The following is a 112,063-nucleotide window of genomic DNA, read 5'->3' as shown; positions in this document are numbered from 1 at the left end:
GCTCGCCTGTGGCTGCAATCACGTGGTCGTAGCGCAAGCCGATGACGGCTTCCTTGCCGGCATGCAGCGCGACGAGACGAAAGTGCTGCCTGCTCTGGGTCGAAACCTTGCGAGCCACGGTATTCACGAGTTCGTAGACCTCGCGCCAGTCGCTGGCCTCGCCGGCCGATACGGGCTTGCCGAAATCCACGGTCAACAGCGTCTCGCTCAGACGTGTGAGCGTCACTTCTTCGATGGCATCGCGATGGCCCTGGCCCACAGCCAGCAGCGGGTAGGCATGACTGCGGCCGTCCGCGCCGTGATAGATCAGGCTGAGCTGGCCGGCTCGCGGACCTTGGGCCGGCGTGGCGATGTCCACGCGAGTGCTGTAGGGCGTGAGCCATCTCGCACCGAGGCTGCCTTGATCGAAAGCGCCAAGATTGCTGCGGTAGGTGCGCGCCCAGGTGATGGGCAACGGCGCAGCCAGCGTGAAGTCGACGTGAGTGAAGCTTTCACAGCCGGTCGCAAGGCTGATGGCGAACTTGCTTGCCGAGGGCACCGGTGCACCGGAAACCGGACAGTTCTTGCAACCGGGGTCGCCATTGACAGGAGCCTGCACACGGAGGTGCTCGACCCGGGTGTCGGCCCTGTTCTTTGTTGCTTCGGCACCGGCACCTGGCGACACGATTGCCGCGCGCAGGCTCTTCCGCTGCGCAATGGCCGCCAGCAGCTTGCGCAGCAGCCACATGATGCTGCCCTCCAGCTCCTGGCTGGCGAGGTCCGTCAGTTGCTTGCGAAAGTCCACCTTCAAGGTGCTCAGACTCGCGATCACCTCGTTGACCTTGACCCTGACGCTTTCAGGCAGGTAGCCGGCTGCCTTCCTGGCGGCGTAGTTGGCGGTTCGTTTGGCCGTGCCCTCGGAGTACTTCACCGCCCGGCGCCACATGCCGCTCCATGTGCTTTGGGTCTTGGGGTCGTAGTCGTTGGTTTCCGCGGCACCCGGATTGGCGATGGTGAAGAGGCCTTGCCCGCCGAGAACGCGCTGGAGGATGCCGATCAGGTTGTCCAGGATGCTGTCGGAGAGCCTTGCACAGTCTTCCAGAATGCCCGAGAGCCTGGCGATGGCCCCGTCGATGAAAGTCTCAAGTTCACCGACGATGGATGCATTCAGATGTCCCACCAGCGTGGTGACGATGGTCTCGCCAAGATTCCTGGCCCCATGCATGAGCTCTTGCTTGACCAGATGCAGCGTGGGCCGCAGGCTCATGCGCGCTGCGGCCATGGTGGGCGGTGCAGGAATCAGGCCGATGAGATTGATGCCCAGGCTGGCCCAGTTCAGGAACCTTGTGACGGCATCGGTCGACCTCTTCTCGAGGATGGTGACGATGTCGAGAAACACATCCACCAGCGCCATGATGTTGCCCACGATGGGGATGCTGCCCAGCACCGTGGTCAGCCGATCGAGCGTGACGTAGCCGCCGGTGAAGGAACGTAGCCACTCGTCCACCACCTTGCTCGCGGCGGCGATATCTTCCTTGGCGACGGTGTTCAGCGGAGCGACGGCCGTCTGAGGCTCGCGCTCGGCGGTCGATGTCGGTGCAGGCTGGCCTTGGTGTGTGTTCGATGGTGGCTGCTGCGGCGTGTCTGGTCCCATTGCCCAGTTTCCCTGACTGCGTCTGTTCTGTTGTGAAAATCAATTGAAAAGAGAAGGCTTGGCCGCGCCGGGTCATTGCCGAATCAGTGCATGCAGATACGACAAACCGCCTAAAGGCAATTCGCTAATTCGCTCTATACGAATATCGATTGCAAATTGAGCTTCACGCCCACCTCCTCTTTCACTTCCCGCAAATCATTCTAGAAAGCGATCAGGCGCAAATACGGGTATCTAAATAAACGAACGGTCTCTGGTGCGTGATTTATCTCAATATACGCAACGCAAAAAGGGCGGCCCCTCAATTGATCGAGTGAGACACAACCGGCGAACGGCTCCCGCCGCCGCTACGCTCGGCTACAGTCCGAGACAACTATGAACTCACCCCAACTCCAGCGCGGCGTGTTCCTCGCCCTTCTCGCCGCCGTGACCGCCGCCTTCCTCTGGGTGCTGATGCCGTTCTTCGGCGCAGTGCTGTGGGGGGTGGCGCTGGCGATCCTGTTCACGCCGCTCTACAAGTGGCTGCTGAAGAAGATGCGCGGCAAGCCCAATGCCGCGGCTCTGTCGACGCTGGCGATCTGCCTGTTCATCGTGATCCTGCCGCTGGCGATGGTGGGCGTGTCGCTGGTGCAAGAGATCGCGCTGGTCACGCAGAACATCCGCTCGGGGCAAATCAACTTCGCGGCCTACTTCCAGCAGATCCTCGATGCCTCGCCGCAATGGCTGCTGAACCTGGTGGAGCGCTTCAACCTCGGCGACATGGCAGCCTGGCAGGCGCGCGTGTCGGCCATCGCCGGGCAGGCCAGCCAGATCATCGCGAGCCAGGCGCTCACCATCGGGCAGAACACCTTCGACTTTGTCGTCAGCTTCTTCGTGATGCTGTACCTGCTGTACTTCCTGGTGCGCGACGGCGCGACGCTGTCGAAGACGATGCGCGATGCCGTGCCGCTGGCCAAGCCGCACACGCACTACCTGCTCAACAAGTTCACCACCGTGATCCGCGCCACCGTGAAGGGCAACGTGGCTGTGGCCATTGCGCAGGGCACCATCGGCGGGCTGGCCTTCTGGTTTCTCGGTGTGCAAGGCGCGCTGCTGTGGGCGGTGCTGATGGCATTCCTCTCGTTGCTGCCCGCCGTGGGTGCCGCGCTGATCTGGGGGCCGGTGGCCATCTACTTCCTGGCCACGGGGCATTTCTGGCAGGGCGGCGTGCTGATCTTCGTGGGCGTGTTCGTGATCGGCCTGGTCGACAACATCCTGCGCCCCGTGCTGGTGGGCAAGGACACGCAGATGCCCGACTACATCGTGCTGATGTCGACCATCGGCGGCATGGCGATCTTCGGCATCAACGGCTTCGTGATCGGGCCGGTGATTGCGGCGCTGTTCATGGCCGCGTGGAGCCTGTTCGCGGATTCGGGGCACGTGGGCGCCGGGCACGAGGCGACTGAAGGCGCGGAAAGCGCCGGAGACAAGAAAAAGGGCTGAGGCAGGCACGGGCGCCGACCCGTTTGCCCCCGCCCGCGCGCATTTCACGCGCGCAAACCTGCGTTTCGTCACATGGCGCTGGGCATCACGCCCAGCCTGCGAGATCGTCGGGCCTCCAACTTCCAACGAGGCCCGCCATGCAACTTCCCGCCCTCCTGTCCCGCCCGGTCGTGCGCGCCCTGTGCACCGCCGTGGCCCTCGCGCCTTTCGGCGCCCTTGCCGCCGATCTGAGCCTGAGCGTCGCCGACGGCCCCACCGCCGAAGCCACGCTCTACGTCGCGCTGTACAACGACGCCGCCGGCTACGCCGACAGCAAGGCCGTGGCCTCGCAGACAGCGCCGATGCGCGAAGGCAAGGCCCGGCTCGTGTTCGCGGGGCTGGCCCCGGGGCGCTATGCGCTGCGCGTGTTCGCCGACGAGAACGGCAACGGCAAGCTCGACACCAACCTCATGGGCATGCCGACCGAGCGCTACGGCTTCTCGAACGACGCCAAGGGCAACCGTGCCCCGCCCACCTTCGAGGCCGCGGCTATCAGCGTCGACGCCGACCTGCAGACCGTCATTCACCTGCACTGAGGAGCAAACCGCCATGGAACGACGCGAACTCCTGCGCCTGCTGGTTTCAGCCGGCGCCCTGCCCTTGCTGGCACCGCTGGCGCGCGCCGCCGGTACCGACGATTGGCAAGCCCAGTTCGAAGCCGCCAGCGCGCCCTGGAAGACCGGCTTCGCCACGCCCACGGGCGACCTGCCGCTGACCCGCGCCACGGTGCGCGGGCGCTTTCCCGATGCCGTCGCCGGCACGCTGTTTCGCATCGGCCCGGCCGGCCACGACCTGGGCGGCGAGCGCTATCACCACTGGTTCGACGGCGACGGCATGGTGCACAGCTTCATGATCGACGGCGCCGACGTGCGGCACCAGGGCCGCTATGTCGCCACGCCCAAGCGCGTGGCCGAGACGAAAGCCGGCCGCCACCTGTTGGAAGCCTTCGGCACCATGCCGCCGGGCGTGGAGCCACCGACCTCGGCCGACAGCATCAACGTCGCCAACACCAGCGTGCTGCCGATGCGCGGCGAGGTGCTGGCGCTGTGGGAAGGCGGCTCGGCCACGCGTATCGATGCGCGCACGCTGGACACACTGGGCGTGAAGACCTGGCGCCCCGACCTCGCGGGCATGCCGTTCTCGGCCCATCCAAAGGTCGACCCAGACGGCACGATCTGGAACTTCGGCGTGAGCTCCGGCCAGGGCCTGCTGGCGCTGTACGAGATCGCGCCCGAAGGCACGCTGCGTCGCGCGGCCGTGGTGCCGGTGGCCGACATGCCGATGGTCCACGACTTCGCCGTGACCGAGCGGCACCTGGTGTTCCTGATGCCGCCGCTGGTCTACGACGGCAAGCGCAAAGAGGCCGGCGCGAGCTTTCTCGATGCCCACGTCTGGCGGCCCGAGCTCGGCATGCGCGCGCTGGTGGTCGACAAGCAGAACTGGGAAAAGCGCCAGATGCTCACGCTGCCGGCCGGCTTCCTCTTTCACGTCGGCAACGCCTGGGAAGAAGACACGCCGCGCGGCACGCAGATCCACATCGACTACGTGCGCTCGGACAACGCCGACTCGGTGTTCACGACCAACCGCGAAGTGATGCGGGCGCGCGTTGTAAGAAGCACCCATCCACACCTGACCGTCGCCACGCTGAATCTCGGCACTGGCGAAGCCACGCAGAAGGCCCTGCCGCTGGAGGCCGAGTTTCCGCGCATCGACCCGCGCCGCGTGGGCATGCGCCACCGCAACGTGGTTCATGCCACGCAGATCCGACCTGATATTCCGGGCTTCGGCTCGATCGCGCGCACAAACGTCGAGACCGGCCGCAGCCAGTGCTTCAGCTACGGCGCGCAGGCCATGGTGGAAGAGCACGTCTTCGTGCCGGACGGCTCCAAGCCGGGCTGGGTGCTGGGCACAGTACTCGACTTCGGGCGGCAGAAGACGGTGCTGTCGTGCTTCGCGGCCGACCACCTGGCGGCGGGGCCGGTGGCGCAGGCCACGCTGCCCTACGCGCTGCCGCTGGGCCTGCACGGCGCGTTCGTTGCGGCCTGAAGAAGCTCAGGCCGCCCACCAGCCTTCATCGAAGCGCCCCTGCAGGAAGGCCACGAAGCCCGACACCTTGCCCGGCACCAGCTTGGGCGAGGGAAAGACGGCGTGAATCTCCTGCTCGGGCAGCGCGTGGTCGCCGAGCACTTCGCGCACCTTGCCCGCGGCCAGCGAGTCGCTGGCCACGTAGCGCGGCATCAGCGCAATGCCCAGCCCGTCGCGCGCGGCGGCCAGCACGGCAGAGAGGTTGTTCGAGCGGAAGCGGCCCGACACGGGCACCGTCACCGGCTCGCCCCTGGGCGTGTGCATGCGCCAGAACTCGTCGCCCACCACGCTGCTGTAGATGAGCGCCACGTGCGAGCTAAGGTCCTGCGCGCGCTTGGGCGTCCCGTGCTTCTTCAGGTAGGCCGGTGACGCGACCATCGCCCATGGGTTGACGCCCAGGTAGCGCGCGCCCAATGACGAATCCGCCAGCTTGCCCATGCGGATCGCCACGTCTATGCCCTGCGCGATCAGGTCCACATAGCGGTCCTCGAAGCTCAGGTCGAGCTGCACCTGCGGATGCCGGCGCATGTATTCGAGCGCCAGCGGCACCACCACGCGCCGCCCGAACGCCACCGAGGTGCCCACGCGCAGCAGCCCCTGAGCCTGGTTCTGCCGCAGCTGCACGATGCTGTCGGCCTCCTCGGCCTCGCGCACGATGGTCTTGCACTTCTCGTAGTACAGCGCGCCCGGCTCGGTGAGGCTCACGCCGCGCGTGTTGCGGTTGAGCAGGCGCACCTTCAGCCGCGCTTCCGTGGCCGCGACCTGCTTGGTCACGGTGGGTTGCGTGGTGTTGAACTCGCGCGCCGCCTTCGAGAAGCTGCCGGTCTCGACCACGCGCACGAACATTTCCATTGCCAAGAGTCTGTCCATGGGCCGGATGGTAGTCACTTATTCCGCCATGGAATAGGTTTTATGGTCCCCAGCCGTCTTCTTCGAATGGCCCCCGCTTCCTACAGTGGGACCACCTCAAGGAGACTCAAATGGCAAAGATGACAGCGGTGCAAGCCGCGGTTCTGGTGATGGAAAAAGAAGGCGTGACGCAGGCCTTCGGCGTTCCGGGCGCTGCAATCAACCCGATGTATTCGGCGCTGCGCCAGCGCGGCAGCATCTCGCACATTCTTGCGCGCCACGTCGAAGGCGCCTCGCACATGGCAGAGGGCTACACCCGCGCCATCGCGGGCAACATCGGCGTGTGCATCGGCACCTCGGGCCCGGCGGGCACGGACATGATCACGGGCCTGTACTCGGCCTGGGCCGATTCGATCCCCATTCTCTGCATCACCGGCCAGGCGCCGCGCGCGCGGCTCTACAAGGAAGACTTCCAGGCGGTCGACATCGAGTCGATCTCCAAGCCCGTCACCAAGTGGTCGGTCACGGTGCGTGAGCCGGGCCAGGTGCCGCAGGTGTTCCAGCAGGCCTTTCACCTGATGCGCTCGGGCCGCCCGGGCCCGGTGCTGATCGACCTGCCCTTCGACGTGCAGATGGCGCAGATCGAATTCGACATCGACAGCTACGAGCCGCTCAAGCCCTACAAGCCGGCCGCCACGCGCGCCCAGATCGAAAAAGCCATCGGCATGCTGAATGCGGCCGAGCGCCCGCTGATCGTGGCCGGCGGCGGCGTCATCAACGCCGATGCGGCCGACCTGCTGGTGCGCTTTGCCGAAGCCACCGGCGTGCCGGTGATTCCCACCCTGATGGGCTGGGGCGCGATTCCCGACGACCATCCGCTGATGGCCGGCATGTGCGGCCTGCAGACCAGCCACCGCTACGGCAACGCGACGATGCTGGCGAGCGACTTCGTGCTCGGCATCGGCAACCGCTGGGCCAACCGCCACACGGGCTCGGTCGATGTGTACACCAAGGGTCGCACCTTCGTGCACGTGGACATCGAACCCACGCAGATCGGCCGCGTGTTCACGCCCGACTTCGGCATCGTTTCAGACGCCAAGGCCGCGCTCGAACTCTTCGTCGAAGTGGCCGAAGAAATGAAGGCTTCGGGCCGCCTGCCCGACCGCCGCGGCTGGGCCAAGCAATGCATCGAGCGCAAGAAGACGATGCTGCGCAAGACCAATTTCGACGACGTGCCGATGAAGCCGCAGCGCGTATACCAGTGCATGAACAACAACTTCAGCAACGACACCTGCTATGTGAGCACCATCGGGCTCTCGCAGATCGCGGCCGCGCAGTTCCTGCACGTGTACAACCCGCGCCACTGGATCAACTGCGGCCAGGCCGGCCCGCTGGGCTGGACCATTCCCGCCGCGCTGGGCGTGCGCGCCGCCGACCCGACGCGCAAGATCGTCGCGCTCTCGGGCGACTACGACTTCCAGTTCATGATCGAAGAGTTGGCCGTGGGCGCGCAGTTCAAGCTGCCGTACATCCACATCGTGGTCAACAACTCCTACCTCGGCCTGATCCGCCAGGCGCAGCGCGGCTTCGAGATGGACTACTGCGTGCAGCTCGCCTTCGACAACATCAACGCGGGCCCCGATGCAGGCATCGAGAGCAGCTACGGCGTGGACCACCTGAAAGTGGTCGAGGGCCTGGGCTGCAAGGCCATTCGCGTGAACAAGCAGGAAGAGATCGCGCCGGCCATCCGCCGCGCCGAGGCGCTGATGTCGGAGTTCAGCGTGCCGGTGGTGATCGAAGTGATGCTCGAGCGCGTGACCAACATCGCGATGGGCACCGAGATCGACAACATCACCGAGTTCGAGCCGCTGGCCGAGACCATCGCCGATGCGCCGACCGCTGTTGCGGCCATGCTGGATTGAGACTGCAAGAAAGAAAAACGACATGCCAAAGTTCGCAGCCAATCTCACGATGCTCTTCACCGAGCTGCCTTTCATGCAGCGCTTCGAGGCCGCCGCCAAGGCGGGCTTCGAGGGGGTGGAGTACCTCTTCCCCTACCCCTTCGAGAAGAAGGAACTTGCCGCCGCCCTGCGCAACAACGGCCTGCAGCAGGTGCTGCACAACCTGCCGGCCGGCGACTGGGACAAGGGCGAGCGCGGCATCGCCTGCCACCCCGACCGCACGGGCGAGTTCGCCGAAGGCATCGGCGTGGCGATCGACTACGCGACGGCGCTCGGCTGTCCGCAGGTCAACTGCCTGGTCGGCAAGGTGCCTGCCGGCGTGAGCAGGGAGCTTGCGCACAAGACGGTGGTCGACAACCTTCGCCTTGCCGCGCGCGAGCTCGAAGCGGCAGGTTTGCGCCTGCTGATCGAGCCCATCAACACCTTCGACATTCCGGGCTTCTTTCTCACGCGCACCGAGCAGGCACTGGTGCTGATCGAAGAAGTCGGCTCGGCCAACCTGCGCGTGCAGTACGACATCTACCACGCGCAGCGCATGGAGGGCGAGCTGGGCAACACGCTCACCAAGCACCTCGCGCAGATCGGCCACATCCAGCTGGCCGACAACCCGGGCCGCGGCGAGCCGGGCACGGGCGAGATCAACTACCCATGGCTGTTCAGGCACATCGATTCGCTCGGCTACGACGGCTGGATCGGCTGCGAATACAAGCCCCGCGCGACCACCGTGGAAGGCCTCGGCTGGCGCCAGGCGCTCACGCAGAAGCAATGAACCTCGAGAACATCGGATAAGGAAACCAGAGACATGACGACCCAACAAAAAATCGGATTCATCGGCCTCGGCATCATGGGCGCGCCCATGGCGGGCCACCTGCTCGACGCGGGCCACCAGCTGTTCGTGAACACGCAGGGCAACACGCCCGAGCCTTTCATCTCGAAGGCCACGATCTGCGCCTCGGCCGCCGAAGTGGCGCGCCAGGCCGACATCATCTTCATCATGGTGCCGGACACGCCCGACGTCGAGAAGGTGCTATTCGGCGAACCGGGCACGCAAGGCGTGGCCGAAGGCCTGAAGGATTCGCGGGGCAAGATCGTGGTCGACTGCAGCTCCATCGACCCGATTGCCACCAAAGGCTTCGCCAAGCGCATCATCGCGCTCGGCGCGGGCTACATCGACGCGCCGGTCTCCGGCGGCGAAGTGGGCGCCAAGGCTGCCAGCCTCACGATCATGTGCGGCGGCGACGAAGGCACCTTCGAGCGCGTGAAGCCGCTGCTCGACAAGATGGGCAAGAACGTGACGCTGGTGGGCGGCGCTGGCGACGGCCAGGTCTGCAAGGTGGCCAACCAGATCATCGTGGCGCTGAACATCGCGGCCGTGGGCGAGGCGCTGGTGTTCGCCTCCAAGGCCGGCGCCGATCCGGCCAAGGTGCGCCAGGCGCTGATGGGCGGCTTCGCCAGCTCGCGCATTCTCGAAGTGCATGGCGAACGGATGATCAAGCGCACCTTTGCGCCGGGCTTCCGCATCGCGCTGCATCAGAAGGACCTGAACCTCGCGATGCAGAGCGCGCGCTCGCTGGGCGTGTCGCTGCCGCAGACGGCGGGAGCCGCGCAGCTTATGAACGCATGCGCGGCGCTGGGCTATGGCCAGTTGGACCACTCGGCGCTGGTGCGCGCGCTCGAAGCGCTTGCCCAGCACACGGTCACTCCCGACTGAAGCTCAAGGTTTCGCAGCTTCCAGGGATTCCTTGAGGTTGCGCCGGCGCCATGCCCAGGTCTTGATGGCCTGCGGCAGGATGCCCAGGCACGACGCGTAGTACGTCACCTTGAAGCCCCAGAAACGCGGGCCAATGGGAGTGTTGCGGAACAGGTCGCCGGCCAGGATGGACAGCAGCGCCTCCTGCATCCGCCAGATGTTGCGCGGGTTCATGAACAGCCGGCGGATGGCCGGCGAGGTGATGCGGTAGATGAACCACGAGAACATCTGCGGTCCGCGCTTCATCACCTTCTCGTAGTGGCGGAAGGCCTTCTCGGCTTCCTTCGCCTCGCCCTTGAGCCAGTGGTTGGCCGCGGTGGCGGCCTCGAAGCCGCTGTTCATCGCCAGGTACACGCCCGATGAGAACATCGGGTCGACGAAGGCGTAGGCATCGCCCACCATCATGAAGCGATCACCGCGGCAGAACGCGGAGTCGTAGGCGTAGTTGCCGGTGGAGGTGGCGCCCTCCATCAGCGTGGCGTTCTTCAGGCGCTCGGCCAGCTTGGGCGCGAGCGCGATGGTTTCCATCAGGAACTCTTCGAGCGTGCCCTTTCGGTTCTTGAAGTACGCAGGCGAGGCTACCGCGCCAACGCTCACGGTGCCGTCCTTCAGCGGGATGTACCAGAACCAGCCGTGGTCGAACCAGAACAGCGTGATGTTGCCCTCGAAGCGGCCCGGCCGGCGCTCGGCGTTGGCGAAGTGGCCGAACAGCGCGGCACTGGCGTGCTTGCGGTTGCGGCGCTTGGCGTCGAACTGGTTCGACAGCAGCGTGTCGCGCCCGCTCGCGTCGATCACGAAGCGCGGTCGCCAGGCGGTCTCGGTGCCGTCGTCGGCCTTGACCTTCACCAGCGGGCGGTTGTCTGGCGTGCCCTTGCCCGCATCCATGTCCACGCCCGTGACGCGCTGGCCCTCGAAGGTGCGCGCGCCGCGATTGCCGGCATGGCGGAACAGCAGTTCGTCGAACTCCGAGCGGCGCACGTGCACCGCGTACGGAAAGCTCTTGTCCATTGCCTCGCCGAAGTGAAAGTGGCTGGTGTGGTCATGCCAGGGCGAGACGAACTCGGCGCCGTGCTTGCGGATGCCGATGGCCTCGACCTCGGTGCGCACGCCCAACCGGTCGAACAACGGCATGTTCATCGGCAGCAGCGACTCGCCGATGTGAAAGCGCGGATGCTGCGCCTTTTCGATCAGCACCACGTCGTGCCCCTTGTCCGCGAGCAACGCGGCCACCGTGGAGCCCGAAGGGCCGCCGCCGATGACCACGACATCGGGGTCGTTGCTGGTGAAAGGTCCGGATGTCATGCGCTATTGCCCCTCATTGGTTTTGTCGTTGTTGGAGATTCCCCGGCCAATACCCTGTTAACCGTAGGTAACGATCTGCAGTTTAGCGAACCGGCCAGCCCGTCTTATCAAGCTAAAGATATAGATCCAGGCGTTTTCGGCATTCACCCTGTAAGAAGTGGCCACGCTTTTGCGGTAGCCTCATTGCCCGTCAGAAACAAGGAGACTTTCATGGCTGCACCCCTTTCCCCTGCAGAAGAAGCACTTCGCGAGGCAGCGCGCGAATACCACCGATCGCCCGTCAAGGGCAAGATCTCGATCACCCCGACCAAGCCCCTGCTGAACCAGCGCGACCTGTCGCTGGCCTATTCGCCGGGCGTGGCGTATCCCTGTCTCGACATCGCGGCCGACCCGTCCACCGCCTCCGAATACACCGCGCGCGGCAATCTCGTGGGCGTCATCACCAACGGCACGGCCGTGCTCGGCCTGGGCAACATCGGCCCGCTGGCCGCCAAGCCGGTGATGGAAGGCAAGGGCTGCCTGTTCAAGAAATTCGCCGGCATCGACGTGTTCGACATCGAGCTGGCCGAGAACGACCCCGACAAGCTGGTCGACATCATCGCGGCGCTGGAGCCCACGCTGGGCGGCATCAACCTCGAAGACATCAAGGCGCCCGAGTGCTTCTACATCGAGAAGAAGCTGCGCGAGCGCATGAACATTCCGGTGTTCCACGACGACCAGCACGGCACGGCCATCATCTCGGCCGCCGCGCTGCTCAACGGCCTGGAGCTGGTCGGCAAGAAGATCGAAGACGTGAAGATCGCCGTCTCGGGCGCCGGCGCCGCAGCCATCGCCTGCCTCGACGTGATGGTGGGCCTGGGCGCCAAGCCCGCCAACATCTACGCCTGCGACTCCAAGGGCCTGATCTACATGGGCCGCGCGGGCGGCTTCGACGAATCCAAGGCACGCTACGCCCAGAAAGACACCGGCGCCCGCACCCTGGCCGACGTGGTGAAGGACGCCGATGTGTTCCTGGGCTGCTCGGCCCCGGGCGTGATGACGGCGGACATGGTCAAGACCATGGGCACGCAGCCCATCATCCTGGCGCTGGCCAACCCCGAGCCTGAAATCCGCCCCGAGCTGGCCAAGGCCGTGCGGCCGGACTGCATCATTGCCACGGGCCGTTCGGACTACCCGAACCAGGTCAACAACGTGCTGTGCTTCCCGTACATCTTCCGCGGCGCGCTCGATTGCGGCGCCAGCAAGATCACCGAAGAAATGAAGCTGGCCTGCGTTCGCGAGATCGCCGACCTCACCAAGGCCGACATCAGCGAAGAGGTGGCCACCGCCTACGCCGGCCAGGAGCTGGCCTTCGGCCCCGACTACATCATTCCGAAGCCCTTCGACTCGCGCCTGATCCTGCGCATCGCCCCGGCCGTGGCCAAGGCCGCCGCCGCCTCGGGCGTGGCCTCGCGTCCGATCGAAGACATGGACGCCTACCGCCAGCACCTGACGCGCTTCGTCTACCAGACCGGCATGTTCATGCGACCGGTGTTCAGCGCCGCCAAGATCGCCACCGCCAAGCGCGTGGCCTACGCCGAGGGCGAAGACGAGCGTGTGCTGCGCGCCGCCCAGTGGGCCGTGGACGAAGGCCTGGCCAAGCCCATCCTGGTGGGCCGCCCCGCCGTGATCGAGGCGCGCATCAAGAAGGCCGGCCTGCACATCCGCACGGGTATCGACTTCGAGATCGTCGACCCCGAGGACGATCCGCGCTTTCGCATCTACTGGGAGAGCTTCCACAAGATCATGGGCCGCCGCGGCGTGACGCCGGAGGCCGCCAAGACCATGGTGCGCCGCTCGAACACCACCATTGCCGCGCTGATGCTGCACCTGGGCGACGCCGACGCCATGATCTGCGGCCTGGTCGGACGCTTCGACGTGCACCTGGAGCACATCCGCAACCTAATCGGCCTGAAGCGCGGCGCGCCCGGCTTCGCAACGCTGAACGCGCTCACGCTCGAAAAGCGCACGGTCTTCATCACCGACACCAACGTGAACGAAGACCCGAGCGCCGAGCTGCTGGCCAGCATCGCGCTGATGGCCGCCGAGGAAGTGCGCCGCTTCGGCCTGCCGCCGAAGGTGGCCTTCCTGTCGCACTCGAACTATGGCACCTCCAGCCGCGGCTCGGCCCGCAAGATGCGGCTGGCGCGCGACCTGTTCGCGCAGATGGCGCCCGACATCGAATGCGACGGCGAAATGCACGGCGACGCGGCGCTGTCGGAAGAAGTCCGCCGCACTGCCCTGCCCGAAACCACGCTGAGCGGCGAAGCCAACCTGCTCGTGTGCCCGAATCTCGATTCGGCGCACATCCTCTACAACGTGCTGAAGATGACGGGCGCCAACGGCATCACGGTCGGCCCGGTGCTGCTGGGCGCCGCGAGCTCGGCGCACGTGCTGACGCCTTCGTCGACGGTGCGCCGCATCATCAACATGACGGCGCTGGCGGTGGCGAAGGTCACGGTCGACAAGTAAGAGCCTTCAGCCGGTGGGTGTTTTTGCCCGCCTTCGGTGCCAAAAACGCGGCCTCGCCGCGTTTTTGCATTTGAGGGGTGCAAAGACGCACCGTCTCGATCCACTGGAAGGGTTCGCACCAATCGCGTGCGGGCACCGTTTTTGCTTGAATGCCGAAGCATTCACCTTCCCCTAACGGATCGATCTCCGCATGAACAAGCGCCAACTGCTCCAGTCCTTCCTCGCCGCCTCGGCCATCTGCTTCGGCCTTACACCGGCCCTTGCACAGAGCCCGACGCCGATCAAGTTCCAGCTCGACTGGCGCTTCGAAGGACCGGCCGCGCTGTTCCTGCACCCCGCCGCCAAGGGCTACTTCAAGGCGGCCGGGCTCGACGTGACCATCGACGCGGGCAACGGCTCGGGCGGCACCGTCACGCGCGTGGCCTCGGGCGCCTACGACATGGGCTTTGCCGACCTCGCGGCGCTGATGGAGTTTCACGCCAACAACCCCGACAGCCCCAACAAGCCGGTCGCGGTGATGATGGTCTACAACAACACGCCGGCCTCGGTCATGGCGCTCAAGAAGAGCGGTATCACCAAGCCGGCCGACCTCGCCGGCAAGAAGCTGGGCGCGCCGGTGTTCGACGCGGGCCGCCGCGCGTTCCCGATCTTCGCCAAGGCCAACAACATCGGCGCCGTCAACTGGACCGCCATGGACCCGACGCTGCGCGAAACCATGCTGATGCGCGGCGACATCGACGCGATCACCGGCTTCACCTTCACCTCGCTGCTCAACCTCGAGGCGCGCGGCGCCAAGACGGCCGACGTGGTGGTGCTGCCCTACCCCGACTACGGCGTGAAGCTGTACGGCAACGTCATCATCGCCTCGCCCAAGCTCATCAAGGAGAACCCGGCGGCGGTGAAGAAATTCCTCTCGGCCTTTGCCAAGGGCGCGAAGGAAGTCATTGCCAACCCGGCCGTGGCCATCGAATCGGTGAAGGCGCGTGACGGCATCATCGACAGCAAGCTCGAAACGCGCCGACTGCAGCTGGCCATCGACACCGTCATCAACAGCCCCGACGCACGCGCCGAAGGCTTCGGCGCGGTCAACGCAGGCCGCATGTCGCTGATGGCCTCGCAGGTGTCGGACGCCTTCAACACCAAGACGCGCGTGAGCCCCGACGCGGTGTGGACCGCCGCTCTGCTACCGCCCGCCGCTGAACTGAACATCCTGAAGAAGTGATGGCGGACGCATCGCAAGACGCGGCTGCAGCGCCTTTCGTCGACTTCCAGGACGTCTGGCTCGCCTACAACGAAGAGCTGCTGCGCGAGAACCACTTCGCGGTCGAAGCCATCGACCTGAAGGTCAAGCGTGGCGAATTCATCGCCATCGTCGGCCCCTCGGGCTGCGGCAAGTCGACCTTCATGAAGCTCACCACGGGGCTGAAGATGCCCTCGATGGGCAAGATCCGCATCGACGGCCAGCCCGTAACCGGGCCGCTCAAGATCTCGGGCATGGCCTTTCAGGCGCCTTCGCTGCTGCCGTGGCGCACCACGGTCGACAACGTGCTGCTGCCGCTGGAAATCGTCGAGCCCTACCGCTCGAACTTCAAGGCCAAGCGCAAGGAGTACGTCGAGCGCGCGCGCAAGCTGCTGCAGAAGGTGGGCCTTGCGGGCTATGAAGACAAGTTTCCGTGGCAGCTCTCGGGCGGCATGCAGCAGCGCGCGAGCATCTGCCGCGCGCTCATCCACGAGCCGAAGATGCTGCTGCTCGACGAGCCCTTCGGCGCGCTCGACGCGTTCACGCGCGAAGAGCTGTGGTGCATCCTGCGCGACCTCTGGACCGAGCAGCAGTTCAACGTGATCCTGGTGACGCACGACCTGCGCGAATCGGTGTTCCTCGCCGACACGGTGTATGTGATGAGCAAGAGCCCGGGACGCTTCGTGGTCAAGCGCGAGATCGATCTGCCGCGTCCGCGCGAGCTCGAACTCACCTACACGAAGGAGTTCACCGACATCGTGCTGGAGCTGCGCGGGCACATCGGAGCCATCCGCAACACCGGCATCAGCGCGGCGCAGACGGCCGCGGCCGTGTCTCACTGAGCGGGCGCACCATGAAGAACACCAAACAAATCGAACGCTGGTCGCCATGGCTGCTGCTGGTCGCAGTGCTCATCCTGTGGCAGGTCATCTGCGCGGGCTTCGAGGTCTCCGACTTCATCTTCCCGAGCCCCTGGCGCATCTGGACGCAGTTCTGGGAATACAAGGAAATCATCGCGGGCCACGCGTGGCGCACCTTCTGGGTCACGATGGCGGGCTTTGGCCTGGCGATCGTGGTGGGCGTGCTGCTGGGCTTCGTGATCGGCAGCTCGCGCATCGCGTACGCGGCCATCTACCCGCTGATGACCGCCTTCAACGCACTGCCCAAGGCGGCGTTCGTGCCCATCCTCGTGGTGTGGTTCGGCATTGGCGTGGGGCCGGCGATTCTCACGGCCTTTTTGATCAGCTTCTTCCCGATCATGGTCAACATCGCGACCGGCCTCGCCACGCTGGAGCCGGAGCTCGAAGACGTGCTGCGCGTGCTCGGCGCCAAGCGTTGGGACGTGCTCATGAAGATCGGCCTGCCGCGCTCCATGCCCTACTTCTTCGGCTCGCTGAAGGTGGCGATCACGCTCGCCTTCGTCGGTACCACGGTGAGCGAGATGACGGCTGCCAACGAAGGCATCGGCTACCTGCTGATCTCTGCAGGATCGGCCATGCAGATGGGCCTGGCCTTCGCGGGCCTGATGGTGGTGGGCGCAATGGCCATGCTGATGTACGAGCTTTTCAGCGTGATCGAGAAGCACACGACTGGTTGGGCGCATCGCGGGTCGCAGAATCAGTAGACCTTGAAGCGAACCGTGGTCCGAGGTGAAACTCGGAGGTGGGCGCCAGCATGTTCGCCAATTCGCCCGCCAACACCAAGGCACGAGCATCGAAGCCGATCTCAACATCGCCGAGATTCCCTACGAATCGGGAGCGATCAAGTTCCGCTATGCGAGGGTGCTGTCGCCCGACAAGGCCCGATGGGTTCGGCACGGCCTCTTCGTTGCGTATCACGAGGATGGCACGGTGGCATCCGAAGGGCAGTACGTCGATGGCAAAGAGGACGGGCTTTGGCGCGACTTCCATCCGGACGGACGGCCTGCAGCCGAGGGCCGCTATCGCGAGGGCCAGGAGGTCGGCGTGTGGCGATTCTGGAATCTCGACGGAACCGAAGAGCCGGGCACGAACTACGACAACTGACGGCCAACGGCGGTTGCCCGGCCTTGCGACAGAATGCCGGATCGATGGGAGCCACATCCAGATGTTCTTTTCTCGCAAACCGAAGCCGCCGCCTTCAAGGCTCATTCAACTCCACGAGTACCTGGGCATTCTCGAAGGAGGCACCGAGGATCACGCCGCAGGCGATGCGGTCAAGCGCAGTGCCTTGGAGCTTGTGCATGGCCTTCGTGAACCCCTGCGATTGAACGCATGGACTGTCCCTGAACTGGCGCAGGTCTTCGCCCGCCGCTCCAAGGCGGACGATGCACTGCTGGTTCATGTTCCGCTCGGCATCCCGGATTGCTTCTTCATCGCCATATTCAGGAACGGTGCGGCCGCCGCGCAGGACTACCTTCTTTTCGACATCGGCGCGGAGTACCAGCAGCCCATGCTCGATTGCCCCGACTTCGGTGTGGCGGAAGCGGCGAACGAAGCCAACATCCGCCACTGGGTCCCGTTGCTGCAGGACGATGCGAACGCGTTCGCAGTCATCGAACTGCGTGGCGGCACGTACATGCAGGTGTTCGCCGATCCCAAGGGCTTTCATCTGGAGCACCAGCTGGTCACAACCGGGGCGCACTACCGCAGCACCGAGCCCGTCAGCGCCGATCAGGCCGTCGACACCCTGGTGTCCTACGCATGCGGAAAATACGAGTGGGCTTACAAGCACTGGGAGCGGCTCGAGCTGTAGGCCGCTGCGCTCGAAGGCTTTGCCGTGCAGGCCGTGTGATGGCCCTCGGTGCCGGCATCGCCTGAGCCATCAACCGAGCAGCAGCGAAGCCTCGTCGCGCCAGTAGGCCACGGCGGCGAGCCAGCCCTCCCACACGCAACCGTTGCAGCCGCGCCCGCAGCAGGTGGTGGGCTCTGGCGGCGGCGCGCGCATCGCGAGCCCTGCGGCATCGAGCAATGCCTGCACGCGCGCGATAAGCGCTTGCGCGCCGGCGAGGTTCGTGGGTTCGGGCAGCCGGTCGATGGCGTTCATGGCGGGCAGATCTTCATGCTTCGAGGTTCAGCTCCAGCCGCATCTTCGCCCCGCCCGATTCGCTCGACCCGATCGTGAGTTGCCCACCGTGCAGGCGCGCAACCTCGGCCACGAGGTGCAGCCCGAGCCCCGCGCCGCGCCCTCGCGGCACGAGCCGGTGAAACGGCGCCACCACGCGCTCGCGGTCTGCCGCCGGAATACCGGGCCCGGAGTCGAGCACCTCGAAGCCCGATGGCTCCCACAGCCGCACCTGGATGTCGCAGCCCTGCCCGCCGTGCTCGATGGCGTTCTGGATCAGGTTGCTGAGCGCGCGTTCGAGCGAGGGCGCATCGCCGCGCACCCACAGCGGCCGCGGCGCATCGACCGACAGCGTGCACCGGTTCATGATCGCCAGCGGCGCGATGTCGCCCGCAACGCGCTCGCACAGCGCCTTCAGGTCGACCTGCTGCTGGTCGTGCACCGCGACGTGGTCCAGCCGCTGCAGGTCGAGCAGTTGCTCGGCCAGCGTGGCGAGCCGCGCCGAGGCCTGCATCAGCTTGACCTTGAGCGGGCCGTCCTGCAGGCCTTCGAGATGGATCTGCAGCGTGGTGATCGGCGTGCGCAGCTCGTGCGCGGCGTCGGCGAGGAAGCGCTCCTGCCGGTCGTAGCCTTCGTTGAGCCGGTCGAAGGCACGGTTCACAGCGTTGACCAGCGGGCGGATCTCGCTGGCCACGTTGGCCAGCGGCAGGCGCGTGGTGCGCTCGTGCACGTCGATGCTCTCGGCATGCTCGGCCGTGGCCACCACGCCCTTGAGGCCGCGCTTCACCACGAAGGGCGTGGCCAGAATCACGCCGAGGCAGGTCACCAGCGCCATCGGCGCCACCAGAAAGAGAAAGGCGATGCCCGTGCCCTTGAGCGTGTTCCTCACCGTCAGCGGGCCGCCGGTCTGCACCATCACGGCCACCAGACCCGCACGCGTCTGCGCGCGCTCGAAGCGGGCCTTGGGCCGGGTGTTGTCGTCCTCAGGGTTGAGGGCCATGCGCTCCATGTCGCCGAGCACGTTGAAAAGCGTGGAATAGACAGGCGGCACGTCGCCGCTGCGCACTTCCGAGCCGTGGGCATCGCGCGCGATGAACCAGAACGGCGGATCGGCCTTCTGCAGGCGCTGCACTTCCGCCGTCGGCTCGACCACCAGTTGCCCGTCGGGGCCGCGCGCCAGCGCGCGCTGGATCACGGTGACGGTCTCCTGCCCGGTCTCGTCGACCACGCGGCCCAGCACCCAGGCCAGCCCGAGAAAGCCGCCCATCACAAGCGAGCCGACCACCACCTGCAGCAGGATCAGGCTCCAGATCAGCCGCCAGCGCAGCGAGAGCAGGCTCAGTGTCATGTCATGCCACCGGACGAGCCGCGCAGATAAGGTAGCCGACGCCGCGGATGGCATGGATCTCCACCTGCGCGCCGGCCTTGTCGAGCTTGGAGCGCAGCCGCGACACGTGCGTGTCGAGCGCGTTCGACTGGATCTCGTCCTTGTGGCCGTACACGCGGTCTTGCATGGCCTCGCGCAGCACGGTACGGCCGCGGTGTTCGAGCAGTGCCTCGAGCACCAGCAATTCGCGCCGCGGCAGCGTGAGGCAAAGATCGCCTACGTGGGCCTGCCGCATGTGATGGTCGAAGCGAAGCTGCCCGAGCGTCATGACGAGGTTCGCGCGCACCGCGGGGCGCCGCGCCAATGCGCGCACGCGCGCCATCAGTTCGTCCATCGAGAAGGGCTTGGCGAGGTAGTCGTCCGCGCCGCCGTCGAGGCTCAGCACGCGCTCGGCCACGTCGGTCATGGCCGTGAGCACCAGCACCGCTGTGGCGATATCGTTCTGCCGCAGGAAGGCCACGAGCGAGAGGCCGTCGCCATCGGGCAGGCCGCGGTCGAGCACGATCACGTCGTGCTGCGCAGACAGCGATGCTTCCTCGGCCTCGCGCAGCGAACTCGCCACGTCGACCACCGCCTGGTTCTGCCGCAGCGCCGAGGCCAGGGCTTGCGCCAGATCGACTTCGTCTTCGACGAGCAGGATTCTCATGAGAGGTGCGGCAGAGGCTGTGTGCAAAAAAGAAGCGGGCCATTCTAGGAGAGGCCTCATTGCAGAAAGCGCAATGTTCACGCAATGCAGCTGCATAAGCTGGGGCGATCCATGACCTCCCGCCCGGCGACTTCATCCCCCCTGCCTTCCGTGCCCTGGTACATGGCATTGGGTCAACGGATCGCCACGCTCTGGCTGGTGAAGATGATCGGCACCACCGTCGGCATCTCGGGCTTCTTCGTCGTGTACTTCTGGGTGATGCACAACCCGCCATCGGAGCCGACAGTGATGCCGCTCACGCGGCTCGACCACTGGGTGGGCGTGAGCGACGACGCGATGGTGCTCTACGGCTCGCTGTGGTTCTACATCTCGCTCGCGCCGGCTTTCGCGAAGGACAAGGCAGAGCTCTGGGCCTGCGCGCGCGACGCCGCCATCATGGCCGCCGTCGGCCTCGTTGTGTTCTGGCTCTTTCCCACGACGGTGCCGGTGTTTGCGATCGACTGGGCGCAGTACCCGGCGCTGCAGTTCCTCAAGGCCACCGACGTGGGCGGCAATGCATTTCCGTCGTTGCACGTCGCGTTCGCAGTGCTCACCGCGGTATTGCTTGAGCGCCAGTTGCGCAGCGTGACAGCGCCCACATGGTTGCGCGCGCTGAACATGCTATGGGCCTTCGGCATCGTCTACTCGACGCTGGCAACGCGACAGCACGTGCTGCTCGACGTGCTCGGCGGCACGCTGCTCGCAGCCGCCGTGAGCTGGGCCGGCACCACGCGCGACTGGCTGGTGTGGACCGAGGCCTGAGCCCCAGCGCACCAGACAGTCAGGCAGCGCTCGCGGCGACGGCCCTGAAAGCCTCCAGGGCCGTGTCGATTTCGCGCTCACCCGTATGACGATGGGTGACGCAGCGCAGCTTGTGCCTTCCCCAGGTCCGGGCCAGCACGCCCAGCTTGCGCAGCGCAGCTTCCCACTGAGCCGCGTCGAGCCCCGTGGCGCTCACGTCGACCTGCACGATGTTGGTCTGCGGCTCGTTGGCGGAAAGCCCCCGGAGCTGGCCGATTCCGTGAGCGAGTCGACGCGCGACTGCGTGATCGTCCGCAAGCCGACCCACCATCGTGGTGATGGCAACCAGCCCCGCGGCCGCGGCGATTCCGACCTGGCGCTGGCTGCCCCCGAGCAGCTTCCTGTGCCACCTGGCACGCTGGATGGTGTTCGTTGGCCCGGCGAGCACAGCCCCCATAGGCGCGCTCAGGCCCTTGGACAGGCACAGCGAAACGGTATCGGCAAAGGCCGTGATCTCAGCGGCTGGCACGCCCAGTGCCACCGCAGCGTTCATCAAGCGTGCGCCGTCCAGGTGGACGGCAGCGCCCGCATCCCTGGCCACTGCAAACACCGCCTGCATGTGGGTGAGCGGCAGCACCGCCCCGCCGGCATTGTTGTGAGAGGTTTCCAGACAGACGAGCCCGGTGCGCAGCTTGTTGCGGCCCGGCCCCAAGGCCTGCGCGAGCAGGCCCAGGTCCATGGCACCGTCGACACCGGCAATGGCCTGATAGAACGACCCTGTCAGCGCGGCCGCGCCGCGTTCGGTCACGTAGATGTGCGATGCCGCTTCGGCAAGAACGACTTCCTGCCGCCCGGCCTGGGCGAGGATGGCAAGGAGGTTGGCCATCGTTGCGCTCGGAACATACAGCGCAGCCTCCTTGCCCAGCAGCCGGGCGGCCTCGGCCTCCAGCTCCAGTGCGGTCGGGTCGCCGTCGAGCCCATCGTCGCCGAGAGGAGCGGAAGCGATGCGGTCGTACATCTGCTCTGTGGGCAGCGTCACCGTGTCGCTGCGAAGGTCCACCGGCGGATACATGCTGTCTTGGGTCATTCGGCAACCGCGCCGGTCGCTTTCACGACCTCCGCCCATTTCTTTCTCTCGCCGTTCAGGAACGTGCCGAACGCTTCCGGCGTTCCGGTCCGCACATAGATGCCGCGCGCGGCGAGGTTGGCCCGGACATCCGCCGAATCGAGCACCCGGTTGATTTCCGTGTTCATGGTCCGGACGATGTTCTCCGGTGTCTTCGCAGGCACCACGACACCATAGAGCGTGTAGTACTCGAAGCCCTTGAAGCCGCTCTCGATGAAGGTGGGAACATCAGGCAGCGATGGGTCCCGCGCTCCCGAAGTCACCGCGAGCGCCCGGAGCTTGTGGTCCTTGATGAGCGGCAGCGCCGAGACAAGGGAAGAGATGTAGAAGTCGACCTGCCCGCCCAGCATGTCCGTCATGGCCGGGCCACCGCCCTTGTAGGGCACGTGCAGAACGTTGGCTCCCGCCGTGACGCGCAGGTTCTCGGCCACCAGATGCCCGACGGTTCCGTTGCCGGACGATGCGTACGCAAGTTGCTTCTTCTTCGAGGCCGCCAACAGCGAAGCGAGGCTGTCGTACGGACTGGCGGCATTCACCACCAGCACCGACACGCCCGTGCCGACCAGCGCAACCGGCGCGAGGTCTTTGGAGGGATCGAAGCTGAGCTTCTTGTAGAGGAACTGGTTGACCGCCAGGTTGCTGGTTTCACCCAGCACGGCGGTGTAGCCGTCGGGCGGCGACTTCGCACCGAACTCCAGGCCGATGTTGTTGCCGGCACCGGGCTTGGTATCGACGACCACCTGCCACTTGGCCTGCTCGCCCAGTTTGGCCGCGAGCAGGCGGCAGACGGCATCGGTGCCCCCGCCCGGGGGACTCGGCGAGACCAGATGGATGGGACGCTCGGGCACCCACGCAGCGGCGGCCGCATGCGCTGCGGCGAGCGCGAGCCCCAAGGTGCATGCCAGGCTCCTGGCGCGTGCAAGACGATGGCGTCGGATGTCGTTCATGAGCGGGTGGTTCCGATCGGACAGGCTGAATGAATTCAGCGAATCCTAGGCGCGCCATAAAATGAGTAAAGCGAGATATACAAATATCAACTGTGAGGATTTTTCATGAATCTCACGATGCTGGTCACCTTGCGCACCATCCTCGAGCAGGGCAGCTTCACCGCCGCAGCCGGCGTCGTAGGTTGCAGTCCAAGTGCTGTGAGCCTGCAGGTCAAGCAGCTTGAACAGTATTTCGGCAAGCCGCTGTTCGACCGCTCCACCCGCGTGGTAGCGCCAACGGCCTTTGCCCACGAGGTGGTAAGCGCGGTGGGCGACTTCTCCCACAGGCTGCAGATGCTTCGCTCCCGCCCGGTGGTGGAGGTGGCGGGCCGCATCAGGGTCGGCGTGATCACCAGCATGCAGAGCGACGTGCTGCCGCAGGCGCTGCATGAGCTTCGCCAGAAGCATCCGTCGCTGGATGTAGTGGTTCCCCCGCTGAACGACAGCGACGAAATGATCTCCGAGCTGAAGGCGGCGCGGCTCGACGTTGCATTGCTCGTCAGGCCGGAAGCCGGCGGCTCGCGCCGACTGGTCTGGCGGGAACTGCACCGCCAGCCCTACGTGCTGCTGGCACCGCCGAATGCCTCCGGGAAAACGGTCAGGCAATTGCTCGAAGCCTACGACTGGGTCGGCTACGACATGTCTCTTTCGGGAGGGCGCGTCGCCGCGCGGTACGTGCGCAGCTTGATGCCCGATGCGCGCTGCGTGATGGAACTGCGCTCGATGGACGCCATCGTTGCAATGGTCGCGCAGGGCCTGGGGATTTCCGTCGTCCCGCAGCCCAGGCGCCCGCTGGTCGATGCCTATGCGGTGCGCGAAGTGGGCCTGGGAAGCCGCGCTCCGTTTCGCAAGCTCTCGCTGGTCTGGCGGAACTCGGACGAAGGCAGCCGCAATGTCGAGGCGGTTGCGCAAGCCTTCGCAACCGCCTTCGGCCTTCAGCGAAAGCCCTGAAAAGCCCGCCTTACCAGAAGATCCAGAGGGCCAGGCCACCGAAGATGGCCCACTTCACGAGGTAGTACACCCGCTTGTCCCAAGCCTTCAGGCGCTTGCCGATCACGCGGATCTGGTAGATGTACTTGAAGGCGCGATTGATGCCGCCCGTCTTGTCGCCCGCGTCGTTGGGCGAGCTCGCGGCGGCCAGCAGGTTCTTCGCGAACCAGCGGTTCACGGCACTGGCCCAGCGGTACTTCAGCGGGCGCTCGATGTCGCAGAACAGGATCACGCGGTCGTGGTCGGTCGTGTTCTCTGCGTAGTGGATGAAGGTTTCGTCGAACACCACGGCCTCGCCGTCGCGCCAGTGATAGCGCTGGCCGTCCACGTCGATGTAGCAGCCTTCCACGCCCGGCGTCCAAAGGCCCAGGTGGTAGCGCAGCGAACCGGCGAAGGGGTCGCGGTGGCGCACGAGGCGGCTGCCCGGCGGCAGCTCGGCGAACATCGCGGCCTTGATGGTGCCGATGCCCTTGAGCAGCTCGGTGGTGCGCGGGCACAGCACGGCGGCCGAAGGATGCGCCTCGTCGTACCACTTCAGGTAGAAGCGCTTCCAGCCGCTCTTGAAGAAGGAGTTGAAGCCCACGTCGTTGAACTGGCTCGACGCCTTGATGCTGCCGCCATTGCGCATGGCCAGCGCTTCTTCGCGGATGACTTCCCAGTTTTCTTCGAGCACGCGCATCTCGGGGAACTGCGCGGGCGACAGGTACGGCGTACCCGGCACCTTCGAGAAAAGGTACATGAAGACGTTCAGCGGCGCGAGGAAGGTCGAGTGATCAGAGAGCTGTCTGAAGAAGCGATGCCGCACCTGGCCGCGGAAATGAACGTAGAGCGCACTGAGCGCGAAGATGGCAAGAATGACCCACTTCATTTGGAAAGTGTCCTGTGAACAGCACCGGGTAGTGTAATTCTTTGCACCAAATTGGCCCTGCCCCGCCCCTTTGGCCGTGCGCCGGGCGAGGTTTCAGCTGCAGAGCATGGGCTGCGGCGTATCGGCCATGGCCAGCGGCAACCGCACGGTGGCCAGCAGGCCGCCGTTTGCGACTTCGCCTAGCGCCACCTCGCCGCCGTGCCGGTCGACCACCGACTTGACGATGGCCAGCCCCAGCCCGCTGCCGCTCTGGTTCTGGTCGGGGTTGCGGAAGAAGCGATCGAACACCCGCTCGCGCAGCGCGGGCGGAATGCCGGGCCCCTCGTCTGCCACCGTCAGAAGTGCCTGGGTGCCCTCGCGCGCCACATGCACGACCACCGTACTCCCCGGCGGGCTGTACTTGATGGCGTTGTTGATGAGGTTGTCGATCATCGAGACCAGGCTTTCGCGCTCGCCGAGCACCGGCACGCGGTCTTCGCTCACCAGTTCCAGCTCGACGTTGCGGGCACTGGCCAGGCCTTCGATCATGGCCAGCCGGTCTTGTACCAGCGCGTCGAGCGACAGCATCACGGGCAGGGCGTTGTCCGAAACCGCGTCGCTACGCATGAGCTGCAGCAACTGCCCTACCAGCCGGGCCGCGCGGTCGTTGCTGCGCAGCAGGTTGCCCATGAGTTCGCGCTGATGTTCGTCGGTGCTCTGCTCTTTCAGCGCTTCCACGTTCACGCGCATGGCGGCCAGCGGGGTGCGCAGCTCGTGCGCGGCGTCGGCGATCAGGCTGCGCTCGCGCGAGGTACTGTCGCGCACCCGCTGCAGCAGGCTGTTGATGCTCTGCACCAGCGGCTGCAGTTCCTTGTGCGGCGGCGCGTACGACAGCGGCGTGAGGTCGGCCGGCCCGCGCTCGGCGGTTTCCTGGCTCACCCGGCGCCACGGCCGCAGCGCAAGGCGCACCGACAGCCACGCGGGAAACACCAGAAAAGGCAGGCTGATGACCAGCGGCAACAGGTAGTAGCCGCGGTACATCACGGTGACCGTCAACCGCCAGACGCTGGGCTCGGCCAGCATCACGCGAACGTCCGAGGTGGGCGAGGCCAGCGTGCGCGCGCGCCACTCGCGGTTGCCCGCCTTCACGGTCTCGACGCGGTTCGGCACGGTATTGAGAATGACGGGCACGGCCGCCGTCGAGCGGTAGATCAATTTGTCGCCCTGCCACACCTGCAGCACCGGCGAGGTGTCCGAAGCGGCGTCGCCGTCGCCCATGGTTTCGAGCAGCGCAGCTTCGAAGGCGGCCAGGGTTTCCTGTTGCTTGTCGGGCTGGTCGGCCGTGTTCTTCGCGATTGCAATCACCGACTGGAAGATCTTGTCGAACTTCAGCAGCTCGGGGTCATCGTAGGAGTCGTACAGCAGCAGCGCGATGGCCATGGTCCACAGCAAGGCGACCACGCCCATCTGCGCCAGCAGCAGGCGCCGCATCAGGGAAGGTTGTTTCCAGTTCTTCCAGCGCTGCGCCAGCGCCTGCATCATTTTTGCGTGCTCCGCACAAGCGACTGCACGTCGATCACGTAGCCGATGCCGCGCACCGTTCGGATGTAGCCCTGGCCGATCTTCTTGCGCAAGTTGGAGATGTGCACCTCGAGCGAATTGCTGCCGTTGGCCTGGCCGCCGGGCAGCACCTGCTCTTCCATCACGCGGCGCGTGACCACGCGGCCGGTGCGCTTGAGCAGCAAGGCCAGCAGGTCGAACTCGCAGCGCGAAAGCTCCACCGGCTCGCCGTCGACGATCACGCCGCGCGTGGGCTCGTGCAGCGCCAGGCCGCGCATGCGGATGGTCTCGTCGTTGAAGCCGTAGCTGCGGCGCGCGAGCGCCCGCACGCGCGACAGCAGCTCGGCCAGCGCGAAGGGCTTGACGAGATAGTCGTCCGCGCCGTCGTCCAGGCTGCGCAGCCGGTCGGTCAGCGCGTCGCGCGCGCTCAGCACCAGCACCGGCAATATCTGCCGGTCGCGGCGCAGGCGGAACAGCAGGTCGAGCCCGTCGCCGTCGGGCAGGCCGAGATCGAGCAGCACCATGTCGAAGGTGCCGCCGTCGAGCGTGCGCAGGGCGTCGTCGAGTCTGCGGACCCACACCACATCCATGCCTTGATTGGCCAGCGCGATGCGCACGCCGTTGCCCAGGTCAAGGTCGTCCTCAACAAGCAAGAGATTCATGAGCCTCCACGTGAACAAACCACTCCGTTTCCGGAATGTGGCCGGAGTATCAGCGACACGCCGGTGAAGCACTTCAGGAAATCTTCATGAATGCCGAAGCAGCCCTTCAGGTGGGGCCCGGACACTGGAGCGACTCCTCACCACACGGAAACGGAACACCGACGTGAATCGATCGCCCACCCTCCTGGCCCCTCGCGACCAGCCGGATCGCAACCGCCTGCGGCGGCGGGACATCCTCCATGCCATGGCACTGACCAGTGCTGCAGGGCTCGCCGCCTGCGGTGGTGGCGGCGGCCGCGGCGGCGTTGGCATCGGGCCCGGCATTGGCACGGATGCCAGTCCTGCTGCTCCCGCCGCTGCCGGCCCAGGTGCCAACCCGGATGCCCCCCCGAACACCAACCCGGGTGTTGGCGATGGAAGCCCAAGGAACGACAGTGGCGAAGGCAAAGTCTCCGTCGTCAACCGCCGTATCAAGGTATCGAGCTCGCCTGAAGTTTCTCTGCAGGTGCGCGACTGGCAGCCGCCCCGCAGCACCGGCCCAGTCTTTGTATTTCTGCCCGGGCTTGGTGCCAACGCGCGCAGCTTCGACGGCCTCGCACCCGCACTGGCCGCCAAGTCGCGCGTGATCGCGATCAGCCGGCGCGGCTACGGCCTCTCGGACAAGCCGTTGCCCATGAAGACCGCCACGCAGCACTACGAGGTGGACACGCTCGTGGCCGACCTGAAGGCGGTACTCGACGCCCTCGGCGTACGGCGCGCGGTGCTGGGCGGCCACTCGATCGCAGGCAACGAGCTCACGCGCTTCGCGGGCCTGTATCCCGAACGGACGCAGGGCCTGATCTACCTCGACACGACCTTCGACTACACGGTGGGCGCAGACAGTGGCGGCCAGGACGTACCGACAAACCCGCTGCTCGATGAACCCAAACCGAAGCCGGAGAACGGCCGCTCGCTGCAGGCTGCCATCGCCTTCTCTCGCCGCAATTCGAAGAACTGGTGGCCTGTGCTGGAAGCGAACCTGCGCGACAGCCTCGACATCCATGCCGACGGAAGCGTGAGTCTCAACACACCCAGCGAAGTGAATGACGCCATGGAAACAGCCGCCCACTCGTTCTCGCCCGACTACAAGGCCGTGCGCGCACCTTCACTGGTCGTGACCGCCCTGCCTGCAGACACCCGCGACATGTTCCCGTGGCTGGAACTGCCGCTCGATGCCAAGACGCAGAAAGACGCCTCGGACTACGTGCGCATGATCCGTAGCGCAGCCATCACGAATTCGAACCAGCTCGTGGCGGCGCTCAACACCCCGAACCGGCTGACCCTGGACAACACCAGCCACGGCGACTTCTTCATGGAGCGCGAGGCCGAGGTGCTGCGGGCCATCCAGTTCATGACATGGGCCTGAGCTATGCCGACGATCCCTTCGCGCGCAGCAGCTTGATCAACGCAGCGAGCTCCTCGCCGCCGAGCCCTGCCTCGTCGGCGCGCCGGAAGATGTCCGCGGCGAAGGCCGGAAACTCCGTATTGATGCCCGACGCCTGCGCCGTCTGCAGGATGCGCTGCGTTGCCTCGACCGAGATGCGCATCGGGCTCTGCGAGATGCTGAAATCGCCCGACTGGATGACGGAGCCCTCGTGCTGAATAAAGCCCGCGAAGGTCGGCATGATGCCCGCAACGATGCGGCCGTACTCGGCCACGTCGAAGCCTTCGTGCTCGGCAATGCGCGCGCCGTGGATGAAGCCCAGCATCGTGCCGTAGATGGTGGAGAGCGTAGCGAGGTCCATGGCCGCCGCGGCGCTCGCCTTCTCGCCCAGGTAGACGATGCCGCCGGCCAGCACCTTCAGCCACGGCTCGGCCTCGTCGAATACGTGCTTTTCGCCAGACACCAGCAGCGGCGTATCGGGCCGGCCCATCTGGTCAGGCGCGGCCTGGATCGCGCCTTCGAGGTACGCGGCGCCGTGCGTGTGCGCCCATGCCTGCGCGTCGCGCGCGTCCTGCGGGCTGCCGGTGGTCAGCTGCACCAGAAGGCGGCCGTCCATGGCGGCGGCGACGCCATCGAGCGCGAAGATCGCATCGGCGGCGCGGTAGTCGTAGACGCACATCACCGCAACGCGGCTCGCGCGCAACGCCTCGCTTGCGTCGCGCGCCAGCACGGCGCCCTTCGCGACCAGCGCATCGGCCTTGCCGGGCGTGCGGTTCCACACCGTGACTTCGTAGCCTTGATCGAGATAGAGCTGAGCAATGGTGAAACCCATCGAGCCCAGGCCCAGAACGGAAACTCGCTTGTTGTTCATGACGATTCGATTGCTGTTTGTGAAGACAACTGAATCGTAGAAATTTCGCTTCCATATGGTCAAGTACCTACAATAAAGTTAGGTACTTACCAAAACGTATGTATTGGGTATTTACAAGGCATTCCGCGGACAAAAAATGAAATCGAAGAAACCCTACAACTGCGGCATCGGGCCTGCGTTCGACGTCATCGGCGGCAAATGGAAGGCCGTCATCCTCTGGGAGCTGAACGCGCAGGCCTACCGCTTCGGCGAGCTCAAGCGGCTGCTGCCCGACATCAGCGAGAAGATGCTGATCCAGCAGCTGCGCGAACTCGAAACCGACGGCATCGTCCATCGCGAGGTGTTCCACGAAGTGCCGCCGCGCGTGGAGTACTCGGCAACCAAGCTGGGGGCCACGCTCAATGCGGCGCTCGGGCCGCTGGCCGATTGGGGCGACCGCAACGCCAAGCGCATTGAAACCGCACGCGCGAAAGCCGAAGCGGCCAAGTAGGCCGGCACACCGGGAGCACCGAATGTCGTTGCGGAAGATTTCATCGGCCGTTCTGCTGGCCACGTCTGTGTCATGGGGACTCGCGCAGGCGCAGCCGGCGTGCGCGCCCTCGCCTGTCTACGCGGGGCCGCCGATGCGTTCAGCGCACGAGGCGATATGGCAGAAGGACTTCAAGCGCTCCATCGACGGCGAGTTGCCCGCCGAGCTGCAAAAAGCGCTCGGCGACGCGCTCGACAAGATGCTCGCGCATGTTCCCGCTGCCAGCGTGGCGGTCGCGATTCCCGGCGAAGGCATCTGGTCGGCCACGCGCGGCCTGGCACGCAAGGAACCGCCACAACCAGTCGTACCCGACCAGCCCTTCCAGGTGGCAAGCACCGCCAAGACACTGACGGCCGCCGTCGTGCTGCAGCTCGTCGACGAAGGCAAGCTCAAGCTCGACGACACCATCGACAAGTGGTTTCCCGACGCACCGAATGCGAAGCTCACCACCATCGAACATCTGCTGCGCCACACCAGCGGCCTCGTGAGCTTCAACGCGCTACCGTCGCTGGGAACGGCCTACCGCACGCCCGCCGACGTCATCGCGCTCGGCACGTCGCAGAAGCCGCAGTTCTGCCCCGGCACGAATTGGAGCTACACCAACACCGGCTACGCAATGCTCGGCGTGATCGTCGAGAAGGTGGACGGCGCTCCGTTCGCCGACGTGCTCACGAAGCGGCTCATCAAGCCGCTGTCGCTCACGCACACGGTCATGCGCAAGCCGGGCGTCGAACTGCCCGTTGCCACAGGCCATGCAGCCGGCCGGCCGGTCGACGCACCGGACCAGTACGCCACGCCCTATGCCGCGGGTGCACTGGCATCGACAGCGGGCGATCTCGCGGTGTTCTGGCACGCATTGCTCGCAGGCAAGGTGCTGCCCGGCGAAGCGGTGCACCGCATGTTCACCGACATGCCCTCCATGCTCGGCCCCTATGCCGGGAGCAACGCGTTCTATGGCATGGGCGTGCAGCTCTACGACGTGCCCGACGGCCCCGGGTTGATGCTCGGGCACAGCGGCGGCATCGAGGGCTTCACGAGCATCGTGGCCTACGTGCCGGCCGACGACGTGTACATCGCCGTGTCGTTCAACGAGAAGAAGGTGCCGGCCGAGGCCGGCCTGTGGGCGCTGCTGCGCGCGGTACGCACCTACCGCGTGCTGCATTGACCGACCAGCCGGGTCAGTCGGCCCAGCCGGTCTCGATCTCGGTCTTCACCTCGGTCATGAGCTTGTGCACCGGGCACTTGCCCGCCACGCGCAGCAGTTCGTCGCGCTGCGCCTCCGTCAGGTCGCCGCTCAGCCGCAGGCCCGACTTGAGGCGGTAGACGCCCTTGCGCTCCTCGCTGTCGTCGCGGTCGACCACGACCTCGATGTCTTCCACCGGAATGCCCTTGCGGCGCGCGTAGATCAGCACCGTGAGCGCCTTGCAGGCCGCGAGCGATGCGTCGTACAGGTCATGCGGCTCGGGGCCGGCATCGCTGCCGCCGCCAGCGGGCGATGCATCGACCGGAATCTCGTGGTTGCGGATCTTCAGGATGTGGCGCGTGCCGGTGGTGCCGTCGCGGCGGATCGAGATCGTCATGCAGGTGTCCTTGGTAGGGAGTTGCGATTCAGGATTCAGGAGGAAAGCGTCTTCACGTACAGGATGGTCGTGAACCCGCTGTGCCATTCGAGATCGGGGTAGCGGTCGGCCTCGCGGTAGCCGAGCGCGAGGTAGAAGCCCTGGCTCTGCGTGTTGAAGGTGTCGGTTTCGAGCCGTGCGAGCGCCACGCCGCCGGCGCGCATGCCGTCTTCCGCGAAGGCCATCAGGGCGCGGGCGATGCCCTTGCGCTGGTGCTCGGCCGGCACGTGCAGCGCGTGCACGAAGTCGTGCTCCCAATGGACCACGCCGACCACCTCGCCGTCGATCTCCGCCACGAAGAAGGCCGGCCCCATCTCGTCGATGTAGCCCACGGGCTCGCCGCTCTCCTTGTAGGCCTTCGCGGCCTCGGGCGTGAGCTGCGGCAGCCAGGTGCCGGCGAAGGTGTCGTCGAGGATGGCCTTCACCGCGTCGAAGTCGTCCAGGCGCCAGGGCCGGATGGCGATGTCGGGAATGTCGTGGTTCTTGCTCATCGGTTCAGCGGTCCACGGCCAGCATCAGCGTTTCCTTGATTTCTTCCATCACCACGTAGCTGTGCGACTCGGCCGCCACCGGCAACTTCTTCAGGATGTCGCCCAGCAGGTGCCGGTACTCGCTCATGCCGCTGAGCCGCGCCTTCACGAGGTAGTCGAAGCTGCCCGACACCAAGTGGCATTCGAGCACCTCGGGCATGTGGAGCAGTTCCTTGCGCACCTTGTCGAACACGTCGCCCGACTTGGCCGAGAGCTTGATCTCGACGAACACCAGCAGCGTCTTGCCCAGCGCCTCGGGCGACACGTGCGCGTGGTAGCCGGTGATGACGCCGTCGCGCTCCATGCGCTTGACGCGCTCGGCGCAGGGCGAGGCCGACAGGCCGATGTACTCGGCCAGTTCGGTCATGGAAACACGGCCCTGGCGCTGCAGAAGGTCGAGGATCTTGCGGTCGATTCGGTCGAGTTCGGGCATTTCACTTCGCGCGCGGCTTTGGACGATTTTCGGCAGTGTATTTCACTGCCAAATCGCTGAAAACAATGGAATCCACTGCATTGTGCACTTTAGATTCCACTCATTCCATCTGAATCAGTGAATACACCATGAAAGTCATCGTTCTCGGCGGCGGCGTGATCGGCACCACCACGGCCTACTATCTCGCGCGCTCTGGCGCCGAGGTCACCCTGCTCGACCGGCAGGCTGGCCCCGCCGAGGAAACCAGCTTCGGCAATGCCGGCCAAGTGTCGCCGGGTTACTCCACGCCGTGGGCCGCGCCGGGCATTCCGCTGAAGGCGATCAAGTGGATGTTCAAGAAGCACGCGCCGCTGTCCATTCGCCCCGACGGCACGATGTTCCAGCTGCGCTGGATGGCCGCGATGCTGCGCAACTGCTCGCCCGAGGCCTACGCAGTGAACAAGGAACGCATGATGCGCGTGGCCGAATACAGCCGCGGCTGCCTGCAGCAGCTGCGCGCCGACACCGGCCTGCAGTACGAGCAGCGCACCGGCGGCACACTGCAGCTGTTCCGCACGCAGGCACAGCTCGACGCGGTGCAGCGCGACATCGCGGTGCTCGAGGAATGCGGCGTGCCTTACCAACTGCTCGACCGCGATGCCCTCGCCAGCGTCGAGCCCGCGCTGGCCGGCGCACGCGACCGCCTCACCGGCGGCCTGCGCCTTCCCAACGACGAAACCGGCGACTGCCACCTGTTCACGCGCGGCCTCGCCGAAATCGCGCTCGGCCTGGGCGTGGACTTCCGATTCGGCCAGACCATCGACGGCCTGGAAACCGACGGCAGCCGCATCACCGGCGTGCGCACCACCGCCGGCAAGATCCTCACGGCCGACCGCTACGTGATGGCCTTCGGCAGCTATTCGCGCGCCGCCATCGCCTCGCTGGGGCTGGACATTCCGGTGTACCCGGTCAAGGGCTACTCGCTGACCGTGCCGCTGCTCGACGAATCGCTCGCGCCGCAATCGACCGTGCTCGACGAGACCTACAAGGTCGCGGTCACGCGCTTCGACAACCGCATCCGCGTGGGCGGCATGGCCGAGCTCGGCGGCTTCGACCTGCGCCTGAACCCGGCCCGCCGCGCGACCCTCGAAAAGGTCGTGACCGACCTGTTCCCCGGCGGCGACGTGCCGCGCGCCACCTTCTGGACCGGCCTGCGCCCGATGACGCCCGACAGCACACCCATCGTCGGCGGCACGCGCTACAGCAACCTGTTCCTCAACACGGGCCACGGCACATTGGGCTGGACCATGGCCTGCGGCTCGGGCAAGCTGATCTCAGACATGGTGATGGGGCAGCGGCCCGAAATCCGTACCGACGGTCTTGCGATGGACCGCTACGAACAGGGCTCGTCGCGTGCAACGCGCCCGAACCCTGCGACTGCCCCGGCTTGATGCGGAGGCCGCTCAGGCAGCCTTTGCAATCGGAATCACGGCACTGCTCATGCCGCGATAAACCTCCGCCTCGCCGTGCTTCGCAAGCAGTTGCATCAGGTGCTTGCGAATCAGCATGCCGGGCCGGTCCGACTCCATCGAATACTCCACGCCGCGCCGGCGCGTGTCGACCAGCGCATCGGGGTCGGTCGATTCGAGGATGTCTTTGTCCTCACGCGTCACCGCATCGTCGAAGTCGATCAGCATCTGCGCGGTGCAGTCGGCCTCGGTGTCGTTGCGGAACAGCCATTGGCACAGCTGCATGCGGCCATCGTCGATGGGCGTGAAGCAGTTGATGATGATGTGGCGCACGCCGCTCGGGTACTCGATGTCGAGCCGACGCGAGAACGGCAGAAAGTAGGCGTTGCGCATGTGGCGCGTGGTGATGGGGTCAGTCACGCCGCTGATTGCATGGAACTTCACCGGGTTGGTCGCTTCGATGACCGTCTCGGCATAGAAGCCCGATTCGTTTTCCACCAGTTCGTACTTGCTCGGCTTCGGGCTCGCGGCCACGCCGAAAGTGGCGCGGTGCACGAAGCTGAAGTGCGAGTTGTCGAAGGAGTTTTCGAGCGCGCGCATCGGGCTGGTCTGCCACTCTTCGTAGAACTGGAAGATGGTGCGGTAGCCCGGGTCGTCGAACTCGGGAATGGCGGGAATGTCGGCAACGGGCTCTTCTAGCGCCACCCATGCGTAGCCGTAGCGCGCGGTGCAGCGGTAGGCCGTCGTGCGGTACTCGGGCGAGATCTTGCGATCTGCTTCGTACTGCGGGATGCGGATGACCTGCCCGCTGCGGTCATACGTCCAGCCGTGGTAGCCGCACTGGATGGCACCGGTGCCGCAGGCTTGGCCTTCGCTGTCCACGCACCAGCCCTTCGACAGCTTCGCGGTGCGGTGGCAGCAGCGGTCGCGCAGTGCGGCGGGCTGGCCGTCGGAATCGATGAATAGAACGATGTCTTCGCCCAGCAGCCTGAAAGGCTTCGGTCCCTGTGCCAGTTCGGAGAGCGGCATGACGGCATGCCAGAACTTGCGGAAGACGGGTTGTTGGGTAACGAGCATGCGCGGACTCCTTCTTTGTTGCGTGGGGACGAACGTGAAAGAGCAATTTCCTGCCTGGATGCACGGGGCATCGCGCGGCTGAACGCTTCTACTCTGCGCAACATGCCTTGCAAATTGCGCGCCCGGATTGTGCGCCCGGCCAGGCTGCCCCTCCAAGCCCTCACCCTCAATGCCCGAGCAAAATGCTCGAAAGGGCCCTTGGCATGCGTCGTGCATGACCTGCTGCAAGAGTAGAAGCGTTCAGCAGCGCACGCACCACGAACGTGCGCCCGCCCGGAAATTGCTCTTGAAACGCCTTCTGCCCTGTGCAGGGGGATTCAAGACCCGAAGCTTCCGAGGCCCCACATGCAACGTCGATCCTTCCTCGCGGCCAGTGCCGCCACCCTTGCCGCCCCTGCCGTCTTCGCTCAAGGCAGCAACGGCAAGCTCACCCCGCTCAAATTCACGCTCGACTTCCGCATCAACGGGCAGACCTCTCCCTTCTTCCTGGCGCTGGCCAAGGGCTACTACAAGGAAGAGGGGCTCGACGTGAGCATCGACACCGGCGCCGGCTCGGTCGCCTCCATCACGCGCATCGCCAGCGGCGTCTACCAACTGGGGCTGGGCGACATCAGCTCGCTGGTCGAGTTCAACGCGCAGAACCCCGGCACGCCGATGGTGCAGGCCGTGTACCAGTACTACAACCGCGCACCGTTCGTGATCATCGGCCGCAAGGACCGCGGCGTGACCGGCGACTTCAAGAGCCTCGCGGGCAAGAAGGTCGCTGCCGCAGCGGTGGAATCGACACGCCGTGCCTGGCCGATGGTCGCGCGCAAGCAAGGCATGCGCGGCGACGCCTTCCAGTGGCAGACCACCGACTTCAGCGCACGCGACAACGTCATGGTGCGCGGCGACGTCGATGCCGCCACCTACTTCCACGACTCTGCCGTTTCGCTGTTCGCGCGCATGAAGCCCGAGGAGCTGTCGGTGCTCAAGTTCGCCGACGCGGGCGTCAACCTGTACGGCAACGCCATCCTCGCGAGCAGCAACCTCATCGCGCAGAACCCGAAAGTAGTGGCGGCCTTCCTTCGCGCGAGCAACCGCGCCATCGTCGAGACCTTTGCCAACCCGGCGCCGAGCATCGCGGCCATGCGCCAGCGCGAGCCCATCCTCGACGAGAAGATCGAACTCGAGCGCTGGGGCATCACCGCGCAGTACGTGGGCGCGGCCGACACGCGCGGCCACGGCCTTGGCGATATAAAGAAACTCACGCTCGAACAGCAGGTCGACGAAGTAGCCGATGTCTTCGGCCTCAAGGTCAAGCCCGCGTCCGACGCTATCTTCAACACTTCAATGCTTCCATCGCGCAGCGAACGCTCCATCCCCAAGGCATGAACTCCAACAGCGACACCACCACATATCCCGCCGAAACCACGCTCGACGAACGCGACGGCCGCTACCTGCGCAAGGCCATCGTCTGGTCGCATGCAGCCCGCCGCCGGGGCAACCGCCCCTTCGGCTCGGTCATCGTCTCCGCCACCGGAGAGGTGCTGGCCGAAGCGGGCAACAGCAATGCCGAGACAGGCGACTGCACCGCCCATGCCGAAGTCAACGCACTGCGCGCGCTGGCCGGGCGCAAGCTCTCGCGCGAAGAACTCGCGGGCGCCACGCTCTACGCGTCGGGCGAGCCCTGCGTGATGTGCGCGGGCGCCATCTTCTGGTCGAACATCGGCCGCGTGGTGTTCGGCATCGATGCCGAGCGGCTGCGCGTGTTTCGTGGCGAGCGGCAGGACCAGCGCGATGCCGAGCTGTCGTGCCGCGACGTGTTCCGTGCCTCGCCGCACCCCATCGAATGCATCGGGCCAGCGCTGATCGACGAGGCCAGCGCAGCCCACGACGGCGCCTGGAAGGCCTGAGCGCGGCACTAGACTCGCTGCATGCCCTGGCACGCCCGTCTCCATCTCGCTTACCAACAAGAAGCCGCCCGCACCGTCGCCCGCTTTCGCCATGACGGCCCGCTGCGCATCCTGCAGAGCCTGTACCCCGAGGGCGACACCGTGTGCCACAACGTGCTCGTGCATCCGCCGGGCGGCTTGGTGGGCGGCGACACGCTCGACATCGACATCGAGGCGGCCGACGGCAGCCACGGCCTGATCACCACGCCCGGCGCCTCGCGCTTCTACCGCTCCGAAGGCGAGTTGGCGCTGCAGCGCACGCGCATCCGCCTCGCGGCCGGCGCACGACTCGAATGGCTGCCGCTCGAAGCCATCTGCTACAGCGGCTGCCAGGCGGAGAACCGGCTCTCCATCGAGGTCGCGCCCGGTGCCGAGCTGATCGGCTGGGACGTCACCGCGCTCGGCCTGCCGAACGCCAACCAGCCCTTCGAACGTGGCACCTACCTGCAGCACATCGAGGTGCCCGGCGTGTGGCTGGAGCGCGGGCGCATCGACGCGGCCGACCACCGGCTGCTGCAAAGCCCTATCGGCCTCGGCGGCCACCGCTGCATGGCCTCGCTGTTCTTCGTGGCGGGCTCGCCGGTGGCGCGCGCCCGGCGCGATGCCTTGCTTGCACAAGCCCGCACGCTGCTCGAAGCAAGCCCGCTGTTCGACAGCGCCGGCGCCACCAGCCCGCATCCCGAAGTGGTCGTGCTGCGCGTGCTGGCACCCGTGGTCGAGCCCGCGATGCAACTTCTGCGGCAGGTCTGGCAGGCATGGCGCAGCGAGCTGTGGCAGCTGCCCGCGGCCACGCCGCGCATCTGGGCGACCTGAGGCCGATCTCCCTCCGATCCCCGCGCCGAGGGGCGAATCTGTAGGCACTGTCTGACGGACAGCCGCGTTGCAAAGGCGCAACCTGATTCTTTTGCCCAGCGGATGACGAGGATCGGCCATGTCTCCTGACGACACTCCCGACGCGAACACGCAGCTTCACCGGCACCTGGCGCGGTTCAACGCCGAGCGACTCAGACTCGGCAGCCCTTCGCCGCAGTGGCAGGACGACCTCGCCCGCGAGCATGCGTGCCGCCTGCTCGAAGGCAAATACCTCGAAGCCCTGCGCGCCACGGTGCAGGCGGCGGCATCGGCATCGGCCGGCAGCGCGAGCCACTTCATCGGCTGGTTCGAATCGCTGGCACACACCGGCCCCGGCCAGCATCACCCGCTGTTCGACTGGCTGGCCGACGAGGCCACGCTGCCGCAGATGCACTGGTTCCTCACGCAGGAGGCTGCGGGCGAAGCCGGCTTCGAAGACTTGCTGGCCTACACCCAGGTCAAGCTGCCACCGCAGCCCAAGCTGGAATGCGCGCGCAACTTCTGGGACGAGATGGGGCACGGCAAGCAAAGCGCCATGCACGGCCAGATGCTGGAGCACATGGTGCGCGAGCTCGACCTGCACCCGGCCATCGACACCACCGTGTGGGAGTCGCTGGCGCTCGCCAACACCATGGTCGGGCTGGCGACCACGCGCCGCTATGGCTACCACTCCATAGGCGCGCTCGGCGTCATCGAGCTCACGGCGCCCGGGCGCGTGAAGCAGGTGGCGGCTGGCATGCGCCGCCTGGGCCTGAGCGGCCGCGCACGCTCCTACTTCGACCTGCATGCGGCGCTCGACGTGTCGCATTCGCGCGCATGGAACCGCGAGGTGATCCGGCCGCTGGTCGAGGCCGATCCGGCCTGCGGGCAGTTCATTGCCGAAGGCGCGCTGATGCGACTTGTCTGCGGCGAACGCTGCTTCGAGCGCTACACCGCCGAACTGCGGCACGCCGAGGAGGCCACCGCATGATGAACGCGGCCGGCGTGCTGCGCCAGGTGGCGGCCACGGGCTACCGATTCACCACGGTCACGCCGCTGACCCACCAACGTGTGCTCGCGCGGCGCGGGCGCGAACCGGGCGCGACGCTGCGAGACATCTTCGGCTGGAACCTGTCGTTCGAAGCGGGCGCAGTGCCGCCGGACTTGCTGGCCGACATGGAGCGCGCCGGCATCGTGCGGCACACGGGCTCGCTGATGCGCAGCACCGTGCGCATCGCCAGCCTGGGCGACGACCTGTTCTTTCATTCGGCCTATCCCACGGTCGAGGAGAGCGCCGTGTTCTTCGGGCCCGACACCAGCCGCTTCGCTCGCTTCCTCCACCACGCGCTCGCCGGGCGCAAGGCACAGCCTCACGTACGCGTGCTGGACGTGGGCTGCGGCAGCGGCGCGGGCGGCATCGCGGTGGCGCGTGCGCTGGCGGCCATGGGCACGCAGGCGACCGTCGTGATGAACGACATCAACCCGCTTGCGCTGCAGTACACGGCCGTGAATGCGGAAGTGGCCGGCATTCCCGTCACGCTCGCGCAGGGCGATGCGCTGTCGGCGGTCGAGGGCGACTTCGATCTCATCGTGTCGAACCCGCCTTACCTCGACGACGGCGCGCAGCGCGCCTATCGCCATGGCGGCACGCGGCTGGGCCGGGCACTCAGCGTGCGCATCGCGGCCGAGTCGCTGAAACGGCTGGCACCGGGCGGGCAACTGCTGCTCTACACCGGCGTGGCCATGGTCGATGGCGAAGACCCGTTCTTTGCCGAACTGCAGCCCCTGCTCGCAGCACCGGGCTTCGACTGGTCGTATGCCGAGATCGACCCCGATGTGTTCGGCGAGGAGCTGGAGCGGCCGGTGTATGCGCACATCGACCGCATCGCCGCAGTCGGCCTCATCGCCATCCGCGCAACGGAGGCCGCGTGATGGCCGCCGGGCTCGACTTCGGCGTGGACACCGGCCGGCTGGCCGTGGTGCGCGAATGCAGCGTGCTGGAGCGCATGCCCAAGTGGCTCATCTGCGTTCCGCTGGTGGTGCAATGGCTGTGGCTGTCCTTGCGCTACGGCGGCACCACCGTGCCATCGGCGGCCAACCCGCACCTCACCTCCGGCGGACTGGTGGGCGAAGGCAAGCTCGAATACTTCCGCGGCATGGGGCCGCTGGCGCGCTCGGTCACGGCCGACTACTGCGCGGTGTTCAACGACGGCACCGCGACCGAAGACTCGCTGCGGCACACCATGGCCGACAGCGGCCTCGCGTTTCCCGTGGTCGCCAAACCTGACCTCGGCCTGTGCGGCTACGGCGTGCGCCTGCTGCCCGACATGGCTGCGCTGCTGGCCTACCTGGCCGTCTTTCCTTCCGACGAAACAGTGGTGCTGCAGCGCTACCTGCCGCAGGAAGGCGAGGCCGGCATCTTCTACGCGCGCGACCCCGACACCGGCGAAGGCCGCATCATCGGCCTGGCGCTGCGCTACTTCCCGCGCGTGACGGGCGACGGCCGCAGCACCGTGGCCCAGCTCGTGGCAGCCGACGTGCGCGCTCGCCGCATCGCGCGCTCGCCGCGCCACGAATGCAGCGTGCCTCCCGACAGCGTGCCGGCGGCCGGCCAGCAGGTGCGGCTGGCCACCATCGGCTCGACCCGCGTGGGCGGCCTGTACCGAGACGGCGCCGCGCTCATCACGCCCGAGCTCGTGCGCGCCATCGACGCCATCGCGCGCGACATGCCCGACTTCCGTTTCGGGCGCTTCGATGTGCGCTACGAGAACCTGCGCGAACTCGGTGCCGGGCGGGGCTTCACCATCATGGAAATCAACGGCGCGGGCTCCGAAGCCATCGAGGCGTGGGACCCCGACACCGGCGTGGTGCAGGGCTTTCGCATGGTCTTCGCCAAGCAGCGGCTGCTGTTCGCCATTGGCGCCGCGCAGCGCAAGGCCGGCGTGCGGCCCATCGGCCTGCTCGCGCTCGCACGGCTCAACCGGCGACAGAACCGCCTGGTCGACCGCTACCCGCCCTCCAACTGAGTGAATTGCCGCACACACATGGACATCACCGCCACGCACGCCCTGCCCCACTGTTCGCCCACGCCACTCGCGGCCGCTGCGCCCGTGCTGGAAACCCGCTGGGCCGATTGCGAAGAAGACGTGCGCGACGCCCAGCGCCTGCGCTTTCGCGTGTTCGCGCAGGAGATGGGCGCGCACCTGACGCCGCCCGAAGGCACGCCGCCCGGGCTCGACGTCGACCGCTTCGACGCCTTCTGCGACCACCTGCTGGTGCGCGCCGTCGATCCGCTGCACGGCCCCGGCCCGCTCATCGGCACCTACCGCGTGCTGACGCCCGAAGCGGCGCTACGCGCGGGCGGTTTCTACACCGACACCGAGTTCGACCTGTCGCCGCTCGCGCCGCTGCGCGGCCGCGCGCTGGAGCTGGGCCGCTCGTGCGTGGATGCGGAATGGCGCTCTGGCAGCGTCATCATGGCGCTGTGGGCTGCGCTGGGGCAGTACATGGTCGACCACGCGCTCGACACCATGATTGGCTGCGCCAGCATCGGGCTCGACGACCAGGGCGCGACGGCCGCGCGGCTGTGGCACCGGCTGTGCCGCACGCACCTGGTCGAGCAGCGCTGGCGCGTGGAGCCGCGCGTCGCGCTGCCGCTGGACACCGGCGCAGACGCCGATGCCGACAGCGACACGGCGCCTCCCGCAGCGCCGCCGCTCATCAAGGGTTACCTGCGCTGCGGCGCTCGCCTGCTCGGCCCGCCCGCACTCGACGTGGCGTTCAACACCGCCGACCTGCCGCTGATGCTGCGCGTGGACGACGTGTCGCCGCGCTACCGCCAGCACTTCTTCGGCATGACCGCGTGAGCGCGGCGGCCCCACGCGCGCGGTCGAAGCGCGCGCTGCGTTCGGTGGTTGCCGCGCAGTTCTTCAGCTCGCTGGCCGACAACGCGCTGCTGATCGTCGCCATCGACCTGCTTATGCAGCGCCACGCGCCCGGCTGGATGACGCCCGCGCTGCGGCTGTTCTTCTATCTTTCCTACGTGCTGCTCGCCGCCTTCGCGGGCGCCGTGGCCGACGCGGCGCCGAAGGGCCGCGTGCTGATGGCCACCAACCTCGTCAAGCTCGGCGGCTGCGCCCTGCTGCTGTGGCAGGTGCAGCCGCTGGTGGCCTACGCGCTGGTCGGCCTTGGCGCCGCGGCCTACTCGCCAGCCAAGTACGGCATCCTGCCCGAGCTGATTCCGCAAGAAGAGCTGGTCGCCGCCAACGGCTGGATCGAGGCGGGCACGGTGCTGTCGATCCTGTTCGGCGTGGCGCTGGGCAGCACGCTGGTGAACAAGGGCATTGCCCTGCCCGCCATCGGCGCGGTGTACCTGCTGGCTGCCGCCTGCACGCTCGCGATTCCGCACAGCCCGGCGCGCGACCGCGCGGCGCTGGCGCATCCGGGCCGGCTGTTGCGCGATTTCGGGGGCTCGCTGGCGCTGCTGTGGCGCGATGCCGATGCACGCATCTCGCTGGCCGTTACCAGCCTGTTCTGGGCGGCGTCGGCCACGCTGCAGTTTCTGGTGCTGCGCTGGGCGGCCGAGCGGCTGGGGCTCACGCTGTCGCAGGGCGCGCTGCTGCAGATCGCGGTGGCCATCGGCATGGCGGCCGGCGCTGTCGGTGCTTCCCGCTGGTTTCCGCTCGAACGTGCGTTGCGCGCGCTGCCGATCGGTGTCGCGCTGGGCGCCGTGATATTGCTCATGACGCTGGTGGCGCAGCCCGCCGTGGCCGCCGGGCTGCTGGTAGCAATCGGCGCGCTCGCAGGCCTGCTGCTGGTGCCGATGAACGCGCTGCTGCAAAGCCGCGGGCTGCTGTACATGCACCCGGGCCAGTCGATCGCGGTGCAGAACTTCAACGAGAGCCTGGCCTCGCTGGCAATGCTGGGGGTGTACGGCGCGCTGCTGTATTTCGACGCGCCGCTGCTGCCGACGCTGGCGGGCTTCGGCGGCTTCCTGGTGCTGGCCATGGGTGCGGCCCTCCTCTGGTCGCGCCGTCAGCGGCCGCAGGAGCGCTTCGGATACAGTCCCGCACCTAACCGCCTCTCGACCCGCAGCCAGAGTGAATCTCCGAAAATCCGCCAATAGCCTGGTCGTTCGTCTTCTCGTGATGGGTCTGGCGATGGCTGTCGTGGGCACCGCCGCCAGCTATATCCAGCTCACCCGCTTCCTGCGGGAAGACCTGACGAAATCGGTGGCGACGCAGCAGACAGCGCTGGCCGCCTACGTGGCCCGCCACGTCGACAACTACCTGGGCGAGCGGCTCTCGTTCCTGGAGCGCATGGCGGGCACCCTGCCGCCGGGACTCCTGGCGCGGCCCCAGCAGCTGCATGCATGGCTCGCTGAGCGCAGCGCGCTGAGCCCCGTCTTCCCGCTCGGACTGGTGGTCGCCGACGTCACAGGCAAGCGGCTCGACGGCATTGGGCAGCTTGAAACGGGCGATCTGGAATTCGCCGCCGCGTCCACCGGGCAGCGCGCGGTGGGTCGCCCGCGGGCCACGGCCTCGCGGCACTCGGCCCTGCAAATGGCCGTGCCTGTACGCAACGGCGCCGGCCAGGTAATCGCTGTGCTGCTTGGTACGGCGGACCTCTCCGCAGACGGCCTGCTCGACCACCTGCAAGAAGGGCGCGTGGGCCAGGCCGGCGGCATCCTGGTGATCTCGCCGCGCGACCGCATCTTCGTCGCCTCGACGGACGTCTCGATGTCTCTCACGCCGACCCCGCCCGACGGTGTGAACCCGCTGCACGACCGGGCCATGGCGGGTTTTCGCGGCAGCGGGACGACGCGCAACGCCAGGGGCATCGAAGAAATCTCCGCCATTGCATCGGTGCCGAACAGCGGCTGGTTCGTGGTGGCGCGGCTGCCCGTTTCAGAAGCGCTGGCCCCGGTGTCGCGCATGCAGACCTTCATCCTGCAGCAACGCGCGCCCGCCGTGACGGCGGTGCTCGTCGTGATCGGCCTGATCATGGCGTGGCTGCTGCGCCCGCTGCTGCGCGCCGCCGACCAGGCCGACCGCATGACCCGCGGTGAGATCGCTCTGGCACCGGTGCAGGTGGTGCGCAACGACGAAATCGGGCACCTGACGCAGGCCTTCAACCGGCTGCTGGCCAAGCTGCTCGACAACCAGGAGGCGCTGGCTCGCCTGGCCCACCACGACACGCTGACAGGCTTGCCCAACCGCAAATTGCTGGACGAGCGGCTGCAACAGGCGCTGATCCATGCCAGGCAGCGCGCGCAGCAGGTAGCCGTGCTCTACCTCGACCTCGACGGGTTCAAGGACCTCAACGACACATTCGGCCATGAAGCGGGCGACAAGGCCCTCGGGGAAATCGCGCACCGGCTGCGGGCCCTGGTGCGGCACACAGACACAGTGGCACGCATCGGCGGCGACGAGTTCGTGCTGCTGGCCACCGACTTCGAAGAGCCCGTGGAACAGGCCGCATTGACGCTGGCACAGCGATGCATCGACGCGATCGCCCAACCGCTGCAGCTGGAGCGTTCAAGCATGGTCATCGGCGTGTCGATAGGCATCGCCCTGGGCAACGGCAGCGAAACACCGCAAGACCTGCTCGCCACGGCCGACAAGGCCATGTACCGGGCCAAGCAGGGCGGGCGCGGCAGCTACGCAATGATGTAGGCGACAGCAGGAGCCCTACGCCGGCATGTCGGTACGCGGCAGCCGCAGGTGCTTCTTCAGTGTCTCGAACACCTGCCGCGTGACCGGGTTCACCACATGGCTGCGCACGTAGAGGTAGTACGCCAGGTCGGGCAGCCGCGGCATGCCGTCGCCCGCGCCCAGCACGCGCAGGCCCGCATCGAGCTGCTCCACGCCGCGCGCAGTCACGCCCAGCCCAGCGCGCAAGGCAGCCTTGATGCCGATCAGGCTCGACGAGGTATAGCGCGGCGTCCAGGCCACGCCCGCCGCGTCGAGCGCCTCATGGCCGATGCGGCGAAAGATGCTGGGGCCGTCCGCCATGATGAGCGGCACCGGCTTCGTCGGGTCGTGCACGTAGCTCGCGGCGCACAGCCACACGGTGGGCGAAGTGCGCAGCACCACGCCTTCGAACTGCGACTGCTCGTCGGCGCGGTTGGAGATGATCATGTCGACCTCGCCGCTCTTCAGCGATGTCATGAGGTAAGGACTGCGGCCGATGTGAATGTCGAGCTGCAGCAGCGGCGAGGTGCGCGCCACCTCGGTCAGCAGCAGCGGCAGCATGGTCTCGGCCACGTCGTGCGGCGCTCCGATGCGCAGGTTGCCTTCGAGCTGCCCCTGCCGCAGGCTGCGCAGCGCCTCGTCGTTCAGCGCGAGCATGTGGTGCGCGTAGGTGAGCAGCCGTTCGCCGTGCTCGGTGAGCCGCTTCTGCCGCCCCTGCTTGGCGAACAGCGGATGGCCGATCTGCTCCTCCAGCCGCTGCATCTGCTGCGTGATGGCCGACTGCGTGCGGCCCAGGTGCACGGCCGCCGCCGCAAAGCTGTTGAGGCTGACGACGGCCGCGAAAGAGCGCAGCAGTTCGAGATCGAGCGTGGGCATACATTAATTTTATTGATGTGTTTCCTGCTCTGCTTGGATTGTTGCGTCACGCCCCCGTCACTACAGTGAATGCACACCAAACAGGCAACCCCACTGGAGAAACTGCATGAGCACCCCTTCCGAGCAACGCCGCCAGGCCGTAGCGGCGTCCATCGCCGACATGAAGAAAGCCATCGGCGGCGCTGAAGCCACCCGCGAAAAACTCGACGTGGTGCTCGATTCGCTGCAAGACCTGGCCGCGCACACCGAATACTGGGGCGCCGCCGACTTTCCGCCGCCCGAGGCCGGCGAGCACCAGGCCCGCTACCTGATCGCCGAAGACCCGGACCAGAGCTACGCGCTGTACCTGAACGTGATGCGCCCGGGCAAGAAGATCGTGCCGCACAACCACACGACCTGGGCCTGCATCGCGGCCGTGGAAGGCACCGAGCACAACCGCGTGTACGAGCGCACCGACGACGGCAGCGTGCCGGGCGTGGGCAAGCTGAAGCAGACGGAGCTGGTCGTCGTCGCGCCGGGCAAGGGCATCGCGCTGATGCCTGAAGACATCCATTCGGTCGAGATCCAGGGCGAGCAGGTCATTCGCCACCTGCACATGTATGGCCGCGCACTCGAAACGCTGAACCAGCGCACCGCCTACGACTTGGCAGCAGGCACGTACCAGACCATGGGTATCGGCGTGCAGACGCGCCGCTAAGCCTCTCTTTCCGGTTTTCCTTTTCCTTATGCGGGCCGCGCGCTGCGGCCTCGCAGGACTTCGTTCGTCCCAACGACTTGCTCTCATGACCTCCTTCATCGACCCGAAGACCCTCAAATCCTGGCTGCACGACAGCGGCGAAATCGCGCTACTCGACGTGCGCGAGCACGGCCAGTACGGCGAGGCGCATCTGTTCTACGGCATTCCCCTGCCCTTCAGCCGGCTGGAAGTCGACGCGCCGCGCCTCGTGCCGCGCCACGGCGTGCGTGTGGTGGTGTACGACGAAGGCGATGCCGACGTGGCCGAGCGCGCCGCCGCGCGGCTCGCCGTGCTGGGCTACACAGACGTGCACGTGCTGCAAGGCGGCGCCCGCGCATGGAAGGCCGCGGGCTACGTGCTGTTCGCGGGCGTCAACCTGCCCTCGAAGACTTTCGGCGAGCTGGCCGAAGAGGTCTATCACACGCCTCGCGTCAGCGCCGACCAGCTCGCCGAGATGCTGGCGCGCAAGGACAAGGTCGTGGTGCTCGACGGCCGCCCCGTCAGCGAGTTCCACAAGATGAACATCCCCAGCGCCACCTGCTGCCCCAACGGCGAGCTGGCCTACCGTGTGCGGCAGCTGGTGCCCGACACCACCACGCCCATCGTCATCAACTGCGCGGGCCGCACGCGAAGCATCATCGGCGCGCAGACGCTCATCAACCTCGGGCTGCCCAACCCCGTCTATGCGCTGGAGAACGGCACGCAGGGCTGGTACCTGGGCGACCACACGCTGGAGCATGGCGGCACGCGGCGCTATGCGGACGACAGCGGCAACACCGACCTGCGCCCCGCCGCCAAGGCACTGGCCGCCCGCTTCGACGTGCTGGCGGTGAACGCCCAGACCGTGCAGCAATGGGCCGCCGATGCGAGCCGCAGCCTGTTCCTGTGCGACGTGCGCACGCCGGAAGAATTCGCGGCCGGCAGCCTGCCCGGTGCGCAGCACACGCCCGGCGGCCAGCTGATGCAGGCCGGCGACCAGTACTTCGGCGTGCGCGGCGCGCGGCTCGTGCTGTTCGACAACGACGGCGTGCGCGCACCGACCATCGCGAGCTGGCTGCGGCAGATGGGGCATGACGCGAGCGTGCTCGAAGGCGGGCTGGCAAGTGGCCTGTCGCTCGCGCCCGCTGCCGCGCCGCAAGCATCCGCACTGGCCACCATCGATGCGCAAGCCCTCGCCGCGCGCATCGAGCGCAACGAGGTGGCGGTGATCGACCTGCGCGCCAGCATGCAGTTTCGCGCCGGCCATATCCCTCAGGCCCGCTGGTCGATTCGCCCTCGCCTCGCGGGTGACGTGAAGGGCGAGACCCGCCAGCTCGTGCTGATTGCCGACGATGCCGCGCTCGCGGCATGGGCCGCAGCCTCCGAGCTCGCAGGCCTCCTCTCACCCGCGCCACTGCTGCTGGCCGGTGGCATGGCCGCATGGCGCGCCGCAGGACTGCCCGTCGAGGCCACGCCCGCGCTGCCCGCCGACAGCGACTGCATCGACTACCTGTTCTTCGTGCACGACCGGCACGACGGCAACAAGGAAGCCGCGCGCCGCTACCTCGCATGGGAGACCGGCCTCGTCGCGCAGCTCGACGCGCAGGAGCGCGCCGCCTTCCGCCTTCCCACCGCCGCATCGCACGCCTGAGCCCGGCTTTCGCTTTCCGCTCGTCCTTGTCAGTTCCTATATCAGGAGTTCCGTCATGTCGTTCGCCAGCCGCATCCCGCACCTTGCCCGTTTCGCCGTCGCCGCCGCATGGCTCGCGGCGCTCGCCCTGCAGCCAGCCACAGCCGAACCGCTCGCGCCGCGCAACGGCTATCCGTCGCAGACGGTGAAGTTCATCTCGCCCTTCCCGCCCGGCGGCGGCAACGATGCAACGGCGCGCCTCGTGACCACGCGCCTGCCGGAAATCATGGGACAGGCGGCCGTGGTCGACAACCGCGGCGGCGCAGGCGGCAACATCGGCGCAAAGGCCGTGGCAGACGCCAAGCCCGACGGCTACACCGTGCTCACCTCGCAGGTGTCGATCATGGCCGTGAACCCCACGCTGTATGCGGCACCCGGCTTCGACCCGATCAAGAACTTCATTCCCATCACGCAGATCAACGCCGCGCCGCTCGCCCTGGTGGTCGATGCCAACTCGCCGCTGAAGACCTTTGCCGACCTCGCCACCAAGGCCAAGGCCAGCCCCGGCAAGGTGACGTATGCGACGCCCGGCAACGGCACGCTGTCGCACCTCGTCGGCGTGGTGCTGTCGAAGGACGACGGCATCGCCATGACGCACGTGCCCTACAAGGGTGCCGGCCCCGCGCTCACAGACCTGCTCGGTGGACAGGTCGATGTGCTCGTGACCTCGACATCTTCGGTCGCGGGCCTGGTGCAGAACGGCAAGCTGCGCGTGCTGGCCGTGACCAGCCCGCGCCGCATCGGCATCTTCAAGAATGCGCCGACGCTCGAGGAACTGGGCTACGCCGGTGCGCGCTTCGAAGACTGGTACGGCTTCTTCGCACCGGCCGGCACACCGCCCGAACGAGTGGCCTACCTGAACGAAGCCATCGTGCGCACGCTGCGCATGCCCGAGGTGACCAAGCTCGTGAACGACGGTGGCAGTGAAGTGGTGGCCAACTCGTCGGAAGCCTTCGCCGCGCAACTGCGCCAGGACATCGACCGCTGGTCGCGCATCGTCAAACTTTCCGGTGCGAAGGCAGATTGACGCACCATCGAGGCTTGGCCAACGCTTGAACACCATGTCCAACTCGCACAAAGACTCCCCCGGACTCTCCCTCGACACCCGGCTCACGCGCACCGGCAAGGCACCTTCCTATGCCGGCGGCGTGCCCGTCAACACGCCCCTGGTTCGCGCGAGCACCGTGCTGTTCGACAGCGTGGGCGCAATGCGCGACGCACGCGCGCGGCGCGACGACGAGCGCATCTTCAGTTACGGCGCACGCGGCACGCCGACCACCTTCGCGCTGGAAGACGCAGTGAGCGAGCTCGAAGGCGCCTACCGCACGCGGCTCTTTCCGACCGGCCTCGCGGCCATCGGCATGGTGCTGCTGTCGTACCTGAAGCCGGGCGACCATGTGCTGATGTCGGACAGCGTGTACGAGCCCACGCGCAACCTCGTGCATTCGTTTCTTGAGCCGTATGGCATTCGCAGCAGCTTCTTCGCGGCGGACGGCAGCGGCATCGAAGAGCTGTTCGAGCCGAACACGCGGCTGGTGTACGCGGAGTGCCCCGGCTCGCTGGTCTACGAGATGTGCGACCTGCCGAAGCTCGCGGAGCTGACGCACGCGCGCGGCGCGCTGCTCGCGGCGGACAACACCTGGGGCTCAGGCTGCCAGTACCGGCCGCTGACGCTAGGTGCCGACATCTCGACGATGGCCGCCACCAAGTACCTCTCGGGCCACTCGGACGTGATGATGGGCACCGTCGCCACGACCGAAGCCGCATGGCGCCCGCTGAACGAGCGCTGCGATGCATTCGGCATGACCGTGAGCCCCGACGACGCATGGCTGGTGCTGCGCGGCATGCGCACGTTGTCGGCACGGCTGCAGATGCACGAGCGGCATGCGTTGGACGTGGCGCATTGGCTTCAGAAGCGGCCTGAAGTGGCGACTGTGTTCTGCCCTGCGCTGCCGCAGCATCCGGGGCACGATATCTGGAAGCGTGATTGCAGCGGTACGAACGGGCTGCTTTCCATCGAACTGCAGCCGGGTATCGAGAGCGCTGCGGTCGAGCGTTTTGTCGATGCGCTCAAGCTGTTCGGGCGTGGCTCATCGTGGGGCGGCTATGAAAGCCTGGTGGCGTGGACCAACATGCGCGCGGCGCGCAGCGTGACGGATTGGAGCAAGCGCGGGGCGGTGGTGCGGTTGCACGTCGGGCTGGAGGCGCCGGCTGATCTGACGGCGGATCTGGCGCGCGGGTTCGAGGCGATGAATGCTCCGCGCTGAAGGCATAGCACCCGACCGAAAAGAAGCTCTGAATTCTTCAGCTAGCGAACTTCAGAAGTAGCAGGGGATTCTTGGCCAATGCGGAACGACCAGCCGACACCAGCAACGAATAAGTGATTGCGAGCGCAGCGACAGGCCTGTCTTCGGGATGAACGGCATCGACCGTCCGCTGAGCGCATGAGCGGAGCACCGTCGCCATCCCCAGATCGGAAAAATGTTCGGACAGCGTCATGAAGCCGCTGACCACGAGCGCAGAGTCTTCTGGAAGTACACGGGCATAACGCCAGCCCTTGGCCTCGATACTGCCGACAATCTGATCCAGACCTCTTCGCTCGCCAAAGAAGATCGCACGCACAGCCATGAGGAGAAGCAACGCGGCGTAGCGTGTTGCCGCTGATTCGTCGATCCTGGTCGGAAGGTAGCCCTTGAATTTGAAGGTGCCTTCCGCCGCCGCGACAGGCAGTTGCGCCAATGCCGAGGCAACCGCCGCAAAGCCGTTGGCCTGACACCATCGCTTCAGCGTGGGGAGCGGAGCAAATTCGAACTCGCTCGCGATCACGTCCAGAGCATTCTTGATTCCGTTGTCCCGCTGCAAGGCCTGTTCGGCCATTTCACGCAAATAAGGATGCGGGCTGTCGACGAGTTCCTCGAGGTCGACCGGGCTGGGACGAAGTCGCGCCAGAGGCAGTTGCTCTGTCGGAAACACCAGAAGCACGCCGAGTTTCTGGTGATCGAAGACGAGGTCGGTTGCGGCAAATGAATGGATGGGCATCGGCGCCAGACTCGGTTTCGTTGGTCAAGAGAGTGCGTTCTTCATTGCCTGTAGGTGCTTCCTGTCTCAACGAGCCTCTTCCGCCTTGTCCGGAGCGCGGCCAGCCATGGCCTGGGTGAAGAGCAGACTCTCATCCAGCACCTGTTTGAACGGAACGAAGATCGGCTCCCCGTTCTTCGGGCCATACCCCACGGCGCCACTCTCGACGATTGCCCCGGCAATCGCGCCGCCCAGCGCACCGGCAATGCCGGCCTGTCCGACCGAGAGCCCCGGAGTTTGCACAATGGTGTTCACGATCACGCCGTTCACCATCGTGCCCTGATCCCGGAACTTCGGCAGGTAGAACAGGCGCATCGGCGGAGATGCGCCCTTGTCCTTCGCCAGCCAGAACCCTCCCACGGCCAGCGGCTCCTCGGTGGTGCCATCGGCATTCTGCTGACCGCCGAGCACCAGCAGGGCACCGTTGCCGAAGTAGTACCGGCCGGCCTTGTCTTCCATGGTGGCCTTGTAGGTGCCGGGCAACAAGCCGTGGTAGTGCCGCACGCCGGGCGCTGCGCCTGCGATGGCGGAAAACATCAGCTTCTCGTGGAGTTCGATGGAATCCCCGGAGATGCGCTTGAGATTCGGGTCATGCGATGCGCAGCCTGTCAGTGCCAAGGCAGTAGCAACCAGCAGCGCCGCGCATGAAATCAATGCTCCCGCACGCATTGCGAAGCGGAAGGCGCTTCGTCCCACTCTCTCGTTGTGTACTTCTCTCTGGACCATCACTCCGCTCCGCTCGTTGGTGACGCAGGAGTCTACGGTGCGGAGGCGTCTGAGGAGAAAGATCATCGACGCCATTGCGCCAGCGTCTGCCGCACCTCTTCATCGCTGGGCGCCTCGAACGATTCGTACCAGGCACCTACGGCGAAGAAGGGCTCGGGCGTGTGCAGGCATATCACCTCGTCGGCATGGGTTTCGGCGGGGCTCACGCTGCCGATGCAGGTCAGCGCTGACGGGTCGGCCGGTGCCTGCAGCGCATGGCACGCGAACGTACTGCCCAAGGGCACGGCAACGATGACCGAGGCTGCGCCGAGTGCCCGTGCGGCGATCACCGCTGCGCGCATCGACAAGCCAGTTGCGAGCCCATCGTCGACCAGCAGGGCCGTCATACCGTGCAGGTCGAGCGGCGCGCGATCGCCCCGGTATGCGCGCTCGCGCCGCTGCAGTTCGCGCTGCTCTCGTTTCAATGTGCGCGCCATGCCGGGCGCCTCCTCGCCCGTCACGCGAATGCCGCCGACTGCAATGGCGCCAGCGGCGTATTCCTCGTGTCCGGGCAGACCGAGTTTGCGCACGACCAGCACATCGAGCGGCAGGTGCAGCGCGCGGGCCACTTCCGCACCCACTGGCACGCCGCCTCGCGGCAGTGCCAGCACGATGCAGTGTTGTGCATCGCGGTACTGGCTCAGCAATGACGCCAGTTGCCGGCCGGCGTCGGCTCGGTCCTTGAACATGGCATGCCTCTTCGCTCGCGATCAGCTGGCGCCAGTTGCCGAACCCGGCGCGTGGGCGTCGTTGCTTTCCAGAACGGTCTCGGATCGCATGCCCACGCCGCCGCTTCCACCGCCGCCTTTGGCACCACCGCCTCGTCCACCACCGGCTCCTTCGCCACGATCACCACGCGCAAGCGTGCCTTTCGCCCGCACGGGACCCTGCCTGGGAATGCCCAGTTCCGCAGGCACGGGGTCGAGGTCCAGCACGTCGCGGATGAAGGTGCGCAGCGCCACGACCAGCTCCGCAGTCTCGACAGTGCGGCCTGCAACCATGTCGCTGGCCGCCTTGGCCGCGAGGCGCACGTGCGTCTCGGTGCCCAGCAGGATCACGTCGGAGAGCGCGGCTTCCACGGCATCGCGGATGCGGCGACGGCGGTCCGATGCGGACACATCTGCATGAGCAGCCGCATCCTCCGGCACCGCAGCCCCAGCCCGCTGCCGAAGCTCACGCAGATGGCTGGGGTCAACGGCAAGGTCGCCGGTGAACGAACCACCCAGCACCTTGTAAGCCGCGATGAGCGTCTTCAACCGCTCGTTGATCTGCCGGTTCTGGCGTTCGCGCCGCTGCTGCACGCTATGCATCACGAGCAGGCGTATGCCGACCGCCACGACAGACACCAGCACCAGGCCCATCAGGGTCGTGAGCAGGCCTTGCCAGGAACTGAAATCGAGCACGTTGCGCATGAAGGACGGTCCTTGTGTCGAGGGCGACAGCATGCCCTCGTCGCCATGCGCCATTGTGCGACCAGGGACGACACATTCAACCGCAGGCGTTCTTCCCCGCAGGCGAGGCGCGCAGCCGGTTCAGAAAGGTCAGCTGCACCTTCGCCGTTTCGCTGCCCTGCACCGCCGCGCGGCGCATCCACATGCCCGCCTCGCAGCGGTCGGCCTTCACGGCCGTGCCGTAAAGCGCGGGGCCGGTCATCAGCACCATGCCGAGCATCTCCTGCGCCTCGGCGTGGCCTTCGGTGGCGGCCTGCCGCAGCTCTTCGAGCATCGAGCGGTAGTCGCGTGCGGCCTGTGCCTCAAGGGCCAGTTGAAAGCGCTGCTCCGACTGCAGCTCGACGCCCGCATTCGACGACGGATGCGCCGCACTGATCGCCGCCACGAGCAACAGCACGCCTGACAGCAAGACGCGCCAGCGCAGCGACAAGCCAGTGATCTGGTTGAGTTCGGATGGCATCGATGTTCTCCACGAGTGACGTTGGAGGCATCGTCGCGCCGCGGCGCCGAAGAAAGAAGCTGGAATTCGCGCAGGCGGGCTCAGGCATGGCCTGAGCCTGGGGGCTTCACGCTCAGCAGCAGCGCCCCTTGCCTGCCCCGTAGCGCGCCTCCAGCCGCTCGCGGAAGAAGGCCTCGTAGCTCATCGGCGGCCGGTCCGGGTGGGTGGCCGCCATGTGCGTCAGGTAGGCGTCGTAGTCGGGCAGCCCGACCATGAGCCGCAGCGACTGCTTGAGCGAGCGCGCAAAGTAGCGCCCGGCTTCCGGCAATGCGAGGCCCATGGCGTCAGTGAGCAGCCGTTGCGGCGCCCACGGGCTCGAACGGCGTTTCTTTGGTGGTCGGCCGGTTGGCCGCGCGCGCCGCAAGGCAGGCCTTGATGCTGTACACCAGCACGCTCAGCACCACGAAGATGAAGAGCGCGCACAGCGCCGCGTCGAGACGGTCGTTGAACACGATGCGCGACATGGCCTCGGGCGTCTTGGCCGGCGCCACCAGCACGCCGTTGGCGATGCCGTCGGTGTACTTCGCGGCGTGCGAGAGAAAGCCGATCTTCGGGTCGGCCGAGAAGATCTTCTGCCAGCCAGCCGTGAGCGTGCAGGCCAGCAGCCATGCGGCCGGTGCAATGGCCACCCACGCATAGCGCTCGCGCTTCATGCGGAACAGCACGACCACGCCCAGCATCAGCGCCACGGCGGCCAGCATCTGGTTGGAGATGCCGAACAACGGCCACAGCGTGTTGATGCCACCCAGCGGATCGACCACGCCCTGGTACAGGAAGTAGCCCCAGGCCGAAACGCACAGCGCCGTGGCAACGAGGTTGGCCGGCAGCGAATCGGTGCGCTTGAGTGCGGGCACGAAGCTGCCCAGCAGGTCTTGCAGCATGAAGCGGCCCGCGCGGGTTCCGGCATCCACAGCCGTAAGAATGAACAACGCCTCGAACAAGATCGCGAAGTGGTACCAGAAGGCCATCATGGCCTGCCCGCCGATCACCTGATGGAGGATGTGGGCCATGCCCACGGCCAGCGTCGGTGCACCGCCTGCACGGCCGAGGATTGTGGTTTCACCGACGTCCTTGGCGGTCTGCACCAGCATCTCGGGCGTGATCACGAAGCCCCAACTCGACACCGTGGCCGCCACCTGCTGCGCGGTCGTGCCGACCAGCGCGCCGGGGCTGTTCATCGCAAAGTAAATGCCCGGCTCGATGCACGAGGCAGCAACCAGTGCCATCACCGCAACGAACGATTCAGCCAGCATGCCGCCGTAGCCGATGAAGCGCGCGTGGCGTTCGTTGTCGAGCATCTTGGGCGTGGTGCCCGAAGAGATCAGCGCATGAAAGCCCGACACCGCACCGCAAGCGATGGTGATGAACAGGAACGGGAACAGGCTGCCCGACCACACCGGGCCGTTGCCCTGCGCGAACTGCGTGATGGAAGGCATCTGCAGCGTGGGCATCACGAACACGATGCCGATGGCCAGCGCGATGATCGTGCCGATCTTCAAAAAGGTCGACAGGTAGTCGCGCGGCGCCAGCAGCAGCCACACCGGCAGGCTCGCCGCGATGAAGCCGTAGCCCACCAGCATCCACGTGAGCGCCTTGCCGTCGAAAGTGAAGAGCGGCGCCCATTCGGGGTTCTGGCTCACGGCCTGGCCGCCGAAGATGGCGAGCATCAGCAGCACGAAGCCGATCAGCGACACCTCGCCGATGCGCCCCGGGCGGATGTAGCGCAGGTACACGCCCATGAACAGCGCCACCGGAATCGTCGCAGCCACCGTGAAGGTTCCCCACGGCGATTCGGCCAGTGCCTTCACCACGATCAGCGCCAGCACCGCGAGGATGATGATCATGATCATGAAGGTGCCGAACAGCGCGATCATGCCGGGCACCACGCCCATCTCCTGCTTGACGAGATCGCCCAGCGAGCGGCCATCGCGCCGAGTGGAAATGAAGAGAATGATGAAGTCCTGCACCGCACCGGCGAACACCACGCCGGCCAGAATCCACAGCAGGCCGGGCAGGTAGCCCATCTGCGCGGCGAGCACCGGGCCCACCAAGGGGCCCGCACCCGCGATAGCTGCGAAGTGGTGGCCGAACAGCACGTTCTTGTCGGTCGGCACGTAGTCGAGGCCGTCGTTGTGGCGGTGCGCCGGCGTCTTGCGGTTGCCGTCCAGGCCCAGCACCTTGTCGGCGATGAAGAGGCTGTAGTAGCGGTAGGCGATCAGGTAGGTGCAGATCGCGGCGGCCACCACCCAGAGGGCGTTGACGCTTTCGCCTCGGGTCAGAGCCACGGTGCCGAGCGCGAAAGCGCCGACCACGGCCACGACCAGCCACACCAGATGGCGTCGGATGCTGTGCATGCGGATGTCTCCTCGTTATTGACCCGAGGAGTTTTGCCGGGCTGCGGCTCGGGCGCATCCGTCGGACTGCGCAGGGCGGGCGCGTGGCTTTGCGTAATGGAAAACCCGGATACGGCTGGCGCCGGGCCGCTGTGCAATGCCTGCGGGCCTACACGCATGAAACGGACCAGGCACGAACATAGAGCCCGGTCTTCAAGAAGCGAACGAAGCGGATCAGGGAGCGAAAAGATAGAAGCCATGGACACACAACCACGCTGCTGCATCGCAGGTGGCGGTCCTGCCGGCATGGTGCTGGGCCTTCTGCTGGCCCGGGCCGGCGTGCCCGTCGTCGTGCTGGAAAAGCATCTCGACTTTTTGCGCGACTTTCGCGGCGACACGGTGCACCCGTCCACGCTGGAGATATTGCACGAGCTGGGCCTGCTCGAAGCCTTTTTGCAGCGCCCGCACGACCGCATCGAGGAACTGCGCGCCACCATCGAAGGCCGCAGCATTCCCGTGGCCGACTTCACTCACCTGCCAGCGCACAGCAGGTTTCTCGTGCTGATGCCACAGTGGGAGTTTCTGGACTTCATGTGCGACGAGGCCCGGCGCTACCCGGGCTTCGAGTTGTGGACCGATGCCGAGGCCATCGGCTTGCTGCAGGACAAGGGCCGCGTCAACGGCGTGAAGGTGCGGCGCGGCCGCCGCGCGGGCCAGCCGCAAGACGTCGAGCTGCACGCCTCGCTGGTGGTGGCGGCCGATGGCCGGCACTCCGCGCTGCGCGATGCCGCCGCGCTGCCGCACATCAGCTATGGCGCGCCAATCGACGTGCTGTGGATGGCCATTCCCCGGCAGGCCGGCGACCCATCAGCCACCGCGGGCCACATCGCGGGCGGGCGTTTTCTGGTGACGCTGAACCGGGGCGATTATTGGCAATGCGCCTTCGTGATACCCAAGGGCGGGCACGAGGCGCTGCAGGCCCGGGGCATCGGGGCGTTCCATGAAGCGATCGGGAAGATCGCGCCCTTTCTCGCCGCGCGGCTGCCTGAGGCGCTGCCCGATTGGGACGCGGTGAAGCTGCTCGAAGTGACGGTCGACCGCCTCGAGGCCTGGTCGTGCCGCGGGCTGCTGTGCATCGGCGACGCCGCGCACGCGATGTCGCCGGTGGGCGGCGTCGGCATCAACCTCGCCGTGCAGGACGCCGTGGCTGCCGCGAACCTGCTGGCCACTGCGCTGGCCGGCACAGCGACCGAGAAGGAGATCGACACCCTGCTGCCCCAGCTGCAGCGCCGCAGGGAATGGCCCGTGCGCGTGACGCAGGCCGTGCAGCGCTTCATACAAGACCGAGTGCTGATGCCAGTGCTCCACGGCGAGCTGACGGCCACGGTTGGGCACGTGCCCTGGCCGCTGCGGCTGCTCGCACGCTGGCCGCTGCTGCGCAGGCTCCCGGCGCGGGCCGTGGGAATGGGCGTGCGGCCCGAGCACGTAACTTCGCCGCGCACAAAATGAAAAAGCTGGCATTTCGTTACACAGCCGAGGTCTGGCGAGGCCGCCAGGGAGGCCTTCGAGAGAGGGCCCTGTTGTAGACTGCGAGGTTTTTCGAAGAGGTGCGTTCAAGCGCGTTCAGGAGGTTATGGGGCAAGTTTCAAGGCGCACAGGTTTCAACGGCTCGGCGCTCATTCGCTTGCTTTCACGACTGACCGACATCGACGCTCGCGAACCCGCACAGCCCACCGCTGACCGGTTGAGCCAGTGGTTCGGCTGGACCGACGCCATCTCGCTGTCCGCAGCGCTCGACGGCGCACCGGCAACAACACAGGCCAGCACGCGCGCTCCCCGCAACACCGAAGAAAGCGAATGCCATCGCGTGCGAACCGCGCTGGCAAACGCCATCGTCGAAGACACCACCTTCGGCACCAGCAAGGACGCAACGCCAGATTTCACCCCCTACCGCCGACGCTATCTCGCCCGGCAACAGGCGATGGATGCAGGCGTAGGCTCTTTGCGCAGCCGGCTGCGCTCGGCGCTGGCGGCAAAGTCGCCGTCCATGGCCCGGCTCGCGTCCGTGGACGTGGTCATGGCGCAGGTGCTGGAGGCGCGCGAGCACAGCCTGCTGTCTGCCGTGCCGGGCATCCTCGAAAAGCACTTCGAGCGCCTGCGCAAGGCCAGCCGGACACCAGAGGTGCCGGACCTGCCGGCCGGCGAAACAGAGACAGACAAAGACAACAGTGCCCAGCCCGACGAAGCGTGGCTGGCCGTGTTCCGCAAGGACGCCCAGGACGTGCTGCTCGCCGAACTGGACTTTCGATTTCAACCGGTCGAAGGGCTGCTCGAAGCCCTTCGCACCCAGGCCACCAGAACTACATGACCCGATTCCTTCATTACGCTGTCTTTGTCGCAGGCCTGGCCGTCGTTGGCTGGGTGGGCGCCGGATACATCGGCACGAACCCGCTGGCGCTGGCCGTCACCGTGATCGTCGGCGCGTTCTACATCATGGGCGCGCTGGAGCTGCACCGCTTCCAGCAGGCTACGGCCACGCTGACGCACGCCGTGGCAGACCTCTCTGCCCCGCCCGAGAGCCTTGGCACCTGGCTCGGCCAGCTGCACCCTTCGCTGCAGAACGCCGTGCGCCTGCGCATCGAAGGCGAGCGCGTCGGCCTGCCCGGCCCGGCAATGACGCCGTACCTTGCCGGCTTCCTGGTGCTGCTGGGCATGCTGGGCACCTTCGTGGGCATGGTGGTCACGCTCAAGGGCACCGGCCTGGCGTTGGAGAGCTCGACCGACCTGCAGACCATTCGCGACTCGCTCTCCGCCCCGGTGAAGGGCCTGGGCCTGGCCTTCGGCACTTCGGTGGCAGGCGTGGCCGCGTCGGCGATGCTGGGCCTTGCCTCGGCACTGAGCCGGCGTGAGCGGCTGCAGGCCGGTCAGATGCTCGACACGAAGATCGCGACCGTGCTGCGCGTCTTCTCGCTCAGCCATCAGCGTGAAGAATCGTTCAAGCTGCTGCAGCAACAGGCCCACGCCATGCCCGAGCTGGTCGGCCAGCTGCAGGCGATGATGCACGCGATGGAGCGGCAGACCCAGGCGCTGAACGAACGCCTCGTCAGCAGCCAGGACCACTTCCACAGCAAGGCCGAAGCCGTGTACGGCAGCCTCGCCACTTCCGTCGACCAGTCGCTGAAGCACAGCCTGACCGAAAGCGCACGCGTCGCCAGCGCTGCAATTCAACCGGTCGTCGAAGCGACCATGGCCGGCATTGCGCGCGAGACGGCCGCGCTGCACGAAACCATTTCGCACACCGTGCAGCAGCAGCTCGACGGCCTCTCGAGCCGCTTCGAGGCCACCACCACCCGCGTGGCAGACACCTGGAAGACCGCGCTCGCTGAGCACCAGCGCACGACCGAGGCACTGTCGAATGACATGCGCGGCTCGCACGACCATTTCGCGCAGACCTTCGAGCAACGCTCCGCAGCGCTGGTAGACAGCGTTTCCGCTCGCCTCGAAAGCAGCGTGAGCACCGTGTCAGACACCTGGGGTAGCGCACTCGCGCAGCATCAGCGCGTCAGCGAGAAGCTGTCGGGCGATTCGCACCAGGCCCTGTCGGCAGCCGCGGCCACATTCGAGCAACACTCCGCATCGCTGCTGAGCACCGTGGACCAGGCGCACACGAAGCTGCAGACCGAAATGGCATCGCGCGACGAGCAACGCCTCTCGGCGTGGACGCAATCACTCACGGCCATGGCCGCATCGCTGCAAGAGCAATGGCAACAAGCTGGCGCGCACAACGCGAACCAGCAGCAACAGCTGCTCGACACGATGGCGCAAACCGCGCGCGAGATGTCCGCGCAGACCGAAGCGCATGCGAAGAACACCGTCGCGGAGATCGCCCAGTTGCTGCAAGCCGCTGCTGAAGCACCGCAGGCCGCGGCCGAAGTGATGTCCCAGATGGCATCGCGCGACGAGCAACGCCTCTCGGCCTGGACGCAATCGCTCACGGCCATGGCTGCCTCGCTGCAGCAGGAATGGCAGCAGGTCAACGCACACAACGCAAGCCAGCAGCAGCAGCTCTTCGACACGGTGGCGCAGACCGCACGCGACATGACGGCACAGACCGAGGCGCATGCGAAGAACACCGTCGCCGAAATCGCGCAGCTCTTGCAAGCCGCTGCAGAAGCGCCCCGCGCCGCAGCCGAAGTAGTGACCGAGCTGCGCCAGAAGCTCGCCGACAGCATGACGCGCGACAACGCAATGCTGGAAGAACGCAGCCGCATCCTCGAAACGCTGGCCACCCTGCTCGATGCAGTGAACCACGCGTCCACCGAACAGCGCACGGCCATCGACACGCTGGTGTCCGCATCGGCGGACCTGCTGGAGCGCGTTGGCAGCCGCTTCACTGAAAAGGCCGATGCCGAGTCCGAGAAGATGGCCGCCGTTGCCGCGCAGATCACTGGCAGCGCCGTCGAAGTGGCCAGCCTGGGTGAAGCCTTCGGCCTCGCAGTGCAGATGTTCAGCCAATCGAACGACAAGCTCGTGGGCCACCTGCAGCGCATCGAAGGCGCACTGGGCAAGTCCATTGCGCGCAGCGATGAACAGTTGGCCTACTACGTGGCGCAGGCCCGTGAAGTGATCGACCTGAGCATCATGTCGCAGAAGCAGATCGTCGAAGACATGCAGCAGATCGCCAGCAGGCAGCAGCAGGCGCCGGTGGACAGCGAAGCATGATGCGCGAAGAGCTCGACGCCAGCTTCGACGAGCCGGGCGTGCCGGTATGGGCGGTGTTCGGCGACCTGATGGCCGGCCTGCTCGGAGCCTTTGTGCTGATCCTCGTGTGCGCCCTCGGCATGCAGCTGGAGCTTGCGTCGAAGCTGGAAACCGAAGTCAAGCAACGGCAGGCCGAGGCCAAACGCCTGCAGACGCTCGAACAGGCCCTGGCAGGGCCGCTCGCGGCCGGCCGCGTGACGCTGGCCAACGGGCGCATCGGCATCAACGGCAGCGTGCTGTTTGCCTTCAACTCAGCAGAGCTGCAGCCCGAAGGCCGCCAACTGCTGAAGAGCCTGGCCGCACCGCTGACCGCGTACCTCAAGTCGCGCGACGAGATCCTGATGGTGAGCGGCTTCACCGACGACCGGCAGATGCGCGACAACGCGCGTCAGTTTGCGGACAACTGGGAGTTGTCGGCCCAGCGGGCCCTGACAGTGACCCGTGCGTTGATCGAGGCCGGCATTCCGTCGTCGTCGATCTTTGCGGCCGCATTCGGCTCCGAGCAGGCGGTGGCGTCGAACGCCGATGCCGACGGGCGCTCGAAGAACCGGCGTGTGGAGATGGCGCCCACGCCGCGCCCTTCCAACGCCAACACGAAGCCCCGTGACTGATCAAGAGACTTGCCGCGACACCGGCGCGATGGTCGCCGCAGCGATCGCGCGTGGCGATCAGCGCTTCGACCCTGTGCGCTTTCGTGTCATCGAGGCGATGGCCAGGCGCGCGACTGCGCACGGCGGCGAAGCGCGGCGCATGCTCGACGACAAGGTGGTCGCACTGCTGGCCGCGTATGGCGAGGATCTTGAGAAAGCAGCGCCTGCGGACGTTGCGAAGCCGCAAGCAGCAACACCTGAACGTGGCGCGCTCGCCGAACTCATCGACCACATCGCCCAGCACGCGCCGGTCATGGATGCCAGCCCGACCGCGGCAGGCAGGGCGACGCCCGCCACCTCTTCTGCCTCGTCGCCCTCCACCGAGCTGAAGTCGATCCGCTACTTCAAGAGCACCTGGTCCAAGCTCAGCGCCGACCGGCGATTGACGCAGTCACTGGCAAAGGTGCCCGAGAACGCCGGCCCCCTCAACTCGCATCACCTCGTGCACCGCTCGCTCACGCTGATGCGCGACCTGTCTCCGGAATACCTTAACCGGTTCATGTCGTATGTCGATGCGCTGTCATGGGTCGATCAGTTGAACGGCACCGCAGCAGCAGCGAATGCGCCAAGCCCGCGCGCAGAAGGCTCGACCAAGAAGAGCGTGCGCAGCAAGGCCAGCTGAGGCCCGAATCAACCGAAGCGAGGCCCGTGCGTCAGGGCTTGTTCTTCAGATGCGAAGTCAGGCGCTCGAACTCGTCGGCAAACGATGCAATGGCAGAACGAGGAAGCACGACCGCCTGCATCTCATCGGTAAAGAGATAGTGGTTCACGTCGTCTTCCTCGCGGGCCATGAAGCCCGCCCACAGAAGTTCTGACCGCATCGTTGCGGACTGGATCGTCAGCGCGCTGCCTGTGATGCTGACGGTCTGGGGCGAGAGAAACGTGCCATTGGGGGCGAACATGTGCTTGCGCCAGATCGCCTGGGAAACATGGGGCAGCGACACCAGCAGCAAGAAGACGATCATCACGAGGTACGCCATGAACCGGAGATGCGGCAGTTCGGTGTAGTCGTCCAGCACGCGCACGTACGCCGCGACCAGTAATCCGACGCCCACCCATACCGCCGCGCGCAACATGAACAGGGTGGACGACAAACCCGGCTTGCGGCCAACGCGACGACCGACGACCTTCTGAAGGCGCGCGAAGTCTGTCGGGGTGAGGGTGAACGATGCTGCCGACATGCTTGCCGGACTCAAGGCCGCCGCGCCTGCACCGTCTGGCGCGACCAATACACGCCGTCGAGCCGATCGAGCCGCACCACGCCGCCAGTCGATGGCGCATGCACGAAGCGCCCTCCGCCCACATAGATGCCCGCATGCGACGGCGTGGACGGGCCGAAGAGCACGAGATCGCCCGTGCGAAGCTCGGACATCGACACCGGGCTGCCGAAGCCGCTCATCCGAGCCACGGTGCGCGGCGGCGACTCGCCTACGCTGTTGAGATACACATAGCCGATGAGCCCGCTGCAATCGAAGCCGCCATCAGGCGTGTTGCCGCCATAGCGGTACGGCGTGCCGACAAGACCGAGTGCATGGATTGCGACGCTGTTCGATTGTTCGTCCGTCAGCGTGCTGCTGACGGCAGGCCCCGGCCCTTGCCGCGGACCCGATGGGCTTGCACAGCCCAGAACCAGAAGACAGGCTCCTGTGAAAAGGAGCCGAAGCAGCCACTGCTGCAGTGTGCGGGATTGTTGCGTTGATGGCACAGGCGCGTCGTACATGTCGGATGGCTGGGCTCGTGAACGTGCACGAACTCTAGCGCGGAATGCGACGGCTTCCTGAAGATGAGGCCCTCCGAGGCCCGCGCTGCTGCGCCGACGCAACGGAGGGAAGAAAAAGCGCTTACTGGCCTGCTGCAGGCGTGTTGACAGCGTCTTTCAGCGCCTTGCCGGCGGTGAACTTGGGCGCCTTGCTGGCCTTGATGGTCATCGGCTCGCCGGTCGACGGGTTGCGGCCCGTGCGCTCGGGGCGGCTTGCCACGGCGAAGGTGCCGAAGCCGATCAGTTGTACCGTGTCGCCGCTGGCGAGGGCGCGCGACAGGTTGTCGATGGCGGAGTCGAGCGCGCGGGCAGCGTCGGCCTTGCTGAGGTTCGTGTCCGTGGCGATAGCGGCGATGAGGTCGGTCTTGTTCAAAACGGGGGTTCTTTCTTCAATCAGTAAAACGGTTGGGGGAAAAGTCCGTGACGCGAAAACGCACCGGGCTCGAACTTTAAACGCCCCACCGGGGGATCGAGACACGCATGCGTTTCAAAAGTGAAACATCGTGATCGATGCACGATGGTGCACGAAACTACGTCACAAAGCCCGATGGAAAGTACCAACGATGTCAGGACGCCCTGCAGCTGAAATTTGCCGCGCCGTTCATCGAAGCACCCGCCGCCCCCGTAAACGCGGGCCATGCCGGCCAGCGGCACATCGGCCGCGAGCGGTTGGCGTTCTGGTTGTTGTCGACCGAAGGAATCGTTTCAGGCGCCTGCCCCTTCTCGACCCAGTTGTCGAGCACCGCGAGCCCGTCGTAGCCGAGCCGGTACGGGCCCATGCCATGGCCGAAGCCCGGCACGCTGTAGAAGCGAATGAACGAGTCGACACCCGCCTGGCCGAAGGCTGCGACCTGGCGGCGGTAGTAGTCCTCGGTGTTGTAGGGGCTGATGAAATCGTCTGCCGTGCCATGCGTGAGGATCAGCTTGCCGCCCCTGGCGCGAAAGGCTTCGAGGCTCACCGTCGTCACGTCGGTGATGCTGCCCAGCTGCTGCAGCCGTGCCCTGTAGCGCGCCGGCTCATAGCGCAGCGCATCGAGCGACGGGTTGCGCGTGGCGAAATACTTCGCGTGCGCCGCGCCAATGGAGAACAGCAACGCATCGGTGGCAGCCGGCGGGTTCGATGGCACGCGCGATGCGCCAAACGACGACACCGAGAACACCGCACCTTCAAGCACTGGCCAGCGCGGAAACACCTGCTGCCCCGCAACCGCAAACCCCGCGTCATAGGGCGATGCGATCTGCCGCACGGCCGCGATCTGCGCATCGGACAGGCAGAAGTCGCCGTTGTCAGCGCCACCAACGCAACGCAGCGTGGCCTTCACCTTGTCGATGTTGAAGACCACGTTGCAGGCCGCGACATTGCCGATGATTCCGTCCTTGGCGCCGTCGAGCCCGTCGCAGGCGGCATACACCGCGTTGACGAGCAGCGTCTTCTTGGCCGGGTTCATCCAACCCGCGCCGCCATTGGCATACAGCGCCTTGCCGACATGCAGCGACGCCAGCTGCAGCATCGTGATGTTGTACGCCGGGTAGTTGGCAATGGCCCCGTCGTAGTCGGCGGCGTAGCGCGCCGCGGCATCGAGCGCCTCGTGCCCGCCCTGTGACCCACCGATGAAATAGAAGCGCCGTGGCGCCGCACCATAGCGCTGCCGGACGATCTCCAGCGCCACGTCGTGCGTCTTCTTGACCGACTGCTGGCCGTAGTTGAGAAGCGCCTCGTCGTTCAGCGCGAAATTGCCGTCGAAGTTGCCCGTGCCCTTGTGCCCACCATCGCTGCCCAGCGTGGCATAGCCCTGGCGCAACGCGTTGGGTGTGCCGTTGGGCTGCGCGGTGTAGGCGCCCAGGCCGGTGACGAGCGTGCCGTCATAGCCGCCACCGCCCATCTGCAGCGTACGGCGGTTCCATGCGGTGGGAAGGTTGACCTGGAACTCGAGGCTGGGCGCCGATGCACTCACGGGCAGCACGACACCCTTGACCGCGCAGTACTCACCATTGGGGTTGTCCGCGGCATTGGCGGAGACGAAGCGCGCAGATTGAACGACAGCGCCCGAGCTCGGCTTGCCGATGGCGGAGGCCGCGATCTTCATGTCTTGCAGCGCCGTGCATGCGGCTTGCGCCTGGGCCGTTTGGGCGGGCGTGATTGCGGGCTCGCTGACAGAGGCGCACCCGGCGAGTGCGGCTGCGGCGGCCAATGCGGCCAGGCTGAACGAAGCGCTGCGCCTTCGGAAATCTGGAGTTGCCATTTGTCGCCTGTCTGAGTTGTTGTTGGACGGGCGGCAATGCGCCCAAGGCGCATGGTATTGAGAAGACCATGGCGCGTCGCCACGGGTTTGCGCGCATGCGTGTATCGCATCGATGCGGGTCTGCCCCAAGCGCGGACAACGGCAGCCTGCAGTGTTCGGCTTCAGTGCAGCACGTCAGAAGCCCGGCGCAGCACGCCAAGACACGGTGTCCGGATATTGGCGTGCCTCCTTGAAGCACAGGAATATCTCCACGACCGCATCTGCCACAAACCACTCATCGGACTTGAGCGTCAGCTCACCCGCACCAAATACAAGCAAGGTTCCATCCGGGAAAGCCGGGTTTGGCTTGTCGTGAAACGCCCTCTCCCGCTTCCCGGTTGCAGGGTCGAACCTCTCCACCATGCAGGTTGCCCTGCCACCCGCAACTTGAACGTAGCTTCCGTCTTCGCTCGTCAGCGAAGCGTATGAGTGCTTTCCTGTGCTCTGGAGTGCGAGCACTCTCCGCCGAATTTGCGCATCCGTGGGCGCTTTGAGTTCGGCAAAGTTCTGTCCTTCGAGGCGCATCGTGTTCATGTTGCTAGGAGTGTGACTTTCAACTGTTGAGTGCCCGAAGCACCTTGATTGCAATCGCTCCACGCCCCGCGCCAATTCCGCGGTTGCGCGGGTTCGTGTTCTGAATCGCCGTCACGTCTTCCCAGATTTCCACCGATTCAACGACCCCATAAGTCGTGTCGGTGTCGATCTCGAAGTCCACGAACCTCTCGTCTTGCGTGAGCAGCAAGCCGCACAGCTTCGGCATTCCGGGGAAGTCGATATCCAGATCAACAACGATGGATTTCTCCCACTGAACGCCTCGCTCAAGGCCAGTGACCTTGAGCGCTTCGGGGAGCGCGTTCTGCCGCCAGTGCATGGCTTCTCGACGGATCGCATCTTCGACCAAGGCGTTTTGTTCTTGTACGTTCATCTTGATCACACGTACTCCAAGAGAATCTTCGCGAAAAGAATTCGAAGAGCTACGTTCATGGGAAGTACGCCGTATTCACTGGAAGCCGAAGACCAGCAGCAAGTTGTTCGCAGGCATCGCATGCCGCTCGCGCAACGCGAATCCTGATCGGTTCGCCTCTGCTGCCACGTCCTCAATGCGACGAATACCCCATGCAGAATTTCGGGCGCGCAAGTCTTCGTCGAACGCCAGGTTGCTCGGCGCCGTTGGGACTTCGTCTTCGAAGTAAGGCCCGTATGTGATGAGCGACCCGCCAGGAAGTAGATGCCGCGCGGCCCCTTGCATCAGGGCGGCGCATGTGGCCCAAGGCGCGATGTGCAGCATGTTGGCGCAGTAGATTGCGTCGAACTTTCCTTCTTGAGTGAATGCGGGGCCCTGCGATGGCCATTGAGGGACCATCACGTCGAGCAGGAGTGGCGGGCGGAGATTGGGTAGTGCGGCTTCTGCGACTCGGCTTGCGAGCGCTGGAAGCATGCGGGCATCTGCGTCGGTGGGCTGCCAAGTCCATTGAGTCATCGCGGCTGCGAACCAAGCGGCGTGTTGGCCTGTTCCAGATGCGATCTCTAGTGCGGTCCCGCGCTCACCGAGGATACTGGTCAATGCATCGAGGATGGGCTGCCTATTGCGGTCGGCGGCAGGACTGTAGAGAAGGTCGGGCATTCGGGTGGTACTTGGACAAGGGGCTTGAAACACCGCGTTAGGTTATCGAATGCTTGTCGGTCAGTCGACGATGTCTGCATTGCAGCGGTTGCTGTCCGTCGCCGCTGAGGCCGGCACTACCGATTCCGGCCACCTAGCGGCCATTCGTCAAGGCGATGGCCCCTACCGATCCACAACGGAACTCTGCGCCACCCGTCAAGCTTTCTAAAAGCCATCACTCACGACCAATTTCAGCGGACCAGCCAACGGTAAGCCGCTCGCGAGACCACATCTAGCGGTTCCTATTCGGCCAGCACAGACTGCGGCGGCTCCGCGGCCAGGCTGATGTGCTCCAGCCTCCAGCGCTTCAGTTGCTTAAATTGCTGGTAGGTCAGGACCGACTCCGACACCAGATCACAGGAGCGCAATTCGATGTGCTGCCACGTCTTGGTGGGGTCGAACAGCTTGTCGTTGAATGCCTTCTCGATAGCCTTGGCTGCCGTTTCGGCCCCCTTCTCTGCCGCTTCAAAATCAGGGTCAGCCGAGTGCAGGATGATGATGTCAAGGGTGTAGGTGTCGTCGGGGCCTTCGCGGGTGATTTCGGCACCTTCGTCCACATCGAAGAAGACGCCAACAATCAACTCCCCATGAGGCTTCACGGCCTTGGCAATTTTTTCGTGCAGCTTGAATTCCTTCGCGGTCAGGCGGCGCTCGAATTCGTCGGGGAATGCCGAGCGACGGTAGCGACTGGCCAACCACATCTGAAAGATAGCGTGGTTCTCCTTGGACAAGTGCGCATCGGGGCGAGGGATAAATTCGTTCAGTTTGAGCTTATCGACATAGATCTTGGCGGTCGCCTCGAACTCGGTCCAGAAAACGACAGCGCCCGCAAACTCGACATGGAGCTTGCGCGCGTTCTTGGCGTGGGTGCAGTTGCCATCTCTGTCCGCCACCAGACGGCCAACGACCACCTCGACGACAGGCTCCCCTTCGGGCGTCTGGGCGAGGTCGCAGTCATGGCTGGCGACAACGACGAGCGTCTGGTCAAGCGCCGCCGCGTGATGAAGCCCCAAAGCTTCAATCGCATCTTTGCCCAGCAGATGCCCTTGGCGCCATGGGGTGTCACGATTCCACTCCGCCACGTCTTACTTTCACGCGTGGTCGTTGGGCGCAGGAAGGTCGAAGTCGGCGCTTGCGGGCGTCTTCGCCCGATTCGCGAATCGAGCATTCATACGTTCGCGTTGCGCCACCTCGCGTTTATGAATCTGGATCAGCATCAGGGCAGCCTCCCTGGCGGACTCACCTGCCTGCGCAACCTGCATCAGCGTCCGACCGTTGGCGAACTTGCGCTTCAGCAGGGCTGAATTGATCCTCACGCCTTCATGCGCCAGCACGTCAGCGGCTCGGGCAAGGTCCTGCAGCTTCGCCGCGTTCTCGTTTGCAACGGGTTCACCATTGAGCCAGTTGTAGACAGATTGCCGCGACACGCCGAACGTTATCGCGAGGTCGGACACGGCCGGGTTCATCACCTCGCGGATGCGCGACAGGTTTTCGCTAGGCGTACGAATCTGATCGACCTCCGCGACCTCGAACGCGGACACCCTGTTCTGCGCCTGCTGAGCACTCCGTTGCAGGTGTTCCAGCGAAAGCTCGCCTCCAGTGCCAATGCCGGTCAATGCGGCACCTGCGGCAGTCATCCATCCCACCCAGCGAACGAGGGGGGACGTGCCGCCTGTTGCGGCCGGCCGGTCGGTAACCCAACCGCCATAGGTCATTGCTGTGCTCATGATGTTTTCTTCTCTAGGCCCAAGAGGCCCGAGCATGGTCGGTCACCGTAGCATTGAAGGACTTGACGATTTCGTCATGGAGTGCCGTCAGTCGTGCCCCCACCTTGGCTAGGTCGAACACCTCTCGCTGGCCGATGGATGCATCTGTATCGACGATGGCATGCAGGCTCTCGCGTTGGGTAAAGCGAGGGTCGATAGTTGAGGCAAAGCCGGCAAAGCCGCCCAGCTCCATGGGAAGGCCAACGTGCCCATGGCGAATAAGGACACGCGACACAAGCTGCCCAGCGGCAGTCGAGACAACGGTCTCGCTGACCGAGTGCTGAAGTTGACCTTCCCCTCGCAACGCAAGACCCAACACTTCCGGCACGAGGAATTCCCGCAGCGTTTCGCCGTCCTTCGACGGCTGAACAGCGTCCAAGTACCGCAGCCCGATGCGCTCAACGAAGTCGAGACGCAGAGCGTCGTGCAGCATGCTCAGCCCCTTTAGAAGGATCTCGGAGAAGGTTTCGAAGGTATCGTAGCTCGTGGTTTGGAACGACAGGGCATTCGTCTCCAGCAAGAACAGCGTGCGCCCAGCAATGTCGCCGAATTGATAGCGCGCCTGCGGCGTAACGGTCGGTGCGGCCATCTGCCCTTGCTCTCCTCCGCCGAAGGGCAGCACAAGTTGCTGAAAGACTTCCTTCTTATAGTCAGGAAAATGCGCCTCCCGCATCTTGGACTGGATGGCGGGGATATACCCGTCCAAATCCAGCACCGGGTTGAACCGGACTTGGGCAACTGTGTAGTAGACCGGCGCGCTGGTCAGCTTTTTCCCCATATTATCTTTTCCTTGACTATGTGCTTGACAGGCAGGTTGACACTTTACACCACGGTTGACAGCCCTCATTAGCTGGGCTGTGTAAAGCTCCATTTCAAGGACGCCCATCTGCAGGGACTTCAAGGCCTCGCCCAAGCGCACCCCGAGGCCGAAATACATCGCAGCCTAGTGGTGAACCCTAGGCTGCTTCTCCACTGAGTTGGAGCGGGACACAGCAGCGCTGCCAAGAGATAGCTGTCTGGCTACCTCTTCACGTCGATTTGGAGGAAGTTTCGAGACTTCTCAGAGCCGGTGATCGCTCGCAATGACCGAGAGACAAGTCCTCGCCCACGTCGCACGATCATGGTCCGGCGTCTTTTCCGGATTGAAGTACCACTCGTAGAAATCGGCGGCTACTGCAGGAAATCGGTCGTAGTCCCATGCCGAATCGTACGAGTAGATGATGCCGTCAGTTAATTCAGCCAGCGACGCGGCGATGATTCCATAGGCGAAATTGATGATTGCAGGCTGACCAACGCTGCGTCGAAAGGCCCAATAGTGTCCTGTGGCCAGGCAAGATTCGATGCGAAATCGTTCACCCCTTGCTCGCTCATTCGTTTCGAGCAATTCGCGCCACATCCTCCAGTCCAGCTCTTCGACTTTCCTGTAGTCGACGTCAGTCCCACCCAGCACCCCTGGGACATGGAACCAGCCGTACTCGTCTCTTTTCCAGGTCATCTCACCGTCGGGCGTGATTGCCACCTCCTGATGGCTTCCGTGATGTCTCACCTCGACTTTCAGTTCAGGGCGGACATTGATGCCGTGACAGCGCAGTCGCTCCGCAAGTCGCGTCGACGCCAGTTCGATCAATTCGCCAAATGTCGGAATTCCCGCAGTTCTGGGATAAACGTCAAATGTGGTCGACATGTATGCCCTCGCGCAGCTGTCCTTCTATCTTCCCCGGGACCAATTTCATCTCACTCCTCCACTCTCCTGAAACAACTCCACCGCCTCCCGCGCCAAATCAGAAGCAATCCAAAGCAGATTCTCCCGATGCGCCTCCCCTGCATCCTGAAACCATCCATCGCCGGCGCCGTAGAAGCACCACAGCAGTGAGTTCAACTGCTCCAGCTTGTTCTCAAGAAGATCGGACGGGTCCCGTGTCGTGGTGGTCGCGTCCGCAGATGCCGGCCTTGCGGGCCCGGCCATAATTCGTTCAGCCATTGGTGTGCTCCTTCTAAGGTAATGCACGTCACTTGGTTAGACGGTCAAGGTGTTCGCGCACCTTGGCCGTCGCCTTTTGTGCCTCACGTTCGCATCGATGCATGTCGCACCGATAGCCCGCTGTGAAGCGAAGCGGTTGATTCATTCGTCCGGTTGTTGGCGTTGGTTGTGTGTGCCGCCTTCCTCACCCACATAGCGGGTCGTTCAATCACAGGGGCATTCACTGTAGAGAAAACCAGCCCGGCGCAGGAAGAAACTTCTGCCGAGAAATTCTCGAATAGCTCAGGTATTCGCAGTGCCGTAGCGCCAATACACAAAGCTCTGACAGTCAGTCGCTGAAGTTCACGAGCGCTGCCCAAACTCCCGCGCATGCTCCACCGCGTACTTGATGAGCTCCGCCTGCCCTTCGATGCCCAGCCGCCGCTTGATGCTCTGCCGGTGCGCCTCCACCGTGCGCACGCTCAGCCCCAGGTCACGGGCAATCTGCTTGCTCGACTCGCCTCGCCCCAGCGCCGAAAGAATCTCGCTCTCGCGTGGCGTCAGCAGCGGCCGCGGCTCCTGCGTGCGAAACAGCTTCTTCGACACGGCCGGGCTCAGAAAGGTACCGCCCGCCGACACGGCCTCGATGGCCGCGACTATCTCCGCCGCGGGCGCGTCTTTCAGCACGTAGCCGCGCGCGCCCACCTGCAGGGCCTTCTGCACGTACTCGGGGTTGTCGTACATGCTGAGCATCACGATGTGCGTCGCGGGCTGGCGTTGCAGCAGCAGGGCCGCGAGCTCGATACCGTTCATGTCTTTCATGCCGACGTCCATCAGCATCAGGTCGGGCTGCACGCTGTCTACCTGCGTTAGCGCTTCGGCCGCGCTGCCGGCCTCGCCGACTATCTCCAGGTTGGGCATGGAGCCGAGCCGGGCGCGCAGGCCGTCGCGCACCAGCGGATGGTCGTCGACAAGAAAAAGCCGGATGGTCTTCGTCGTCGTCATGTGATGGATGCGGGCGCTTCTTCGGCAGCCCTCGCGCTGCGGGTCGGCACTTCGGCCTCGATGGATGTGCGCCCGGCGTTGCTGCACATGATGAGCCGCCCGCCAATGGCCTCCATGCGCTCGCGCATGTTGCGCAGGCCAATGCCGCGCCGGGGGTCGAGCTGCACGGCCTGTATGTCGAAGCCGGTGCCGTCGTCGCTCACTTCGAGCCGCACGCCTTCTTCTTCGTCGAAGTTCAGCGCAATGTTCACGTGCTGTGCATTCGCGTGCTTGCGCACGTTGGTCAGCGCCTCTTGCGTCAGGCGGAAGAGCGCGGTCTTCACCTCGGGCTGCAGCTCGAATGATTCGCCGCCCATCATCATCGACGCGTCGACGCCGCCCTCTTCCCTGAACTCGTCGACCAACCTCTCCAGCGCGGCGGGCAGGCCCAGGGTGTCGAGCAAGGCGGGGCGCAGCCGGTGCGATATGCGGCGCACTTCAATCAGCGAATCGTTGAGCCGCTGCAGTGCCTTGGCCAGCGCGGGCGGTGTGGGCTGCCGCTGGCGGTCGAGCGATTCGACTGCCGACTCGATCAGCAGCTTGGCCGACACCAGCGTCTGGCTGGTGCCGTCGTGCAGTTCGCGTGCGAGGTGGCCGCGCTCTTCTTCCTGCGACTGCACCACGCGCCGCGCGAGCAGGCGCAGCTTGGCTTCTGCGGTGCGGTGCTCGCTCAGGTTCAGCAGCAGGCCGGCGGCGCTGACCACGCCGAGGCACAGCGCGGCAATGCCGGCAATCCACAGCAGCGTGGCAGTGACGTTGGCGTTCATCTGCCGGTCGAGGGTGTCCATGGTCGACTGGATGTCGTCGAGGTACAGGCCGGTGCCTACCATCCAGTTCCAGCGCGGCATGGCGGTCACGTAGCCGAGCTTGGGCGCCATCTGCGCGCTCGACGGCTTGCGCCATTCGTACTCGACGTAGCCGCCGCCGCTTTCTTTCGCGCCCTTTATCAGCTCCTGAATGGTGTAGCGGCCGCGCGAGTCGCGCAGCTCCCAGAGGTTCTGGCCGACCAGCTCGGGCTGGCGCGAGTGCATGAGGGAGTTGCCCTCCAGGTCGTACACGAAGAAGTAGCCGTCGTCGCCGTAGTTGAGCGCGGCCAGGCGGCGCAGGGCCTCGTTGCGGGTGGCTTCGTCGTCCTGGCCCGATTCGTACAGCGGCAGCAGGTTGCTCACGGCCAGGTCGACGTAGCTGCGCAGCTCGCTGCGGCGCTGGTCCATGTAGCTGCGCTCGATGAGGGCGCGCTCGCGCTGGGCGAGGTCGTGCTCCTGGTGACGCACCGCGAGGGCCACCAGCACCAGTGCGATGAGCAAAGGTGCAACGGCCAGCGCAACGATCTTGGTGCGGAGATTCATCGGGGCGCAAGGCTACCACCGCCGCCTGGCCGGCCCCTTTCAGAGCTCGGGGTTCGTCAGCGGCAGCAGGCCGCGGTCGTCCAGGGCGTCGAGTAGCGCCTCCTGGTCGGCGCCACCTTCGAGGATCAGGTCGAGCCCCTTTCCCGACTCCGGGCGAATGGCGAGGAAGGTGAACTCATAGCCGATGCCGCTCGCACGGCGGCGGCTGATGCGGTCCCGGCGCAGGTCGAACTGCCATTCGCCGTCGGTGCTGTGCAGCCGTGTGCCTTCAAGCTCGAAGGCCCGCACCCGCGAATGCGAGAAGGTGCTGATCTGCGAGATGGGAATGGCCCAGACCAGCCACGCGACCAGCGGCACAAGTACGCAAAGGCCCACAGCGGTCTTCAGGAAGCCCGTATCCCCCGCATTAAGGAGCAGCGCAATGCCCACCGCGCCCGCCAGTGCGTATCCCGCCCAGATCCAGGCCCTGAAGCACCGCCAGCAGAAAACCATGGCGCGGCTTTGCAGCTTGCCCCAGCGCGTTGCCTCGATGCTGCTTCTGCGGGCAAGGTAGTGGTTGATGACAGGGGCCAGTTCGTCGACGCACACGGTCAGCAGCAGCTTCCTGAACGGCCGGGTGTGAACGATCAGGTAGTTGTCGCTGTCGGGAATGCCTTCGACGGCCAGCACATCGATCCAGTCGACATGGCCCAGGCCCTGCACGGAGAAGCCGCCTTCGCCGGCGTCGACCTGCGTGCGTCCGCTGAACAGCTTTGCGCGGCTCCTGGCCGATGGCAGCCAATGCGCTTCGACCCAAAGCCACGCACGCACGACGACCACCAGGCCCACGAGCCACAGCACGAAGAGCACGAGCATGGCCGCCATGTCGCGCGCGATGCGCCAGCCCGTCGCGTCGGGGTCGAGAATCCACACGGCCCCGGCGAACACCAGGACGGAGTAGGCCGTGCAAAGCAGCAGGATGGGCCAGATGCCGCTCGCATGGATCTGCGTAACCTGGATGGACCGCGAAAAAGCCGGAGAACTCATTGAAGGCAATTGAACGCGAAAGCGGGCGAGTCTACGGGCGCATGCGTCGGCTGCCGGCTACCACCGGCTGCTGGCCAACGGCTGCGGGCGAAGGCTGCCGGCGGAACTCGGTGGCGTAGTAAAGCAGCGCCACCAGCACATAGCCGCCGCCCAGCAGGCACAGGCCGCTCCATCCGTGGAAGGCGTATACGGCCGCTGCAATGCCCGAGGCCACCGCGGCGCAGATGAAGATGAAGGTCATGAACAGCCCGTTGAGCCGGCCGCGCAGCTCGGGCGCCAGCATGAACAGACTGCGGAAGTTGAGCACCTGGCACAGCTGCACCGCCCCATCAAGCAGAATGCCCGCCGCGACCAGCCCGGCCAGCGAGTGGTAGTGCATGGCGATTGCGCCGAGCACGAAGGAAAGCAGCGCGACGACGATGGCGGCGCCGGTGGCAGGCCGCGTCAGCCCCCTGTCGGCCAGCCGGCCCGCCAGCGGTGCCATCAGCGCGCCGGCGGCACCGGCCAGCGCGAACAACGCAATGCCGCGCTGCCCCATGCCGAACTCGTGCACCAGCGCCAGCGGCACGGCCGTCCAGAAGGCCTGGAAGCCGGAGAACATCATCCCCTGGTAGAAGCCGCGCCGGCGCAGCAGCGGCGTGTTCCACACGATGCCGGGCAACGAGGCCATGGTGCGCGCATAGCCCACCGAGGCATGCGGCTGCCGCTGCGGCAGCACGCGCCACAGCACGGCGATGAGGGTGGCCATCAACACGGCCGACAGCCAGAACACCGCGCGCCAGCCCAGCGCCGACGCCACCACGCTGGCAAAGGGCCGCGCCAGCATGATCCCGCCCAGCAGGCCGGCCATGATGTTGCCGACCACCTTGCCGCGCGTGGCCTCGGGCGCAAGGTGCGAGGCAAAGGGCAGCAGCACCTGCGCCGCGACCGCGCATGCGCCGACCACGAAGGAGGCGGCCAGGAAGGTAACGGCCGAGTCCGAGAGTGCAATGCCCACCAGCCCGACGACCGCACCGAACAACGCGCCGACGATGAGCCTGCGGTTCTCGACCACGTCGGCCAGCGGCACCAGCAGCAGAAGGCCTGCGCCGTAGCCGAGCTGGGTCAGCGTCATGATCAGGCCGGCCAGCCCGGCGTGCAGCTGCAGCGTGTCGGAGATGGGGCCGATCAGTGGCTGGGCGTAGTAGATGTTGGCCACGCACAGGCCGCATGCGATGGCGAAGACCAGCGTGAGCGCGGGCGTGAGGCCTGTGACGGCCGTGTTGGCCGGAGAGGCTGTGGGAGCGGAAGAGGACACGGAGGAATCCCGGTTGCGAAAAGACAGGCTTAGGGGTTAACCCGAAGCCCGGGCACCTTAGCACGCGAGGCCGATGTCTGCAGGCGCGAGGTCAGTCCACGCTGGTGGGCCGGCCCGAGGCCACCCACGCGTCGAGCCCACCGGTCAGCGGCAGGGCCCGCCGCGCACCGCGCGCCAGCAGCACGCGCGCGGCCTGCGCGGCCGACACTTCGTTGGGGCAGTTGCAGTACAGCACCACGTCGCGGTTCTGGTCGAGCAGCAACATGAGTTGGCGGTTCTGCAACTCCCTGAGCGTGTACGGCAGGGCGCCCGGAATGCGGCGTGGATCGATCTGCACGCCGGCCTTGCCGCGCACGTCGATGACCAGGGGCGGCTCCTCGCTGCTCAGCATTTCGTGCAGTTCGTCGACGGTGATGCGCGGCATGCCCGTGAGCCGCATGAAGGCGCGCCGGCGCCAGTAGCGCACCGCGAGGATCACCAGCAGCAGCACGCCCAGCGCAGCAGTGGCGATGCCGCCTGCCTGCGCCATGACGGCCAGCACCTCCTGGATCTGGTTGCGGAACACCCAGCCCAGCCCGAGGAAGAGCCCCGTCCAGACCAGTGCCGCGCCCGTGTCGAAGCCGATGAAGCGCCGCACCGACATGCCCAGCGCCCCAGCCATGGGCGGTGCCACCACCGAGACGCCCGGCACGAACTTGGCGGCCACGAGCGACATGCCGCCCCAGTCGGTAATGAGCGATTCGCCGCGCCGCACGCAGGTGTCGGGCGACAGCGAGATGCGGCACAGCAGGCGCATGAAGCGGTAGCCGAAGCGCCGCCCGGCATAGAACCACGCACCGTCGCCCAGCAGGTTGGCGACGACCGCAGCCGCCACCACGCCGGGCACCGAGACATCGCCCGCCGCCAGCAGCGCGCCCGTCACCACCAGCACCGCAGCCGCCGGCACGGGCAGCCCGAGGCGTGCGGCAAAACTGGCGGCAAACACCACCAGGATCGCGTTCTGCACGAGCAGGGACATCAGCTGCGCCATGGCTGCCCTTGTCCGGATGCCGGAAGAATTTGCGGGGGTTGCGTGCGGTTCATGCGAACCGCGATTCTCGGGCATGGCCCAAGAACGTACTGGGCACAGGCCATTGGCGGGTGGCTTCAGCCAGCGAGTTTTTCAGGAGGGCGCGCCACGCTGAAACCAAAGGTGTTCAGGCCGCCTTCGCTCGATGCGCTCACCTGGCCCCCATGCATGCTCGCCACCGCCTTCACGATGGCCAGCCCCAGCCCGTGGCCGTGGTGCTCGCCGCCGTCGTTGCGCGCGGCATCGACTCGGTAGAACCGGTCGAACAGGTGCTGCAAGTGCTGCTCGTCGATGGGCTCGCCGGGGTTCGACACGGTGATCCACGTCGAGACGGCCTCTTCGCGCAGCGTCACGGCAATCTGCGCGCCGGGCTTCGAATGCTCGATGGCGTTCTGCAGCAGGTTCGACATGGCGCGGCGAAACAGCGCGCTTTCGAGCCGCGCCTCGGCCAGCACGTCGCCCTCGATGGCGACCTGCGCACGCGTCTCGTCGAGCACGAACTCGAAGAACTCGATGGTCTTGCGCACTTCCTGCGCCACGGGCGTGAGCACCAGCCCGGTCGCCACTTCGCCGCGGTCGGCGCGCGCGAGGAACAGCATGTCGTTGACGATGGAGCGCACCCGCTCCAGGTCTTCGAGGTTGGCCTGCAGCACTTCTTGAAACTCGCCCGCGCTGCGCTGGCGCGACAGCGCCACCTGCGTGCTGCCGATGAGGTTGGCCAGCGGCGTGCGCAGCTCGTGCGCCACGTCGGCGTTGAACGATTCGAGCTGGCCGTAGGCCTCTTCGAGCCGGTTCAGCGCGCCGTTGAAGGCCTCGGCCAGCGCCGAGAGCTCGACCGGCAGGGCTCCCCCCGACTGCAGCCGCTGCGACAAGGTCTTGGGCCGCAGCGCCTGCGCCTCGGCCGAAAGCCGCTCCAGCGGCCGCAGGCCCACGCGCGCGATCCAGTAGCCGGCAATGGCCACCACCAGCGCCGACCCCAGCCCGAGCGCGGCCAGCGCGGTCAGAAAGGTCTGGCGCGTGCGCGCATAGGGCTCGGTGTTGCGCCCGACGATCAGCCGCACGGCCGGCCGCTGCGCGTGGGGCTCGATGTGCACGGACAGCGTGCGAAACGGCCTCTCCTGCCCCGGCAGCACGACGCTGCTGGTGTGGCCGTTGGCCTCGCGCGTGAGGCCGTCGATTTCGGCCAGGCCCTTGCCGTACTGGAAGCGCGGATCGTCGCTGAGCACCCAGAAGCGCACGCTGCCGTCCTCTGGCGTGAGCGCGTCCATGCGCGCCTGCACGCGGGTCCAGCGCTCGGGGGTGTCGATGGCCTTGATCCAGAACTGCAGGCTCTTGAGCGTGGTGTCGAGCTCTTCGTACTGGTGCCGGTCCAGCTCGCGAATCAGCACCCTGTGCAGCGCAAAGCCGGTCAGCGCAAAGGTCGCGAGCGCCGCCGCGGCGAACATGATGACCAGCCGCGCGGTGATCGAGCGCTTCACGGTGCGGCGCCCTCCCCTTCGGCGGTGTTCTCGCCGTCGCGCACTTCCATCACGTAGCCCATGCCGCGGATGGTGTGCAGCAGCTTGGGGCTGAAGGGCACGTCGATCTTGTCGCGCAGCCGCTTGATGGCCACCTCGACCACGTTGGTGTTGCTGTCGAAATTCATGTCCCACACCAGCTCGGCGATGGCGGTCTTCGACAAAATTTCGCCCTGGCGCCTTGCCAGCACAGCGAGCAGCGCAAACTCCTTGGCCGTGAGGTCGATGCGCGTGTTGCCGCCACCACTGCCACGAGAAGCCTTGCGCGCGAGCAGGTCGACCTGCAGGTCGGCAATGCGCAGCTGCATCGGCTCCTGCTTGCGGCCACGCCGGTTCAGCGCCTGCAGCCGCGCCAGCAGCTCGAGAAACGAGAAGGGCTTGACGAGGTAGTCGTCCGCGCCTTCGTGCAGGCCCTTGATGCGGTCTTCCACGCTGTCGCGCGCGGTGAGCATGATGACCGGCGTCTGCTTGACGGCACGCAGCGCGCGCAGCACCGAGAAGCCGTCCTGCCCCGGCAACATCACGTCGAGCACGATCACGTCGTAGTCGTGCGTGAGCGCCAGGTGCTGGCCGTCGATGCCGTTGTGCGCCATGTCGACGGCGCAGCCCTGCTCGGTCAACCCCTTGGAGAGGTAGTCCGCGGTTCTCAGCTCGTCTTCGACTATCAGGATCTTCATGGCTTTTTTGTCTCTGTCTCCGTCCCTGTCCGTGGTGTCAGCCGGCGCTCATCAGTGCGCCTCGGCCGGCACCGGGGCCTTGCCTTCCTTCGCTGCCTTGCGGGCCTTGCGCGCTTCCTTGCGGTTCATGTACCAGTAGTGGGCACGGTCGAGGTACAGGTAGACCACCGGGGTGGTGAACAGGGTGAGTGCCTGCGAGAGTATCAGCCCGCCGACCATCGCGTAGCCCAGCGGCCGGCGCAGCTCCGAGCCCGAACCGTGGCCCAGCATTAGCGGCAGACCCGAGAGCAGCGCGCACATGGTGGTCATCATGATCGGGCGGAAGCGCAGCAGGCAGGCCTGGTAGATGGCGTCGTGCGGCGACATGCCCTGCTCGCGCTCGGCCTTGAGCGCAAAGTCGATCATCATGATGCCGTTTTTCTTCACGATGCCGATCAGCAGGATGATGCCGATCAGCGCGATCACGCTCAGGTCGTAGCCGCCCGCCATCAGTATCAGCAACGCACCCACGCCGGCCGAGGGCAGCGTCGACAGAATGGTGAGCGGGTGGATGTAGCTCTCGTACAGCAGGCCCAGCACGATGTACACCGCCACCAGCGCAGCCGCGATCAGGTAAGGCTGCGAGGCCAGCGAATCTTGAAAGGCTTGCGCCGTTCCCTGGAACGAACCGGTGAGCGACTGCGGCAGCCCCATCTCGGCCTGTGCCTTGTTGATGGCGTTCACCGCATCGCCCAGCGCATGGCCCGGCGCGAGGTTGAACGAGATGGTCACCGCCGGGAACTGCCCCTGGTGGCTGATCGACAGGTAGGCCGTCTTGCTGGTGTCCACCTTCACGAAGCTCGACAGCGGCACCTGCTGGCCGGTGAGCGGCGAGTTGAGGTACAGCTTGCTGAACAGCGCCGGGTCCTGCTGCAGCTCGGGCGTTACCTCCAGCACCACGTGGTAGCTGTTGAGCTGCGTGAAGTACTGCGCCACCTGGCGCTGGCCGATGGCGTCGTACAGCGTGGCGTCGATGGTGGCGGGAGAAATGCCGAAGCTCGACGCACGGTCGCGGTCGATGGTGAGCACGGCGGATGCCGCGGCGTTCTGCTGGTCGGAGGCCAGGTCGGTAATTTCGGGCAGCTGCTTGAAGCGCGCGAGCAACTGGGGTGCCCAGGTGTTGAGCTCGTCGAGGTTCGCGTCGGTCACCGTGTATTGGTACTGCGTGCGCGAGGCGCGTCCGCCCACGCGAATATCTTGCCCGGCCTGCAGGAACAGGTTCACGCCCTGCACCTTGGCGAGCTGCGGGCGCAGGCGCGTGATGATCTCGTCAGCGGTGGCGGTGCGGCCCTCGTCCTTGGGCTTCAGGCTGATGAAGAAGTTGCCGGTGTTGTAGGTGGACGAACTGCCGTTCATGCCGAAGCCTGTTACGTCAGGGTCTTTGCGCACCACGTCGGCCAGCTCGATCATGCGGGCGTTCATCGACGCGAAGGATGCGTCTTGAGCCGATTCGGCAAAGCCCGAGATGAAGCCGGTGTCCTGCTGCGGGAAGAAGCCCTTCGGGATGATCGCGAACAGCACGCCGGTGGCGGCCACCGTGGCAATGAACACCATCAGCGTGATGAACTGGTGATCGAGCACCACGTGCAGCCCGCGCTTGTAGCCGTTGAGCATGGCGTCGAAGCCGCGCTCGAACAGCTGGTACAGGCGCCCGTGCTTGTTGCCGTGCTCGTTCTTCAGGAAGCGAGAGCACAGCATGGGCGTGAGCGTGAGCGAGATGACCACGCTCACCACGATGGTGAGCGTGACCGTCACCGCAAACTCGCGGAAGAGGCGCCCCACGATGCCGCCCATGAGCAGCAGCGGAATGAACACCGCCACCAGCGACACCGAGATCGAGATGATGGTGAAGCCGATTTCGCTCGCGCCCTTGTAGGCGGCCTCGACGGCCGACATGCCCTCTTCCACGTAGCGGTAGATGTTCTCGAGCATCACGATGGCGTCGTCCACCACGAAGCCGACCGCGATGGTCAGCGCCATGAGCGAGAGGTTGTCGAGGCTGTAGCCCAGCAGGTACATCACGGCCACCGTGCCCAGCAGCGCGAGCGGCACGGTCACGCTGGGAATGAGCGTGGCCGGCACATTGCGCAGGAACACGAAGATGACGGCCACCACGAGCGCGATGGTCAGCAGCAGCGTGAACTCCACGTCTTTCACCGAGGCGCGGATGGTCTGCGTGCGGTCGATGATGGCGTTGACGTCCACCGTGGGCGGAATCGACGCCTTCAGCCGCGGCAGCGCGGCATTGATGCGGTCTACCGTTTCGATGACGTTGGCGCCGGGCTGCTTGGTGATGGCGAGCACGATGGAGCGGCCGTTCTGCACGTTGCTGCCTTCGGGCGCGGCGGCGCCTGCGTAGGCCCAGCCGGCGATCTTGGCGTTCTCGGGGCCATCGACCGCCACGCCCAGGTCGCGCACGCGAATGGGCGCGCCGTTGCGGTAGGCCAGCACCACGTCGTTCCACGGTTGGGCCTTCAGCAGCTGGTCGTTGGTGTAGACGGTAAAGCTCTGGTTCGGCCCGTCGATGGTGCCCTTGGGCGCATTGACGGTGGCCGAGGCAAGCACGGTGCGCACGTCTTCCAGGCTCAGGCCCAGCGCGGCGAGCTTGGCCGGGTCGACCTGGATGCGCACGGCCGGCTTCTGCACGCCGCCGATGTTGACCAGGCCCACGCCGGAGATCTGCGAGATCTGCTGCGCGAGGATGTTGTCGGCGTAGTCGTTCACCTCGGTGAGCGGCAGCGTCTTCGACTGCACCGAGAGAATCAGGATGGGCGCGTCGGCCGGGTTCACCTTGCGGAAGGTGGGCGGGCTCGGCAGGTTGGCGGGCAGCTGGCCGGTTGATGCGTTGATGGCGGCCTGCACGTCGAGCGCGGCGGCGTCGATGCTGCGGTCGAGGTCGAACTGCAGCGTGATCTGCGTGGAGCCCAGGCCGCTGGTGGACGTCATCTGCGACAGCCCCGCGATCAGCGAGAACTGCCGCTCCAGCGGCTGCGCGACGTTGGAGGCCATGGTCTCCGGACTCGCGCCCGGCAAGCTGGCCGAGACCTGGATGGTCGGAAAGTCGACCTGCGGCAGCGGCGCCACCGGCAGCAGCGGAAACACCGCCGCACCGACCAGCAGGATGGCCAGCGCCAGCAGCGTGGTGCCGATGGGGCGCTTGATGAATGCGGCGGAGATGCTCAATTGCTGCTCCCGCTGGCGGCCTTCTTGCCGCCATCTTTGCCATCTGCATTCTTCGCGGCGGGCGGCGGCTCGATGATGGTGACGCCGGGCTTGAGCTTGTACTGGCCATCGACCACCACACGCTGGCCGGCCGTCAGGCCCTTGTCGACAACTGCTGTGCCGTCGGCGATCTGCACCACGTGCACGGGCACGTTCTCGGCCTTGTTCTCGGCGTCGACCACCCAGACGTAGGTGTTGTCCTGTCCGCGCTGGATGGCGGCGGCGGGCACGGTGAGCGAGTCGGGCCGGCGGTCGAGCTGCAGCCGCACGTTGACGTACTGGCCGGGCCACAGCGTGTGCTGCGGGTTGGCGAAGCTGCCCTTGAGCTGCACGGTGCCGCTGGTGGTGTCGATCTGGTTGTTCAGCAAGATCAGCTTGCCGGTGCCCAGCATCTGCGCGCCGCTGCGGTCAAAGGCCACCACGGAGAGCGGCTGCGCGCTTTGCTGCTGCACGCGGTTGATGTCCTGCACCGCGTCTTCAGGCAGCGTGAACTGCACGGCAATGGGGTCGATCTGGTTGATGACGACGAGGCCGCTGGTGTCGGTCGCGTGGACGATGTTGCCCGGGTCCACCAGCCGCGCGCCGACGCGGCCGTTCATGGGCGACGAGATGCGCGTGAAGCTCAGCTGCACCTCGGCGTATTGCACCTGCGCGGCGTCGTTCTGCACGGTGGCTTCGAGCTGGTTGACGAGAGCCTTCTGCGTATCGACCTGCTGCTGCGTGGCGGCGTCTTGCGAGAGCAGCGTGGTGTAGCGCTTGAGGTCGGCGCGCGCATTGACGAGCGTGGCCTGGTCCTTGGCCCTGGTGGCCTGCGCCTGCGCGAGCTGGGCCTGCAGCGTGCGCGGATCGAGCTGCGCGAGCAACTGGCCGGCCTTCACGTCCTGCCCTTCGACGAAGCCGACCTTGTCGAGCTGACCGTCGATGCGCGCCTTGACGGTGACGGTGGCCATCGAGGCGACCGTGCCGATGCCCGAGCGGTAGACCTGCACGGTCTGCGGCGTGACGCGTGCGGTGGTCACCTGCACCGGCGGAGTCTTGGGCGCATCGGGCTTGGCTGCGTTGGCCGCGTGGTGGGTGAGCGCCCAGGCGCCGCCGCCCAGCACGACCACGAGCGTGGCGGCCGCGAGCCAGGTGGAGCGGCGTTGAAACAGGGGGTGCGTTGTGGTGGTGTCTGCGGTCGTCGTCATGGCGTCAATTTCCGGAAGTCTTTTGTGCGGCATCTGCAGTGGCGGCAACGGCATCGGCGGCGTTCCAGCCGCCGCCCGTGGCCGCGATCAGCGAGACGCTGGCAGCCAGCTGGCGGCCGAGCACCTGCGCGGCGGTGCGCTGGTTGGTGAGCGAGAGCGTCTGCGCCGTCACCACGCTGAGATAGGTGGCAGTGCCGGCGCGGTACTGGCTCAGGGCCAGGCGCTCGGCGAGTTGCGCGGCGCGCACGGCATCGGCCTGCAGGGCGGATTCGTTGTCGAGCACGCGCAGGGTGGCAAGGTTGTCTTCCACCTGCTGGAAGCCGCCGAGCACGGTCTGCTTGTATTGCGCGACCGAGGCGTCGTAGGTGGCCACGGCCTGGTCGGTGTGCGCCTTGCGCAAGCCGCCGTCGAACACGGTCTGCGCCAGCGCCGCGCCCAGCGACCACACGCGGCTGGGCGTGTTGAAGAGCGTGGACAGGCTGGCAGCGCTGAAGCCGCCGCTGGCGCTGAGCACGATCTGCGGGAAGTACGCGGCCTTGGCCACGCCGATGTTGGCGTTCGCTGCCTGCACGCGGCGCTCGGCGCCGGCGATGTCGGGGCGGCGTTCGAGCAATTCAGAAGGCAGGCCCGTTGGCGTGACCGGGAGCTGCACGCGCAATGCAGCGGCTGAAGAAAATGTTTCGGCCGTGGGCGCCTGCGACGCCGATTCGAGCGGCGGCAGCGAGAACGACGCAGGCGCCTGCCCCGTCAGCACCGCGATGGCGTGTTCAAGCAGGGCGCGCTGGGCGTCGAGGTCCACGGCCTGGGCCTGCGCCGTCTTGAGCTGGCTCTCAGCCAGTGCCACGTCGGAGCGCAGCACGGTGCCGGCCGCGTACTGGTGCTGCGTGAGTTCGAGCGCCTTGGCGTAGGCGGTGGTGGTGCTGGCGTACAGGTCGCGTTGCAGGTCGATCACGCGGATCTGCAAATAGTCTTGCGCGAGCGTGGTCTGGATGCTGAGCCGCGCGCCGGCCAGGTCGTCGGCGCTGGCCTGTTCGCTCGCGCTGCCGGCCTCGACCGAGCGGCGCACCGCGCCCCAGATGTCGGGCTCCCAGCTTGCAGCGAGGCCGAGGGTGTCGGTAGTGCCTAGCTTGACGGTGCCGGTGCTGTTCGACTGCGCACGGGTGGCACCGGCGTTGATGCCGACGGTCGGGAAGAAGTTGGCGCGCGCTGCCGCGGTGATGGCCTGCGCCTCGCGGTACTGGGCCTCGGCGACGCGGATGTTCTGGTTGGCCGTGTTGGCCTGCACGATCAGCGCGCCGAGGGTGCTGTCGCCGTAGGCGTCCCACCAGGGGTGGCTGGCGTCGATGGTCTGCGGGGCGGCGGTTTTCCAGGGGCCGCCGGTTTCCTTGTAGGCGACCGGCACGTCCATCTGCGGGCGGACGTAGTCGGGGCCGACAGCGCAGCCTGCGAGGACCAGGACGGCCAGCGCGAGGGCCGCGCGCGAGAGAGGAGGTACGTCGGGAAGAACCATGATGAGGGCACTCTAGGCACCCTCATCAAACCCCTCGCTGTCGGTTAACTGACAGTTCTGACAGTTTCAGGTTGTCAGCGCGGGGCGTCGCCCTTGCGGTACTCGGCGGTCAGCTCGTCGAGCTTCTGCTTCAGCGCCGGATCAAGCTTGTATTCGGCGGCGGCCAGCGTCGCGTCGAGCTGGTCGGGCCGGCTCGCGCCGAGCAGCGGCGCGGTGATCAGCGGATTCGCCATCACCCACGCCACGGCCAATGTCGCCAGCGGAACACCGGCCTCGTCCGCCAGCTTGTGCAGCTGCGTCACAGTGTTGAAGCTGCGCTCGTTCCAGTAGCGGTCCTGGTACATGTTGCCCGCGGTGCCGAGCGTGAAGCGGGTGTTCTCTTCCGGCTTCGCTCCCGGCTTGTACTTGCCCGTCAGCAAGCCGCCTGCCAGCGGGTTGTAGGGAATCACGCCCAGCCCTTCCTCGCCAACCAGCGGCAGCAGCTCGCGTTCGATCTCGCGGAACAGCAGGCTGTAGCGCGGCTGCACCGACACATAGCGCGTGAGCTTGTGCAGCTCGGCCTTGCCCAGCGCGCGCGCCAGGCGGTAGGCCAGGAAGTTCGACACGCCGATGTAGCGCGCGCGCCCCGACTTCACGATGACGTCGAGCGCCTCCAGGCTTTCTTCGAGCGGCGTCTCGCGGTCGTCGCTGTGCAGCTGGTACAGATCGACGTGGTCGGTCTGCAGCCGCTTGAGCGAGGCGTCGATGGCGTCCAGCAGGTGCTTGCGCGACGCGCCCTGGTCCCAGCTGTTGGGGCCGACCTTGCCGACCGCCTTGGTGGCGACGACGAAACGGCGGCGGCCCGTGGGGCCCTGCTTCTGCAGCCAGCGGCCGATGATTTCCTCAGTACGGCCGGTGGTTTCGACGGTGCCGCCGAGCGGGTACACGTCGGCGGTGTCGAGGAAGTTGATGCCGCCTTCGGCAGCCTTGTCGAGGATCTGGTGCGACACCGTCTCGTCGGTCTGCAGGCCGAAGGTCATGGTGCCGAGGGCGAGGCGCGACACGGTGAGGCCCGTGCGGCCGAGACGGGTGGTGGGAATGCTCATGGTGTTTTCGCTCTGCGAGGGTGAGGAAAGGGCGGCGGCCATCATAGACACGGCCGCGCAATCCTGCAGGCGGGTGGCCGTTTCAGGTGCTTTCGGCGTGCACGCCGGGCGCGCCGTGCTCGACCGAGAAGCGGGCCATGGGGTCGACCGGCGAATCGGCCGCCTTCTCGTCGTCCACCGCGCGGAACTCGACCGCGCAGCCGCGCGCGTCGAGCGTCATCAGCGCATAGCCGCGCTTGTCGGCCCGGCCGTAGCGCAGGTGCGGGTTCTTCGCGAGCATGTTCGCCACGCTGGCGGCGCCCGGCCCTTCGGAGGTAATGGCGCCGCCGACGAACTCGGTGGCCACCACCGGCCCTTGCTGCGCCTCGCGCCGCAGGTCGGCGGCCCAGAAGGCGTGCACGTCGCCGCTGACGACCAGCGCGTTGCCGCCGCGCGACTTGTGCGCGGCCAGGCCGTCGAGCAGGCGCGCGCGGGCCGCGGCGTAACCGTCCCAGCCGTCCATCCAGTAGCCGTGCTCGGGGCCGCGCTTGCGGTCGGCCTCGGCGAGCAGCGTGGGCTGCGCGAGCACGGTCCAGCGCGCGGGCGGCGCTGCAAGCTCGCGCGCGAGCCATGCCTCCTGCGCCGCGCCGAAGAAGCTGCGCTCGGGCGCGAGCCGGTCAGGGCAGTCGGCCAGCGGCGAGGCGCTGCGGCCCGCGAGGCAGGCGTGGTGCGAGCGGTACTGGCGCCCATCGGTCAACAGCACGTCGAGCATGCGACCGAAGCGATGGCGGCCGTAGATGGTGGCATCGGCGCCGCGCGGGCGCATGCTGGCGGGCACGGGCATGTGCTCGTACCAGGCCTGGTAGGCAGCCGCGCGGATCGCGAGGAACTGCGCAGGATCGATGGTGCGCGGCGACACGTCGTTCGTGTAGTCGTTGGCCACCTCGTGGTCGTCCCAGGTCACGAGCCAGGGGAAGGCGGCGTGTGCGGCCTGCAGCTGCGGGTCGGTCTTGTAGAGCGCGTAGCGGTCGCGGAACTGGGCCAGTTGCGTGGGGATGCCGCCCTCGTGACGCCGCACCTGATGCGAAGTACGGGAGCTCTCGTAGATGTAGTCGCCCAGGTGCACGACAAAGTCGAGCGGCTGCGCAGCCATGTCGCGGTAGGCGGCGTAGTAGCCCTGTTCGTAGTGCTGGCAGGACGCGAACGCGAAGCGCAGTGGTTGCGAGGCTTCGTCGGTGTCGGCAGGTGCGGTGCGCGTGCGGCCGACGGGGCTGCGCGCGCCGCCGGCCGTGAAGCGGTACCAGTACGGGCGGCCCGGCGACAGGCCTTGCACCTCGACGTGCACCGAATGCGCGAGTTCAGCCGTCGCGGTGGCCGCGCCCTTGGCCACGACGCGTCTGAAGCTGTCGTCGTCCGCGACCTCCCAGCGCACCTCGACCGGCGCATCGCCCATGCCGCCGCCTTGCAAGGGCTCGGGCGCCAGCCTCGTCCAGAGCACGAAGCCGTCGGGGCGTGGTGTGCCCGAGGCCACGCCCAGCGTGAACAACAACTCGCGCGACGCCGGTTGTTGGGCATTCAGCCTGAGGAAGGGGTGGCCCAGCGAAGCGGCCGCCAGCCCGCTGCACAGCAGGCGTCGGCGCGAGAGTTTTTCCACCGTCATCTACACGCGGTATCTGCATTGATCATCCGCCGCAATGTCGTCCGGTTCACTCGCTCCTGTCAATCGGGAAGCCGGTCACGACCTGGGCTGCGCCGCCACCACGGTGACCCGCGCCGTCATGTACGGGTGCACCGAACAGACGTAGTCGTACACGCCCGGCTTGTCGAAGCTGCGGACGAAAGCCTTGCCGGGCAGCAGCAGGTCGATGCCCGTCGAACCGTCCTTGAAGACCACGCCGTGCGGCGCGCCGTCGTCGTTCTGCCAGGTCACGCGCTCGCCGGCCTTGACGGTGATCTGCGCGGGCTCGAAGGCGAAGTTGCGGATCGCCACGTGGCTGGAGCCACCGGCGTGCGCGGCCTCGGTCGCCGCGACGCGCTGCACCGCGACCTTGCGCGGCGCATTGCCCACCGCCACCGTGTGCACCGGTCCGCCCGCGAGATCGACCACGCTGACATCGTTCGAGCCTTCGTTGCTGACCCACAGCTTCTTGCCGTCCGCCGACAGATCGAGCCAGTGCGGCTGCTTGCCCACGCCGATGCTGCGCACCGCAGCGCGCGTGGCCGGGTCGAACAGCATGACTTCGCCCGGGCCCTGCACCACCACCACGCCGCTGGCCATTCCGGCGAAGTGCTGGGCGATGTGCGGCGACATGCCCGTGGGAACCGGCGCGCTCCACTGGTTGGTGGCGGGGTCGAGCACCTGCACCGCGGGCACGCCGGCCAGCGTGAGGTAAAGCGCCTTGCCGTCGTGGCCGAACTCCAGGTCGCGCGGTGGCTTGTCTAGCGGGATCTCGGTGACCACGCTGCGGGTAGCCATGTCGATCACGACCAGCGCGAAATGGCCGGGCTCCTGCGACGCGACGTAGGCCTGACGCCCGTCGGGCCGGATGGCGATGGTGTGCGGCTTGGGCACCGGCACGGTGGCGCTCACGCCGTGGGCCGTGGTGTCGACGAAGGCCACGCGGTCGTCACCGTTGACGGCCACCAGCAGCCACTTGCCGTCCGCCGTCATGGCCAAACCTTGCGGGCCTTTGCCGACGTCGATGTTGCGCGCAACGCGGTCAGTTGAAGCGTCGATCTCGCTCACGGTCGAAGCACTGGAGCCGCTGACGAACACGCTTCGCCCGCCCGGCGCGACCATGATGCCGTCCGGCCCGGCCGCCACCGGCACGGTGGCGACGACGCGCTCGGTACCGGTGTCGATCACGCTGACGGTGCTGTCCTTGAAGTTGCCGACGTAGGCCTTGGGCCCTGCGGCCAGGGCTGGAGCGGCCGAGGCGGCCAGGGCCGAGAGCAGTACGAGGATGCGTGCGAAACCGGGAATGGCGAGCATGGTGAAAACCTCCTGGGGAATTGAACGGAAGCAAGCAGAATCCGCACAGGGCATGACGCATGGCGTGCCCTGCTTATTCCACGTGGGTCGTTGAAAAAAAGATGGAGAAGATGGAATAAGGCGCCAGGCCACTCCGTCATGCAGGAAGAAGGAGTCCATTGAGCCTGTTGACGACCGATCGCACACGCCAGTTCGAAGCCGCAGCGTTGCCGCATCTCGATGCGGCGTGGAATCTTGCGCGCTGGTTGTTGCGCGACGACCAACTGGCCGACGATGCGGTGCAGGAGGCGTACCTGCGTGCGTTCCGGTTTTTCGACGGGCTGCGCGGCGAGAGCGCGCGGCCATGGCTGCTGGGCATCGTGCGCAATGCCTGCTACGACTGGATGCGGCAGAACCGGCAGTTGGCCGATCAGGTCGAGTTCGACGAGATGCGCGACAGCGAGGCCGTGGAGGGCCACTCTTCAACGCAGGCAGGCGATCCGGCCCGGCAATGGGAGCAGCGCGCACAGGGCGAGCGCATCAATGCCGCCATCGACGCGCTGCCGCCGGTGTACCGTGAAGTGATCGTGCTGCGCGAACTCGAAGAGATGCGCTACGAGGACATCGCGCGCATCGCCGGCGTGCCGCTGGGCACGGTGATGTCGCGGCTGTCGCGCGCGCGGGCCTTGCTGCGCGACAGCCTGCGCGACGAACGGCCCGCTGGCGACGCTGGAGGAAAGATCCACCATGTCAATGTCTGAAGAAGAACTGGGAACGCTGATCCGGCGTCACGCGGTGCGGCACACGCCGCCGGATGGGCTGGCCGAGCGCATCGGACAGGCGGTGCGCACCGAAGCGGTGGTCGCACCCGCGCCGGTGCGGCCTCGCCGTAGCCTGTGGCAGTGCCTGGCGTGGTTCGGCACGGGCGCGGCAACGGCCTGGGGCCTTGCGCTGATGCTGCTCGCGACGCCGGTGCCGCCGCAGGACGCGCTCGCCGAGGCCGTCACCGCCAACCACGTGCGCTCGCTGATGGCCTCGCACCTGGCCGACGTGGCTTCGTCCGACCAGCACACGGTGAAGCCGTGGTTCGCCGGCAAACTCGACTTTTCACCGCCGGTGATCGACCTGGCTGCGGAAGGCTTTCCGTTGACGGGCGGGCGGCTCGACTACCTCGATGGGCGCACGGTTGCGGCGCTGGTGTATCGCTCGGGGCCGCATGTGATCAATGTGTTCGTCTGGCCGGCGGCTGATGCGAAGGCACAGGGCCCGGTGTTCTCCACGCGCCAGGGCTACCAGCTGGCGCGCTGGGCCCAGGGCGGCATGCAGGCGTGGGCAGTGTCGGACCTGAATGCGGCGGAGCTTCGCCGCTTCGCGTCGCTGCTGCGCGAACGCGGCACGCCCGAGGGCGCGACGGCCCTCAGCAAGTAACCGTTTCGGGCCGGCGCGCTTCGGCGCGCGCGCTTGCGATCGCCCAGCCGAACACGCCCATGCCCGCCAGCGCCAGCAAGGCGCCGACCCAGCCGGTCGAGGTCCAGCCCAGACCCGCGGCAATGGCCACGCCACCGAGCCACGCACCGAGCGCGTTGGCCATGTTGAAGGCCGAGTGGTTGAGCGCGGCGGCGAGCGTCTGCGCATCGCCGGCCACGTCCATCAGGCGGATCTGCAGCGCCGGGCCGATGGCCACGGTGGTGCCGATGAGGAACACGTTGAACGCCGCGGTAAAGACGTTGTGCGCCGCGAAGGTGAACATCGCAAGCACCAGCGCCGCGTAGACCAGCAGGCCGCCGATGGTGCGCATGAGCGACTTGTCGGCCAGGCGCGACCCCACGAGGTTGCCGGTGACCATGCCCAGGCCGAACAGCGCCAGCACGAAGGGCACGCCGCCCATGGGCATGCCGGCCACTTCGATGAGCGTGGGCTTGATGTAGCTGAACACCGAGAACATGCCGCCGAAGCCGATGGCACCGATGCCGAGCGTGAACCACACCTGCTTGCGCTTGAGCGCGCCGAGTTCGCGCCACGGGCTGGCGCCTGCGGGCGCTGCGAGGTCGGGGATGTCGCGGCGCAGCAATGCGATAGCCACCAGCGCGATCACGCCGACGAACACGAAGGCAGCGCGCCAGCCGAAGATCTGGCCCAGCCAGGCGGCGATGGGCACGCCGACCAGCGTGGCGCCGGTGAGCCCCAGCATGACAAGCCCCACGGCCCGCGCGCGGCGCCCCGGCGGCGCAAGCGTGGCGGCCACGAGCGCGGCCACGCCGAAGTAGGTGCCATGCGGCAGGCCGGTGGCAAAGCGCAGCAGGTTCAGCAGCACGTAGTTGGGGGCTGCGGCACTGGCGAAGTTGCCGGCCGCGAACACGGCCATGAGCGCGATCAGCAGCGCGCGGCGGCGCCAGCCTGCAGCGAGCACAGCGAGCACGGGCGCGCCGATGACCACGCCGAGCGCGTAGGCGCTGATGACGTGGCCGGCCTGGGGGATGCTGACGTCGATGTCCTTCGCCACCTCGGGCAGCAGGCCCATGATGACGAATTCGCCGGTGCCGATGGCAAAGCCGCCGACGCCAAGTGCGAGCACCGCGCGCAGGAAGTTGACGGGCGCGGCGGGAGAAGAAGAAACGGAAATGTCGGTGTCCGCGCTGTCCAGCGCGGGTGGGGAGGCGTTCAAGGCCAGGCTCCTGGGAAGGTGCCCGGCGGCCGCGGGCAGAAGCCGGATTTTAGGGTAAACCCTGAATTTCTGCCGATACGCAGTTGCCCAAGGCCTTGTACTGGCAGGGCTTCGAAGCCCTGCCCCAGGGGTTCAGATGGCGACGAGCTGCCGCACGCCCTGGGCTTCCATGTCCTTGCCGAGGCCGCGGGCAATGACTTCGCCGCGCTCCATCACGAGGTAGTCGTCGGCCAGTTCCTGGGCGAAGTCGTAGTACTGCTCGCACAGCACGATGGCCATGTTGCCGCGGTCGGCCAGCATGCGGATGACGCGGCCGATGTCCTTGATGATGCTGGGCTGGATGCCCTCGGTAGGCTCGTCGAGGATCAGCAGCTTGGGCTTGGGCGCAAGGGCCCGGGCGATCGCAAGCTGCTGCTGCTGCCCGCCGGAGAGGTCGCCACCTCTTCTGTTGATCATTTGCTTGAGCACGGGGAACAGGTCGAACAGCTCCGACGGAATGGGTGTGCTGCCGCTCTTGTAGGCCAGGCCCATGCGCAGGTTTTCTTCGACCGTGAGCCGCGCGAAGATCTCGCGGCCCTGCGGGACGAAGCCGATGCCGGCTCTTGCCCTGTCGTAAGGCGTGGCCTTGTGGATGGGCTTGCCTTCGAGTTCGATGCTGCCGCTCTTGATGGGCACCAGGCCCATGAGCGACTTCAGCAGCGTGGTCTTGCCTACGCCGTTACGGCCCAGCAATACCGTGACCTTGCCGAGCGTTGCCTCGAAGCTCACGTCTCTGAGGATGTGGGAGCCGCCGTAGTACTGGTGGATGTTCTTGACTGTCAGCATGGGTTCGGTTCCTCAGCGGCCCAGATAGACCTCGATCACGCGTTCATCGGCCTGCACTTCGTCCAGCGTGCCTTGCGCCAGCACGGAGCCGTCGCACAGCACGGTGACGATCTCGGAGATGGTGCGGATGAAGCTCATGTCGTGCTCCACCACCATCAGCGAATGCTTGCCCTTGAGCGTGAGGAACAGCTCGGCGGTGCGTGCCGTCTCTTCATCGGTCATGCCTGCCACGGGCTCATCGAGCAGCAGCAGCTTCGGGTCTTGCATCAGCAGCATGCCGATTTCCAGCCACTGCTTCTGGCCATGGCTCAGGTTGCCGGCCAGGCGCGACACGCTGTCGGCGAGGTGGATGGTTTCCAGCACTTCGGCCAGGCGGTCGCTTTGCGCGGAGTCGAGCCTGAAGAGCATCGAGGCGCGCACGCCCTTGTTGGTCTTCAGTGCGAGCTCGAGGTTCTCGAACACGGTCAGGTGCTCGAACACTGTCGGCTTCTGGAACTTGCGGCCGATGCCCAATTGCGCGATGTCGGCTTCGCGGTGGCGCAGCAGGTCGATGGTGCTGCCGAAGAACACGGTGCCCGAATCGGGCCGGGTCTTGCCGGTGATGATGTCCATCATCGTGGTCTTGCCCGCGCCGTTGGGGCCGATGATGCAGCGCAGCTCGCCCGGCGCGATGTCGAGCGACAGCTTGTTGATGGCCTTGAAGCCGTCGAAGCTCACGCTGACGTCTTCGAGGTACAGGATGCGGCCATGCGTGACGTCGACCTCGCCCGGCGTGACGTGGCGGCCGAAGTCTGCGGCGCGGCCGCCCGATTCGGTGCTGCCGCTCGCGTAGTGAATGCCGCTGGCGCGTGCCGCGCGCTCGGCGCCTGCTTCCATCAGGTCGGGCGTCATGCGCGTGCTCCCTTCGCGTCCACGGGCAGCGAGGCAAGCGCATCGGGCTCGACGCCCTGCTCCACCGCAACCGAGCGCCGTGCAGCGTCCTGCACGGGCTCGGGCGGCGCTTGCTTCTTCTCCCTCGACACCCACTTGCGCATCAACCCTACGATGCCGTTCGGCAGGAACAGCGTGACAGCAATGAACAAGGCACCCAGGAAGTACAGCCAGTACTCGGGGTAGGCCACGGTGAGCCAGCTCTTCGCGCCGTTGACGATGAAGGCGCCGATGATGGGGCCGATCAGCGTCGCGCGTCCGCCCACGGCGGCCCAGATGGCGATTTCGATGGAGTTGGCAGCGCTCATCTCGCCCGGGTTGATGATGCCGACCTGCGGCACGTACAGCGCGCCAGCCACGCCGCACATGATGGCGGAGATGACCCAGATCGTGAGCTTGTACGGCAGCGGGTTGTAGCCCGAGAACATCACGCGCGTTTCTGCATCGCGAATGGCCTGCAGCACGCGGCCGAACTTGCTGCCGATGAGCCACTTCGCGAACAGGAAGAAGCCCAGCAGCGTGGCGCCGGTGAGCGCGAACAGCGTCATGCGCATTTCCTGCGTGGCGATCGGAATGTTCAGGATGCGCTTGAAGTCCGTGAAGCCGTTGTTGCCGCCGAAGCCCGTCTCGTTGCGGAAGAACAGCAGCATGGCCGCAAAGGTCATGGCCTGCGTGATGATCGAGAAGTACACGCCCTTGATGCGCGAGCGGAAGGCGAAGAAACCGAACACGAAGGCGATGAGGCCCGGCACCGCCACGATCAGTATCAGCGTGGCAATGAAGCTGTCGCTGAAGGTCCAGTGCCAGGGCAGCGTCTTCCAGTCGAGGAACACCATGAAGTCGGGCAGGTCGCTCTTGTAGTTGCCGTCGCGGCCGATCTGGCGCATGAGGTACATGCCCATCATGTAGCCGCCCAGCGCGAAGAACAGGCCATGGCCCAGCGAGAGGATGCCGGTGTAGCCCCAGATCAGGTCCATGGCCAGCGCGCAGATGGCGTAGCACATGATCTTGCCGACCAGCGCCACGGCGTAGTCGCTCATGTGCAGCGGGCTGTCGACCGGCACCCAGATGTTGAGCACGGGCGCCACGGCGCACACCACGATCAGCGCGACGAAGAAGGCCGTCCAGCCCTTGCCGCTCAGCAGCGGCCCCTTGGTTGGAAGTACGACCTTGCTCATGCCTCAGCGCTCCGGCCTTTCATTGCGAAGATGCCTTGTGGCCGCTTCTGGATGAAGATGATGATGAAGACAAGCACCGCGATCTTCGCGAGCACCGCGCCCGCCCAGCCTTCGATGAACTTGTTGAGAATGCCCAGCCCCAGCGCCGCGTACACGGTGCCCGCAAGCTGGCCGACGCCGCCCATCACGACCACCATGAAGCTGTCGACGATGTAGCTCTGGCCCAGGTCGGGGCCGACGTTGCCGATCTGGCTCAGCGCGCAGCCCGCAAGGCCCGCGATGCCGGAGCCGAGCGCGAAGGCGTAGGTGTCGATGCGCGCCGTGTTCACGCCCATGCACGAGGCGATCGGCCGGTTCTGCGTGACGCCGCGCACGAAGAGGCCAAGGCGCGTGCGGCCGATGAGCCATCCCATCGCAAGCAATACCAGCGCGGCGAAGATGATGATGCAGATGCGGTTCCACGGCAGCGTGACGTTGCTCAGCATGGTGAAGCCGCCGCTCATCCAGCCGGGGTTTTCGACGCCGACGTTCTGCGCGCCGAACAGCGTGCGCACGAGCTGCTGCAGCATCAGGCTGATGCCCCAGGTGGCGAGCAGCGTTTCGAGCGGGCGGCCGTACAGGAAGCGGATCACGCCGCGCTCCAGCACCGCACCCACGAGCGCCGACGCGAGGAACGAGACCGGAATGGCAGCCACGAGGTACAAGCCGAAGGCCGCCTCGGGCACGTACTTCTGGAAGATGCCCTGCATCACGTAGGTGGCGTAGGCGCCGATCATCATCAGCTCGCCGTGCGCCATGTTGATCACGCCCATCAGCCCGTAGGTGATGGCCAGGCCGAGCGCGGCCAGCAGCAGCACCGAGCCCAGGCTGATGCCGCTGAACACGGCGTTGATGCGGTCGCCCCAGACCAGCGCGCCGTCGATGCTGGCAATGGACGCGACGATGGCGGCCTTGACGTCCGCTTCGGTTTCGTCGGCCAGGCGCTGGTTGAGCAGCAGCTTGGTGTCGGGGTTGCGGTTGTTGCCCAGTTCCTTGGCGGCGATGAGGCGCTTGGCCTTGTCTGCGCTGTTGAGCATGCTGGCGGCGCGCACCAGCTCGAGCTGCGCCTTGATCTTGGGGTTGGTCTCGGCGGCCAGCGCCTTCTCGACCATGGGCACGCGCGATTCGTCGGGCTCCTTGAAGAGCGCTTGCGCGGCTTCGGCGCGCACCGCGTCGTCCTTGCTCGTGAGCTTGAGCGCGGCCTGCGCGGCATCGAGCGCGCCGCGCATGAGGTTGTTGTTGACGACGTCTTCGGCGGTGTCGGGCACCTTCAGCTCGGCGCCGGTGACGGGGTCGTAGCCTTTGTCGTCCTTCATCACGAAGACCTTGTCTTCGGTGTACTTGACCGCGTCGTCGGACATGGCCTGGATGAAGGCGGCGGTCTTGTCGTCGGCCGTGAGCACGGCCTTGTTGAGCGCGGCGATGCGGGCTTCGGATTCGCCGGAGGCGATGGCCCGGGCTTCGTCGGCGGTCAGCGCGTGGGCGGCCGATGCCATGAGCAGCATGGCGGCGAGTGCGCAGTGAAGGGTTCGTCGAAGCATCATGAGTTTCGTGTTGCCCCCTCTCCCCTGGGGGAGAGGGTTGGGGTGAGGGCTTGCGGCCTTCCAACAAACGCGGCGGCCAGATCGACCGCCGTTGCCCTCACCCCCGCCCTCTCCCCGAGGGGAGAGGGAGCAAGGCAAGGGACCTGTCGAAGACTTACATCGACTTGCCAGCCGGGTAGTCAGGCTTCTTGTCGTTGCCTTCGATGTACGGGCTCCACGGCTTGGCCTTCACAGGACCCGGCGTCTTCCACACCACGTTGAACTGGCCATCGGCCTTGATCTCGCCGATGAACACGCTCTTGTGCAGGTGATGGTTCTTCTCGTCCATCTTCGAGACGATGCCCGAGGGCGCCGTGAAGGTCTGGCCGGCCATGGCGGCGATCACCTTGTCGGTGTCGGTCGACTTGGCCTTCTCGACCGCCTGCTTCCACATGTGGATGCCGATCCAGGTGGCTTCCATCGGATCGTTGGTGAGCGGCTTGTCCTTGTGGCCGGCGATGTTCTTGGCCTTGGCGTAATCGCTCCACTGCTTGATGAACGCCGTGTTGGTCGGGTTCTTGATCGACATGAAGTAGTTCCATGCGGCCAGGTGGCCGACCAGCGGCTTGGTGTCCACGCCGCGCAGTTCTTCTTCACCCACCGAGAAAGCAACCACAGGCACATCCTTGGCCTTCAGGCCGGCGTTGCCGAGTTCCTTGTAGAAGGGCACGTTGGAGTCGCCGTTGATGGTCGACACCACTGCCGTCTTGCCGCCGGCCGAGAACTTCTTGATGTCGGCAACGATGGTCTGGTAGTCGCTGTGGCCGAAGGGGGTGTACTTCTCGTCGATGTCGGTGTCCTTCACGCCCTTGCTCTTGAGGTAGGCGCGCAGGATCTTGTTGGTGGTGCGGGGGTACACGTAGTCGGTGCCCAGCAGCACCCAGCGCTTGGCGCCGCCGCCTTCCTTGCTCATCAGGTAGTCGACGGCCGGAATGGCTTGCTGGTTGGGCGCAGCGCCCGTGTAGAACACGTTCTTCGAGAGCTCTTCACCCTCGTACTGCACCGGGTAGAACAGCAGGCCGTTCATTTCCTCGACCACCGGCAGCACCGACTTGCGCGACACCGAGGTCCAGCAGCCGAAGATCACCGAGACCTTGTCCTGGCCGAGCAGCTGCTTGGTCTTTTCGGCGAAAAGGGGCCAGTTGGAGGCCGGGTCGACCACCACGGGCTCGAGCTGCTTGCCCAGCACGCCGCCCTTCTTGTTGATGTCGTCGATGGCCATCAGCACCGTGTCTTTCAGCACGGTTTCAGAAATGGCCATCGTGCCCGACAGCGAGTGCAGCACGCCGACCTTGATGGTGTCGGCGGCGAAAGCGGGCGCAGCAGAAATGCTGGCCAGCGCGACGGCGGCGGTGAGCGCCTTGAGTGTGAAACGACGTTGCATGTGGACTCCTGCTCCGGGTTGGTTGAACCTTGTCGCCAGCGCTTTGCTGGCGTGGGAGGGAGTCTGCGGAATGCACCAGGAAGGGGAAATACGCCGGGTGGCGTACACGGAAGGTATTCAGACAGGTGGTGATGGCGCGGGGTACTTCTGCGCATTGACCAGCATCTTGCTTCTGGCCGCCTCGATCACGTCGATGCCGAGCTTGTCGGCGAGCTGCAGCAGGTAGAGAAAGACATCGGCGATCTCCGTGCCGATCTCGGCGCGCTTGTCGGCCGGCAGCGAGCGGCTCTGCGCTTCGGTGAGCCACTGGAAGTGTTCGAGCAGCTCGGCAGCCTCGACCGAGAGGGCCGAGGCGAGGTTCTTGGGGGAGTGGAACTGCTCCCAGTTGCGGGCTTGCGCGAAGTCGCGCAAGGCTTGAATGAGCGATTGCAGATCGGATTCCATGGCACACCTGTCGTTGGGCGGCGAGTGTGGCATGAGCCTCGGGAACAAACCCAATCTGGGCATGCGCATGCCCAAATTGGGTCGGCACTCATGATCGAGCCGGCATTGCCCGACTTCCACGCCGATGGAGCACAGCAACCGCCAGTGCCGACACCGTCAAGTACAGCAGCGCAACACCGAACGCACTCGCGTACCCCGCCGCATCAGGCGCATGGCCCAGCCGCCCATAGAACAGGATCCCGATCAACGCCACCCCCAGCGCATTGCTCGCCTGCTGCACCATCGACAGCACGCCCGAGGCCACGCCCGCATGCTGCGGCGGCAGCCCGGCCAGCACGGTCGACACCAGCGGCGCCATCACCATGCCGAGCCCCGCGCCTTGCACCAGCAGCAGCGGCACCATCCACGCCACGACGTGCGAATGCCCGGCCCACCCGGCCACGTTGACGAACTGCAGCGCGTGCCCTGCAGCAAGCACCAGCGCACCGAGTGCGATGGGCGGCTTGCCTCCGAAGCGGCGTGCCAGCCGCGCACCCGCCATCGACGTCGCGAAGAAGCCGACCGCCAGCGACGTGAAGACGACGCCCGAGGTGAGCGCATCGAGCGCCAGGCCTTGCTGCAGGTACAGCGCGAGCACGAAGTACAGCGAGGCGTTGCCCACATAGAAGGCCAGTGTGGTGAGCAGGCCTGTGACGAAGCGGCCATTGGCCAACAGCGCCGGTGCCACGAGCGGCGCACCGCCGCGTGCAGCGAGCCAGCGCTGTTGATATGCAAATGCTGCGAGCAGCGGCAGCGCCGCCGCAAGGCACACCCAGCTCCACAGTGGCCAGCCCTGTTCGCGGCCTTCCACCAGCGGCAGCACCACGGCCACCGAACCCGCGGCCACCAGCAGCATGCCGGCCAGGTCGAGCTTGCTGTTGCCGCTGTTCGCCAGCGGCGGAATGACGCGCGGTGCAAGCATCAATGCCAGCAGGCCGATCGGCACGTTGATGAGGAAGCAACTGCGCCAGCCGAGACCCGCCAGGTCGGCGTGAATCAGCAAGCCGCCAACCAGTTGCCCGAGCGTGGCTCCGAGCCCCAGCGTGAGTCCGTACGCCGCAAAGGCACGCGCCCGGTCTTCGCCGGTGTAGGCCAGGCCGATCATCGCCAGCACCTGTGGCTGCAGCAGCGCGCCGGCCAGCCCCTGCAGCACGCGCGCCGCCACCAGCAGTTCGGCGTTCGGCGCAAAGCCGCAGGCGGCTGAAGCCAGCGTGAACAGCAGCAGGCCCAGCATGAACATGCGGCGGCGCCCGAACAGGTCGCCGAGCCGGCCGCCGGTGATCAGGCCCGCGGCGGTGACCAGGCCATAGCCGGCCACCACCAGTTGCAGAGTGCCCGCGCTCGCCAGCAGCTCGCGCTGCATCGATGGCAGCGCAACGTTGACGATGAAGAAGTCCAGCACCACCAGGAAGGTGCCGCTGAGCATGACCCCCAGGCCCAGCCGTCCGGGCTTCGTCGCGCCCGTGCTCTGGCTACCTGCGGAAGAAAGCAATGCTGCCGAAGCGATGTTTGACTGCGTCATGATGGGCTCGAGTGTTGGGAGCAAGCGATACGGCGGCAATGACCCCGGAGGTCATCGCCAGGGTTCAGACGGCGGGCGTCGGCAGGATGAACTGGTAGTCCGTGGCGATGCGGCCGTCTTCGGCCAGCACCAGGAACTCCAGCCCGACTGCGGCCACCGGGCCACCGGCGGCCGGGACCATGTGCCAATGGAACATCACCGCGTCGTGCAGGAACTGGGCGTCGCCCGCGGAGACGAAGCGGAAGCCGGCGTCGCGCACGTTCTTCTCGTGCGAGCCGGTAACGCGCTGCTGCAGCGCCTCGTAGCCCTTGGCCTGCAGCGTGCGCACGTAGTGCTCGCCGTCGGGCACCCAGAGGCTGGCGATGGCGGCGCGGCGGGCGTCGGCATCGGGTTCGTTCCAGACGGCGACGTAGCGGTCGGCGAGTTCGGCGAAATCGGTTCTGGCGTTCATGGTCTGCTCCTGCTGCTTCTTGCATGTGGGAAGAGTGAAGCCGCAGTTTCTGCCTCGCCACGTGGACAGTGAATGCCTGAAAAGCCGACAATCTTGTCCATTCGTCCACTGCCACAGGAGTCTTCATGGACCCGCTCGACGACGTCTTTGCCGCCATGCGCGTGCGCAGCGCCCTGTATGCCCGCCTCGAGGCCGGCGCGCCCTGGGGCGTGAGCCTGGCGGGCGGCGAGAGTGCGCGCTTCGGGCTGGTGGTGCGCGGCGGCTGCCTGCTGGAGATCGAGGGCATGGCACAGCCGGTGGCGCTGGCGACGGGCGACTGCTATGTGCTGGCGCACGGCACGCCCTACATCCTGCGCGACCATCCGAACACGCCGACTGTGAGCTGCGCCTCGGTCGTGCGCGACCGCATCGGCGGGCTGGTGGAGCTTGGCGGCACGGGTACGGCGGCCTCGGTGATCTGCGGCTGGTTCCACTTCGACCAGCGCGCCGCACGGCCGCTGCTCGATCTGCTGCCGGTGCTGCTGCACGTGAAGATGGAGCAGGCCCGCGCCCTTGCGCTGCAAGGCACGCTGCAACTGCTGGCCATGGAAACCGGCGAGCCGGGCCTGGGCTCCAGCCTGCTTGTGAGCCGGCTGGCCGACATCGTGTTCGTGCAAGCCGTGCGCGCGCACGTCGCGGCCAACGGCGAATCGCAAACGGGCTGGCTGGCCGCGCTGGCCGACGCGCGCATTGGCCCGGCCCTGCGCGCGATGCACAAGGACATCGCGCGCGACTGGACGGTAGAGGCTCTTGCTTCCGTCGCGAGCCTGTCGCGCTCGGCCTTCGCGCAGCGTTTTCGCGAGCGGGTGGGACAGGCGCCGCTGGAGTACCTCACGCAGTGGCGCATGTTCAAGGCCGGCAACATGCTGGGGCAAGGCCACGCGGCCCTGGGCGCGATCGCCGGGGCGGTGGGCTACGAATCGGAGGCGGCGTTCAGCAAGGCCTTCAAGCGCGAGAAAGGGATGGCGCCCGGTGCGTGGCGGGTGGCGGCGCGCGAAGGCGCTGTCGCTGCATAGCGGCCCTTTTTCTCTTCAGACCTTCTTCGAGCCTTCGGCTGCCTTGAACTGCGCGGCCGCAAAGGCCCAGGTCATGCGCGTCGCGTCGGGCCCCTCGGGGTCGCTGAACAGCAGCTTCGATGCGCCGCCGCTCCACGAATGGCCCAGCCCCGCGATCTCGCACAGCGTGACGAGCGTGCGGCCCTTGCGCTTGAAGTCGGTCACGCGCATCGCACGGCGCTTGCCGCGCTGCATGTCGCGCGACAGCCCGGGCTTCGCGCCCACCGCAGTTGCCCACACGGCAGCGCTGTTGACTGCATTGCTCGGCGCGACCACCGCGTCGGCGTCGCCGTGCAGCACCAGCATCGGCGGCAAGGTGGCGAAGACAGCCGCGGCGCCCATCGCCTTGCCAACCGCCGTGGAAGGCATCGGCGGCACGTTCTGCCCGCGCATTGCGCCGAGGGCCGTGGCCGGTGACTTCGCCGCGCCGGGCGCCACGCCCGAATGCATGACGACGGCGCGGAAGCGATTCGGATAGCGCGTGGCCAGCAGGGCTGCCATGCTCGCGCCAGCCGAAAGGCCGGCCAGCGCCACGCGATCGCGGTCCGCCGGGTAAAGCATGCAGGCCTGATCGATGGCGGCCATCAATGTCGCGGCTTCGGCGTCGGCCTTGCCGGAGCGGCGCTCGTACCAGTTCCAGCAGCCCTGCGGATGGGCGATCCGGTCTTGCTCGAGATAGAGCACCAGGAAGCGCTGGCGCACGGCCAGCGCGTTCATGCGCGTGCTCGCGGCAAAGTCGCGTCCGGTCTGCCCGCAGCCGTGCAGCATGACCATGAGCGGCAGCCGCTCGCCCGGCTTCAGCTGCAACCCGGCCGGCCGGAACAGGTGATAGCCGCGCGCACCGCCGGGGCCCATCGCCATGCCGCTGAGCCAGTCGCCCTTGCCGGGCGGCGGCTTGAGCCGCTTGGCGGTGGCGCGCTGGACCTGCCCCGCGATGCGCTTGCTGTTGCTCAGCGTGGCCTTGGTGAGCGCGCGCAGATTGCGCTCGTAGGCGCGGGCAAAGACGGAAGCGGTGGAAGAACGGGCCATGGCGCGCAGTGTGAACGCAAAGCGCCGACTGGCCTAACAACACCAAATAAGGGGCGGCCTTCCCGCCCCGGCGCGCATCAGTAGATTTCCGGAACGACCATGCTCGCGGGAACAGGCTGACGAAGGTAGTCGTCGTGCCGCACGCGCGCGGGCAACTCGACCGGCGGATGCGCCACTTCCTGGTACGGCATCTGGCCCAGCAGGTGGCTGATGCAATTCAGCCGCGCCTTCTTCTTGTCGACCGCCTGCACCACCCACCACGGCGCCTCGGGGATGTGGGTGCGCTCCAGCATGATTTCCTTCGCCTTGGTGTATTCCTCCCAGCGGCGGCGGCTTTCGAGGTCCATCGGGCTGAGCTTCCACTGCTTGAGCGGATCGTGGATGCGACCGAGGAAGCGCATGTGCTGCTCGTCGTCGGTGATGGAGAACCAATACTTGATGAGCTTGATGCCCGAGCGCACGAGCATCTTCTCGAACTCGGGCACGGTGCGGAAGAACTCTTCGTACTCCTCGTCAGTGCAGAAGCCCATCACGCGCTCGACGCCGGCGCGGTTGTACCAGCTGCGGTCGAACAGCACCATTTCGCCGGCTGCCGGCAGGTGCGCGGCATAGCGCTGAAAGTACCACTGCGTGCGTTCGCGGTCGTTGGGTGCCGGCAGCGCGGCCACGCGAGCCACGCGCGGGTTCAGGCGCTGTGTGATGCGCTTGATGACGCCGCCCTTGCCCGCCGCGTCGCGGCCTTCGAACAGGATGACGACTTTCTGCTTGCTGTGCTGCACCCAGTCCTGCAGCTTGACGAGCTCGCCCTGCAGGCGGAACAGCTCCTTGAAGTAGGCCTGGCGAGCCGCCTTGTCGGCGGAGGTCGGCGTGGCCGAGGCGGGGTCGAGGCCGTCGATGTTGCGGTCTTCGATCTCCAGCTCGAGCTCTTCGTCGTAGCTGTCGATCAGGTCGCGGGCGATGCGTTGCATCAGGTCTTCGTGGTCGGGAAGTGCGCTCGTCAGCATGGTGGGGCAGAAGGAGTGAAAGGGCAGGAAAAAGCATGCTGCTCGCCTCATATGACGGCTGCGTGACGGTTTTGAGCCCGTTGACACGGAGTTGTCACACGCCGCGAACACCATCTGCAGCTATTCCAACACCCCAGAAACGCCCATGAACACGCTTGCAGCCCCGCATGCCGAGCTGCCGTCCGCGCCCGCCGCGCAACGGCCCAAACTCGATGCCAAGCCCGGTCCGCTCACGCTGATCACCTTCGTGGGTCTGCTGGCCGCCGGTCTGCTCTTCACCGCCTGGAGCCTGGTGGGCGATGTCACCTCGTCCGGAGCGCCCGTCACCACCTGGGTGCCCTACATGCTTCTTGGCGTGGCGCTGCTGATTGCGCTGGGCTTCGAGTTCGTCAACGGCTTCCATGACACGGCCAACGCCGTGGCGACCGTCATCTATACCCATTCGCTGCCGCCCAACTTCGCTGTGGTGTGGTCGGGCTTCTTCAACTTCCTGGGCGTGCTGGTGTCCAGCGGCGCGGTGGCCTTCGGCATCATCGCGCTGCTGCCGGTGGAGCTCATTCTTCAAGTGGGTTCGGGCGCCGGCTTTGCGATGGTGTTCGCGCTGCTGATCGCCGCCATCATCTGGAACCTGGGCACGTGGTGGCTGGGGCTGCCGGCCTCGTCGTCGCACACGCTGATCGGCTCGATCATCGGCGTGGGCGTGGCCAATGCGCTGATGCACGGCCGCGACGGCACCAGCGGTGTCGACTGGGCGCAGGCCACCAAGGTGGGCTACTCGCTGCTGCTGTCGCCGATGGTCGGCTTCGGCTGCGCAGCCCTGCTGCTGCTGGCGCTGCGGGCCTTCGTGAAGAACCGCGCACTGTATGAAGAACCCAAGGGCGCCGAGCCACCGCCGTGGTGGATCCGCGGCCTGCTGATCCTGACCTGCACGGGCGTGTCGTTCGCGCACGGCTCCAACGATGGCCAGAAGGGCATGGGGCTGATCATGCTGATCCTCGTGGGCACGGTGCCCATGGCCTATGCGCTGAACCGCGCGATGCCCGCCAACGAGACCGTCAAGTTCGTGGCCGTGGCCGAGATGGCGCAGAACGCGCTGAACCGCAGCGTGCCGACCTCGCTGCCCGCGCTGGAGCCCGCCGCGGCGCGCGACACGCTCTCCACTTATGTGCGCACCCGCGAGTTCAGTCCTTCGGTGGTGCCGGCGCTGGCCGCGACCGCCGGCAGCATCGGACGGCAGGTGCGCGAGCACGGCTCGCTGGCCGGCGTTCCCGCGGATGCCGTCGCCAACGTGCGCAACGACATGTACCTGGCCTCCGAAGCCATCCGCCACCTCGACAAGAGCGGCGCGGCCAAGTTCGACGACGAGACGAAGCTGCGCATCAACACGTTCCGCCAGGAGCTGGACAGCGCCACGCGCTTCATCCCGCTGTGGGTCAAGGTCGCGGTGGCCATCGCGCTGGGCTTGGGCACGATGATCGGCTGGAAGCGCATCGTGGTCACCGTGGGCGAGAAGATCGGCAAGACGCACCTGAGCTACGCACAAGGTGCCTCGGCCGAGGTGGTGGCGATGATCACTATCGGCGCGGCCGACATGTACGGGCTGCCCGTGTCGACCACGCACGTGCTCTCGTCCGGCGTGGCCGGCACCATGACAGCCAGCGGCTCGGGCCTGCAGATGTCCACGCTGCGCAACCTCGCGCTGGCCTGGGTGCTGACGCTTCCGGTGGCAATGCTGCTGTCGGGGTCGCTCTACTGGTTGTTCACCCGTATTTTCTGATCACGCATCTTGTCGGCATTTCATGACCTCGCCTCCCAGTCTTACGGAGGCGACGAAGCCGGACTGATCTCCGGCTACCTGTTCGACGCCTCCGCACCCGAGCCCGCGCGGGTCATCGATTCCGCGCAGGCGGCGGCTTGGCTGGTCGAACAACGCGACAAGGGCGATGAAGGCAGCGGCGAAGAGAACCCCTCCTACGTCTGGCTGCACTTCAACCTGAGCCACGCGCATGCCGAGCGCTGGCTGGTACGGCACGCGAACCTCCCGGACACCTTCTACGAGACGCTGCACGAAGGCCTGCCCTCCACGCGCATCGAACGCGCAGACGACTCGCTGATCGCCGTCATCAACGATGTGCACTTCGAGTTCAGCTTCGAGCCCTCGGACATCTCCACGCTGTGGATCAGCGTGGGCCCGCGCCTCGTGGTCACGGCGCGCACCAAGCCGCTGCGCTCGGTCGACACGCTGCGCACGGCCGTGAAGGCGGGCGACGCGCCGCGCTCGAGCACCGAGCTGCTCGAACACCTGCTACGCGCGCAGGCCGACGTGCTGGTGAAGATCGTGCGCGGCGTCACCTCGCGCATCGACCGCATCGAAGACGAACTGCTGGCCGGCCGCCTCGACCACAAGCGCGCGCGACTCGGCGTGTTGCGCCGGCTGCTGGTGCGGCTGCAGCGGCTGCTGGCGCCCGAGCCTGCCGCGCTGTTCCGCCTGCTGCAGGGGCCTCCCGCCTGGATGGCCGAGCCCGACGCACAGGCGCTGCGCGGCTCGACCGAGGAGTTCTCGGTGGTGCTGCGCGACATGCAGGCGCTGCAGGAGCGCATCAAGCTGCTGCAAGAAGAAATTGCCGCCAACGTCAACGAGGACAACAACCGCAGCCTGTTCGTGCTGACGGTGGTCACGGTGCTGGCGCTGCCGATCAACATCCTGGCCGGCCTGTTCGGCATGAACGTGGGCGGCATTCCGCTGGCCGACCACAAGCACGGCTTCTGGATCGTGGTGGCAATCGTCGCAAGCTTCACCGCGGTGGCGGCCTGGGCGGCTTTTCGCAAGAAGCGCTGAGCCGCATGCAGCGGCGCAGTAATGCTATTTATTTAATAGCATCTTGCGCAGCATCCATGCGCCCGCATCGATGTTCCAGACCCCATAGAATGCGAGGGTGTCCTCCATTCTCAATGCCGATCTTCACTGCCACTCCGTGGTCTCCGACGGCACACTGACGCCCGAAGAATTGGCCGCGCGCGCGGCTGCCAACGGGGTCGAGCTCTGGGCCCTCACCGACCACGACGAGGTCGGCGGCCAGCACCGCGCCGCTGCGGCAGCGCGTGCAAACGGCATGCGCTACCTCACCGGCACCGAGATCTCGGTGACCTTCGCGGGCGAAACGGTGCACATCGTCGGCCTGGGTTTCGATGCCGACGACGCGTCCATGTCGCAAGGCCTCTACGACACACGCGGCGGCCGCGGCAAGCGCGCGCAGGAAATGTCCGAGGGGCTGGCCAAGGTCGGCATCCACGGTGCGTACGAAGGCGCGCTCAGGTTCGTCGGCAACCCCGAACTCATTTCGCGCACGCACTTCGCGCGCTTCCTCGTCGAGCAAGGCCACTGCCGCGACACGCCCGAGGTGTTTCGCAAGTTCCTCACCGAAGGCAAGCCCGGCTACGTGCCGCACCGCTGGGCCTCGCTGAAGGACGCTGTGCACTGGATCACCGCCGCCAAGGGCATGGCCGTGATCGCGCACCCAGGCCGCTACAAGTTCACGGCCAACGAGGAGTACGCGCTGTTCCTCGAATTCAAGGCGCATGGCGGCAAGGCGATCGAGGTCGTCACCGGCAGCCACACGCCGGCCGAATATGTCGAGTACGCCGACAAGGCGCTCGAGTTCGATTTCGCCGCCTCGCGCGGCAGCGATTTCCACAGCCCCGACGAGAGTCACTGCGATCTCGGCAAGCTGCCGCCGTTGCCTGGCGCGCTCACTCCTGTGTGGGAACTGCTCGGCGACCGCATCCAGCAGTGAGCCAGAACCCCGGGACCGGCATCGACAACGCGGCAACCGTTGCGCTGGCGAATGCGCGCCTCGCGGCGCAAAAGGCACGCGACACCGAATCGGGCCGCATCCTCGCGGGCATCGGCCTGGTGCTGGTGGCCGTGGCCTGCTTCGCCACGCTCGACACCGCAACCAAGGCATCCACCGCGGGCGTGCCCATCCTCATGGGCGTGTGGTTCCGCTATGCATTCCAGGCCGTGGCCACCACGGCCGTGCTCCTGCCACTGCATGGCACGGCGCTGCTGCGCACGCGGCACCCGCGCTACCAGTTGCTGCGCGGTGCGCTGCTGCTGGTGTCGAGCACGCTGGCCTTCCTGAGCCTGCGCTACATGCCGCTGGCCGAGTTCACGTCGATCGTGCTGATCGCACCGCTGGTGATCACGCTGCTGGCCGCCACCACGCTCAAGGAATATGTGTCGCCGCTGCGCTGGGTGCTGGTGGCGGGTGGCTTCATCGGCACCCTGGTCATCCTGCGGCCGGGCGGTGACGCATTCAGCTGGGCCATCCTGCTGCCGATCGGGCTGGTGCTGACCAATGCGTGGTTCCAGGTGCTCACGAGCAAGCTCGCGCAGACCGAGAACCCGCTCACGATGCATTTCTATACCGGCTGGGTCGGCGCGCTGATTGCATCGCTCGCAGTGCCCTTCGTGTGGACCGAGCTGGACTCATGGCATTGGTGGGCGCTGCTGTGCCTGATGGGTTTCATGGGCACGGTGGGTCACTTCATCCTGATCCTGGCCTACCAGCGCGCGCCGGCATCCACGCTCACGCCTTATCTTTATGCCCAGATCGCTTTTGCCATGCTCGGCGGCTGGCTCATCTTTTCCCAACTGCCCGACCGTTACTCGCTCATCGGCATGGCGATGATCGCGGTCTGCGGTGCGGCCGGTGCGTGGCTCACGGTGCGCGAGCGCCGCGTGCCTATCGAGCCCGCCGAATCCTGATCCGGAGTTTTTTCATGGCCCAGTACTTCGAAGTCCACCCCGAGAACCCGCAGCAGCGGCTGCTGAAGCAGGCCGTCACGCTGCTCGAGCGCGGCGAGATCATTGCGGTGCCCACCGACTCCAGTTATGCGCTGGCCTGCCACCTCGACGACAAGGATGCGGTCGACCAGTTGCGCCGCATCCGCCAGGTCGACGAGAAGCACCACCTCACGCTGCTGTGCCGCGACCTGAGCGAGCTGGCCAACTACGCACGCGTCGACAACAAGCAATACCGCCTGTTGAAGGCGGCCACGCCCGGCCCCTACACATTCCTGCTCGAAGCCACCAAGGAAGTGCCGCGCCGCGTGAGCCATCCGCAGCGCAAGACCATCGGCCTGCGCGTGCCTGATCACAAGGTGCTGCTGGAACTGCTGTCGCTGCACGGCGCACCGCTGCTGGCCACCACGCTGATCGCACCGGGCGAGACCGAGGCTCTGAACGACGCGCAAGTCATCCGCGAGCGCTTCGAGAAGCAGATTGCTGGCGTCATCGATGCCGGTGCCTGCCCGTCGCAGCCAACCACGGTGGTCGACCTCACGCCCATGGGCACGGGCGACGAGCCGGTCGTGGTGCGCCAGGGGCGCGGTGCATTGGCTGTGCTTGGCCTCTGAAATCGGGGCTGAGAACCACTCCCGTCTGACACAATCGCCCAGTGGATATTTCAAGTCAGATTCAAACCGTCCTGATCCTGGCGCTGCCGGTGCTGTTCGCCATTACGGTGCCCGCCGTGGTCCGGGGCCGCGTGGCAAGCCACTTCGGCGATCAGACGGCAGCCATGATGGGCCGGCTCACACTCAACCCGATCAAGCACATCGATCCCATCGGCACGCTGCTGATCCCGCTGGTGCTGTACTTTGCGACCTCAGGTGCGTTGCTGTTTGGCTATGCCAAGCCGATTCCGTTCGATCCGAGCAACCTGCGCAATCCGAAGCGGGATCTGCTCTGGGTGTCGCTGTCAGCGCCGGCCGCGAACTTCGTGATGGCACTCATATGGGCCATCCTCTTCGTTCTGCTACGCGCTGCGGGCATCGACGAACCTTTCTTCGTACAGATGGCGCAGGGTGGCGTGCTGGTCAACCTCGTGATGTGGGCCTTCAACCTGTTCCCCTTGCCACCGCTCGATGGCGGCCGCATCCTCGTCGGGTTGCTGCCGAATGGACCAGTGCCAAACTTTCTTGCGCGCATCGAGCCCTACGGCTTCTTCATCGTGATGGCGCTGGTGCTGGCCGGAGTCCTCGGCAAGCTCTGGCTGCAGCCGCTGATGGCTGCGGGCTACGCCATCATCAATACGTTCCTCATTCCGCTCGTGGCTTTGCTGCGCTAAGTTCCCTCTTCGTCCCATGGCTTCGTCTCCTCAAGCTCCCCTGCGCGTCCTGACCGGCATCACGCCGTCGGGCACGCCGCACCTCGGCAACTACGTCGGTTCGATCCGCCATTCGGTGCGGCAAAGCGTCGCGCCCGGTGTGCAGAGCTTCTTCTTCCTGGCCGACTACCACGCGCTCATCAAGGTGCAGGAGCCGGCACTCATCCAGCGCTCCACGCTCGAGATCGCCGCCAGCTGGCTGGCCTGCGGGCTCGACCCCGAGCGCGTCACCTTCTATCGCCAGTCGGACATCGTCGAGATCCCCGAGCTGACCTGGTTCCTCACCTGCGTCACCGGCAAGGGCGTGCTCAACCGCGCACATGCATACAAAGCGCAGCTCGACAAGAACGTGGCCAAGGGCGAGGACCCCGACGCCGATGTGACGGCCGGCCTCTTCATGTACCCGGTGCTCATGGGCGCGGACATCCTGATGTTCAACGCCCACAAGGTGCCCGTGGGCCGCGACCAGGTGCAGCACATCGAGATGGCGCGCGACATGGCGCAGCGCTTCAACCACCTGTACGGCGATCACTTCACGCTGCCCGAAGCCGAGATCGACGACGCCGTTGCCACCCTGCCCGGCCTCGACGGCCGCAAGATGAGCAAGAGCTACGGCAACACGATCCCGCTGTTCGCGCCGCGCGCGCAGCTGCAAAAGCAGATCTCCAGCATCGTGACCGACTCGCGCGCCCCCGGCGAGCCGAAGGACACCGAGGGCTCGGCCCTGTTCCAGATCTACCAGGCCTTTGCCAGCGCCGAAGAAACCGAGTCGCTGCGCAAGGAGTACGCTAATGGCATTAGTTGGGGCGATGCCAAGCAGTTGCTGTTCGAGCGCATCGACCATGAAGTGGCGCCGCTGCGCGCGCGCTACGACGCGCTCATGAACGACCCGGCGCAGATCGAGCGCACGCTGCTCGTCGGCGCCGGGAAGGCGCAAGCCCTGTCGAAGCCGTTCATGGCCAGCCTGCGCCACGCGGTCGGCCTGCGCAATCTCGCGGCCGGCAAGGACAAGGGCGCAGCCAAGGCGGCCAAGGTCGCGAAGCCAAGTTTCAAGCAGTACCGCGAAAAGGCGGACGGGCTTTTCTATTTCAAGCTGTTGGATGCGCGCGGCGAAACCCTGCTGCAAAGCCGTGGATTCACGTCGCCGCAGGAAGCGGGCCGTACCATCGCGATCTTGCAGGCGCAGCGCGGCGAAGCATTGACCACGCTGGCCAGCCAGCTGGAACCCATCGACACAGAAGGAACACGCGCCGTCACCGAGGCGCTGGAGGCCCTGACGGAGGCAACACCCACAACAAGCGGGAGTTGATCCGGCAAAGCCCATCGGCTTATCCGCCGATGAGCAGGAAGAGAGAAGACGGTGCGATCACAAAGGAAGAAAACATGAGCATTTATGTCATCGACGACCACCCCCTGATGCGCGACGCGATCGTGATGGTCTTGCGGCGATTGCGTCCGGCCGAGAACATCGTCGAGCTCGAGCGCCTCGACAAGCTCGCGAGCTCGGTGCAGCAGCGTGGTGCGCCCACCCTCTTCTGCCTGGACCTGAAGCTCCCGGACACCAATGGCGTGTCGGGCGTGATCGCGGTCAAGCAGGTCTATCCGAACGTGCCCATTGCCGTGTATTCGGCAGCACCTTCCGCGGACATGGAGGACGCCTGCATCGAAGCCGGCGCAGACACCTATATCGAGAAGTCGGCCAGTTCCAACGAGCTGGCCGCTGCCTTGCGCGGCCTGCTGATGGCAGGCTCGGAAGATGAAGCCGACGAAATGCCAGCCGCCAACAGCGGCAAGCTGTCGAAGCGGCAGACGCAGCTGATCGCCATGCTCGACAAGGGCATGAGCAACCGCGACATCGCCACCGACCTGGAGATCAGCGAGCACACGGTGAAGGTGCACCTGTGGCGCCTGTTCCGCAGGCTCGGCGTGAAGAGCCGCACGCAGGCTCTGCACTACGCGCGCACCAACGGCTTGCTGTCGGGCTGATTCCCGCCGGCGAGCCTGACGACCTCCAGAACCGCGCCCTGTGCGCGGTTTTTTATGTGGCGCTCAGCCGCCCGAGGCGCTCACGCGGGCTTGCGCTACCGCTTCATCGGCGTCGTGCAGCGCCACGCGGAACACGCTGCCGCTGCCCAGGCGCGAACGCACGCTGACGGGGTGGCCCAGCACGTGCGACAACCGCGCGACGATGGCAAGGCCCAGGCCGAAGCCGTCGGAGGTGCCGGCATGGTCCGCCACCTTGTAGAACTCCAGGAACACGTCGCGCAAGTGCTCGGGCGCGATGCCGATGCCGGTGTCCCACACTTCCACGCGCAGGCCGTCGCGTGTCTGCCGCGCGGCCAGCAGCACGCCGCCTTCGGCCGTGTACTTGATGGCGTTGGCTAGCAGGTTGCCGATCATGCGGCGCACGCGGATCGGGTCGGTCAGGAACGAGCCCTCGCACACGTGCACGCGGAAGTCCAGCCCACGGCTCTCGGCCACCGGGCGGTATTGCAGCTCGAGGTCGTGCAGCAGCTCGGGCACATCGACCCGCTCCACGTGCAGGCGCACCTGGCCCGAGTCGATGCGTGCCAGGTCGAACATCGAGTCGAACAGCGCGTTCACCGCATGCGTGGCGCGCACGATCTTCGGTGCGAGCTCCAGCACCAGCTCCGGCTCGTTGCGCAGCCAGTCGGCGTACAACGAAAGTGCCAGCACCGGCTGGCGCATGTCGTGCGCGGCGCTGGCCAGGAAACGGTTCTTCATGGCCACGGCCGACACCGCCGCCTGCCGCTGCTGGGTCAGCGACTTGATCAGGATGTGGTTGTGGAACAGCAGCTCCAGGCTGTTGCGCGCTGTCTCGTGAATGTGCCGCCCCGCCCGCAGCAGCAGGAACCAGTGAAGGATCGGCAGGATGGGCATCAGGTAGCCGTACTGGAACTGCGGATGGTGCAGCGCGATCGACGCCAGGCGGATCACCACCGCGCCCAGCATCGTGATGAACAGCGTGTTGACGTAGCGCTTGAGCAGCGGCGGATGCAGCGCCAGCCCGTTGAGCGGGAAGGTGCCCACGCCGGCCACGATGAGCCAGCTCATGAACTGGTTGACCTGCGGCGTGCGCTCGAAGAACAGCAGCACCGATAGCCCCCACACCACCGCGCTGGTGCTCCAGACGAAGCCGTAGCGCTCGGTGAACTGCTGCTGCGCCGCCGCGCTGCGCCCGGCATAGCGCACCGCATAGACCC

Annotated in this window: 108 protein-coding genes (2 of these 108 only partly in view); 47 read left to right on the top strand and 61 right to left on the bottom strand. The window is 66.3% G+C overall.

Features of this window, described 5'->3' with window-relative positions; translation table 11 throughout:
• Nucleotides 1–1,633 carry the 5' portion of an RHS repeat-associated core domain-containing protein gene (locus ACSFCA_RS22660; RefSeq protein WP_435461268.1) on the bottom strand. 3,212 nt of this gene lie to the left of the window's left edge, so 1,633 of the gene's 4,845 nt are visible here — the first part of the coding sequence; the start codon lies at nt 1,631–1,633; the stop codon falls past the left edge of the window.
• Between the two features lie 372 nt (nt 1,634–2,005).
• On the opposite strand from ACSFCA_RS22660, the gene ACSFCA_RS22655 reads away from it, so the two are divergent.
• From ACSFCA_RS22655 to ACSFCA_RS22645, 3 genes are all read left to right on the top strand, one after another.
• Complete coding sequence (locus tag ACSFCA_RS22655) at nt 2,006–3,112, top strand: AI-2E family transporter (RefSeq protein ID WP_435461267.1); 1,107 nt, start codon at nt 2,006–2,008, stop codon at nt 3,110–3,112.
• 137 nt (nt 3,113–3,249) lie between these two features.
• Nucleotides 3,250–3,687 (top strand): DUF2141 domain-containing protein, encoded by a 438-nt coding sequence (locus tag ACSFCA_RS22650; RefSeq protein WP_435461266.1) that lies wholly within the window; start codon nt 3,250–3,252, stop codon nt 3,685–3,687.
• A 13-nt stretch (nt 3,688–3,700) separates the two neighbouring features.
• Nucleotides 3,701–5,197, top strand: coding sequence for a carotenoid oxygenase family protein (locus tag ACSFCA_RS22645; RefSeq protein WP_435461265.1), 1,497 nt, complete (start codon nt 3,701–3,703; stop codon nt 5,195–5,197).
• Nucleotides 5,198–5,203: 6 nt separating this feature from the next.
• Here ACSFCA_RS22645 and ACSFCA_RS22640 read toward each other — a convergent pair whose 3' ends face one another.
• Nucleotides 5,204–6,106: a LysR family transcriptional regulator gene (locus tag ACSFCA_RS22640; RefSeq protein ID WP_258353506.1), complete on the bottom strand. Its 903-nt coding sequence runs from the start codon at nt 6,104–6,106 to the stop codon at nt 5,204–5,206.
• 110 nt (nt 6,107–6,216) lie between these two features.
• Here ACSFCA_RS22640 and gcl point away from each other — a divergent pair, with 110 nt between their 5' ends.
• The 3 genes from gcl to ACSFCA_RS22625 are packed head-to-tail and all read left to right on the top strand — an operon-like array spanning nt 6,217 to nt 9,757.
• Nucleotides 6,217–8,007 (top strand): glyoxylate carboligase, encoded by a 1,791-nt coding sequence (gene gcl, locus ACSFCA_RS22635; protein WP_435461264.1) that lies wholly within the window; start codon nt 6,217–6,219, stop codon nt 8,005–8,007.
• Nucleotides 8,008–8,029: 22 nt separating this feature from the next.
• A complete protein-coding gene (gene hyi, locus ACSFCA_RS22630) occupies nt 8,030–8,815 on the top strand; it encodes a hydroxypyruvate isomerase (RefSeq protein WP_435461263.1) in 786 nt (261 codons plus the stop codon).
• A 33-nt stretch (nt 8,816–8,848) separates the two neighbouring features.
• On the top strand, nt 8,849–9,757 hold the full coding sequence (locus ACSFCA_RS22625) for a 2-hydroxy-3-oxopropionate reductase (RefSeq protein WP_093178036.1): 909 nt from the start codon (nt 8,849–8,851) through the stop codon (nt 9,755–9,757).
• Between the two features lie 3 nt (nt 9,758–9,760).
• Here ACSFCA_RS22625 and ACSFCA_RS22620 read toward each other — a convergent pair whose 3' ends face one another.
• On the bottom strand, nt 9,761–11,098 hold the full coding sequence (locus tag ACSFCA_RS22620; RefSeq protein ID WP_435461262.1) for an NAD(P)/FAD-dependent oxidoreductase: 1,338 nt from the start codon (nt 11,096–11,098) through the stop codon (nt 9,761–9,763).
• 210 nt (nt 11,099–11,308) lie between these two features.
• On the opposite strand from ACSFCA_RS22620, the gene ACSFCA_RS22615 reads away from it, so the two are divergent.
• The 6 genes from ACSFCA_RS22615 to ACSFCA_RS22590 all read left to right on the top strand — a co-directional run bounded on the left by ACSFCA_RS22615 (nt 11,309) and on the right by ACSFCA_RS22590 (nt 17,582).
• Nucleotides 11,309–13,609 carry an NADP-dependent malic enzyme gene (locus ACSFCA_RS22615; RefSeq protein WP_435461261.1) on the top strand — a complete coding sequence of 767 codons (2,301 nt, stop codon included), beginning with the start codon at nt 11,309–11,311 and terminating at the stop codon, nt 13,607–13,609.
• Between the two features lie 190 nt (nt 13,610–13,799).
• Entirely contained in the window at nt 13,800–14,831 is a 1,032-nt protein-coding gene (locus tag ACSFCA_RS22610) for an ABC transporter substrate-binding protein (protein WP_426389810.1), read from the top strand.
• Nucleotides 14,831–15,691: an ABC transporter ATP-binding protein gene (locus ACSFCA_RS22605; protein WP_426389812.1), complete on the top strand. Its 861-nt coding sequence runs from the start codon at nt 14,831–14,833 to the stop codon at nt 15,689–15,691. The genes ACSFCA_RS22610 and ACSFCA_RS22605 overlap by 1 nt, the downstream gene beginning before the upstream one ends.
• Before the next feature lie 11 nt (nt 15,692–15,702).
• On the top strand, nt 15,703–16,473 hold the full coding sequence (locus ACSFCA_RS22600; protein ID WP_093058140.1) for an ABC transporter permease: 771 nt from the start codon (nt 15,703–15,705) through the stop codon (nt 16,471–16,473).
• Nucleotides 16,474–16,498: 25 nt separating this feature from the next.
• Nucleotides 16,499–16,873, top strand: a complete 375-nt coding sequence (locus ACSFCA_RS22595) for a toxin-antitoxin system YwqK family antitoxin (protein ID WP_435461259.1) — start codon at nt 16,499–16,501, stop codon at nt 16,871–16,873.
• 13 nt (nt 16,874–16,886) lie between these two features.
• Complete coding sequence (locus ACSFCA_RS22590) at nt 16,887–17,582, top strand: hypothetical protein (protein ID WP_435461258.1); 696 nt, start codon at nt 16,887–16,889, stop codon at nt 17,580–17,582.
• A 69-nt stretch (nt 17,583–17,651) separates the two neighbouring features.
• Here the strand turns inward: ACSFCA_RS22590 and ACSFCA_RS22585 are convergent, their stop codons facing one another.
• The 3 genes from ACSFCA_RS22585 to ACSFCA_RS22575 are packed head-to-tail and all read right to left on the bottom strand — an operon-like array spanning nt 17,652 to nt 19,924.
• Entirely contained in the window at nt 17,652–17,873 is a 222-nt protein-coding gene (locus ACSFCA_RS22585) for an oxidoreductase-like domain-containing protein (RefSeq protein WP_093058118.1), read from the bottom strand.
• A 13-nt stretch (nt 17,874–17,886) separates the two neighbouring features.
• Nucleotides 17,887–19,239, bottom strand: a complete 1,353-nt coding sequence (locus ACSFCA_RS22580; protein ID WP_435461257.1) for a sensor histidine kinase — start codon at nt 19,237–19,239, stop codon at nt 17,887–17,889.
• Nucleotide 19,240: 1 nt separating this feature from the next.
• Complete coding sequence (locus ACSFCA_RS22575; RefSeq protein ID WP_435461256.1) at nt 19,241–19,924, bottom strand: response regulator; 684 nt, start codon at nt 19,922–19,924, stop codon at nt 19,241–19,243.
• Between the two features lie 111 nt (nt 19,925–20,035).
• Here ACSFCA_RS22575 and ACSFCA_RS22570 point away from each other — a divergent pair, with 111 nt between their 5' ends.
• Nucleotides 20,036–20,725: a phosphatase PAP2 family protein gene (locus tag ACSFCA_RS22570; protein ID WP_435461255.1), complete on the top strand. Its 690-nt coding sequence runs from the start codon at nt 20,036–20,038 to the stop codon at nt 20,723–20,725.
• Between the two features lie 19 nt (nt 20,726–20,744).
• Here ACSFCA_RS22570 and ACSFCA_RS22565 read toward each other — a convergent pair whose 3' ends face one another.
• Complete coding sequence (locus ACSFCA_RS22565) at nt 20,745–21,791, bottom strand: threonine aldolase family protein (protein WP_258353493.1); 1,047 nt, start codon at nt 21,789–21,791, stop codon at nt 20,745–20,747.
• Nucleotides 21,788–22,777, bottom strand: coding sequence for a tripartite tricarboxylate transporter substrate binding protein (locus ACSFCA_RS22560; protein ID WP_435461254.1), 990 nt, complete (start codon nt 22,775–22,777; stop codon nt 21,788–21,790). The genes ACSFCA_RS22565 and ACSFCA_RS22560 overlap by 4 nt, the downstream gene beginning before the upstream one ends.
• A 105-nt stretch (nt 22,778–22,882) precedes the next feature.
• Here ACSFCA_RS22560 and ACSFCA_RS22555 point away from each other — a divergent pair, with 105 nt between their 5' ends.
• A complete protein-coding gene (locus ACSFCA_RS22555; RefSeq protein WP_258353491.1) occupies nt 22,883–23,767 on the top strand; it encodes a LysR family transcriptional regulator in 885 nt (294 codons plus the stop codon).
• Nucleotides 23,768–23,777: 10 nt separating this feature from the next.
• Here the strand turns inward: ACSFCA_RS22555 and lpxO are convergent, their stop codons facing one another.
• The 3 genes from lpxO to ACSFCA_RS22540 all read right to left on the bottom strand — a co-directional run bounded on the left by lpxO (nt 23,778) and on the right by ACSFCA_RS22540 (nt 26,875).
• Complete coding sequence (gene lpxO / locus ACSFCA_RS22550) at nt 23,778–24,674, bottom strand: lipid A hydroxylase LpxO (protein WP_093058112.1); 897 nt, start codon at nt 24,672–24,674, stop codon at nt 23,778–23,780.
• A 93-nt stretch (nt 24,675–24,767) separates the two neighbouring features.
• A complete protein-coding gene (locus ACSFCA_RS22545) occupies nt 24,768–26,195 on the bottom strand; it encodes a sensor histidine kinase (RefSeq protein ID WP_435461253.1) in 1,428 nt (475 codons plus the stop codon).
• Entirely contained in the window at nt 26,192–26,875 is a 684-nt protein-coding gene (locus tag ACSFCA_RS22540) for a response regulator (RefSeq protein WP_093058110.1), read from the bottom strand. Before ACSFCA_RS22540 ends, ACSFCA_RS22545 begins: the two co-directional genes overlap by 4 nt.
• A gap of 244 nt (nt 26,876–27,119) precedes the next feature.
• Between ACSFCA_RS22540 and ACSFCA_RS22535 the strand changes: the two genes are divergently transcribed.
• The gene (locus ACSFCA_RS22535; protein WP_435461252.1) at nt 27,120–28,280 is read left to right on the top strand and encodes an alpha/beta fold hydrolase; all 1,161 of its coding nucleotides are present in this window, start codon (nt 27,120–27,122) and stop codon (nt 28,278–28,280) included.
• A gap of 1 nt (nt 28,281) precedes the next feature.
• Here the strand turns inward: ACSFCA_RS22535 and ACSFCA_RS22530 are convergent, their stop codons facing one another.
• Entirely contained in the window at nt 28,282–29,169 is an 888-nt protein-coding gene (locus tag ACSFCA_RS22530; protein ID WP_435461251.1) for an NAD(P)-dependent oxidoreductase, read from the bottom strand.
• A gap of 136 nt (nt 29,170–29,305) precedes the next feature.
• Here ACSFCA_RS22530 and ACSFCA_RS22525 point away from each other — a divergent pair, with 136 nt between their 5' ends.
• Both ACSFCA_RS22525 and ACSFCA_RS22520 read left to right on the top strand, forming a co-directional pair.
• Nucleotides 29,306–29,659, top strand: coding sequence for a winged helix-turn-helix transcriptional regulator (locus tag ACSFCA_RS22525; protein ID WP_093058107.1), 354 nt, complete (start codon nt 29,306–29,308; stop codon nt 29,657–29,659).
• Nucleotides 29,660–29,681: 22 nt separating this feature from the next.
• Nucleotides 29,682–30,863 (top strand): serine hydrolase domain-containing protein, encoded by a 1,182-nt coding sequence (locus ACSFCA_RS22520; protein ID WP_435461250.1) that lies wholly within the window; start codon nt 29,682–29,684, stop codon nt 30,861–30,863.
• A 13-nt stretch (nt 30,864–30,876) separates the two neighbouring features.
• On the opposite strand, the gene ACSFCA_RS22515 is transcribed toward ACSFCA_RS22520, so the two are convergent.
• Genes ACSFCA_RS22515 through ACSFCA_RS22505 form a run of 3 tightly spaced genes read right to left on the bottom strand, consistent with a single transcriptional unit; the run spans nt 30,877 to nt 32,280 of the window.
• On the bottom strand, nt 30,877–31,278 hold the full coding sequence (locus ACSFCA_RS22515) for an OsmC family protein (protein ID WP_093058105.1): 402 nt from the start codon (nt 31,276–31,278) through the stop codon (nt 30,877–30,879).
• A 35-nt stretch (nt 31,279–31,313) separates the two neighbouring features.
• Nucleotides 31,314–31,808: a GNAT family N-acetyltransferase gene (locus tag ACSFCA_RS22510; protein ID WP_258353487.1), complete on the bottom strand. Its 495-nt coding sequence runs from the start codon at nt 31,806–31,808 to the stop codon at nt 31,314–31,316.
• Between the two features lie 4 nt (nt 31,809–31,812).
• Nucleotides 31,813–32,280, bottom strand: a complete 468-nt coding sequence (locus tag ACSFCA_RS22505) for a winged helix-turn-helix transcriptional regulator (protein WP_258353486.1) — start codon at nt 32,278–32,280, stop codon at nt 31,813–31,815.
• Nucleotides 32,281–32,408: 128 nt separating this feature from the next.
• Between ACSFCA_RS22505 and ACSFCA_RS22500 the strand changes: the two genes are divergently transcribed.
• A complete protein-coding gene (locus tag ACSFCA_RS22500; protein WP_435461249.1) occupies nt 32,409–33,710 on the top strand; it encodes a D-amino acid dehydrogenase in 1,302 nt (433 codons plus the stop codon).
• Between the two features lie 12 nt (nt 33,711–33,722).
• Here the strand turns inward: ACSFCA_RS22500 and ACSFCA_RS22495 are convergent, their stop codons facing one another.
• A complete protein-coding gene (locus ACSFCA_RS22495) occupies nt 33,723–34,805 on the bottom strand; it encodes an aromatic ring-hydroxylating dioxygenase subunit alpha (protein ID WP_435461248.1) in 1,083 nt (360 codons plus the stop codon).
• A 345-nt stretch (nt 34,806–35,150) separates the two neighbouring features.
• Between ACSFCA_RS22495 and ACSFCA_RS22490 the strand changes: the two genes are divergently transcribed.
• The 9 genes from ACSFCA_RS22490 to ACSFCA_RS22450 all read left to right on the top strand — a co-directional run bounded on the left by ACSFCA_RS22490 (nt 35,151) and on the right by ACSFCA_RS22450 (nt 44,244).
• Nucleotides 35,151–36,179, top strand: a complete 1,029-nt coding sequence (locus tag ACSFCA_RS22490) for an ABC transporter substrate-binding protein (protein WP_435461247.1) — start codon at nt 35,151–35,153, stop codon at nt 36,177–36,179.
• Nucleotides 36,176–36,700: a nucleoside deaminase gene (locus tag ACSFCA_RS22485; RefSeq protein ID WP_435461246.1), complete on the top strand. Its 525-nt coding sequence runs from the start codon at nt 36,176–36,178 to the stop codon at nt 36,698–36,700. The genes ACSFCA_RS22490 and ACSFCA_RS22485 overlap by 4 nt, the downstream gene beginning before the upstream one ends.
• Nucleotides 36,701–36,721: 21 nt before the next feature.
• Entirely contained in the window at nt 36,722–37,552 is an 831-nt protein-coding gene (locus tag ACSFCA_RS22480) for an urease accessory protein UreD (protein WP_097198430.1), read from the top strand.
• A gap of 118 nt (nt 37,553–37,670) precedes the next feature.
• Nucleotides 37,671–38,561: an iron-containing redox enzyme family protein gene (locus tag ACSFCA_RS22475; RefSeq protein ID WP_435461245.1), complete on the top strand. Its 891-nt coding sequence runs from the start codon at nt 37,671–37,673 to the stop codon at nt 38,559–38,561.
• Entirely contained in the window at nt 38,558–39,502 is a 945-nt protein-coding gene (locus ACSFCA_RS22470; RefSeq protein ID WP_435461244.1) for a methyltransferase, read from the top strand. Before ACSFCA_RS22475 ends, ACSFCA_RS22470 begins: the two co-directional genes overlap by 4 nt.
• Nucleotides 39,502–40,596 carry a hypothetical protein gene (locus ACSFCA_RS22465; protein WP_435461243.1) on the top strand — a complete coding sequence of 365 codons (1,095 nt, stop codon included), beginning with the start codon at nt 39,502–39,504 and terminating at the stop codon, nt 40,594–40,596. The genes ACSFCA_RS22470 and ACSFCA_RS22465 overlap by 1 nt, the downstream gene beginning before the upstream one ends.
• A gap of 18 nt (nt 40,597–40,614) precedes the next feature.
• Nucleotides 40,615–41,436, top strand: coding sequence for a GNAT family N-acetyltransferase (locus ACSFCA_RS22460; RefSeq protein ID WP_435461242.1), 822 nt, complete (start codon nt 40,615–40,617; stop codon nt 41,434–41,436).
• The gene (gene lplT, locus ACSFCA_RS22455; RefSeq protein ID WP_435461241.1) at nt 41,433–42,695 is read left to right on the top strand and encodes a lysophospholipid transporter LplT; all 1,263 of its coding nucleotides are present in this window, start codon (nt 41,433–41,435) and stop codon (nt 42,693–42,695) included. The genes ACSFCA_RS22460 and lplT overlap by 4 nt, the downstream gene beginning before the upstream one ends.
• Nucleotides 42,670–44,244 carry a diguanylate cyclase domain-containing protein gene (locus ACSFCA_RS22450; protein WP_435461240.1) on the top strand — a complete coding sequence of 525 codons (1,575 nt, stop codon included), beginning with the start codon at nt 42,670–42,672 and terminating at the stop codon, nt 44,242–44,244. The genes lplT and ACSFCA_RS22450 overlap by 26 nt, the downstream gene beginning before the upstream one ends.
• Before the next feature lie 15 nt (nt 44,245–44,259).
• On the opposite strand, the gene ACSFCA_RS22445 is transcribed toward ACSFCA_RS22450, so the two are convergent.
• Nucleotides 44,260–45,138, bottom strand: coding sequence for a LysR substrate-binding domain-containing protein (locus tag ACSFCA_RS22445; protein WP_093058093.1), 879 nt, complete (start codon nt 45,136–45,138; stop codon nt 44,260–44,262).
• Nucleotides 45,139–45,244: 106 nt separating this feature from the next.
• Between ACSFCA_RS22445 and ACSFCA_RS22440 the strand changes: the two genes are divergently transcribed.
• From ACSFCA_RS22440 to metC, 4 genes are all read left to right on the top strand, one after another.
• Nucleotides 45,245–45,835 (top strand): cysteine dioxygenase family protein, encoded by a 591-nt coding sequence (locus tag ACSFCA_RS22440; protein WP_435461239.1) that lies wholly within the window; start codon nt 45,245–45,247, stop codon nt 45,833–45,835.
• 85 nt (nt 45,836–45,920) lie between these two features.
• Nucleotides 45,921–47,504, top strand: coding sequence for a rhodanese-like domain-containing protein (locus ACSFCA_RS22435; protein ID WP_435461238.1), 1,584 nt, complete (start codon nt 45,921–45,923; stop codon nt 47,502–47,504).
• 55 nt (nt 47,505–47,559) lie between these two features.
• Complete coding sequence (locus ACSFCA_RS22430; RefSeq protein ID WP_435461237.1) at nt 47,560–48,570, top strand: Bug family tripartite tricarboxylate transporter substrate binding protein; 1,011 nt, start codon at nt 47,560–47,562, stop codon at nt 48,568–48,570.
• A 34-nt stretch (nt 48,571–48,604) separates the two neighbouring features.
• The gene (gene metC / locus ACSFCA_RS22425; RefSeq protein WP_435461236.1) at nt 48,605–49,810 is read left to right on the top strand and encodes a cystathionine beta-lyase; all 1,206 of its coding nucleotides are present in this window, start codon (nt 48,605–48,607) and stop codon (nt 49,808–49,810) included.
• A gap of 37 nt (nt 49,811–49,847) precedes the next feature.
• Here the strand turns inward: metC and ACSFCA_RS22420 are convergent, their stop codons facing one another.
• The 7 genes from ACSFCA_RS22420 to ACSFCA_RS22390 form a co-directional block, all read right to left on the bottom strand.
• Nucleotides 49,848–50,582, bottom strand: a complete 735-nt coding sequence (locus tag ACSFCA_RS22420) for a hypothetical protein (RefSeq protein WP_435461235.1) — start codon at nt 50,580–50,582, stop codon at nt 49,848–49,850.
• A gap of 66 nt (nt 50,583–50,648) precedes the next feature.
• The gene (locus tag ACSFCA_RS22415; RefSeq protein ID WP_435477427.1) at nt 50,649–51,347 is read right to left on the bottom strand and encodes a hypothetical protein; all 699 of its coding nucleotides are present in this window, start codon (nt 51,345–51,347) and stop codon (nt 50,649–50,651) included.
• A gap of 62 nt (nt 51,348–51,409) precedes the next feature.
• The gene (locus tag ACSFCA_RS22410) at nt 51,410–52,075 is read right to left on the bottom strand and encodes a phosphoribosyltransferase (RefSeq protein ID WP_435461233.1); all 666 of its coding nucleotides are present in this window, start codon (nt 52,073–52,075) and stop codon (nt 51,410–51,412) included.
• A 21-nt stretch (nt 52,076–52,096) separates the two neighbouring features.
• The gene (locus tag ACSFCA_RS22405; protein ID WP_435461232.1) at nt 52,097–52,798 is read right to left on the bottom strand and encodes a hypothetical protein; all 702 of its coding nucleotides are present in this window, start codon (nt 52,796–52,798) and stop codon (nt 52,097–52,099) included.
• A 76-nt stretch (nt 52,799–52,874) separates the two neighbouring features.
• Nucleotides 52,875–53,297 carry an SEL1-like repeat protein gene (locus ACSFCA_RS22400; protein WP_435461231.1) on the bottom strand — a complete coding sequence of 141 codons (423 nt, stop codon included), beginning with the start codon at nt 53,295–53,297 and terminating at the stop codon, nt 52,875–52,877.
• Between the two features lie 112 nt (nt 53,298–53,409).
• Nucleotides 53,410–53,616, bottom strand: coding sequence for a YbdD/YjiX family protein (locus ACSFCA_RS22395; protein WP_093058085.1), 207 nt, complete (start codon nt 53,614–53,616; stop codon nt 53,410–53,412).
• Between the two features lie 4 nt (nt 53,617–53,620).
• Nucleotides 53,621–55,690 (bottom strand): carbon starvation CstA family protein, encoded by a 2,070-nt coding sequence (locus ACSFCA_RS22390; RefSeq protein ID WP_258353469.1) that lies wholly within the window; start codon nt 55,688–55,690, stop codon nt 53,621–53,623.
• A gap of 237 nt (nt 55,691–55,927) precedes the next feature.
• Between ACSFCA_RS22390 and ACSFCA_RS22385 the strand changes: the two genes are divergently transcribed.
• The 5 genes from ACSFCA_RS22385 (at nt 55,928) to ACSFCA_RS22365 (ending at nt 61,702) form a co-directional block, all read left to right on the top strand.
• On the top strand, nt 55,928–57,178 hold the full coding sequence (locus tag ACSFCA_RS22385; RefSeq protein WP_435461230.1) for an FAD-dependent oxidoreductase: 1,251 nt from the start codon (nt 55,928–55,930) through the stop codon (nt 57,176–57,178).
• Nucleotides 57,179–57,302: 124 nt separating this feature from the next.
• Complete coding sequence (locus tag ACSFCA_RS22380; protein ID WP_435461229.1) at nt 57,303–58,037, top strand: DUF3348 domain-containing protein; 735 nt, start codon at nt 57,303–57,305, stop codon at nt 58,035–58,037.
• Nucleotides 58,034–60,391, top strand: coding sequence for a DUF802 domain-containing protein (locus ACSFCA_RS22375; RefSeq protein WP_435461228.1), 2,358 nt, complete (start codon nt 58,034–58,036; stop codon nt 60,389–60,391). Before ACSFCA_RS22380 ends, ACSFCA_RS22375 begins: the two co-directional genes overlap by 4 nt.
• Nucleotides 60,391–61,041, top strand: coding sequence for an OmpA family protein (locus ACSFCA_RS22370; RefSeq protein WP_093058182.1), 651 nt, complete (start codon nt 60,391–60,393; stop codon nt 61,039–61,041). The genes ACSFCA_RS22375 and ACSFCA_RS22370 overlap by 1 nt, the downstream gene beginning before the upstream one ends.
• A 28-nt stretch (nt 61,042–61,069) precedes the next feature.
• On the top strand, nt 61,070–61,702 hold the full coding sequence (locus tag ACSFCA_RS22365; RefSeq protein ID WP_258355251.1) for a DUF2894 domain-containing protein: 633 nt from the start codon (nt 61,070–61,072) through the stop codon (nt 61,700–61,702).
• 31 nt (nt 61,703–61,733) lie between these two features.
• On the opposite strand, the gene ACSFCA_RS22360 is transcribed toward ACSFCA_RS22365, so the two are convergent.
• The 25 genes from ACSFCA_RS22360 to ACSFCA_RS22240 form a co-directional block, all read right to left on the bottom strand.
• Nucleotides 61,734–62,261, bottom strand: a complete 528-nt coding sequence (locus ACSFCA_RS22360) for a YcxB family protein (protein WP_258353465.1) — start codon at nt 62,259–62,261, stop codon at nt 61,734–61,736.
• 11 nt (nt 62,262–62,272) lie between these two features.
• Entirely contained in the window at nt 62,273–62,800 is a 528-nt protein-coding gene (locus ACSFCA_RS22355; RefSeq protein WP_093178088.1) for a C40 family peptidase, read from the bottom strand.
• A gap of 121 nt (nt 62,801–62,921) precedes the next feature.
• Complete coding sequence (locus ACSFCA_RS22350) at nt 62,922–63,212, bottom strand: HU family DNA-binding protein (protein WP_093058078.1); 291 nt, start codon at nt 63,210–63,212, stop codon at nt 62,922–62,924.
• A 193-nt stretch (nt 63,213–63,405) separates the two neighbouring features.
• Nucleotides 63,406–65,082: a tannase/feruloyl esterase family alpha/beta hydrolase gene (locus tag ACSFCA_RS22345; RefSeq protein WP_435461227.1), complete on the bottom strand. Its 1,677-nt coding sequence runs from the start codon at nt 65,080–65,082 to the stop codon at nt 63,406–63,408.
• A gap of 174 nt (nt 65,083–65,256) precedes the next feature.
• Complete coding sequence (locus ACSFCA_RS22340; RefSeq protein WP_435461226.1) at nt 65,257–65,655, bottom strand: hypothetical protein; 399 nt, start codon at nt 65,653–65,655, stop codon at nt 65,257–65,259.
• Nucleotides 65,656–65,674: 19 nt separating this feature from the next.
• Nucleotides 65,675–66,055 carry a hypothetical protein gene (locus ACSFCA_RS22335; RefSeq protein ID WP_435461225.1) on the bottom strand — a complete coding sequence of 127 codons (381 nt, stop codon included), beginning with the start codon at nt 66,053–66,055 and terminating at the stop codon, nt 65,675–65,677.
• A 66-nt stretch (nt 66,056–66,121) separates the two neighbouring features.
• Nucleotides 66,122–66,745, bottom strand: coding sequence for a DUF938 domain-containing protein (locus tag ACSFCA_RS22330; protein ID WP_435461224.1), 624 nt, complete (start codon nt 66,743–66,745; stop codon nt 66,122–66,124).
• Between the two features lie 281 nt (nt 66,746–67,026).
• The gene (locus tag ACSFCA_RS22325) at nt 67,027–67,866 is read right to left on the bottom strand and encodes a hypothetical protein (RefSeq protein ID WP_435461223.1); all 840 of its coding nucleotides are present in this window, start codon (nt 67,864–67,866) and stop codon (nt 67,027–67,029) included.
• A gap of 9 nt (nt 67,867–67,875) precedes the next feature.
• Nucleotides 67,876–68,511 (bottom strand): hypothetical protein, encoded by a 636-nt coding sequence (locus ACSFCA_RS22320; protein WP_435461222.1) that lies wholly within the window; start codon nt 68,509–68,511, stop codon nt 67,876–67,878.
• A gap of 13 nt (nt 68,512–68,524) precedes the next feature.
• Entirely contained in the window at nt 68,525–69,328 is an 804-nt protein-coding gene (locus ACSFCA_RS22315; RefSeq protein WP_435477421.1) for a TIGR04255 family protein, read from the bottom strand.
• A gap of 282 nt (nt 69,329–69,610) precedes the next feature.
• Entirely contained in the window at nt 69,611–70,234 is a 624-nt protein-coding gene (locus ACSFCA_RS22310; protein ID WP_435461220.1) for a hypothetical protein, read from the bottom strand.
• Between the two features lie 45 nt (nt 70,235–70,279).
• A complete protein-coding gene (locus ACSFCA_RS22305; protein WP_435461219.1) occupies nt 70,280–70,531 on the bottom strand; it encodes a hypothetical protein in 252 nt (83 codons plus the stop codon).
• 342 nt (nt 70,532–70,873) lie between these two features.
• Entirely contained in the window at nt 70,874–71,515 is a 642-nt protein-coding gene (locus tag ACSFCA_RS22300) for a response regulator (RefSeq protein WP_435461218.1), read from the bottom strand.
• Nucleotides 71,512–72,903 carry a cache domain-containing protein gene (locus tag ACSFCA_RS22295; RefSeq protein ID WP_435461217.1) on the bottom strand — a complete coding sequence of 464 codons (1,392 nt, stop codon included), beginning with the start codon at nt 72,901–72,903 and terminating at the stop codon, nt 71,512–71,514. Before ACSFCA_RS22295 ends, ACSFCA_RS22300 begins: the two co-directional genes overlap by 4 nt.
• 39 nt (nt 72,904–72,942) lie before the next feature.
• Nucleotides 72,943–73,929 (bottom strand): hypothetical protein, encoded by a 987-nt coding sequence (locus tag ACSFCA_RS22290; protein ID WP_435461216.1) that lies wholly within the window; start codon nt 73,927–73,929, stop codon nt 72,943–72,945.
• A gap of 31 nt (nt 73,930–73,960) precedes the next feature.
• Nucleotides 73,961–75,226, bottom strand: a complete 1,266-nt coding sequence (locus ACSFCA_RS22285; protein WP_435461215.1) for an MFS transporter — start codon at nt 75,224–75,226, stop codon at nt 73,961–73,963.
• Nucleotides 75,227–75,317: 91 nt separating this feature from the next.
• Nucleotides 75,318–76,256, bottom strand: a complete 939-nt coding sequence (locus ACSFCA_RS22280; RefSeq protein WP_435461214.1) for a DedA family protein/thiosulfate sulfurtransferase GlpE — start codon at nt 76,254–76,256, stop codon at nt 75,318–75,320.
• A 116-nt stretch (nt 76,257–76,372) separates the two neighbouring features.
• Nucleotides 76,373–77,773, bottom strand: a complete 1,401-nt coding sequence (locus ACSFCA_RS22275) for a heavy metal sensor histidine kinase (protein ID WP_258353450.1) — start codon at nt 77,771–77,773, stop codon at nt 76,373–76,375.
• Nucleotides 77,770–78,489: a heavy metal response regulator transcription factor gene (locus ACSFCA_RS22270; protein WP_435461213.1), complete on the bottom strand. Its 720-nt coding sequence runs from the start codon at nt 78,487–78,489 to the stop codon at nt 77,770–77,772. Before ACSFCA_RS22270 ends, ACSFCA_RS22275 begins: the two co-directional genes overlap by 4 nt.
• Before the next feature lie 51 nt (nt 78,490–78,540).
• Nucleotides 78,541–81,711, bottom strand: coding sequence for an efflux RND transporter permease subunit (locus ACSFCA_RS22265; protein WP_435461212.1), 3,171 nt, complete (start codon nt 81,709–81,711; stop codon nt 78,541–78,543).
• Nucleotides 81,708–82,937 (bottom strand): efflux RND transporter periplasmic adaptor subunit, encoded by a 1,230-nt coding sequence (locus tag ACSFCA_RS22260; RefSeq protein WP_435461211.1) that lies wholly within the window; start codon nt 82,935–82,937, stop codon nt 81,708–81,710. Before ACSFCA_RS22260 ends, ACSFCA_RS22265 begins: the two co-directional genes overlap by 4 nt.
• 4 nt (nt 82,938–82,941) lie before the next feature.
• Nucleotides 82,942–84,447: an efflux transporter outer membrane subunit gene (locus ACSFCA_RS22255; protein WP_435461210.1), complete on the bottom strand. Its 1,506-nt coding sequence runs from the start codon at nt 84,445–84,447 to the stop codon at nt 82,942–82,944.
• Between the two features lie 74 nt (nt 84,448–84,521).
• Nucleotides 84,522–85,532 carry an aldo/keto reductase gene (locus tag ACSFCA_RS22250; RefSeq protein ID WP_093058623.1) on the bottom strand — a complete coding sequence of 337 codons (1,011 nt, stop codon included), beginning with the start codon at nt 85,530–85,532 and terminating at the stop codon, nt 84,522–84,524.
• Between the two features lie 82 nt (nt 85,533–85,614).
• On the bottom strand, nt 85,615–87,171 hold the full coding sequence (locus tag ACSFCA_RS22245; RefSeq protein ID WP_435461209.1) for an alkaline phosphatase D family protein: 1,557 nt from the start codon (nt 87,169–87,171) through the stop codon (nt 85,615–85,617).
• 75 nt (nt 87,172–87,246) lie between these two features.
• Nucleotides 87,247–88,503, bottom strand: a complete 1,257-nt coding sequence (locus ACSFCA_RS22240; protein ID WP_435461208.1) for a YVTN family beta-propeller repeat protein — start codon at nt 88,501–88,503, stop codon at nt 87,247–87,249.
• Between the two features lie 167 nt (nt 88,504–88,670).
• Between ACSFCA_RS22240 and ACSFCA_RS22235 the strand changes: the two genes are divergently transcribed.
• Nucleotides 88,671–89,243, top strand: a complete 573-nt coding sequence (locus tag ACSFCA_RS22235) for a sigma-70 family RNA polymerase sigma factor (protein ID WP_435461207.1) — start codon at nt 88,671–88,673, stop codon at nt 89,241–89,243.
• Entirely contained in the window at nt 89,230–89,910 is a 681-nt protein-coding gene (locus tag ACSFCA_RS22230; RefSeq protein ID WP_435461206.1) for an anti-sigma factor family protein, read from the top strand. The genes ACSFCA_RS22235 and ACSFCA_RS22230 overlap by 14 nt, the downstream gene beginning before the upstream one ends.
• Here ACSFCA_RS22230 and ACSFCA_RS22225 read toward each other — a convergent pair.
• The 9 genes from ACSFCA_RS22225 to ACSFCA_RS22185 form a co-directional block, all read right to left on the bottom strand.
• Complete coding sequence (locus ACSFCA_RS22225; RefSeq protein WP_435461205.1) at nt 89,900–91,147, bottom strand: MFS transporter; 1,248 nt, start codon at nt 91,145–91,147, stop codon at nt 89,900–89,902. The two genes, ACSFCA_RS22230 and ACSFCA_RS22225, sit on opposite strands and share 11 nt — an antisense overlap.
• Before the next feature lie 132 nt (nt 91,148–91,279).
• Nucleotides 91,280–91,972 (bottom strand): urea ABC transporter ATP-binding subunit UrtE, encoded by a 693-nt coding sequence (gene urtE / locus ACSFCA_RS22220; protein WP_435461204.1) that lies wholly within the window; start codon nt 91,970–91,972, stop codon nt 91,280–91,282.
• Nucleotides 91,973–91,984: 12 nt separating this feature from the next.
• Complete coding sequence (gene urtD, locus ACSFCA_RS22215) at nt 91,985–92,863, bottom strand: urea ABC transporter ATP-binding protein UrtD (protein ID WP_093058619.1); 879 nt, start codon at nt 92,861–92,863, stop codon at nt 91,985–91,987.
• Nucleotides 92,860–94,080: an urea ABC transporter permease subunit UrtC gene (gene urtC, locus ACSFCA_RS22210; RefSeq protein WP_435461203.1), complete on the bottom strand. Its 1,221-nt coding sequence runs from the start codon at nt 94,078–94,080 to the stop codon at nt 92,860–92,862. Before urtC ends, urtD begins: the two co-directional genes overlap by 4 nt.
• Entirely contained in the window at nt 94,077–95,624 is a 1,548-nt protein-coding gene (gene urtB / locus ACSFCA_RS22205; RefSeq protein ID WP_435461202.1) for an urea ABC transporter permease subunit UrtB, read from the bottom strand. The genes urtC and urtB overlap by 4 nt, the downstream gene beginning before the upstream one ends.
• A 193-nt stretch (nt 95,625–95,817) precedes the next feature.
• Complete coding sequence (gene urtA / locus ACSFCA_RS22200) at nt 95,818–97,086, bottom strand: urea ABC transporter substrate-binding protein (RefSeq protein ID WP_093058616.1); 1,269 nt, start codon at nt 97,084–97,086, stop codon at nt 95,818–95,820.
• A gap of 117 nt (nt 97,087–97,203) precedes the next feature.
• Complete coding sequence (locus ACSFCA_RS22195; protein WP_435461201.1) at nt 97,204–97,530, bottom strand: nucleotide pyrophosphohydrolase; 327 nt, start codon at nt 97,528–97,530, stop codon at nt 97,204–97,206.
• Between the two features lie 88 nt (nt 97,531–97,618).
• On the bottom strand, nt 97,619–99,091 hold the full coding sequence (locus tag ACSFCA_RS22190; protein WP_435461200.1) for an MFS transporter: 1,473 nt from the start codon (nt 99,089–99,091) through the stop codon (nt 97,619–97,621).
• A 64-nt stretch (nt 99,092–99,155) separates the two neighbouring features.
• Nucleotides 99,156–99,542 carry a nuclear transport factor 2 family protein gene (locus ACSFCA_RS22185; protein ID WP_258353436.1) on the bottom strand — a complete coding sequence of 129 codons (387 nt, stop codon included), beginning with the start codon at nt 99,540–99,542 and terminating at the stop codon, nt 99,156–99,158.
• Between the two features lie 125 nt (nt 99,543–99,667).
• On the opposite strand from ACSFCA_RS22185, the gene ACSFCA_RS22180 reads away from it, so the two are divergent.
• Nucleotides 99,668–100,597, top strand: a complete 930-nt coding sequence (locus ACSFCA_RS22180; RefSeq protein ID WP_435461199.1) for a cupin domain-containing protein — start codon at nt 99,668–99,670, stop codon at nt 100,595–100,597.
• 15 nt (nt 100,598–100,612) lie between these two features.
• Here ACSFCA_RS22180 and ACSFCA_RS22175 read toward each other — a convergent pair whose 3' ends face one another.
• Together ACSFCA_RS22175 and ppk2 are read right to left on the bottom strand one after the other, a co-directional pair.
• A complete protein-coding gene (locus ACSFCA_RS22175) occupies nt 100,613–101,665 on the bottom strand; it encodes an extracellular catalytic domain type 1 short-chain-length polyhydroxyalkanoate depolymerase (RefSeq protein WP_435461198.1) in 1,053 nt (350 codons plus the stop codon).
• A 77-nt stretch (nt 101,666–101,742) separates the two neighbouring features.
• On the bottom strand, nt 101,743–102,669 hold the full coding sequence (gene ppk2, locus ACSFCA_RS22170) for a polyphosphate kinase 2 (protein ID WP_258353433.1): 927 nt from the start codon (nt 102,667–102,669) through the stop codon (nt 101,743–101,745).
• 145 nt (nt 102,670–102,814) lie between these two features.
• Between ppk2 and ACSFCA_RS22165 the strand changes: the two genes are divergently transcribed.
• The 8 genes from ACSFCA_RS22165 (at nt 102,815) to ACSFCA_RS22130 (ending at nt 110,825) form a co-directional block, all read left to right on the top strand.
• On the top strand, nt 102,815–104,446 hold the full coding sequence (locus tag ACSFCA_RS22165; protein ID WP_258353432.1) for an inorganic phosphate transporter: 1,632 nt from the start codon (nt 102,815–102,817) through the stop codon (nt 104,444–104,446).
• A gap of 9 nt (nt 104,447–104,455) precedes the next feature.
• On the top strand, nt 104,456–105,508 hold the full coding sequence (locus ACSFCA_RS22160; protein WP_093077234.1) for a transporter: 1,053 nt from the start codon (nt 104,456–104,458) through the stop codon (nt 105,506–105,508).
• A gap of 97 nt (nt 105,509–105,605) precedes the next feature.
• Nucleotides 105,606–106,463 carry a 3',5'-nucleoside bisphosphate phosphatase gene (locus ACSFCA_RS22155; RefSeq protein ID WP_258353431.1) on the top strand — a complete coding sequence of 286 codons (858 nt, stop codon included), beginning with the start codon at nt 105,606–105,608 and terminating at the stop codon, nt 106,461–106,463.
• Nucleotides 106,460–107,437, top strand: a complete 978-nt coding sequence (locus ACSFCA_RS22150; RefSeq protein WP_258353430.1) for a DMT family transporter — start codon at nt 106,460–106,462, stop codon at nt 107,435–107,437. The genes ACSFCA_RS22155 and ACSFCA_RS22150 overlap by 4 nt, the downstream gene beginning before the upstream one ends.
• A 14-nt stretch (nt 107,438–107,451) precedes the next feature.
• Entirely contained in the window at nt 107,452–108,087 is a 636-nt protein-coding gene (locus tag ACSFCA_RS22145) for an L-threonylcarbamoyladenylate synthase (protein WP_435461197.1), read from the top strand.
• A gap of 41 nt (nt 108,088–108,128) precedes the next feature.
• The gene (locus ACSFCA_RS22140; RefSeq protein WP_258353429.1) at nt 108,129–108,800 is read left to right on the top strand and encodes a site-2 protease family protein; all 672 of its coding nucleotides are present in this window, start codon (nt 108,129–108,131) and stop codon (nt 108,798–108,800) included.
• Between the two features lie 16 nt (nt 108,801–108,816).
• Nucleotides 108,817–110,148, top strand: coding sequence for a tryptophan--tRNA ligase (locus ACSFCA_RS22135; RefSeq protein ID WP_435461196.1), 1,332 nt, complete (start codon nt 108,817–108,819; stop codon nt 110,146–110,148).
• Between the two features lie 74 nt (nt 110,149–110,222).
• Entirely contained in the window at nt 110,223–110,825 is a 603-nt protein-coding gene (locus ACSFCA_RS22130) for a LuxR C-terminal-related transcriptional regulator (protein WP_093058637.1), read from the top strand.
• A 63-nt stretch (nt 110,826–110,888) separates the two neighbouring features.
• Here the strand turns inward: ACSFCA_RS22130 and shkS are convergent, their stop codons facing one another.
• Nucleotides 110,889–112,063: the 3' portion of a surface-behavior sensor histidine kinase ShkS gene (shkS, locus tag ACSFCA_RS22125; RefSeq protein ID WP_093058602.1), read on the bottom strand. The gene runs 241 nt beyond the window's last position; only the last 1,175 of its 1,416 coding nucleotides appear in the window; the start codon falls outside the window, past its right edge; the stop codon is at nt 110,889–110,891.

The organism is Variovorax multivorans, from assembly GCF_051216835.1.
Lineage (GTDB): Bacteria > Pseudomonadota > Gammaproteobacteria > Burkholderiales > Burkholderiaceae_C > Variovorax.
This window is presented reverse-complemented; position numbering and strand designations above follow the sequence as displayed.

What these genes read in the sequence shown, in the direction of transcription:
- ACSFCA_RS22370 (WP_093058182.1), top strand. Translation starts at nt 60,391, where the DNA reads ATGCGCGAAGAGCTCGACGCCAGCTTCGACGAGCCGGGCGTGCCGGTA.
- ACSFCA_RS22485 (WP_435461246.1), top strand. Translation starts at nt 36,176, where the DNA reads ATGAACTCCAACAGCGACACCACCACATATCCCGCCGAAACCACGCTC.
- ACSFCA_RS22460 (WP_435461242.1), top strand. Translation starts at nt 40,615, where the DNA reads ATGGACATCACCGCCACGCACGCCCTGCCCCACTGTTCGCCCACGCCA.
- ACSFCA_RS22475 (WP_435461245.1), top strand. Translation starts at nt 37,671, where the DNA reads ATGTCTCCTGACGACACTCCCGACGCGAACACGCAGCTTCACCGGCAC.
- ACSFCA_RS22375 (WP_435461228.1), top strand. Translation starts at nt 58,034, where the DNA reads ATGACCCGATTCCTTCATTACGCTGTCTTTGTCGCAGGCCTGGCCGTC.
- ACSFCA_RS22570 (WP_435461255.1), top strand. Translation starts at nt 20,036, where the DNA reads ATGACCTCCCGCCCGGCGACTTCATCCCCCCTGCCTTCCGTGCCCTGG.
- ACSFCA_RS22410 (WP_435461233.1), bottom strand. Translation starts at nt 52,075, where the DNA reads ATGTTCAAGGACCGAGCCGACGCCGGCCGGCAACTGGCGTCATTGCTG.
- ACSFCA_RS22600 (WP_093058140.1), top strand. Translation starts at nt 15,703, where the DNA reads ATGAAGAACACCAAACAAATCGAACGCTGGTCGCCATGGCTGCTGCTG.
- ACSFCA_RS22490 (WP_435461247.1), top strand. Translation starts at nt 35,151, where the DNA reads ATGCAACGTCGATCCTTCCTCGCGGCCAGTGCCGCCACCCTTGCCGCC.
- urtA (WP_093058616.1), bottom strand. Translation starts at nt 97,086, where the DNA reads ATGCAACGTCGTTTCACACTCAAGGCGCTCACCGCCGCCGTCGCGCTG.
- ACSFCA_RS22320 (WP_435461222.1), bottom strand. Translation starts at nt 68,511, where the DNA reads ATGAGCACAGCAATGACCTATGGCGGTTGGGTTACCGACCGGCCGGCC.
- ACSFCA_RS22195 (WP_435461201.1), bottom strand. Translation starts at nt 97,530, where the DNA reads ATGGAATCCGATCTGCAATCGCTCATTCAAGCCTTGCGCGACTTCGCG.
- ACSFCA_RS22440 (WP_435461239.1), top strand. Translation starts at nt 45,245, where the DNA reads ATGAGCACCCCTTCCGAGCAACGCCGCCAGGCCGTAGCGGCGTCCATC.
- ACSFCA_RS22165 (WP_258353432.1), top strand. Translation starts at nt 102,815, where the DNA reads ATGAACACGCTTGCAGCCCCGCATGCCGAGCTGCCGTCCGCGCCCGCC.
- ACSFCA_RS22380 (WP_435461229.1), top strand. Translation starts at nt 57,303, where the DNA reads ATGGGGCAAGTTTCAAGGCGCACAGGTTTCAACGGCTCGGCGCTCATT.
- ACSFCA_RS22525 (WP_093058107.1), top strand. Translation starts at nt 29,306, where the DNA reads ATGAAATCGAAGAAACCCTACAACTGCGGCATCGGGCCTGCGTTCGAC.
- ACSFCA_RS22610 (WP_426389810.1), top strand. Translation starts at nt 13,800, where the DNA reads ATGAACAAGCGCCAACTGCTCCAGTCCTTCCTCGCCGCCTCGGCCATC.
- ACSFCA_RS22555 (WP_258353491.1), top strand. Translation starts at nt 22,883, where the DNA reads ATGAATCTCACGATGCTGGTCACCTTGCGCACCATCCTCGAGCAGGGC.
- urtC (WP_435461203.1), bottom strand. Translation starts at nt 94,080, where the DNA reads ATGAGCAAGGTCGTACTTCCAACCAAGGGGCCGCTGCTGAGCGGCAAG.
- ACSFCA_RS22435 (WP_435461238.1), top strand. Translation starts at nt 45,921, where the DNA reads ATGACCTCCTTCATCGACCCGAAGACCCTCAAATCCTGGCTGCACGAC.
- ACSFCA_RS22510 (WP_258353487.1), bottom strand. Translation starts at nt 31,808, where the DNA reads ATGAGCAAGAACCACGACATTCCCGACATCGCCATCCGGCCCTGGCGC.
- ACSFCA_RS22250 (WP_093058623.1), bottom strand. Translation starts at nt 85,532, where the DNA reads ATGAGCATTCCCACCACCCGTCTCGGCCGCACGGGCCTCACCGTGTCG.
- ACSFCA_RS22530 (WP_435461251.1), bottom strand. Translation starts at nt 29,169, where the DNA reads ATGAACAACAAGCGAGTTTCCGTTCTGGGCCTGGGCTCGATGGGTTTC.
- ACSFCA_RS22345 (WP_435461227.1), bottom strand. Translation starts at nt 65,082, where the DNA reads ATGGCAACTCCAGATTTCCGAAGGCGCAGCGCTTCGTTCAGCCTGGCC.
- ACSFCA_RS22390 (WP_258353469.1), bottom strand. Translation starts at nt 55,690, where the DNA reads ATGCACAGCATCCGACGCCATCTGGTGTGGCTGGTCGTGGCCGTGGTC.
- ACSFCA_RS22245 (WP_435461209.1), bottom strand. Translation starts at nt 87,171, where the DNA reads ATGACGGTGGAAAAACTCTCGCGCCGACGCCTGCTGTGCAGCGGGCTG.
- ACSFCA_RS22540 (WP_093058110.1), bottom strand. Translation starts at nt 26,875, where the DNA reads ATGAATCTCTTGCTTGTTGAGGACGACCTTGACCTGGGCAACGGCGTG.
- ACSFCA_RS22515 (WP_093058105.1), bottom strand. Translation starts at nt 31,278, where the DNA reads ATGACGATCTCGATCCGCCGCGACGGCACCACCGGCACGCGCCACATC.
- ACSFCA_RS22240 (WP_435461208.1), bottom strand. Translation starts at nt 88,503, where the DNA reads ATGCTCGCCATTCCCGGTTTCGCACGCATCCTCGTACTGCTCTCGGCC.
- ACSFCA_RS22280 (WP_435461214.1), bottom strand. Translation starts at nt 76,256, where the DNA reads ATGGCGCAGCTGATGTCCCTGCTCGTGCAGAACGCGATCCTGGTGGTG.
- ACSFCA_RS22185 (WP_258353436.1), bottom strand. Translation starts at nt 99,542, where the DNA reads ATGAACGCCAGAACCGATTTCGCCGAACTCGCCGACCGCTACGTCGCC.
- ACSFCA_RS22535 (WP_435461252.1), top strand. Translation starts at nt 27,120, where the DNA reads ATGGCACTGACCAGTGCTGCAGGGCTCGCCGCCTGCGGTGGTGGCGGC.
- ACSFCA_RS22290 (WP_435461216.1), bottom strand. Translation starts at nt 73,929, where the DNA reads ATGAGTTCTCCGGCTTTTTCGCGGTCCATCCAGGTTACGCAGATCCAT.
- ACSFCA_RS22310 (WP_435461220.1), bottom strand. Translation starts at nt 70,234, where the DNA reads ATGTCGACCACATTTGACGTTTATCCCAGAACTGCGGGAATTCCGACA.
- ACSFCA_RS22400 (WP_435461231.1), bottom strand. Translation starts at nt 53,297, where the DNA reads ATGCCATCCGAACTCAACCAGATCACTGGCTTGTCGCTGCGCTGGCGC.
- ACSFCA_RS22190 (WP_435461200.1), bottom strand. Translation starts at nt 99,091, where the DNA reads ATGACGCAGTCAAACATCGCTTCGGCAGCATTGCTTTCTTCCGCAGGT.
- ACSFCA_RS22470 (WP_435461244.1), top strand. Translation starts at nt 38,558, where the DNA reads ATGATGAACGCGGCCGGCGTGCTGCGCCAGGTGGCGGCCACGGGCTAC.
- ACSFCA_RS22465 (WP_435461243.1), top strand. Translation starts at nt 39,502, where the DNA reads ATGGCCGCCGGGCTCGACTTCGGCGTGGACACCGGCCGGCTGGCCGTG.
- ACSFCA_RS22480 (WP_097198430.1), top strand. Translation starts at nt 36,722, where the DNA reads ATGCCCTGGCACGCCCGTCTCCATCTCGCTTACCAACAAGAAGCCGCC.
- ACSFCA_RS22445 (WP_093058093.1), bottom strand. Translation starts at nt 45,138, where the DNA reads ATGCCCACGCTCGATCTCGAACTGCTGCGCTCTTTCGCGGCCGTCGTC.
- ACSFCA_RS22585 (WP_093058118.1), bottom strand. Translation starts at nt 17,873, where the DNA reads ATGAACGCCATCGACCGGCTGCCCGAACCCACGAACCTCGCCGGCGCG.
- ACSFCA_RS22605 (WP_426389812.1), top strand. Translation starts at nt 14,831, where the DNA reads ATGGCGGACGCATCGCAAGACGCGGCTGCAGCGCCTTTCGTCGACTTC.
- ACSFCA_RS22615 (WP_435461261.1), top strand. Translation starts at nt 11,309, where the DNA reads ATGGCTGCACCCCTTTCCCCTGCAGAAGAAGCACTTCGCGAGGCAGCG.
- ACSFCA_RS22315 (WP_435477421.1), bottom strand. Translation starts at nt 69,328, where the DNA reads ATGGGGAAAAAGCTGACCAGCGCGCCGGTCTACTACACAGTTGCCCAA.
- ACSFCA_RS22180 (WP_435461199.1), top strand. Translation starts at nt 99,668, where the DNA reads ATGGACCCGCTCGACGACGTCTTTGCCGCCATGCGCGTGCGCAGCGCC.
- ACSFCA_RS22575 (WP_435461256.1), bottom strand. Translation starts at nt 19,924, where the DNA reads ATGAGAATCCTGCTCGTCGAAGACGAAGTCGATCTGGCGCAAGCCCTG.
- ACSFCA_RS22260 (WP_435461211.1), bottom strand. Translation starts at nt 82,937, where the DNA reads ATGACGACGACCGCAGACACCACCACAACGCACCCCCTGTTTCAACGC.
- ACSFCA_RS22385 (WP_435461230.1), top strand. Translation starts at nt 55,928, where the DNA reads ATGGACACACAACCACGCTGCTGCATCGCAGGTGGCGGTCCTGCCGGC.
- ACSFCA_RS22500 (WP_435461249.1), top strand. Translation starts at nt 32,409, where the DNA reads ATGAAAGTCATCGTTCTCGGCGGCGGCGTGATCGGCACCACCACGGCC.
- ACSFCA_RS22650 (WP_435461266.1), top strand. Translation starts at nt 3,250, where the DNA reads ATGCAACTTCCCGCCCTCCTGTCCCGCCCGGTCGTGCGCGCCCTGTGC.
- ACSFCA_RS22305 (WP_435461219.1), bottom strand. Translation starts at nt 70,531, where the DNA reads ATGGCTGAACGAATTATGGCCGGGCCCGCAAGGCCGGCATCTGCGGAC.
- ppk2 (WP_258353433.1), bottom strand. Translation starts at nt 102,669, where the DNA reads ATGCTGACGAGCGCACTTCCCGACCACGAAGACCTGATGCAACGCATC.
- ACSFCA_RS22430 (WP_435461237.1), top strand. Translation starts at nt 47,560, where the DNA reads ATGTCGTTCGCCAGCCGCATCCCGCACCTTGCCCGTTTCGCCGTCGCC.
- ACSFCA_RS22580 (WP_435461257.1), bottom strand. Translation starts at nt 19,239, where the DNA reads ATGACACTGAGCCTGCTCTCGCTGCGCTGGCGGCTGATCTGGAGCCTG.
- ACSFCA_RS22640 (WP_258353506.1), bottom strand. Translation starts at nt 6,106, where the DNA reads ATGGACAGACTCTTGGCAATGGAAATGTTCGTGCGCGTGGTCGAGACC.
- metC (WP_435461236.1), top strand. Translation starts at nt 48,605, where the DNA reads ATGTCCAACTCGCACAAAGACTCCCCCGGACTCTCCCTCGACACCCGG.
- ACSFCA_RS22300 (WP_435461218.1), bottom strand. Translation starts at nt 71,515, where the DNA reads ATGACGACGACGAAGACCATCCGGCTTTTTCTTGTCGACGACCATCCG.
- ACSFCA_RS22565 (WP_258353493.1), bottom strand. Translation starts at nt 21,791, where the DNA reads ATGACCCAAGACAGCATGTATCCGCCGGTGGACCTTCGCAGCGACACG.
- ACSFCA_RS22330 (WP_435461224.1), bottom strand. Translation starts at nt 66,745, where the DNA reads ATGCCCGACCTTCTCTACAGTCCTGCCGCCGACCGCAATAGGCAGCCC.
- ACSFCA_RS22255 (WP_435461210.1), bottom strand. Translation starts at nt 84,447, where the DNA reads ATGGTTCTTCCCGACGTACCTCCTCTCTCGCGCGCGGCCCTCGCGCTG.
- ACSFCA_RS22175 (WP_435461198.1), bottom strand. Translation starts at nt 101,665, where the DNA reads ATGGCCCGTTCTTCCACCGCTTCCGTCTTTGCCCGCGCCTACGAGCGC.
- ACSFCA_RS22130 (WP_093058637.1), top strand. Translation starts at nt 110,223, where the DNA reads ATGAGCATTTATGTCATCGACGACCACCCCCTGATGCGCGACGCGATC.
- ACSFCA_RS22520 (WP_435461250.1), top strand. Translation starts at nt 29,682, where the DNA reads ATGTCGTTGCGGAAGATTTCATCGGCCGTTCTGCTGGCCACGTCTGTG.
- ACSFCA_RS22355 (WP_093178088.1), bottom strand. Translation starts at nt 62,800, where the DNA reads ATGTACGACGCGCCTGTGCCATCAACGCAACAATCCCGCACACTGCAG.
- urtD (WP_093058619.1), bottom strand. Translation starts at nt 92,863, where the DNA reads ATGACGCCCGACCTGATGGAAGCAGGCGCCGAGCGCGCGGCACGCGCC.
- ACSFCA_RS22545 (WP_435461253.1), bottom strand. Translation starts at nt 26,195, where the DNA reads ATGATGCAGGCGCTGGCGCAGCGCTGGAAGAACTGGAAACAACCTTCC.
- ACSFCA_RS22395 (WP_093058085.1), bottom strand. Translation starts at nt 53,616, where the DNA reads ATGGGCCTCGCATTGCCGGAAGCCGGGCGCTACTTTGCGCGCTCGCTC.
- ACSFCA_RS22340 (WP_435461226.1), bottom strand. Translation starts at nt 65,655, where the DNA reads ATGAACACGATGCGCCTCGAAGGACAGAACTTTGCCGAACTCAAAGCG.
- ACSFCA_RS22365 (WP_258355251.1), top strand. Translation starts at nt 61,070, where the DNA reads ATGGTCGCCGCAGCGATCGCGCGTGGCGATCAGCGCTTCGACCCTGTG.
- ACSFCA_RS22625 (WP_093178036.1), top strand. Translation starts at nt 8,849, where the DNA reads ATGACGACCCAACAAAAAATCGGATTCATCGGCCTCGGCATCATGGGC.
- urtE (WP_435461204.1), bottom strand. Translation starts at nt 91,972, where the DNA reads ATGCTGACAGTCAAGAACATCCACCAGTACTACGGCGGCTCCCACATC.
- ACSFCA_RS22145 (WP_435461197.1), top strand. Translation starts at nt 107,452, where the DNA reads ATGGCCCAGTACTTCGAAGTCCACCCCGAGAACCCGCAGCAGCGGCTG.
- ACSFCA_RS22655 (WP_435461267.1), top strand. Translation starts at nt 2,006, where the DNA reads ATGAACTCACCCCAACTCCAGCGCGGCGTGTTCCTCGCCCTTCTCGCC.
- ACSFCA_RS22505 (WP_258353486.1), bottom strand. Translation starts at nt 32,280, where the DNA reads ATGCCCGAACTCGACCGAATCGACCGCAAGATCCTCGACCTTCTGCAG.
- lpxO (WP_093058112.1), bottom strand. Translation starts at nt 24,674, where the DNA reads ATGAAGTGGGTCATTCTTGCCATCTTCGCGCTCAGTGCGCTCTACGTT.
- ACSFCA_RS22620 (WP_435461262.1), bottom strand. Translation starts at nt 11,098, where the DNA reads ATGACATCCGGACCTTTCACCAGCAACGACCCCGATGTCGTGGTCATC.
- ACSFCA_RS22230 (WP_435461206.1), top strand. Translation starts at nt 89,230, where the DNA reads ATGTCAATGTCTGAAGAAGAACTGGGAACGCTGATCCGGCGTCACGCG.
- ACSFCA_RS22415 (WP_435477427.1), bottom strand. Translation starts at nt 51,347, where the DNA reads ATGGTCCAGAGAGAAGTACACAACGAGAGAGTGGGACGAAGCGCCTTC.
- ACSFCA_RS22495 (WP_435461248.1), bottom strand. Translation starts at nt 34,805, where the DNA reads ATGCTCGTTACCCAACAACCCGTCTTCCGCAAGTTCTGGCATGCCGTC.
- urtB (WP_435461202.1), bottom strand. Translation starts at nt 95,624, where the DNA reads ATGCTGCTCATGGCATCGGCCGCCCACGCGCTGACCGCCGACGAAGCC.
- ACSFCA_RS22360 (WP_258353465.1), bottom strand. Translation starts at nt 62,261, where the DNA reads ATGTCGGCAGCATCGTTCACCCTCACCCCGACAGACTTCGCGCGCCTT.
- ACSFCA_RS22270 (WP_435461213.1), bottom strand. Translation starts at nt 78,489, where the DNA reads ATGAAGATCCTGATAGTCGAAGACGAGCTGAGAACCGCGGACTACCTC.
- ACSFCA_RS22560 (WP_435461254.1), bottom strand. Translation starts at nt 22,777, where the DNA reads ATGAACGACATCCGACGCCATCGTCTTGCACGCGCCAGGAGCCTGGCA.
- ACSFCA_RS22645 (WP_435461265.1), top strand. Translation starts at nt 3,701, where the DNA reads ATGGAACGACGCGAACTCCTGCGCCTGCTGGTTTCAGCCGGCGCCCTG.
- hyi (WP_435461263.1), top strand. Translation starts at nt 8,030, where the DNA reads ATGCCAAAGTTCGCAGCCAATCTCACGATGCTCTTCACCGAGCTGCCT.
- ACSFCA_RS22295 (WP_435461217.1), bottom strand. Translation starts at nt 72,903, where the DNA reads ATGAATCTCCGCACCAAGATCGTTGCGCTGGCCGTTGCACCTTTGCTC.
- ACSFCA_RS22420 (WP_435461235.1), bottom strand. Translation starts at nt 50,582, where the DNA reads ATGCCCATCCATTCATTTGCCGCAACCGACCTCGTCTTCGATCACCAG.
- ACSFCA_RS22135 (WP_435461196.1), top strand. Translation starts at nt 108,817, where the DNA reads ATGGCTTCGTCTCCTCAAGCTCCCCTGCGCGTCCTGACCGGCATCACG.
- ACSFCA_RS22405 (WP_435461232.1), bottom strand. Translation starts at nt 52,798, where the DNA reads ATGCGCAACGTGCTCGATTTCAGTTCCTGGCAAGGCCTGCTCACGACC.
- gcl (WP_435461264.1), top strand. Translation starts at nt 6,217, where the DNA reads ATGGCAAAGATGACAGCGGTGCAAGCCGCGGTTCTGGTGATGGAAAAA.